The 114,185-nt window shown below is 69.4% G+C and carries 105 protein-coding genes and 1 pseudogene (1 of these 106 running past the window's edge); 34 read left to right on the plus strand and 72 right to left on the minus strand.

Annotated elements, in window-relative coordinates:
* Positions 1-215: 215 nt before the first annotated feature.
* From L3K22_RS02705 to L3K22_RS02715, 3 genes are all read right to left on the minus strand, one after another.
* The gene (locus L3K22_RS02705; protein WP_183376560.1) at positions 216-1,331 is read right to left on the minus strand and encodes a tyrosine-type recombinase/integrase; all 1,116 of its coding nucleotides are present in this window, start codon (positions 1,329-1,331) and stop codon (positions 216-218) included.
* 81 nt (positions 1,332-1,412) lie between these two features.
* A complete protein-coding gene (locus L3K22_RS02710) occupies positions 1,413-2,963 on the minus strand; it encodes a SulP family inorganic anion transporter (RefSeq protein ID WP_183376562.1) in 1,551 nt (516 codons plus the stop codon).
* A gap of 137 nt (positions 2,964-3,100) precedes the next feature.
* On the minus strand, positions 3,101-3,526 hold the full coding sequence (locus tag L3K22_RS02715; protein WP_183376564.1) for a MerR family transcriptional regulator: 426 nt from the start codon (positions 3,524-3,526) through the stop codon (positions 3,101-3,103).
* A gap of 452 nt (positions 3,527-3,978) precedes the next feature.
* Between L3K22_RS02715 and L3K22_RS02720 the strand changes: the two genes are divergently transcribed.
* A complete protein-coding gene (locus L3K22_RS02720) occupies positions 3,979-8,802 on the plus strand; it encodes a DEAD/DEAH box helicase (RefSeq protein WP_263310022.1) in 4,824 nt (1,607 codons plus the stop codon).
* Between the two features lie 229 nt (positions 8,803-9,031).
* On the opposite strand, the gene L3K22_RS02725 is transcribed toward L3K22_RS02720, so the two are convergent.
* The 4 genes from L3K22_RS02725 to L3K22_RS02740 all read right to left on the minus strand — a co-directional run bounded on the left by L3K22_RS02725 (position 9,032) and on the right by L3K22_RS02740 (position 11,297).
* Positions 9,032-9,391, minus strand: coding sequence for a hypothetical protein (locus tag L3K22_RS02725; RefSeq protein WP_263310023.1), 360 nt, complete (start codon positions 9,389-9,391; stop codon positions 9,032-9,034).
* 39 nt (positions 9,392-9,430) lie between these two features.
* Entirely contained in the window at positions 9,431-9,757 is a 327-nt protein-coding gene (locus tag L3K22_RS02730) for a hypothetical protein (RefSeq protein ID WP_263310024.1), read from the minus strand.
* The gene (locus L3K22_RS02735; RefSeq protein WP_263310025.1) at positions 9,754-10,182 is read right to left on the minus strand and encodes a hypothetical protein; all 429 of its coding nucleotides are present in this window, start codon (positions 10,180-10,182) and stop codon (positions 9,754-9,756) included. The genes L3K22_RS02730 and L3K22_RS02735 overlap by 4 nt, the downstream gene beginning before the upstream one ends.
* A 173-nt stretch (positions 10,183-10,355) precedes the next feature.
* Entirely contained in the window at positions 10,356-11,297 is a 942-nt protein-coding gene (locus L3K22_RS02740; protein WP_263310026.1) for a toll/interleukin-1 receptor domain-containing protein, read from the minus strand.
* Between the two features lie 138 nt (positions 11,298-11,435).
* Here L3K22_RS02740 and orn point away from each other — a divergent pair, with 138 nt between their 5' ends.
* The 6 genes from orn (at position 11,436) to L3K22_RS02770 (ending at position 16,137) form a co-directional block, all read left to right on the plus strand.
* Entirely contained in the window at positions 11,436-12,026 is a 591-nt protein-coding gene (gene orn, locus L3K22_RS02745; protein ID WP_263310027.1) for an oligoribonuclease, read from the plus strand.
* A 73-nt stretch (positions 12,027-12,099) separates the two neighbouring features.
* A complete protein-coding gene (locus tag L3K22_RS02750; RefSeq protein WP_263310028.1) occupies positions 12,100-12,717 on the plus strand; it encodes a hypothetical protein in 618 nt (205 codons plus the stop codon).
* 24 nt (positions 12,718-12,741) lie between these two features.
* On the plus strand, positions 12,742-13,608 hold the full coding sequence (locus L3K22_RS02755; RefSeq protein WP_263310029.1) for a hypothetical protein: 867 nt from the start codon (positions 12,742-12,744) through the stop codon (positions 13,606-13,608).
* Between the two features lie 38 nt (positions 13,609-13,646).
* Entirely contained in the window at positions 13,647-13,874 is a 228-nt protein-coding gene (locus tag L3K22_RS02760) for a hypothetical protein (RefSeq protein WP_263310030.1), read from the plus strand.
* 83 nt (positions 13,875-13,957) lie between these two features.
* The gene (locus L3K22_RS02765) at positions 13,958-14,989 is read left to right on the plus strand and encodes a hypothetical protein (protein ID WP_263310031.1); all 1,032 of its coding nucleotides are present in this window, start codon (positions 13,958-13,960) and stop codon (positions 14,987-14,989) included.
* Positions 14,990-15,027: 38 nt separating this feature from the next.
* Complete coding sequence (locus L3K22_RS02770) at positions 15,028-16,137, plus strand: MoxR family ATPase (RefSeq protein WP_263310032.1); 1,110 nt, start codon at positions 15,028-15,030, stop codon at positions 16,135-16,137.
* Positions 16,138-16,165: 28 nt separating this feature from the next.
* On the opposite strand, the gene L3K22_RS02775 is transcribed toward L3K22_RS02770, so the two are convergent.
* Together L3K22_RS02775 and L3K22_RS02780 are read right to left on the minus strand one after the other, a co-directional pair.
* Positions 16,166-16,486 carry a type II toxin-antitoxin system RelE/ParE family toxin gene (locus tag L3K22_RS02775; RefSeq protein WP_263310033.1) on the minus strand — a complete coding sequence of 107 codons (321 nt, stop codon included), beginning with the start codon at positions 16,484-16,486 and terminating at the stop codon, positions 16,166-16,168.
* Positions 16,483-16,722, minus strand: a complete 240-nt coding sequence (locus L3K22_RS02780) for an addiction module protein (RefSeq protein ID WP_263310034.1) — start codon at positions 16,720-16,722, stop codon at positions 16,483-16,485. Before L3K22_RS02780 ends, L3K22_RS02775 begins: the two co-directional genes overlap by 4 nt.
* A gap of 146 nt (positions 16,723-16,868) precedes the next feature.
* On the opposite strand from L3K22_RS02780, the gene L3K22_RS02785 reads away from it, so the two are divergent.
* Complete coding sequence (locus tag L3K22_RS02785) at positions 16,869-18,185, plus strand: vWA domain-containing protein (RefSeq protein ID WP_263310035.1); 1,317 nt, start codon at positions 16,869-16,871, stop codon at positions 18,183-18,185.
* Positions 18,186-18,255: 70 nt separating this feature from the next.
* Here the strand turns inward: L3K22_RS02785 and L3K22_RS02790 are convergent, their stop codons facing one another.
* Positions 18,256-18,615, minus strand: a complete 360-nt coding sequence (locus L3K22_RS02790; RefSeq protein WP_263310036.1) for a VOC family protein — start codon at positions 18,613-18,615, stop codon at positions 18,256-18,258.
* Between the two features lie 138 nt (positions 18,616-18,753).
* On the opposite strand from L3K22_RS02790, the gene L3K22_RS02795 reads away from it, so the two are divergent.
* The 5 genes from L3K22_RS02795 to L3K22_RS02815 all read left to right on the plus strand — a co-directional run bounded on the left by L3K22_RS02795 (position 18,754) and on the right by L3K22_RS02815 (position 22,615).
* The gene (locus tag L3K22_RS02795; protein ID WP_263310037.1) at positions 18,754-20,013 is read left to right on the plus strand and encodes an AAA domain-containing protein; all 1,260 of its coding nucleotides are present in this window, start codon (positions 18,754-18,756) and stop codon (positions 20,011-20,013) included.
* A gap of 114 nt (positions 20,014-20,127) precedes the next feature.
* A complete protein-coding gene (nrdH, locus tag L3K22_RS02800) occupies positions 20,128-20,379 on the plus strand; it encodes a glutaredoxin-like protein NrdH (protein WP_263310038.1) in 252 nt (83 codons plus the stop codon).
* 128 nt (positions 20,380-20,507) lie between these two features.
* Positions 20,508-21,011 carry a hypothetical protein gene (locus L3K22_RS02805; RefSeq protein WP_263310039.1) on the plus strand — a complete coding sequence of 168 codons (504 nt, stop codon included), beginning with the start codon at positions 20,508-20,510 and terminating at the stop codon, positions 21,009-21,011.
* Positions 21,012-21,086: 75 nt separating this feature from the next.
* Positions 21,087-22,052, plus strand: coding sequence for a hypothetical protein (locus L3K22_RS02810; RefSeq protein WP_263310040.1), 966 nt, complete (start codon positions 21,087-21,089; stop codon positions 22,050-22,052).
* Complete coding sequence (locus tag L3K22_RS02815) at positions 22,049-22,615, plus strand: hypothetical protein (protein ID WP_263310041.1); 567 nt, start codon at positions 22,049-22,051, stop codon at positions 22,613-22,615. The genes L3K22_RS02810 and L3K22_RS02815 overlap by 4 nt, the downstream gene beginning before the upstream one ends.
* A gap of 153 nt (positions 22,616-22,768) precedes the next feature.
* On the opposite strand, the gene L3K22_RS02820 is transcribed toward L3K22_RS02815, so the two are convergent.
* From L3K22_RS02820 to L3K22_RS02890, 15 genes are all read right to left on the minus strand, one after another.
* On the minus strand, positions 22,769-23,134 hold the full coding sequence (locus L3K22_RS02820) for a hypothetical protein (RefSeq protein ID WP_263310042.1): 366 nt from the start codon (positions 23,132-23,134) through the stop codon (positions 22,769-22,771).
* Between the two features lie 63 nt (positions 23,135-23,197).
* Positions 23,198-23,896 carry a hypothetical protein gene (locus L3K22_RS02825; protein WP_263310043.1) on the minus strand — a complete coding sequence of 233 codons (699 nt, stop codon included), beginning with the start codon at positions 23,894-23,896 and terminating at the stop codon, positions 23,198-23,200.
* Positions 23,897-23,991: 95 nt separating this feature from the next.
* Complete coding sequence (locus L3K22_RS02830; RefSeq protein ID WP_263310044.1) at positions 23,992-27,585, minus strand: Yip1 family protein; 3,594 nt, start codon at positions 27,583-27,585, stop codon at positions 23,992-23,994.
* A complete protein-coding gene (locus tag L3K22_RS02835) occupies positions 27,585-28,058 on the minus strand; it encodes a hypothetical protein (protein WP_263310045.1) in 474 nt (157 codons plus the stop codon). Before L3K22_RS02835 ends, L3K22_RS02830 begins: the two co-directional genes overlap by 1 nt.
* A 41-nt stretch (positions 28,059-28,099) precedes the next feature.
* A complete protein-coding gene (locus L3K22_RS02840; RefSeq protein WP_263310046.1) occupies positions 28,100-28,402 on the minus strand; it encodes a hypothetical protein in 303 nt (100 codons plus the stop codon).
* 108 nt (positions 28,403-28,510) lie between these two features.
* The gene (locus L3K22_RS02845) at positions 28,511-29,731 is read right to left on the minus strand and encodes a hypothetical protein (RefSeq protein ID WP_263310047.1); all 1,221 of its coding nucleotides are present in this window, start codon (positions 29,729-29,731) and stop codon (positions 28,511-28,513) included.
* A 62-nt stretch (positions 29,732-29,793) separates the two neighbouring features.
* Positions 29,794-30,204, minus strand: coding sequence for a hypothetical protein (locus L3K22_RS02850; protein WP_263310048.1), 411 nt, complete (start codon positions 30,202-30,204; stop codon positions 29,794-29,796).
* Complete coding sequence (locus L3K22_RS02855; RefSeq protein WP_263310049.1) at positions 30,201-30,722, minus strand: hypothetical protein; 522 nt, start codon at positions 30,720-30,722, stop codon at positions 30,201-30,203. Before L3K22_RS02855 ends, L3K22_RS02850 begins: the two co-directional genes overlap by 4 nt.
* Positions 30,719-31,882 (minus strand): site-specific DNA-methyltransferase, encoded by a 1,164-nt coding sequence (locus L3K22_RS02860; protein WP_263310050.1) that lies wholly within the window; start codon positions 31,880-31,882, stop codon positions 30,719-30,721. Before L3K22_RS02860 ends, L3K22_RS02855 begins: the two co-directional genes overlap by 4 nt.
* A 58-nt stretch (positions 31,883-31,940) precedes the next feature.
* A complete protein-coding gene (locus L3K22_RS02865; RefSeq protein ID WP_263310051.1) occupies positions 31,941-32,564 on the minus strand; it encodes a hypothetical protein in 624 nt (207 codons plus the stop codon).
* A gap of 66 nt (positions 32,565-32,630) precedes the next feature.
* A complete protein-coding gene (locus L3K22_RS02870; protein WP_263310052.1) occupies positions 32,631-33,707 on the minus strand; it encodes a hypothetical protein in 1,077 nt (358 codons plus the stop codon).
* A gap of 138 nt (positions 33,708-33,845) precedes the next feature.
* Complete coding sequence (locus L3K22_RS02875; RefSeq protein ID WP_263310053.1) at positions 33,846-34,916, minus strand: DUF6615 family protein; 1,071 nt, start codon at positions 34,914-34,916, stop codon at positions 33,846-33,848.
* Positions 34,917-34,929: 13 nt separating this feature from the next.
* The gene (locus tag L3K22_RS02880) at positions 34,930-37,011 is read right to left on the minus strand and encodes a DEAD/DEAH box helicase (protein WP_263310054.1); all 2,082 of its coding nucleotides are present in this window, start codon (positions 37,009-37,011) and stop codon (positions 34,930-34,932) included.
* Between the two features lie 55 nt (positions 37,012-37,066).
* Entirely contained in the window at positions 37,067-37,435 is a 369-nt protein-coding gene (locus L3K22_RS02885; RefSeq protein WP_263310055.1) for a hypothetical protein, read from the minus strand.
* The gene (locus L3K22_RS02890) at positions 37,432-38,586 is read right to left on the minus strand and encodes a hypothetical protein (RefSeq protein WP_263310056.1); all 1,155 of its coding nucleotides are present in this window, start codon (positions 38,584-38,586) and stop codon (positions 37,432-37,434) included. The genes L3K22_RS02885 and L3K22_RS02890 overlap by 4 nt, the downstream gene beginning before the upstream one ends.
* A gap of 145 nt (positions 38,587-38,731) precedes the next feature.
* Between L3K22_RS02890 and L3K22_RS02895 the strand changes: the two genes are divergently transcribed.
* Complete coding sequence (locus tag L3K22_RS02895) at positions 38,732-39,385, plus strand: hypothetical protein (RefSeq protein ID WP_263310057.1); 654 nt, start codon at positions 38,732-38,734, stop codon at positions 39,383-39,385.
* Positions 39,386-39,407: 22 nt separating this feature from the next.
* Here L3K22_RS02895 and L3K22_RS02900 read toward each other — a convergent pair whose 3' ends face one another.
* The 6 genes from L3K22_RS02900 to L3K22_RS02925 form a co-directional block, all read right to left on the minus strand.
* Positions 39,408-41,924 (minus strand): ATP-binding protein, encoded by a 2,517-nt coding sequence (locus L3K22_RS02900; protein ID WP_263310058.1) that lies wholly within the window; start codon positions 41,922-41,924, stop codon positions 39,408-39,410.
* A 1-nt stretch (position 41,925) separates the two neighbouring features.
* Positions 41,926-42,966, minus strand: a complete 1,041-nt coding sequence (locus tag L3K22_RS02905; protein WP_263310059.1) for a hypothetical protein — start codon at positions 42,964-42,966, stop codon at positions 41,926-41,928.
* 53 nt (positions 42,967-43,019) lie between these two features.
* On the minus strand, positions 43,020-43,568 hold the full coding sequence (locus L3K22_RS02910) for a hypothetical protein (protein ID WP_263310060.1): 549 nt from the start codon (positions 43,566-43,568) through the stop codon (positions 43,020-43,022).
* A 176-nt stretch (positions 43,569-43,744) separates the two neighbouring features.
* On the minus strand, positions 43,745-44,290 hold the full coding sequence (locus L3K22_RS02915; RefSeq protein ID WP_263310061.1) for a hypothetical protein: 546 nt from the start codon (positions 44,288-44,290) through the stop codon (positions 43,745-43,747).
* 3 nt (positions 44,291-44,293) lie between these two features.
* Positions 44,294-45,757 (minus strand): RecB family exonuclease, encoded by a 1,464-nt coding sequence (locus L3K22_RS02920; protein ID WP_263310062.1) that lies wholly within the window; start codon positions 45,755-45,757, stop codon positions 44,294-44,296.
* Positions 45,758-45,879: 122 nt separating this feature from the next.
* Positions 45,880-48,945, minus strand: coding sequence for a toprim domain-containing protein (locus L3K22_RS02925; RefSeq protein WP_263310063.1), 3,066 nt, complete (start codon positions 48,943-48,945; stop codon positions 45,880-45,882).
* 1,064 nt (positions 48,946-50,009) lie between these two features.
* On the opposite strand from L3K22_RS02925, the gene L3K22_RS02930 reads away from it, so the two are divergent.
* The gene (locus tag L3K22_RS02930) at positions 50,010-50,462 is read left to right on the plus strand and encodes a bleomycin resistance protein (protein WP_263310064.1); all 453 of its coding nucleotides are present in this window, start codon (positions 50,010-50,012) and stop codon (positions 50,460-50,462) included.
* Positions 50,463-50,472: 10 nt separating this feature from the next.
* Here L3K22_RS02930 and L3K22_RS02935 read toward each other — a convergent pair whose 3' ends face one another.
* A complete protein-coding gene (locus L3K22_RS02935; RefSeq protein WP_263310065.1) occupies positions 50,473-51,195 on the minus strand; it encodes a hypothetical protein in 723 nt (240 codons plus the stop codon).
* Positions 51,196-51,272: 77 nt separating this feature from the next.
* On the opposite strand from L3K22_RS02935, the gene L3K22_RS02940 reads away from it, so the two are divergent.
* The 5 genes from L3K22_RS02940 (at position 51,273) to L3K22_RS02960 (ending at position 55,804) form a co-directional block, all read left to right on the plus strand.
* Entirely contained in the window at positions 51,273-53,048 is a 1,776-nt protein-coding gene (locus L3K22_RS02940; protein ID WP_263310066.1) for a nucleotide-binding protein, read from the plus strand.
* On the plus strand, positions 53,045-53,983 hold the full coding sequence (locus tag L3K22_RS02945) for a hypothetical protein (RefSeq protein WP_263310067.1): 939 nt from the start codon (positions 53,045-53,047) through the stop codon (positions 53,981-53,983). Before L3K22_RS02940 ends, L3K22_RS02945 begins: the two co-directional genes overlap by 4 nt.
* Positions 53,984-54,005: 22 nt before the next feature.
* Positions 54,006-54,428 carry a hypothetical protein gene (locus tag L3K22_RS02950; protein WP_263310068.1) on the plus strand — a complete coding sequence of 141 codons (423 nt, stop codon included), beginning with the start codon at positions 54,006-54,008 and terminating at the stop codon, positions 54,426-54,428.
* On the plus strand, positions 54,425-55,417 hold the full coding sequence (locus tag L3K22_RS02955; protein ID WP_263310069.1) for a hypothetical protein: 993 nt from the start codon (positions 54,425-54,427) through the stop codon (positions 55,415-55,417). Before L3K22_RS02950 ends, L3K22_RS02955 begins: the two co-directional genes overlap by 4 nt.
* Positions 55,418-55,492: 75 nt before the next feature.
* A complete protein-coding gene (locus L3K22_RS02960) occupies positions 55,493-55,804 on the plus strand; it encodes a histone-like nucleoid-structuring protein Lsr2 (protein WP_263310070.1) in 312 nt (103 codons plus the stop codon).
* A 60-nt stretch (positions 55,805-55,864) separates the two neighbouring features.
* On the opposite strand, the gene L3K22_RS02965 is transcribed toward L3K22_RS02960, so the two are convergent.
* From L3K22_RS02965 to dusB, 7 genes are all read right to left on the minus strand, one after another.
* Positions 55,865-56,755, minus strand: coding sequence for a tyrosine-type recombinase/integrase (locus L3K22_RS02965; RefSeq protein WP_263310071.1), 891 nt, complete (start codon positions 56,753-56,755; stop codon positions 55,865-55,867).
* Between the two features lie 184 nt (positions 56,756-56,939).
* Entirely contained in the window at positions 56,940-57,158 is a 219-nt protein-coding gene (locus tag L3K22_RS02970) for a helix-turn-helix transcriptional regulator (RefSeq protein WP_263310072.1), read from the minus strand.
* Between the two features lie 411 nt (positions 57,159-57,569).
* A complete protein-coding gene (locus L3K22_RS02975; protein WP_263310073.1) occupies positions 57,570-58,961 on the minus strand; it encodes a TIGR01777 family oxidoreductase in 1,392 nt (463 codons plus the stop codon).
* Between the two features lie 242 nt (positions 58,962-59,203).
* Positions 59,204-59,875, minus strand: a complete 672-nt coding sequence (locus tag L3K22_RS02980; RefSeq protein ID WP_263310074.1) for a MarR family winged helix-turn-helix transcriptional regulator — start codon at positions 59,873-59,875, stop codon at positions 59,204-59,206.
* Between the two features lie 219 nt (positions 59,876-60,094).
* Positions 60,095-62,071 carry a DNA primase gene (gene dnaG / locus L3K22_RS02985; RefSeq protein ID WP_263310075.1) on the minus strand — a complete coding sequence of 659 codons (1,977 nt, stop codon included), beginning with the start codon at positions 62,069-62,071 and terminating at the stop codon, positions 60,095-60,097.
* Positions 62,072-62,075: 4 nt separating this feature from the next.
* Positions 62,076-63,407, minus strand: a complete 1,332-nt coding sequence (locus L3K22_RS02990) for a deoxyguanosinetriphosphate triphosphohydrolase (RefSeq protein WP_263310076.1) — start codon at positions 63,405-63,407, stop codon at positions 62,076-62,078.
* 3 nt (positions 63,408-63,410) lie between these two features.
* Positions 63,411-64,640, minus strand: coding sequence for a tRNA dihydrouridine synthase DusB (dusB, locus tag L3K22_RS02995; protein WP_263310077.1), 1,230 nt, complete (start codon positions 64,638-64,640; stop codon positions 63,411-63,413).
* Between the two features lie 257 nt (positions 64,641-64,897).
* On the opposite strand from dusB, the gene L3K22_RS03000 reads away from it, so the two are divergent.
* Positions 64,898-65,938: an LLM class flavin-dependent oxidoreductase gene (locus L3K22_RS03000; RefSeq protein WP_263310078.1), complete on the plus strand. Its 1,041-nt coding sequence runs from the start codon at positions 64,898-64,900 to the stop codon at positions 65,936-65,938.
* Positions 65,939-66,340: 402 nt separating this feature from the next.
* Here the strand turns inward: L3K22_RS03000 and L3K22_RS03005 are convergent.
* The 3 genes and pseudogenes from L3K22_RS03005 to L3K22_RS03015 all read right to left on the minus strand — a co-directional run.
* A pseudogene (locus L3K22_RS03005) lies at positions 66,341-66,526 on the minus strand (ATP-dependent Clp protease proteolytic subunit); the annotation flags it as partial.
* On the minus strand, positions 66,523-67,488 hold the full coding sequence (locus tag L3K22_RS03010; RefSeq protein ID WP_263310079.1) for a DUF4037 domain-containing protein: 966 nt from the start codon (positions 67,486-67,488) through the stop codon (positions 66,523-66,525). The gene L3K22_RS03010 and the pseudogene L3K22_RS03005, both read right to left, overlap by 4 nt.
* Before the next feature lie 213 nt (positions 67,489-67,701).
* Positions 67,702-69,093 carry a glycine--tRNA ligase gene (locus tag L3K22_RS03015; protein ID WP_263310080.1) on the minus strand — a complete coding sequence of 464 codons (1,392 nt, stop codon included), beginning with the start codon at positions 69,091-69,093 and terminating at the stop codon, positions 67,702-67,704.
* Positions 69,094-69,243: 150 nt separating this feature from the next.
* Between L3K22_RS03015 and L3K22_RS03020 the strand changes: the two genes are divergently transcribed.
* The 5 genes from L3K22_RS03020 to L3K22_RS03040 are packed head-to-tail and all read left to right on the plus strand — an operon-like array spanning position 69,244 to position 73,053.
* A complete protein-coding gene (locus L3K22_RS03020) occupies positions 69,244-70,233 on the plus strand; it encodes a metal ABC transporter substrate-binding protein (RefSeq protein ID WP_263310081.1) in 990 nt (329 codons plus the stop codon).
* On the plus strand, positions 70,230-71,006 hold the full coding sequence (locus L3K22_RS03025; protein WP_263310082.1) for a metal ABC transporter ATP-binding protein: 777 nt from the start codon (positions 70,230-70,232) through the stop codon (positions 71,004-71,006). Before L3K22_RS03020 ends, L3K22_RS03025 begins: the two co-directional genes overlap by 4 nt.
* Positions 71,003-71,926: a metal ABC transporter permease gene (locus L3K22_RS03030; RefSeq protein WP_263310083.1), complete on the plus strand. Its 924-nt coding sequence runs from the start codon at positions 71,003-71,005 to the stop codon at positions 71,924-71,926. The genes L3K22_RS03025 and L3K22_RS03030 overlap by 4 nt, the downstream gene beginning before the upstream one ends.
* Positions 71,927-71,983: 57 nt before the next feature.
* Positions 71,984-72,430 (plus strand): Fur family transcriptional regulator, encoded by a 447-nt coding sequence (locus tag L3K22_RS03035; RefSeq protein WP_263310084.1) that lies wholly within the window; start codon positions 71,984-71,986, stop codon positions 72,428-72,430.
* On the plus strand, positions 72,427-73,053 hold the full coding sequence (locus L3K22_RS03040; protein WP_263310085.1) for a DedA family protein: 627 nt from the start codon (positions 72,427-72,429) through the stop codon (positions 73,051-73,053). Before L3K22_RS03035 ends, L3K22_RS03040 begins: the two co-directional genes overlap by 4 nt.
* Here L3K22_RS03040 and L3K22_RS03045 read toward each other — a convergent pair.
* Together L3K22_RS03045 and recO are read right to left on the minus strand one after the other, a co-directional pair.
* Positions 73,035-73,853: an isoprenyl transferase gene (locus tag L3K22_RS03045; RefSeq protein WP_263310086.1), complete on the minus strand. Its 819-nt coding sequence runs from the start codon at positions 73,851-73,853 to the stop codon at positions 73,035-73,037. The genes L3K22_RS03040 and L3K22_RS03045 overlap by 19 nt on opposite strands.
* A gap of 59 nt (positions 73,854-73,912) precedes the next feature.
* Positions 73,913-74,647: a DNA repair protein RecO gene (recO, locus tag L3K22_RS03050; RefSeq protein WP_263310087.1), complete on the minus strand. Its 735-nt coding sequence runs from the start codon at positions 74,645-74,647 to the stop codon at positions 73,913-73,915.
* Positions 74,648-75,002: 355 nt separating this feature from the next.
* Between recO and L3K22_RS03055 the strand changes: the two genes are divergently transcribed.
* On the plus strand, positions 75,003-75,722 hold the full coding sequence (locus tag L3K22_RS03055; RefSeq protein WP_263310088.1) for an EcsC family protein: 720 nt from the start codon (positions 75,003-75,005) through the stop codon (positions 75,720-75,722).
* 78 nt (positions 75,723-75,800) lie between these two features.
* Here the strand turns inward: L3K22_RS03055 and L3K22_RS03060 are convergent, their stop codons facing one another.
* From L3K22_RS03060 to L3K22_RS03070, 3 genes are all read right to left on the minus strand, one after another.
* Positions 75,801-76,565, minus strand: coding sequence for a methyltransferase domain-containing protein (locus L3K22_RS03060; RefSeq protein WP_263310089.1), 765 nt, complete (start codon positions 76,563-76,565; stop codon positions 75,801-75,803).
* A gap of 179 nt (positions 76,566-76,744) precedes the next feature.
* On the minus strand, positions 76,745-76,942 hold the full coding sequence (locus L3K22_RS03065; RefSeq protein WP_263310090.1) for a hypothetical protein: 198 nt from the start codon (positions 76,940-76,942) through the stop codon (positions 76,745-76,747).
* An 80-nt stretch (positions 76,943-77,022) separates the two neighbouring features.
* Positions 77,023-77,949, minus strand: a complete 927-nt coding sequence (locus tag L3K22_RS03070; protein WP_263310091.1) for a LysR family transcriptional regulator — start codon at positions 77,947-77,949, stop codon at positions 77,023-77,025.
* 91 nt (positions 77,950-78,040) lie between these two features.
* On the opposite strand from L3K22_RS03070, the gene L3K22_RS03075 reads away from it, so the two are divergent.
* Positions 78,041-79,087: an EamA family transporter gene (locus tag L3K22_RS03075; RefSeq protein WP_263310092.1), complete on the plus strand. Its 1,047-nt coding sequence runs from the start codon at positions 78,041-78,043 to the stop codon at positions 79,085-79,087.
* Between the two features lie 272 nt (positions 79,088-79,359).
* Here L3K22_RS03075 and leuA read toward each other — a convergent pair whose 3' ends face one another.
* The 8 genes from leuA to L3K22_RS03115 form a co-directional block, all read right to left on the minus strand.
* Positions 79,360-81,177, minus strand: coding sequence for a 2-isopropylmalate synthase (leuA, locus tag L3K22_RS03080; protein ID WP_263310093.1), 1,818 nt, complete (start codon positions 81,175-81,177; stop codon positions 79,360-79,362).
* 272 nt (positions 81,178-81,449) lie between these two features.
* The gene (locus L3K22_RS03085; protein WP_263310094.1) at positions 81,450-81,971 is read right to left on the minus strand and encodes a PKD domain-containing protein; all 522 of its coding nucleotides are present in this window, start codon (positions 81,969-81,971) and stop codon (positions 81,450-81,452) included.
* A gap of 592 nt (positions 81,972-82,563) precedes the next feature.
* A complete protein-coding gene (locus tag L3K22_RS03090; protein ID WP_263310095.1) occupies positions 82,564-83,220 on the minus strand; it encodes a DUF6318 family protein in 657 nt (218 codons plus the stop codon).
* A gap of 97 nt (positions 83,221-83,317) precedes the next feature.
* A complete protein-coding gene (gene era, locus L3K22_RS03095; RefSeq protein ID WP_263310096.1) occupies positions 83,318-84,307 on the minus strand; it encodes a GTPase Era in 990 nt (329 codons plus the stop codon).
* The gene (locus L3K22_RS03100) at positions 84,297-85,637 is read right to left on the minus strand and encodes a hemolysin family protein (protein WP_263310097.1); all 1,341 of its coding nucleotides are present in this window, start codon (positions 85,635-85,637) and stop codon (positions 84,297-84,299) included. Before L3K22_RS03100 ends, era begins: the two co-directional genes overlap by 11 nt.
* Before the next feature lie 113 nt (positions 85,638-85,750).
* Complete coding sequence (gene ybeY / locus L3K22_RS03105) at positions 85,751-86,212, minus strand: rRNA maturation RNase YbeY (protein ID WP_263310098.1); 462 nt, start codon at positions 86,210-86,212, stop codon at positions 85,751-85,753.
* Positions 86,213-86,214: 2 nt separating this feature from the next.
* The gene (locus L3K22_RS03110; protein ID WP_010551691.1) at positions 86,215-87,258 is read right to left on the minus strand and encodes a PhoH family protein; all 1,044 of its coding nucleotides are present in this window, start codon (positions 87,256-87,258) and stop codon (positions 86,215-86,217) included.
* Positions 87,255-87,629: a histidine triad nucleotide-binding protein gene (locus tag L3K22_RS03115; protein ID WP_263310099.1), complete on the minus strand. Its 375-nt coding sequence runs from the start codon at positions 87,627-87,629 to the stop codon at positions 87,255-87,257. The genes L3K22_RS03110 and L3K22_RS03115 overlap by 4 nt, the downstream gene beginning before the upstream one ends.
* 77 nt (positions 87,630-87,706) lie before the next feature.
* Here L3K22_RS03115 and L3K22_RS03120 point away from each other — a divergent pair, with 77 nt between their 5' ends.
* Positions 87,707-88,249: an NADPH-dependent FMN reductase gene (locus tag L3K22_RS03120; RefSeq protein ID WP_263310100.1), complete on the plus strand. Its 543-nt coding sequence runs from the start codon at positions 87,707-87,709 to the stop codon at positions 88,247-88,249.
* An 82-nt stretch (positions 88,250-88,331) separates the two neighbouring features.
* Here the strand turns inward: L3K22_RS03120 and L3K22_RS03125 are convergent, their stop codons facing one another.
* The 3 genes from L3K22_RS03125 to hrcA form a co-directional block, all read right to left on the minus strand.
* Positions 88,332-89,120, minus strand: coding sequence for a 16S rRNA (uracil(1498)-N(3))-methyltransferase (locus L3K22_RS03125; RefSeq protein WP_263310101.1), 789 nt, complete (start codon positions 89,118-89,120; stop codon positions 88,332-88,334).
* Between the two features lie 13 nt (positions 89,121-89,133).
* Positions 89,134-90,252 carry a molecular chaperone DnaJ gene (dnaJ, locus tag L3K22_RS03130; RefSeq protein ID WP_263310102.1) on the minus strand — a complete coding sequence of 373 codons (1,119 nt, stop codon included), beginning with the start codon at positions 90,250-90,252 and terminating at the stop codon, positions 89,134-89,136.
* A gap of 70 nt (positions 90,253-90,322) precedes the next feature.
* The gene (gene hrcA / locus L3K22_RS03135) at positions 90,323-91,324 is read right to left on the minus strand and encodes a heat-inducible transcriptional repressor HrcA (protein ID WP_263310103.1); all 1,002 of its coding nucleotides are present in this window, start codon (positions 91,322-91,324) and stop codon (positions 90,323-90,325) included.
* 143 nt (positions 91,325-91,467) lie between these two features.
* On the opposite strand from hrcA, the gene L3K22_RS03140 reads away from it, so the two are divergent.
* Positions 91,468-92,364: a DUF3097 domain-containing protein gene (locus tag L3K22_RS03140; protein ID WP_062950660.1), complete on the plus strand. Its 897-nt coding sequence runs from the start codon at positions 91,468-91,470 to the stop codon at positions 92,362-92,364.
* A gap of 203 nt (positions 92,365-92,567) precedes the next feature.
* Entirely contained in the window at positions 92,568-93,491 is a 924-nt protein-coding gene (locus L3K22_RS03145; RefSeq protein WP_263310104.1) for a DUF4870 domain-containing protein, read from the plus strand.
* Between the two features lie 198 nt (positions 93,492-93,689).
* On the opposite strand, the gene L3K22_RS03150 is transcribed toward L3K22_RS03145, so the two are convergent.
* From L3K22_RS03150 to L3K22_RS03175, 6 genes are all read right to left on the minus strand, one after another.
* A complete protein-coding gene (locus tag L3K22_RS03150; protein WP_263310105.1) occupies positions 93,690-94,076 on the minus strand; it encodes an iron chaperone in 387 nt (128 codons plus the stop codon).
* Positions 94,077-94,212: 136 nt separating this feature from the next.
* A complete protein-coding gene (hemW, locus tag L3K22_RS03155) occupies positions 94,213-95,370 on the minus strand; it encodes a radical SAM family heme chaperone HemW (protein ID WP_263310106.1) in 1,158 nt (385 codons plus the stop codon).
* Positions 95,367-96,152 carry an MOSC domain-containing protein gene (locus tag L3K22_RS03160; RefSeq protein ID WP_263310107.1) on the minus strand — a complete coding sequence of 262 codons (786 nt, stop codon included), beginning with the start codon at positions 96,150-96,152 and terminating at the stop codon, positions 95,367-95,369. The genes hemW and L3K22_RS03160 overlap by 4 nt, the downstream gene beginning before the upstream one ends.
* Complete coding sequence (gene lepA, locus L3K22_RS03165; protein ID WP_263310108.1) at positions 96,149-98,032, minus strand: translation elongation factor 4; 1,884 nt, start codon at positions 98,030-98,032, stop codon at positions 96,149-96,151. The genes L3K22_RS03160 and lepA overlap by 4 nt, the downstream gene beginning before the upstream one ends.
* Positions 98,033-98,262: 230 nt before the next feature.
* Positions 98,263-99,180 carry an alpha-E domain-containing protein gene (locus L3K22_RS03170; protein WP_263310109.1) on the minus strand — a complete coding sequence of 306 codons (918 nt, stop codon included), beginning with the start codon at positions 99,178-99,180 and terminating at the stop codon, positions 98,263-98,265.
* Positions 99,167-100,807, minus strand: coding sequence for a circularly permuted type 2 ATP-grasp protein (locus L3K22_RS03175; RefSeq protein ID WP_263310110.1), 1,641 nt, complete (start codon positions 100,805-100,807; stop codon positions 99,167-99,169). The genes L3K22_RS03170 and L3K22_RS03175 overlap by 14 nt, the downstream gene beginning before the upstream one ends.
* 62 nt (positions 100,808-100,869) lie before the next feature.
* On the opposite strand from L3K22_RS03175, the gene L3K22_RS03180 reads away from it, so the two are divergent.
* Together L3K22_RS03180 and rpsT are read left to right on the plus strand one after the other, a co-directional pair.
* Positions 100,870-101,505, plus strand: coding sequence for a type II toxin-antitoxin system PemK/MazF family toxin (locus L3K22_RS03180; protein WP_263310111.1), 636 nt, complete (start codon positions 100,870-100,872; stop codon positions 101,503-101,505).
* A gap of 362 nt (positions 101,506-101,867) precedes the next feature.
* Positions 101,868-102,134 (plus strand): 30S ribosomal protein S20, encoded by a 267-nt coding sequence (gene rpsT / locus L3K22_RS03185; RefSeq protein ID WP_062950649.1) that lies wholly within the window; start codon positions 101,868-101,870, stop codon positions 102,132-102,134.
* A gap of 100 nt (positions 102,135-102,234) precedes the next feature.
* On the opposite strand, the gene holA is transcribed toward rpsT, so the two are convergent.
* The 8 genes from holA to L3K22_RS03225 form a co-directional block, all read right to left on the minus strand.
* On the minus strand, positions 102,235-103,221 hold the full coding sequence (holA, locus tag L3K22_RS03190) for a DNA polymerase III subunit delta (RefSeq protein ID WP_263310112.1): 987 nt from the start codon (positions 103,219-103,221) through the stop codon (positions 102,235-102,237).
* A gap of 65 nt (positions 103,222-103,286) precedes the next feature.
* Positions 103,287-105,653: a ComEC/Rec2 family competence protein gene (locus L3K22_RS03195; protein WP_263310113.1), complete on the minus strand. Its 2,367-nt coding sequence runs from the start codon at positions 105,651-105,653 to the stop codon at positions 103,287-103,289.
* A gap of 28 nt (positions 105,654-105,681) precedes the next feature.
* Positions 105,682-106,569, minus strand: a complete 888-nt coding sequence (locus L3K22_RS03200) for a ComEA family DNA-binding protein (RefSeq protein WP_263310114.1) — start codon at positions 106,567-106,569, stop codon at positions 105,682-105,684.
* A 102-nt stretch (positions 106,570-106,671) separates the two neighbouring features.
* Positions 106,672-107,385, minus strand: coding sequence for a vitamin K epoxide reductase family protein (locus L3K22_RS03205; protein WP_263310115.1), 714 nt, complete (start codon positions 107,383-107,385; stop codon positions 106,672-106,674).
* Positions 107,386-107,422: 37 nt separating this feature from the next.
* The gene (locus tag L3K22_RS03210) at positions 107,423-108,415 is read right to left on the minus strand and encodes an NAD-dependent epimerase/dehydratase family protein (RefSeq protein WP_263310116.1); all 993 of its coding nucleotides are present in this window, start codon (positions 108,413-108,415) and stop codon (positions 107,423-107,425) included.
* Positions 108,412-111,081, minus strand: a complete 2,670-nt coding sequence (locus L3K22_RS03215) for an alpha/beta fold hydrolase (protein ID WP_263310117.1) — start codon at positions 111,079-111,081, stop codon at positions 108,412-108,414. The genes L3K22_RS03210 and L3K22_RS03215 overlap by 4 nt, the downstream gene beginning before the upstream one ends.
* Positions 111,075-112,106 carry a 3-oxoacyl-ACP synthase III gene (locus tag L3K22_RS03220; RefSeq protein ID WP_263310118.1) on the minus strand — a complete coding sequence of 344 codons (1,032 nt, stop codon included), beginning with the start codon at positions 112,104-112,106 and terminating at the stop codon, positions 111,075-111,077. The genes L3K22_RS03215 and L3K22_RS03220 overlap by 7 nt, the downstream gene beginning before the upstream one ends.
* Positions 112,107-112,221: 115 nt before the next feature.
* Complete coding sequence (locus L3K22_RS03225) at positions 112,222-113,187, minus strand: sugar phosphate isomerase/epimerase family protein (RefSeq protein WP_263310119.1); 966 nt, start codon at positions 113,185-113,187, stop codon at positions 112,222-112,224.
* 63 nt (positions 113,188-113,250) lie between these two features.
* On the opposite strand from L3K22_RS03225, the gene L3K22_RS03230 reads away from it, so the two are divergent.
* Positions 113,251-114,185: the 5' portion of a GNAT family N-acetyltransferase gene (locus L3K22_RS03230; RefSeq protein WP_263310120.1), read on the plus strand. It continues 340 nt past the right edge of the window; 935 of the gene's 1,275 nt are visible here — the first part of the coding sequence; the start codon lies at positions 113,251-113,253; its stop codon lies off the right edge, out of view.

Below are 114,185 nucleotides of genomic sequence, written 5' to 3' on the forward strand. Positions count from 1 at the left end.
CTGAGCACCACGATCACGCCCCCGACAAGGTGGCGCCGAACGGGACCACCACCGGTGCTCAACACGCCGAATATTCAGTCTTGGTCACAAGGCGGAAGACTTGCTCCCGTGAGAGTTGCACTCCCTGGGAGCGCAGTGGCTCGATGAGGTCGGTGGTTTGGAACATCCCCGCGGCAGCCATTACCTGGCGAAGCTGCCAGGTGATCGGAGTGTCATCACTGGGTGGTGTCATCAGGTCCTCCATAGACACGAGAGAGCGCTTTGGCGATCATCCGGTTCTTGTAATCGTCGCCCACGGAGGTGTAGATCGCCGTGGTCGAGGCATAGGCATGCCCTACTTGGTCCTGGACGAACTTCTCCGCATAGCCCCACTCGATGAGGTTGGTGACGTAGGTGTGTCGCAGCGCGTGCACGCTTAGCTCGGCCGGCCATTCCAGTTGGTCGCGGATCGCGGCGAACCGCAGATCAATGTAGCGCGGCGACACCCGGCTGCCTCGCTCGGTTGGCCAGAGCGGCCCCGATGCCGAGTCGGTGAACCGTGGGCGAGCCGCGTCGATCCATTGCGCGAGGCCGTCGGTGATCCAGCCCAGCTCGGGCAGGGTCAACACTGATCTCCGGCGAGGTCCGGATCCGTGGGACCCCTTTCCCCACCGCACATCGACAGCTCCAAATCGCCCGAACCGTGGAGCCGCGCCGTTGGGTCGCAGATCTGCCACGTCCAGTCCGGTGGCTTCCGCCCGCCTCAGCCCGTAGGCATAGATCGTCTTGAAGATCTGGGCATCTCGGAGCGCCGAGAGAGCTCCCTTCCGGCCGCGGTGAACGATGGTCTCGACCCGTTCGTCGACTGCGGTGAAGAACTGCTCCAGCTCGTCGTAGGTGAGGGCGCGCCGCTCCGCGCGCCCTTCGTAGTCGAGTAGATGAGTAGCCGTGTTCCACTCGTGACAGATCTGCTGAGGCGTCGATCCGAAGCGTTCCTCGCACTCCGTTGCCCACTCGTACCGTGCGTCGGTGAGGTAGTCGCAGAACAGGCGAATGATCGTGTGATACCCGCGGATCGTTGATCGCGCCGCTGGATGGGGACGCGACTTCGCCTGCGTGGTGAAGTCCTCCAAATCGCCCGGCGACCACTCCCACGGATACCGACCCGTGAACTCCCCAAACCGCCGCACAACTTGTGCCCGGCTCGCGATCGTCTGCCACGAGAGCGCCCTGCTGGCCTGCTGATCACTCCACCCCGAGAGCATCGCGTCAAGCACGAACTGCTTCTCGTCCAGCGCGCGCACGTTGCCGAGCCGTCGAAGCGGAGACACTCCGGGATGTTCGTGGACCATCGGGACAGTATTGCATCTGCTGCATCATTGATGCATCCCCTACAGGGCGCATCCGGAATTCGTGCCGAACCTACGGGTTGCTTAGTGCTCGTCGCCGAGTTTGCCGGAGAGGCGCTCCAAGCGCTCGAGGCTGGCGCCGTCGAGCCCGATGATGCGTGTTTCCTTGCCGCGGGCGGTGTATTTGGTCTGCACGGCGTCGAGGGCGGCGACAGTGGAGGCGTCCCAGACGTCGGCGGCGGTGAGGTCGATGATCACGGTTTGGGGATCTCCGGCGTAGTCGAACTGGTAGACCAGATCGTTGCTGGAGGCCCAGAACAGCTGACCCTTGACGGCGTAGCGGCGAATGTCGATGGCGCCATCGCTGTTGACGTCGGTTTCCCACACCTTCTCGATGTGCACCAGGTGGGCGACGCGGCGGGCAAACAGGATCATCGCCGTGATCACGCCGAGGACCACGCCGATGGCGAGGTTGTGGGTGGCGACGGTGGCGATGACGGTGACCAGCATGACGGCGGTCTCGGACCAGGGCATCAGGCGCAGGGTGGAGGGCCGGATGCTGTGCCAGTCGAAAGTGGCGACGGAGACCATGATCATCACGGCGACCAGGGCTGCCATCGGGATCAGGCCGACGATGTCTCCCAGGGCCAGGACGAGGATCAGCAGGAAGACGCCGGCGAGGAAGGTGGAGATCCGGGTGCGGGCTCCGGACTGCTTCACGTTGATCATGGTCTGGCCGATCATGGCGCAGCCGCCCATGCCGCCGAAGAACCCGGAGGCGATGTTCGCGATGCCCTGCCCCCAGGACTCGCGGGTCTTTTTGGAGTGAGTGTCGGTGATGTCGTCGACGAGTTTGGCGGTCATAAGCGATTCCATGATTCCCACGATCGCCATCGCGAAGGCGTAGGGGGCGATGATCTGCAGCGTCTCGAGGTTCAGGGGCACGTTGGGGATGAACAGGGACGGCAACGATTCGGGCAGCTCGCCCTGGTCGGAGACATTGGGCAGCTTCCATCCACTGACCAGCACAGCGCCGGTCAGCAGCACGATCGCGATCAGGGGCGCGGGGACCACGGTGGTCAGGCGCGGGACGAGGACCATGATCGCCAAGCCCGCCAGCACCAGGGGGTAGACGATCCAGGGGATGTCCTCACCGAAGAGGTGAGGCAGCTGGGCGGTGAAGATGAGGATCGCCAGGGCGTTGACGAAGCCGGTCATCACGCTGCGCGGGATGAACCGCATCAGCTTCGCCACGCCGAGCAGCGCCAGGACGACCTGCAGAACCCCGGCGAGGATCACGGTCGCGATCAAGTAATCGAGCCCGTACTCAAGGGCGATGGGCGCGATCACCAGGGCGATCGCGCCGGTGGCGGCGGAGATCATCGCGGGCCGGCCACCGACGAACGCGATCGTGACCGCCATGACGAACGAGGAGAACAGCCCGACCTGCGGGGGGACGCCGGCGAGGATGGAGAAGGAGATCGCCTCGGGGATCAGGGCGAGAGCAACGACGAGACCAGCGAGGACCTCGGTCTTGAGCCGGCGGGGATTGCGCAGGGCCGAGAGAACGGTGTCCGGCTCCTGCTGGGAGTGTTGGGGTCCACTGTCGACGGGCGCAGTGCTGAGGGAAGTCACGGGGGAGTCCTAGCGAGATGAGAGGGATGGGCCCCGGCGGCACGGAACGTTTCCGTGAGGGACCCAAAGGCCAACCCTCACGTTACGTTAGCTTTTACCTCGTGAATACGAGTTCTGCGTCACAGACCACCCTCGCGTCAGGCCTCGCGCTCCCCTGCATCGTCCTGGTGAGCGGGGGTCGAGAGGTCGCGGAGACGCGAGAGGAACTCATCGGCCATCGCGACCTTCTTCTCCAGCGCGCTGCGTCGTTCGATCGCGATGGCCTCGATCTCGTGCAGCTTCTGCCTTGCTTCGAGCGGCGCGTCGGGCTGGGCGACATCGTGGGTGACGTCGAGCAGCTCGCGCATCTGCTCGAGCGTGAAGTCCAGCGGCTTCATGCGACGGATCAGCAGGATCCGCTCGACGTCGGCTTCGGAGTAGAGCCGGAACCCTCCCTCGCTGCGCTCGGACGGGTTGACCAGACCGATCTCGTCGTAGTGTCGCAGCGTCCGCAGGCTGAGCTCCGTGCGCTCAGCGACCGCACCGATGTGCAGTAGCTGCTGGCGATCGTTGTTCTGGCTCATGTCCTCAGTTTGCCCCACCGTGATGACGCTCCCAGCACCTCGGGCGAACCTTGGCGCCCGCGCCCGAGGCACACCTCGTGATGCGCGTACCGCACTGAAGGGAACGCGATCCAGATTAGGGCCAGTACCACACCTGCCCACCTGCCCGTGTCGAGCGTGGGAACCGCCTTCACACCCCGCGCCACCAGCACCACGCACATGTAAGCCAAGGGCGAGACCTGGGTTGCTCGATGGGCAGCCGCGGATCACTGTTGCATCTGTTCAATAATTCTCAGATCCCACTGCAACGTGAATCGACTGCACATCACAGACTCCCGTCGTCGAGTGCATCCAGCGTACTCGCGCCGCCCAGAGTGGAGCATCAAGCGGGGAGGCGGGAGGCGACCGCATCGTCATGGCACGTCAACGCGCGATCGGGCCCCAAGGGCGCAGTGGACTGAGATACTGCTCCCATGTCTGTCTCGATTCATGACCTGCTCGATGAGTTGCGCGTTACGGCGCTGGACCAGCGCGACAAGGGGGATCGGTTCGAGCGTTTGATCAAGGCCTACCTCACTACCGAACCGGAGTGGACGGCACGCTTCGAGAACGTTTGGCTCTGGTCTGAGTGGCCGGACCGGGGCGCGCTAAGGGACACCGGCATCGACATCGTCGCCGAGCTTCGAGACGGACAGGGCCTGGCAGCCATCCAGTGCAAGTTCTATGAGGCGGGGCGCCACGTCGCCAAGGCCGACATCGATTCGTTCATCTCCGCGTCGGCCGGCTCGAAGTGGACCGAGCGCTACGTCTTCGATACCGCCGCCGGGTGGGGCAACAACGCTGAGGCGACGCTCGCCGGGGTTGCGCAGCGCATCGACGTCAGCCTCCTCGACGATGCAAGGGTCGACTGGTCCAAGTACTCCTGGACGCGACCCGAGCAGATCGAGCTCGCCACTGCGCACCAACCGAGACGTCACCAAAAGGCCGCAATGGACGATGTCCGGAAAGGGCTCACCGAGAATGACCGTGGCAAGCTCATCATGGCCTGCGGAACCGGTAAGACCTTCACCTCGCTGAAGATCGCCGAGGACCTCGTCGGCGAGGGCGGGACAGTGTTGTTCCTAGTTCCTTCGCTTCAGCTTTTGTCGCAGTCGCTGCGGGAGTGGATGGCCCAGTCCGAGCTTAACATCCGACCCTTTGCCGTTTGCTCAGACGTACGCGTAGGCCGGAAAGCTGACGACTCTGGCGACCTGTCCACCGTGGACCTCACCGAACCGGCCACGACCAACCCCAGTGTTCTGGTCGAGCGGATGCGCGTCGGCCGGCGGGCAAAGGGGCGCATGACCGTCGTCTTTTCGACATACCAGTCGATAGACGTGATCTCGCAAGCCCAGAAGCTCGGGCTCGGCGACTTCGACCTGGTGATCTGCGACGAAGCGCACCGGACGACTGGCGTGACCCTGGCTGGACAGGACGAGTCACACTTCGTAAAGGTCCACGATGAAGCGTTCCTCCGGGCTCGCAAGCGGCTGTACATGACGGCCACTCCGCGAGTGTTCGACGACGCCGTAAGTAAGAAAGCAGTCGAGAACAACGCCGAGCTCGCCAACATGGCCGACGAGACAAAGTACGGCCCGGAGTTGCACCGTCTCGGGTTCGGTCAGGCAGTCGAGCAGAACTTGCTCACGGATTACAAGGTCATCGTCCTCACGATTGACGAGAAATACGTCGCAGAACACTTTCAGACCACGATGGCTCAGAATGGGGAAATTAAGCTCAACGACGCCGCCAAGCTGCTCGGTTGTTGGCAAGGACTCGCGAAGAACTTTGGCGACACGGAACCAGTCGATGACCCTTCCTCTATGCGACGCGCCGTCGCCTTCGCGAAGGACATTAAGACGTCCTCGACCGCCGCTCAGGCGTTTCCAGCTCTTATCGAGCGAGCACTAGAGGACGAGACCCGACAGGTTAATAATGACTTGAGGATTGAGTCCAAGCACGTTGACGGAACGATGAGCATCCACCGTCGGAACGAGGACCTTGACTGGCTAAAGAAGGACCACGGCGACGATACGTGCAGAGTCCTCACCAATGCCCGGTGTCTGTCCGAAGGCGTCGACGTCCCCGCCCTGGATGCCGTCATGTTCCTGTCCCCGAGGAACTCGCAGGTCGACGTCGTGCAGTCGGTCGGCCGTGTTATGCGCAAGGATCCGACTGGCGCGAAGAAGCTCGGGTACATAATCTTGCCAGTGGTCATCCCGGCAACTCAGACGCCATCGGAAGCTCTGAACGATAACAAGAACTTCAAGGTCGTTTGGCAGGTGCTCCAGGCGTTGCGCTCACATGACGACCGCTTCAACGCGATGGTCAACCAAATCGATTTGAACAAGAAGAAGCCCGACAAGATTGGCATCTTCGACGGCACCCCCCGGCCGACCGACGACGGCAGCAGTGGCGACGGCACCGACAAGCCGGTTCCGCCAGACCACGAGCAGATGAGCTTCGACCTAGGCTTCGACACCTTCCGAGATGCCATGTACGCGAGGATTGTCAAGAAGGTTGGCGAAAGGACCTATTGGGCCGACTGGGCCTCGGACATCGCCGAGATTGCCGAGCGCCACATCACTCGCATCAACGCTCTCCTCGGGTCGTCGGCGAAGACGCGCGAGCGGTTTGACACCTTCCTCGACGGGCTGCGAGGCAACCTCAATGACTCCATCACCGAAGCCCAGGCAGTCGAGATGCTTGCTCAGCACATGATCACGAGGCCAGTCTTCGAGGCCATGTTCGAGGGCTACGACATCGCCGCTCATAATCCCGTAGCTCAAACGATGGAAGGCATGCTGGCGGTACTCGACGAGCACGCGCTCGCTTCTGAGAACGCCACGCTTGAGGGATTCTACGACTCTGTACGGCGCCGCGTCGACGGCGTGAACAATGCGGAGGGTCGCCAGAAAGTACTGGTCGAGCTCTATAACAACTTCTTCGCTAAGGCGTTCAAGAAGACTGTCGACAAACTCGGAATCGTGTACACGCCGGTGGAGATCGTCGACTTCATCCTCCGGTCGGCCGACGACGTGCTCCGGGAGGAGTTCGGGCAGTCCCTTTCCGATGAGGGGGTGCACATTCTTGATGGCTTCACCGGCACTGGCACCTTTATGGTTCGACTGCTACAGCTCGGGTTGGTCAATCCTCACGATCTTGCACGCAAGTATGCGACCGAGATGCACGCCAATGAGTTTCTACTTCTAGCCTATTACATCGCTGCGGTGAACATCGAGACGACTTACGCAGACGCCGCCGTTGATCACGGTCTCGAACCGGCACCATTCCCGGGCCTCGTACTCACGGACACATTCCAGTCTTACGAGGATGGCGACCGGGCCGATCTATCCATATTCCCGGTAAACAACGAACGGATCGAACGGCAGCGGAAGCTGCCAATCACCGTCATTGTTGGAAATCCGCCGTACTCGTTCGGTCAAGGGAACGCCAACGACGATAACGCGAACAACTCCTATCCCGCACTGGACAGGGCGATTCGCGATAGTTATGTCGCACTTTCGGCTGCAACGAACAGCAACCGAATGTATGATTCGTACATTCGAGCCTTCAAATGGGCCGCGTTGCGCATACAAACCAGGGGCATTGTAGCTTTTGTGACAAACGGAGGGTGGCTCGACTCAAAGTCCGCCGACGGAATGCGTCGGTCCATCGAGAACGAGTTCGACAGCGTCTACATTTACAATCTACGCGGTAACATGCGCTCAGCCGACTGGAAGAGGGAGGGAGGACAGATTTTTGGTGCCGGGAGCCAAGCTACGGTAGCAATCACTATTATGGTTAAGAATTCAACTCGCAAGGAAGTCAAGCCGAGATTACTTTACGCAATGTTGCCTGACGGCCTCGATAGAGCGCAGAAGCTCCAGCATGTTTCCACTATAGCCAGCATCAAGGGCATTGACTTCGATAGCCTTCAGCCCAACGCGCACGGCGATTGGCTCGAAATGCGGAGTGATAAATTTCAAAGCTTCACCCCAACAGCAGACCGCAACGCAGATTCCTCAATCTTCAATCTTTACTGCTATGGCCTCAATACTGCGCGCCAGGCTTGGGTGTATTCGTCGGATAGAGCCTCCCTCAATGGCCAGCTGCAACTTCTGGTGACAACATACGAAAGCGACCGCCAAAACCTTGAACGGGGCGCAGCCGCTCAGCTAACTCGAGATCCATCAAAAATCAAATGGAGCCGCACTCTTGAAAAGGCAATACGCCGGGGCGATGCCATCGAGCTTGACCCAGGGCGATTCCGTCACGCGCAGTTCCGGCCATTCAACAGGCAGCATGTCTATTTTGATGACGTCCTAAATGATCAGCGCTATCAGCTACATAGACTCTTCCCGACCGCCGCTACCCATAATAATGGCATCTACATCACAGCCGTCGGTGCATCAAAGCCGTTTAGTGCACTGCATATAGACGCCATTCCAGACCTAAACATGTGGGGCTCGGAGGGCGGGCAGTTCCTGCCAAGGTTCCGATACGAAGCAAGCGGAACCGAGGATGGAATGCTGAATCTGCACGCAACGCAAGACGCTCGCGACATGGTGGATGGATATCGTCGCATCGACAATATTTCTGACGAAGCGCTACTTCTCTTCCGGCAGAGGTATCCTTACGAGCAGATATCGAAAGACGATATCTTCTACTATACATACGGAATCTTGCATGCGGAAGATTACCGCCATAGATATGCAGGCGATCTACGGAAGCTCCTCCCCCGCATCCCCATGGCCGAGGATTTTAGGGCGTTCGCTAACGCTGGCCGCAGGCTGTCCGAGCTTCATCTCGGGTACGAGTCGGCGCCAGCCCATCGTCTTGACGGGGTTAATGCAGAACCTCCTGCGGGAGCCGATCCGTACGATTTCTATGCTGTCGGAGAAGCCAAAATGAAGTACGGTCGCCCCACACCGGAACAAAAGGGCGCCGGCCTAAAGAGCGACCCGACCTCGATCATATTCAACGAAAATATTCGCCTTTCGGGCATTCCCATGGAAGCCCACGAATATCGCCTCGGAACGAAGTCCGCCATCGATTGGATTATCGAACGCTACCACATCAAGACCGATAGTGTTTCTGGAATCGTCAATGACCCGAATGCATGGTCGCGAGAGATTGGTAATCCACGCTATATACTGGATCTGCTCGCGCAGGTTGTGGCGTTGTCCGTAGAAACAGTCAGCATCATCAGATCCTTGCCCCCAACCGACACTACTGAGGTTGAGGACTCTCCTTGAGAATAGAGGCCTACGTGGCGACTGTGTCCTGCGAGGGTTCTGGCTCGCCCACTCCGATGTCAAGGAGATCCGATCCCGGGTGTTCAGTCCTCGGCTTCGGGTCTCGACGGACCGTAGAGACTCGGCTCGTCGTCCGGAGAGGGGCTGGCCCCGTCCGCCTCCCTCACCAGCCCCGCCAGCTGGCCTTCAATGGCTGGCGGCGGGGCGGATTACGTTGCGTCGCTGCGCGTCAAGTCCATGGGTGTGCGCGACGCCAGGCAGCGACCCAGTACGGGTCGGGGCGTCGGCAGCCCTTGCGCAGCTTGGACCTTTCGAGGTGGGCACGGTCGGTGATCCACTGTCGGAGAAAGGGGCCGATCTCCTCGGTGCGGCTCCCCCACTCCGCCACAGTCAAGACCAGCTCGTCGGACCCTGCGTGGATACGGACGGTGTATCGCTCGAGGATGGGCTCGTTGTGCCAGGAGGTGACCTTGACGGGTGGTGCGTCGGTGAGGGTGAGTCGGTAGCCGATGGTGACGGAGTGGACGGCTTGTTCGATCCTCACGGCAGTGAGGTGGTCGGCGTAGCGCTCGAGGGGATCGGCAGTCACGGGGAGGACCGTCTCACCTGGCACTGACGGGCGAGCTAGTCAGGCCGTCTCGGCCAGCGCAGCGATGACCTGCAGCCCAAATCCATCGGAGTATCCATTCCACCACTGGGCCTCGAACTCCTTGACTGTGAGCCGGCCATGCTCGGCGAACCAGGCCTTAAGCTCCTCGGAGGCGTACCTGTTGACCCGGGCCTGCGGCCCCAGGAATAGGGAGTGTGGGTCGATGTGAGCTGCGCGGCCAGTGGCGTTCAGCAGTTCGCCGCGGAGATCGGTGTGGGCGCGGACGAAGCGGCTGTGGCGGTAGTGCTCGAAGTCGGCGCGCATCGCGTGGTACGTCTCGAAGGCGGCGTCCATGATCGCGCTCATCTCCGCCTCCTCGGCTCCGGGCCGCCGACGAGCTCCCCGTCGACCCGGCAGATCCAAGCGTCCGGCGCTGCCCGCATCGGCCACCCATGGCAATCCGGCACGTCCTCCGGTGCGATCCTCGAGGCAGGTTCGATGGCTCGGTGCAGGTGTTCCCACGGCAGCTCGAGGTACCCGTTCTGGTAGCGGGCGAGCACGGTGGAGTAGGTGTGCATGTCGCCGCGGGCGGCGAGCAGGTCGAGCAGCTCCGGAATGCTTGTTGGGGCGCCCGCCGGCACGTCCCCAGCGGTGCCGCGGATGGATCCGTCGACGGCCCGCCACCGGTAGTCGGTGAGGTCATCGGTCCAGGTACGGCGCATAGGGGTGCCGCAGTTTGCACATTCGGACTCGGTTGCCAGGTCCGCGTGGGTCGGTGGCGTGCTGGTCATGGGGCTCCGTTCCGAGGCTGATGACCGGTCAGTGGGCACTACTCCCCCGCCACGGGACTCCGCGTCAGACCGGGTGAATCACCATTTAGCCGGACTTGTCGCGATATCACCAATCCGGTCGGCGCTTCCCTCGCGGGTCCGTTCTATTTCCCTTTGTGGGCGAGCGCTGCTACTCAGGACGACGTGGACCCGGGCTCCTGAACGTCGACAAACACCTTCCATCGGAACCGTATCGACGCCGGTCGATAACCGACCTCATTGTGTTCATCGGTGACGTCGAGCAGGTCGACGGTCGCAAGAGCCCCGTGTCGATTCATCAGAACTACCCGTTGTCCGACCTCTGGTGTGACCGATCGTCCAGGGCGGAGATCCCGGGAGATGTCCCCGTTCTCGCCCTCGTTGGATACAATACCAACAGCAGAAATATTCACGGGATCCCTATACACGTAAACGCTCCGGATGCTACATCCACTTACCCCTAGCGTGAACTCATACTGTCCAAATCCGAAAGTGTAGCCTTTGCCGGGAGAGTGCTCGTAGTCGAAGTCGACCTCACCCTCGAGATGGGGGCTTCGCCAGTTCGACGGGTCCCTCGAAATCTCGATCAACTCGAGTCGCCGAGCACGTTCACGCAACTCCTTTGCGGAAACCTCTTGCGAACGATTGGCAGAGAGTCCTTCCATCCAACGCCAGATATCTTCGAGCTGTTCCTCGCCCCATTTCGTCACGGCACCCCGCTCCGAGTTGAATGAAATGTACTTAGGGTCGTAGGGCTGGAGCCACGCTGGCAGGTGCCGGGAAGGATTGTCTCGCAAGAGGACGAGGAGCCACCCGTCGGGCCTTTCGTTGTAAACCTCGCGAAGCGCCTGGCTCTCTTTCCAAACGCCAGAACCTGGAACACTGTCTGCTTTTTTCACGTACTCGTCATCGGCGACAATCAGAACGCGCTGACACTCGGTGACTCGCTGCATGAACCCTGTCAGGCCGTTGCCGTAGTCCACATCCCGATCGATCAGGACTTCGTGTCCAAGAGCCTGGATCGATGAAGCAAGCAACCGTACCCAGTCCTTGTGCGCTTCGCTGGTCCACGAGTACGAAACGAAGAGATCTGCCATGCCTCGCCTTTCGGTTGTTCCTGCTGACGAGCCTAATGAACTTTCTTGCGCTCGGCGGCTCGTTGCGCACCGGGCTACTCGTCCCGCGACACCCCCACAGCGCCCACTCCCTCGCCACGACCACCGAGGAGGAACCTGTTGCCTGCTGCGAACCCTGACCTGATCGTCTGGATCGACACCGAGACCACCGGACTCGACCCCGCCACCGATGACCTGCTCGAGATCGCCGTCGTCGTCACCTGCAACGACCTCACCGAGCTCGGCGCCTTCAACATTGTCACCACCCCGGCTGATGGGGCGCACGCCGCGATCGAGCGGATGGATGCGTTCGTGCACGAGATGCACACCGCGAACGGGCTGATCGACGCGATAGAGGGCTCGGAGGCGCACGCTCCGCGGACCGCGGACGCCCTGGCCGCTGGAGCGATCGATCGCTTCACCGCCGGACACACTGGACCGTTCCTGCTCGGCGGAAACTCGATCACCCACGACCGCGGCTTCCTCGCCCGCCACGCACCGCAGACCTTCTCCCGCCTGCACTACCGGTCCATCGACGTGTCCGGCATCGAACAGGAGATGCTCCGTGACGGCTACGACCAGCAGATCACCGCCTGGCGCGACCGGTTCGTGCCCTCAGATGCACATCGGGCACTCGCGGATATCCGGGATTCGATCCGGCAGCTAGACGCGCTCCGCTCCATCCGACGAGCCCGGGCGCTAGTCGCGTGAGGGACGACGGTAAGTGCGCAGGGCACCCTGCAGGACCAGCAGGGATGCTTGGCCCCGCCCACATTGCAGGAGCATGACCCTCCCACGCCGCGACACCATCCACGTCCCCCTGTCCACGAACTCGCCCCCGTACCGGATCGACAGAGCCGCCGGTGGTGACTGCTTCGTGCGGATCCACCGGCGCGGTCCAGATCTGCTGGTGCTGGTGCCGCCGGGTGATGGGGCTCGGGAGTTTCGGTGCCGGCTGATCGCCGAGCTGCGGGCGTACTCGGTGCGCTCGGTCGTGACGCGGCGCCGTGGCCGGCTGCTGGCCACGGTCCTCCGCCCGAGCCTGCGGCTGTCAGCCACCTACTCGGCGGATCCCATCGATGCCCTCCGGGGCATGCCCGACACGTCGCTCCGGTATCTGCTGGCCGATGAACTCAGCGGTGGTCCCGCCATGGACGCGCTCCGCCGCACGCTCCTGCGCTCCCCCGCCTCGATCCTGCCCGAGGAGCGGTCCGCGCTCTGGGTCCTCGGAGCCCGTGACCAGTTCTACCCCTCCGCCCTGTCGGCCGTGCGTCGCCTCGCGGAGCTCCGGTTCGTCGAGGCGGTCGAGTCGAGGGCGCGGGAGTTCGCGGTCGAGATGCAGGTGACACTCGACGAGCTGGAGAGCGAGGGGACGGGAGCGCCGCCCACTTCTGCCTGGTGAATACACCCATCAGGAGGAGGCGGCATGAGCGACAGGAAGATCCGCAAGCGCGACACGGGCGAGCAGGGCAACAAGGGCCAGTTCGGCACCCTCACCCGCGAGGAAGCCGAAGTCGCGGTCCCGCAGACCCGGTTCGCTAGGACCGATGGCCGGGAGCAGTCGGCGTCGCAGTGGTGGGACCGCGCCACCCAGCTCACCGACACTTCGGGGGCGATGCCGACGATCGGGCGGGATGCTGGCCGTCCGCAGCGCCGCACCTATACGGGCGATGACTATGCGATCACGATGCCGTCGCATGCCTCGGTGCGACGGTTCGCGGGGCAGGTCGCGGAGCAGACCGGGGATGAGTCGCGGCCGTTCGAGATGCCGATCGAGTACACCGGCCCGGACGGGGACTCGGTGATGTCTGCGGTGCGGGTGTCGAAGCGGGGGCGGTCGTTCGAGGTGACGATGCCGTCGGGCTTCGATCCGGAGCGAAAGGCGCAGGTGTCCGAGTCTGTGCGGGCGACGCTCGAGTCCCGCCGGCCCACCCTGACCAGGGAGCACACCGCGCAGCTCGTCGCCACCTACCGGCACCGTGCCGCCGGCAAGGGCGTGGATACGCGGCGTGCGGCGTCGACGTGGATCAAGGAGATGGGCTACAACGCCGAGGCGCAGCAGGCGACCATCGTCATGCAGCCCTCGAAGAGCAACCCGTCCGGTGCGTACGTGTACAACATGGATCCCGAGACGTGGGGCCGTGTCGCCGAGTCGTCGTCGGTCGGGAAGGCGTACAACCGATACGTGCGCCGGGCCGGGAACACCAGCGTCGACGTGGCCCTACAGTGCGAGGACTGCGGCCGCTACTACGGCTCCGCCACCCGGCACGCCTGCCGGGCGTCCGTCTCCTGACCGTCCCACCAGCAGACCCGGTCGCCCACTTCCAGGGCATGAGCGCACCCGAGACGGCCACCGCACCGCGACCCTCCCCCACCCGGCGGGAGCGGATCCCGGCACAGGTGGCCGTCCTGCTCGGACTGGTGTCCGCGGGCGTCGCGTTCTTCTGGGACAGCGGCCTGCCCTCGTTCCTCCTCGCCCTCGGCGGCCTCGCCGTCACAGTCCTCGGGGCATGCCTGACCCCGGATGGGTGGCTGGTCGACCCGGAGGAGTCGGAGTGAACGCGACCGGGTCGATGAAGGCCGCCGACTATGCAGCCCAGCGCCGACAAGAGGCAGCCCGGACCGGCTCCCCGATTCGCCGCATGTCGGAGACGCTGCCGAGCCTGCACGTGCGCGAGAAGCTGTTCGTGTGGGTCGAGAAGGCCCGGGTCCGCACCTCCGACGGGCCGATGAAGGGCCACGAGATCGCAGCCGTCCTGCTGAACACCGACAACGAGTCCCCGTCGCGTCGCGAGATCGTGATGCCCACCCTGCGGGACCTGCGTCTAGTCATCCGGGCGTTCTCGAAGGCGCGGTTCACGACCATCGACCAGCGCAACAGTGTGCTCGCCGCCCGCCGGATCCTCGACGTCGCCCTCGTGACCCCCTGGTTCTCCTCCCTCACCATCCTCACTCGCGCTCTCACCGCCCGGTACTGGGCACCGTTCGAGGACACCGACGACCTCAGCGCCTGGGCCCGCACCCTCACCGTCACCGACCCCCGCTCGACCACCGGCCTTACCGACCTGAATCGGCTTGCGATCCGCGGGTCGTCGAACCACGGCGCCCTCTGCACTCGCATCTCCTCCGCGTCCGACCGGATCACCCGTGCCCGAGCCTTCCCAGGACCGCTGAATGACGCGCAGGCGTTCGTGGCGATGGAAGCCCTCGGGGACCAGTGGCGGACCCTGTGCGCTGTCGACGAGACCCTCCGCCCTTACAGCCTCGCCGCCCGCCGCACGATCGCCGCGATCCCCGAGCGACCCACCCGCGAGACCGCCACCGAGCGTCTCGTCATCCCGGGAGGGTCGATCCCGTTCCGCAACTCGTCCACCGTGTGGGTCGTCGACCCCACCAGCCCCGACTCCGACCTGCGCGGCGGGAAGGTCACTGGATTCGGCTACGACCACGGCCAGTTCATCCTCGAGGTCACCCCGGACGCGAAGGGCTCCTGGTCGTTCCGCGCCGCGTACGGGCGGCAGATCTACCTGGTGGAGGCACCATTCGGAGCCTCACCGCGGTTCTCCCACAAGGAGCCCTCCCCCTGGGACGGAGGCATCCCACCCATCGACCCGGTCCAGCGGCTCGTCCCCACCGAACTGGCCCTCGCGGGCATGGCGACCACCGCTCCCTGACCGTCCCACCAGGGCGAATGCGCGCCCACTGCTCGGGCATGGTCAGCACTCAGGAAGCAGTGTTCCGCGCGAGCATCGCCGCGAACGTCCCCGTGCTCATGAAGGGTGACTCCGGCATCGGCAAGAGCGCCTTCATCCGCGACTACGCCACCGCCTCGCACCGCCACCTTGAATCGGTGATCCTCGCCCACAAGGAGAAGTCCGACATCGGCGGGATCCCCACCGTCCACGATGGCCCGGTCACGACGACCGAATTCGCGGTCCCCGGCTGGGGCCACCGACTCATCGAAGCGGACAAGGGCATGCTGCTGCTCAGCGAGTTCAACATGGGCGAGGTCGACGTGCAGCAGGCCTGCATGAACGTCCTGCAGGAACGCCAGGTCGGCGAGAACACGTACCTGCCCGAGACCGTGGCGATCGTGCTGGATGGCAACCCGCCCGAGCGGTACGCCACCTCGTCCGACCTGCCGAGTCAGATCGCGAACCGGCTGCTGCACCTGGACTGGGAGCTGGACCGGCAGGCATGGCTGGACGGCATGGCCGCAGATTGGCCCGCGACGTCCGAGCGCATCATCGACGACGTCGATCCCCGTACGGACCGGGTGGCGCGGGAGAAGTCGTTGGTGCTCGCGTTCCTCGATGCGCACCGCCCGTACATTCACGACCAGCCGACGGATCCGGCGCGGGAGGGTGGGGCGTGGCCCTCACCCCGCTCGTGGGACAACGCGATCCGGGTCCTGTCGCGGATCGACGAGGACGCAACGGACGTGCAGGCGACTGCTCTGCGGGGTCTGGTGGGTTCGGTGGCTGGCGACGCGTTCATGCGGTGGCGGCTCGAGGCGGCTGACTTCGACCTCCGAGCCGTTCTGAACGACCCGACCAGTGAGGACTGGACCGACCACCATCCGTCGAGGTCGTTGACGGTGCTGGGTGCCGTGTCAATGTTCGCGGTCGAGCAGGGGTCGCTGGACGTGTGGCGCGACGCCCTTGCCGTCCTGATGCACTGCGCCGCCGTCACGGGGCGGAAGGACGTGTGCCTGCGCTCGGCACGGCTGCTGCTGTCCCGGGCCCCGCAGGGCGCGACGATCCCCGCGTCCGCGGAGGAGACGTTCGGCCCGATGCTGCGGAGCATCGGTGCCTGGAGGTGATCCTCGGGACGCTCGACGGCCTGCGATATCAGTGTCTGAGACGTTCCGTCCAGTATCCGGGCTTCCGGGACTCGTGGGCGTAAGCAAGGACAAATACCTCGCCGGCGCGGACGATGTAGATAAGCCGGTACGGGAACTTCCCGAGGTGCCAGCTTCGAACCGCCGGTGCCCGTTGGACTCCGCGATAGGGCGGAGCGCCATCGGGCCACCCGAGAATCAGCTCGGCCGCCGACTCGACGGCATCAATGAACTGGTCGCCCAAGGCGCCGTCGTCTATGTCGGCGTAGTGGTCATACGCCTCCAGGAGCTCCGCGCGGGCTCCGGGATGGTCACGCCAGGTGAGGGTCACTTGCGACGTGCAGCGGCGCGAGCTCGAGCGATCGCGATCGTCTCCCGGCCACTCACTGCCTCGACCTTTCCGCTGAGCAGCTCATCGAGCCGGCGGTTGATCGTCTCGTCCCATGCGGCGTCGACCTCGGCCTGCCGCTCCTCGTCAATCTGTCGAAGGGAGAGGGCTGCGATTTCGCGCTCATCAGCATCGAGGGTCTTGCCCTCGGCGATGTAGTGCTCCAGTCGCGACGTCATGCGCCTAGTCTACGCGTCGGGGTGACAGTCGACCCGGATCACGACCAGCTGGCAGCAGCCGCGTGCCGCAGGTTGAGCTGCGCGGTCCGTCCTCTCGGAGCCAGGTTTCGCCCACTTCGCGGGTACCCCAGCAGGAGGAGGATGGCATGTCCGGTCACGCCCGGAAGCTCACGCCCGACCAGGAGGATCGCCTGTCGGTGTGGCGTGCGATCGCGGAGATGCGCGCCCCCTACACCGCTGCGATCCTGTACGCGTCCCGGTACGTGAACGTGCCGGGCATCGAGACCCTCGGCGCCGTCGACCCCCGCCTGCGAGTGTTCCTCGACGTGGACGCGATGGACCGCGACTTCACCGACGACGAGAACGGCCAGGTGCTGGTGCACCTGATGTTCCATGTCATGTTCGACCATCACGGCCTGTCGGTGGCGAAGCTCGAGGCCGACGGGGCCCTCTCTCCCGATCTGTGGCGCATGGCGGCCGATGCCGCCGTGAACGACGACCTCGACGACGCAGGCGTCGGCTTCCCTTCGACGGTCTCGACGACGGCGGAGACGATCGGGATGGAGCGGGGGTTGAGCGTCATCGAGTACTACGACGACCTCGCCCGTCGCGCCCACGCCACCGACATGGAGCACGTGTTCTCCCTCGATGACTTTGCCGGGGATCTGTTCAACGGCGCGATGACCCTCGGCACGGACCTGGCGGATCGTGCGTCGCTCGCATTCCTCACCCGCACCTGGGAGGACCTGGATCTGCTGGCTCCCCCGGCGGAGGACTTCGAGGTCGTCGCAGCCGTGCAGCAGGTCGCCGAAGAGATCCTCAAGGACAAGGGAGCCGATGCGGGGCGCCTGGTCCGCTGGGCGGTCGAGGTGACGGCGCCGACCGTGATCCCGTGGCAGACCGTGATCGGCGGGTATCTGCGCCGGGCAGTGCGGCGGAAGCCGCGAGGGGTGTTCAAGTCGTTCTCGCGGGCGTCGCGTCGTCAAGCGGTGCGGGTGCGGATGCCGGACGGGTCCCGGGGCCGGAAGGTCATCCTGCCCGGCACCTCTCGCCCCGACCCGACCATCGTGGTCATCCGGGACACGTCCGGATCGGTGAGCGACCAGGAACTCGGTGAAGTCGCCCGGGAGATCCGCGAGATCGCGGCCCGGTGCGGCGTGCATGAGGACCGGGTGTTCGTCCTGGATGTCGACGCGGCGGTCTACAGGGCTCGTGCCCTGTCGGAGACGGACGTGCTCCACTCGGCCTCCGGGGGAGGCGGGACGGACATGCGCCTGGGCCTGGCCGCGATCCCGGAGATGTACGAGAAGGTGCCGGAACTGGTGATCGTCGCGACGGACGGCGGCACGGACTGGCCGACCACCGCCACGACGTTCCCGACGATCGCGCTGATCACCTCGGACGGCACGGACACGACACCAGGCTGGATGCCATCCGTGTCGGTCGACGGGGTCTCCACCTGACGCGGACGGCTTGTAGGTGACGAAGGAGCCGTGCTGCCATCCGTGTCGGTCAACGGGGTCTCGGTCTGAGTCAGGCGTCGGCGAAGACCCCGAGCCGATTGCCACTGGGATCGGTGAACTCGAAGCGGCGACCACCAGGGAACTCGTACGGCCCGGCGACCACCGTGCCGCCCGCGCTCTTCACGGCCTCGACAGTCGCATCGAGGTCCCCGGAGAACAGCAGCACGAGCGGACCGGCGCTGCTCGGCTCGGCGCCGGGGGTCAGACCACCGATCTCGCCGTCCCCATCGGCGGCTCGGATGCCGGAGTACTCGGGGCCGTAGTCGTTGAACTCCCACCCGAAGGCTGCCGCGTAGAAGGCCTTGGCGGCGGCGAGGTCGGTGACCCCGAACTCGATGTAGCTGATCGCGTGGTGCGTCGGTGCGGCCATGACGGGCCTCCAGGGCTCGGGAACGGGTCTCACAAGTATGTCCCCGGGCTCAGACGACGGGGCTCTCTGTCCCTCCGCTCTTTCGGTTCGCCCACTTGGTGAGGGACGGCATCACCGGATGAAGGAGTAGGCGTGGCCTTGAGCGCGGCAGACTTGAACACCCTCGGCATCGACACCTCAAAAGCCCCGCGTGTCGAGCCGTCGCCCGAGGAGGTCACCACCGCGAGACAGGTGCCGTCGTGGCGGTCGCTGGTCCCGGGGTCAGTGCTGTCGCATGCGCTGTACGAGACCGTCTCCGGCCGCCGGGTCACGATCATCGACTCCCCTCCTGGGTCCGGGAAGACCACCCTTCTCGTCAACGCCGCACTCTGGCTGGGTGCGAACACGGACCTGACCGTCACCGTCGCCGCCCCCACCCGCGCAGCCGCCACATCTGTCGCTGAACGCCTCGCGGACGTGCACGAGCAGGCATCGGTCGTCCTCGCGCTGAATGGGGTGGACAAGGCGTCGAGCTCGGCGATCCACACCCCCGGCAACGGCGCATTCCAAGGGCAGGCCGGGGACATTGTGGTGCGGACCATGGCGTCGATGGCGATGAGCACCTCCACCACCTGCGACCTGCTGATCGTGGATGAGGCGTACCAGTCGACGTTTGCGTCCCTGGTCGCGTCGGCGAAGGGGTCGGAGCAGGTGCTGATGGTCGGCGACCCGGGCCAGATCGGCCCCGTGATCACGACGGACACGACCGTGTTCGAGGACAGTCCCTACCCGCCGCACGGACGCGCCCCCGACGTACTCCGTCATCATCCGTCGGCGCTGGTGGCGCACCTGCCGACCTCGTTCCGGCTCGGGCAGCGCACGGTCGATGCGATCGACCCGCTGTACGACTTCGCCTTCTCCTCTTCCCGCCCGGACCGGCGCATCGTCGGCCACGACGAGATCGAGGCCGTACAGATCGACAAGCCGGATCCGGTGGACCTGTATGCAGAGGTCGCCCGTCTGGCCGCCACCTACATCGGCAAGACTGTCGAGACGACCGACGGGTCCCGTCCGCTCACGCCGGGCGATGTGTGTGTCGTGGCAGGGGACAACATGGCCGTCAACGGGATCGCCGGATTCCTCTCCACCATGGGCCACTACCCCGGCATCACCGTCGGCACCGCAGACCGACTGCAGGGCGGGCAATGGCATGCCGTGATCGCGCTGGACCCCCTCGCGTCGGCGTCCACCGTCTCCGAGCACCACCTCGCCCGCGGCAGGCTGTGCGTGATGGCATCCCGCCACATGACCCACCTGACCTGGGCGTACAGCCGCGACTGGCAGAACCTCATCGAAGCCCACGAGGACGTCGAGGACGCGGCCACGATGATCCAGGTGCGACAGAACCTCATCGGCTGACAACGAACCGGGCGGCAAGAACGTGGATCCGCCGCCCACTTCACCGTCCACACCTTCGCGGTGCCGGAGAGACCTGGCGCCGCGGGCCCGCCCCCGGAAGTGAGGACTCCCCCGATGGACATCACCGTCTACTCCAAACCCCTCTGCGTGCAGTGCGACGCGACCAAGCGCGCCCTCGACAAGGCCGGCGTCCCTTACAAGCTCGTCGACGTGACGGAGGATGCCGCAGCTCTGGCAAGGATCAAGGCCCTCGGCTACCTCCAGGCCCCGGTCGTGATCGCCGATGGTGATCACTGGTCAGGGTTCCGACCCGAGAAGCTTCGGGCCCTCACCGGAGGCCGGCAGCGCTCGGTCGCCGCCGCCTGACCGCTCCAACACCTTCCGGCCCCTCGGCCCGCACACGCAGCGGGTGCGAGGGGCTTTCCCGTGTCCCGCCGCGGGGGTGGTTCGCCCACTCGACGGGTCCAGGGACGTTTCGCGAGGAGGGCACGGGCATGGCCACGACGAAGCTTCGCAAGCGCGACACCGGCGAGCAGGGCAATGGCGGACAGTTCGCCACCACGCTCCGGGACGACGCCTCCATCCATGTCTCCGAGACGCCGGGGCGGGACCTGGTCTTCGCACCGGGGACCCTCCGCCTCGTCGAGCATCTCGAATCCTGGTTCGATGACGAGGGCCGCACCGTCGTCTCGATCCGGATCGACCGGGACCAGCTGCCGATCTCCAACTACCGGCAGGGGCCGGCGCCGTGGAAGGTCCGGGACGAGGACGTCGACGACGCCAAGGTCGATGCGTACCTCGAGGCATGCAGCGATGATCCCGAGACGTTCGGTGACGAGCTCGGCTTCCCGGGTGAGGCGCGGTGGGATTCGGCCTCGCACACGCTCGAGCTCACGCACACCGGCTACGAGGGCGTCAGCGACAAGGACCTGTCCACGAACGTCACCGAGACCCTCAGCGAGTTCCACCGAGCGCTCCTGCTGCGCGAATGGGACTGACCCGCCTGTCCTGTGAGGGCGGCGGCTCGCCCACTGGCCGCGGCGAGACCCGTACACGAGGATGAGGAGCGGACCATGCCCGAGCACACCCCGAAGCCCCGCAAGCGCGACACCGGCGAGCAGGGCAATCGCGGCGAGTTCGCCACCACCACCCGCCCCGACGCCGACGTGGCCATCGACCCGCTGGATCCGAGCATCGACTGGGATCACGAGGACACCGGGATCTCCTGGGAGTACCCGACCTCCGACGCCGACTCCAGGTTCCACGAGGACGGGACGATCGCCGACCGGGTCTTGCTCGACGGCACGGTCGAACACCACGACGCCGACGGCACCCTCACTCACGTCACCCTCGATGACGGCTCGACGGTCCTGATCAACGGCGACCCCGACCATTCGTACGTCGTGCATCGTCGCCTGGCCGAATTCGCGTACGAGACGCACGAGCTCACCCCGGTTGAGGCTGAGGCGCGGTTCGCGGAGCTGAGCCCGGCCCTCGCCACGCACCACCCTGGCAACGCTGCCCGGTTCGCACGCGGGATCGCCGAACGGATTGCCGTAGATGACCTGTACGAGGTGGAGGCGCTGTGCGAGTCGGCGGCCCAGCAGCACGCCCTCACCGTGTGGATGCAGCAGCACCCGCGGCGCCACCCCCCGCGCCCCGTGCCAGGACAAAGGCCGCAGTCCCTGGATGAGGCGCGGAAGATGCGGGACAGGCTGCTGCAGACGTTCGCCGAGCGATGCCAGGACGAGTCCCTGCCGACCGGTCCGAGCTACATCCCCGTCATCACCATCGACCATGGCCGGCCGACGCTCAGCGTCGATGTGCGCAACGTGCCGGACGCGGTGATGCGGAACCGCTACGACGGCAACGAGACCATCAGCCCCATCGGCAGAGCACTGCGCATGCGCATCGAGATCGCGTCCCGAGAAGCCGGCGCCCACCTCGAGTCGGTTGATCTCGAGTCGGATCTGCAGCGCGGGATCCGACGCCTCCGCACCCACAGTCGGCGGCTCCACGAGCAGCTGGACGCGGCATGATCATCGCCGGCATCGACCCCTCCCTCACCAGCACCGGTGTCGCCATCGTCCGCTCCCCCGAACGGGTCGAGACCGCGACAGTTGCCTCGAAGCCACCCGCCGCAGGGACGGAGACAGTCCGCTCTCGCTTCGAGCGGATGGAACAGCTCGCGGCGAAGATCCTTGGCCTCGTCGACAACGCCGACCTCGTCGGGATCGAGTCCCCGGCCTACGGGATGAGGAACGCGGGCAAGGTACATGACCGCTCCGGACTGTGGTGGTGGATCGTCGGGCAACTCGAGGCGCACGGCGTCCCCGTCGTCGAAGTCTCCCCGCCGTCGCGGATGATGTACGCGACCGGCAAGGGCAACGTCGGCAAGGACCTCGTGCTCGTCACCGCCGCGGCAACCTACAAGCAGGCCACGATCACCGGCAACGACGTCGCCGATGCCGTCGTGATCGCCGCCATGGTCTCCCGCCTCGCTGGCCAGCCGATCGAACTGCGCGAACCTTCACAGGCGAAGATGCGGGCGCTGACGAAGGTGCATATGCCCGTCGAGCTGGGCCCCATGTCCGTGGCCTGACCAGGTGGGCTGAACTTCTCGCGCGCAGACCATATGACGAGAGAAGCGAGGCCTGCGCGCACTCGGGCAGCAACCCCTCGACCCCCGAGGTGACTGGATGAGCCAAAGGACGGCCCAGGGAGCGGAACGCAATCCACCCGACTCTGGCGACGCTTACAAGTTCCTCGGTGTCGAGTAGTCCGGTAGAAGACTGACTGGCAGCCCGGAGACGGTGCACGCGACGGCGATGACACCAGCGATGATGCCTGCGATCGCCCACACTCTCTGGCTACGCCGTGTGCGGAGGCCGAATGCGCCGAGCACGAGCGCGAGAACGGCGCAGATGAAACCGGGTATCGGCGCAACGGAAGCGATTCCATCGAAACTGACGGGATGCCCGTTCTGCACGTGGCGGGCGTACCGTTCGGCGACCACCACTTGTCCCCACAGCGCGAGGGCAATCCCGATTCCGCCTGCAGTGCTCGACATGATGCCGAAGACGTCGACGCTCCGCGGGCCGTTCGATGGGGTGGTGGTCATCGACCTACGGTACCCACGCACAAACACTCGTTAGCGTGGAAGCCCGGTTGCGGCGCGTCGAGCTCAGCCTTTCTTGAAGCTCTTCAGTGCCTTGCGTCCGCCGATGGGGGCGCCGGGTCGTTCGCCGCGGAGGTCGGCGTCGATCTGGTCGGCGGAGTAGCCCTGTTCGACCATGTCGCTGACGTACATCTTCTTGGTGGTGGTGTCGACGGCGTCGATCTGGGCGCGGAGCTCGGCGAGCTGCTTCCGCACTGCGGCGTTGTCGTCGGGGAGACGGGTGAACGCTTCGGGGTGTCGGGCGGTGAAGCCGGGCATGGCGTAGCGCGTAGAAATCTCAGCGGGGGTGCCGCGGAAGTCGCCGACAGTCAGCTGCGTCTGCTCGACCTTGGTCTGTTCGTCGGTGGGGAGGGTGTGGCGGTAGGTCCAGGCGAGGTGGGTGCGGACGGCGTCGCGGACGGCGAACCGATCCAGCTTCTCGGGGACGTGTTCCTTCCACCGGCGCAGGCTCTGGTTGTACTCCTCGGCCTTCTCTCGAGTGCGGGCCTCGTATTCGGCCTGGCTCCAGCCGGGCTGCTTCACCGGCTTCACGAAGTCAGGGACCACCGAGTTGATCGTGACCGCGCGGCTGCTGCTGTAGTCGTCCATGACGGCCTGCAGGACTTCGTCGGGAACGGGCACGGTGGACCACCACGCGAGGTGCTCGTCGGCGCTGTGGAGGCGCTCGGGGAAGTAGATCGACCCGTCCGTTCCGTTCTCGCTCATGGGCACGAGTGTGGCACCCAACAGCGCCTCGGAGCGGGAGATGGACGTGAACCGGCCCCCTTCAGGACTCCCGGACGGGGTGCGAGGCTGAGCCGTCATCGCTGCTCATGGCTCCCCTCGAGGTCGAACGCCTCCTGTCCCACAGGCACGGCGATCGGGGTGCGTGCAGCAAGCGGATCGTACGACCGAAGCTCGTTCCCGGCGTCAACACGGAGTGCGGACGCATTGCCGGCACCAGTGAGCTGGAGGGTGCCCTGACGCGGGTCCAGCCCCCGGATGGACTGGGCGTAGAACGGCAGATCCTTGGTCAGCGCGCGCATCCGCTCCGGCCCGATCTCCGCTCCATCCTCTGCGGCGTGAGCGTCGAAGATCCCCTGAGCCTGCGCGGACTCAGCAGCGACCCTCTCCTCGAAGAGGGCCCGAAGCTGGGCATCATCGTTCATCGACGCGAAGAACGGCAGCCCGTCGACCATCGCTGCACGCTCGGTCAGGTCCGGGGTGCGGCCGTTCTCGGCTTCGAACGCATCGAACGACTCGTTCGCGTCACGCAGCTCCGCAGCGAGCTGACGTTCCTGGACGATCGGGAGTCCGTGGGCGAGTTCCGTAATAGGGGCACGGGTGTTCTCGGACTGATCGGCGCGGATCCGAGAGTCGAGCTCCATCGATTCCACGACCTCTTGCCGATCGGTGGTCGACATCTCGGGGATCCCGGCACGGTAGGCAGTCTTCGCCAGGCCCGTCAGTGCCGCGGCGCCGGTGCCGACTGCGGTTGCGGCGCCGTGGGCGAGGTTCCGACGGTGCTTCAACAGCGCCCGCCCGCCCATCACCGCGGCAGGGACGGCCAGTCCGCCGGAGGCTAGTGCGAGTCCCCCGTACAGGGCGGCGCCCTTCACCGCGGCCTTGTACGTGGCGGGATTCGTGACGGCTGCGGCGAGCTTGGTTCCTGCGGTGCCGACGACCTTGGTGGCCGCGCCGACACCGCGAGTGGCGAGGTACTGGGCGGTCAGGGCCTTGTTGTTCCAGATCGCGCTGCGGGTGGCCTTCCCATCAGCCCACTTCTTCTGAAGCATCCCGGCGCCGCCACTGATCTGCCGACGCACGTTTTCCGGGACCGATCGGACACGATGCAGCGCAAGTCGGGCATGCCGACCCAGAGAAGTCGCACCGGTCCCGGCGGCAGTGACCACCCCAGCCGCACGTTCGACGGCGCCATCGAGTTGGCCATCGTGTCGACCCTCGGTGGCGAACGCCTCCAGACGTGTACCAAACGAGGTACGAGCGTCGGGTGCGGAATCGGGGCCGACAATCGAATCCGCTACCAGGCTCGCGTCGTCGACTTCGCCCTTGACCTCAACCCCAGGGTGCTCGTGCTTCCCTACCTGATCCCCAGCGACCGAGGTCTTCTTTCCCCCGGCGACCTTCTCTGCGTTCTCGCCCTCGCCCTCCACCTCTGGCGTGTCCTCGGAGTCCTTCGCCCCGTCGGTGGCGGTTCCCTTGGCTCCCTCGGTGCCGCTCGTGATCGCGTTCTGCTTCGACGTGTCGGCTTCGACCTGAGGCGTGTTCGTGGCGTCACCGACGAGCTCCTCATTGGCCGCGGCGGACTTTGAGTTCGCGGTGTCCTTGCGGCCGAGGAGTCGGCCCTTCGCGGTGTCCATGGCAGCGCCGGTGAGCTTCCGCCGCCCCTGCTCGAGGAGGTTCTTGGTGAGTGCTCCCCCGCCGCCGACGGCCCCTGCGACGGCGAGGGGGTTCCCGGCCATGGCCTGCATGCCACGGATCGTGAACGGACTGCGGGTGCGGAACAGCTTCTTGAACATCCAGTTCAGGACGAAGATCGCTAGCGCGGGGCAGGCGCCGATCCAGAGCATCATGGCGGTGGCCCAGCCGCCGAGGACGGCGTCGCCGGCGCGGATGAGGGCCATGGCGATCAGCAGGACGATGGCGAACAGCAGGGTCGTGACGGACGTGATGGCGGTGTACCCGATCCAGCCCTTGAAGAAGCTGGCGGCGGAGCCGAAGCCTTGGGAGATGACGCCGGCGAGGGCCGCGATGATGAGGAAGAACGCCATAACGTGGGAGAGCAGCTTCATGATGAACAGGGCTGCGGCGAGGAACGCCATCGCGAGGGATCCGATGAGGGCGCTGATCGCGTAGGTGATGGCGACAAGGGTCGTGGAGGTGCGGATGGTGCCGGCGGTGTTGGAGACGTAGGAGTACGCCTCAGCGTGTTCGGCGAGCCCGTTCTCGGGGTTGGAGAGGAGACCGGCGTCGCCGACGACGGCGAACTGGATGTCCTTGACTTGCTTGACGGTGACGTCCGGGGAGACGGTGTCGGCGAACGGGAGGGCGAACACGATCCCGGTCTCGTTGTTCACGCCCTCGCCGGTGAAGATCTGGGTGCAGGCCTCGGGCGTGAGGGGTCCGCCGATCTTCCCGCCCTCGATCCCATCAGCGGGCAGGTCGGAGCGGAGCGTGTAGGTGCCGTCGGGGCTTGCCTGGCAGAGTCCCCAGGCCTGGTTCTGGCGGGCTGTGCGGTCGTCGTTGGTGAACCCACCGTTCAGCATCGGCGATCCGACCGGAGGGACGGCAGCGGAATAGTCGGTGTCACCACTGGCGTAGGCGCCGGCCAGTATGTCGACCCGGTCGCCGGGGGCGATGTTGGTGTTGGTTTCGAGCTGCTGGCAGGCGGCATAGTCGGCGCCGCGGCTGGACTGGTCGCCGTACTGGATCGTCGCGTAGGCCCGGTAGGCGGTCTCTTCCCACCAGCGGGACATGACGTCGAGCGCTGCGGGTGCTGTCTGGCCGATGTCGTCGTAGTAGCCGGTGTACTGGGAGTGCAGGGCATCGATGTAGGACTTGCACGACGTCGGGTCGCTCTTCGCCTCGTCGCTGAACACGGTGGACGCTTGGGAGGAGCGGTTCGAGATCGGGGCGGCGATCGCGTCGGACGCCTTCGTGAACGCGCCGGAGAGTTCCTGAACCATCCACGCGGGCGAGAACGTACCCGGGTCATAGGAGGTGCCTTCTCCGCGGTCGTTCATCGATCCCATGTCCATGGCGGTGAAGATGCCGAGGCTGGCGATCATCATGGCGAGGCGCCGGGCCCCGAAGCGGCCGCGCATCGCGCCGAGGACCAGGGTCACGACGCCCACGGTGAGGATCAGGAAGATCGCCCCGGAGTCGATGATCGAGGACCCGAAGGTGGCGGCGAAGTCGTTCAGCGGCTTGGCGAGGAGTGCGTTGACTTCGAAGTTGGTGACGGCGTTGACGAGGAGTGCCGCGGCGAGCCAGAGGAAGTTCCCGAACTCGAGGATGGTCGTGAAGCTGGTCTTCTCGATCATGTTGACTTCGATGCTGCGCAGCGGCTGGGTCACGTTGAACTCGACGCTGTCGCCGAGCTTCATGGAGCTCGCCCACCGCACGATGGGCAGACACTTGATCGGGTCCTCTCCCCTACCGACGCTCGCGCAGGCGGGCATCGGATTCGAGACCCCGCCGCGGTCCACCACTGCGGGCTGGACGCCGGCGGCGTGGAGCAGTGCGGCCTGCGGTGCGGTCGTGATCGTCTCCCCGGGCCCGGTGAGGTCGGCGCCGTAGGCGGGCGAGAACAGCAGCCCGAAGGCTCCGATCATGAGGGCCATCGGGGCGAGGATCCGCACCCACGCCCGCATCCGGTTCGTCATCCTGGGCATCAGGCGGTCACCTCGTCGAGGGTCAGGTCGGTATCCCAGTCGGGCCGGGCATTGTTGACCGTGCTGGAGGCGGTGATGAGCATGGCCGTGGAGGAGAGAGGGTCGACGATGGCGCCGCACTGGATGAACACACCGGTCTGCGCGCGCTTCTTGTCGTAGAACGCCCGCCACTGCGACAGGCGCAGCCCCCGCCGCTGCCGAAGCAGGGTCACGGCGAGCACCCCGACGTACGCGATGCTCCCGGGGATCACGACGGCCCAGAACGGGATCAACGGCAGCACCCGCACGATCGGGAACGCGACGAACATGACCAGCGCCGACGTGGCAACGGCGAGCATGTTCGCGATCAGGGTCCCGCGCCGCATCTCGAGCGTGAAGTGCACGGACCTGCGCTCAGCCTGCGCGGCCTTCCCCGTCATGTCGGTGAGGTTGTACAGGTACACCTCACGGCCCGTGTTCGTTCCCTCGCTCACCCGTGCCTCCTCTCATCGGTTCCCGTCCCGGTCTGGTCCGGCTACATGTCGATGAGGCCGATGATGGCGAGGACGATCGCGATCAGTCCGTCGGCGATGAGCAGCAGCAGCGGGATGATCACGCCGGGTGCCGCGCACAGTGCAGCGATCACGAGCCCTACGGTGAGTGCCCGGGCGTCGCCTCCTCCCTTGCGGCGGCTCTCGTAGACGTACTTGACGATGACCACGACGGCGATCGCGATGGCGAGGAAGATGAGGAACAGGTCGAAGCCCTCGAGTTCGGGGGCGATCCGTCCCCAGATCTGCGACCAGGCGCCGCTGAGGTCGACGGAGCTTGCATCCATACGAGTCGCGGTCTCCCGCTGCCTCCTTCACGAATCGGTGGTGCGGGCGGGGTGCCCGTTCGGTCCGGCAAGTGGGCGGCGATCTCCGTACTCGTCGCCGGGGCAGGTTCAGGCGGGCTGTGCGAGCTGGGTGGGGAAGTCGACGTTCTTCAGCTGCGGGTCGGCGCACTTCAGGGCCGAGCCCCACATGTCGTCGGCGTAGGCGTTGTTCTCGAATCGGGTCGCGAACGCTTCACGCCGCTCCTCGTCGATCTCCCCGAACGGGAGGAACAAGGCTTCGGTGCGTTCGTCGCGGATCCCGTCCAGATAGTCCGCGCACACCCCCTGGACGCCACGCTCATGGTCACGGACAGTCCGTCCGGCCGAGAGGGCTTGGCGGTGGGAGATCGAGTCGGGTTTCGCGGGTGGGACGCGCATCGACTGGGCGATCGTGTTGTAGATCGTGGAGCCGGTGCTGCGGGAATGGATCGGGACCGGTGCCTGGTCGCGGTGCTGGACGAAGTAGAGCATCTCGGCAGCGTCCATCTTCGTCCGGTCGACTGCCTCGGGGAACGGATCCCGCCGCGTCTCGTCAAGCACGGTCTCGTCGGCGGGGATGGAGAGGAGGTTGCCTGGGTTCTCGTGGGCGTCGATGGGGACGTGCCGGGACTTGCGGTTGATGTGGAAGCCCTCCGGGGGCCGGTTGTTCGGCTGGAAGCCGGCACGGACCTCGTCGGCGAGATGGTCGATCTCCCGACCGGAGAGCTCGCGCCCCTTCTCCTGCTGCACCTGCGCGATCCTCCGCGCCAGTCGAGCTTGTCCGGTGCGGACTTCGGACCGTTCGACTTCGCCGGAGCTGAGCCGGTGGTTGAGGTGACCGTGCACGATGCGGCGCACCAGTGCGGCGGTGGCGACGGCCCGGATGCCGTGGTCGCGGTCTTCGCTGTCGCGGATCCGCTTGATGATGTCGTAGGCAGTGTCGCCGATGACGTCGTCGGTGTGCTCGATCGCGCCGCGGCGCCGGCACAGCTTCTCAGCGTCCTGCCGGATCCGCTCGAACACGGCGTCTTCGTCGAGGAGTTCCCGGTTCGCGTCGACCTCGGCACGGGTAAGCAGGGCGGACGCGTCGAAGTGGTCGCCGAGCTTCTCGTTGTACCAGCCGACGGTGAGGTACCTGATCTCGGGCTCGTCACCGGGGATGTGGATGTCAGCGTCGTCGCGCGGGACGGTGCCGAACTGGCCGCCGTTGCCTCGCTCCCCCGTGTCCTTTTTGCGGATGGTCCCTACGTGACCGGGCACCTTCCGCGCCGTCGCCGGCCGGGTCCGTGCGTCGTTCGTGGTGCTGCTCATCGCGCCCTCCCACTCGTGTGCCGTCACGAGGGGTAGTGGGCGGCGTCTTCACCAAGAAGCGATCAGGTGCGGACCTGCAGGACTGCGTCGGGTGGGCCGATCTTCGTGACCGAACCTGTGCAGTGGAGGGTCCAGGGACAGTTCTTGGGAACGCTGCCGCCGGCGATGTAGGCCCAGCGCTGGCAGGTGCCGCATTCGAGGATGGTGGTGATGATGGCGGCGCGGGTGCCGGTGCGGCGGCGGAGGCCGCGGAGGGTCTGTTCGTGCGCGTCGAGGTTGGCGAGGTCTTCGAGGGGGAGGTTGATGCCGGCGCGGATCTCGGCGGCCTGGGACGGGTCGCTGCGCAGCTGGTCGGCGAGGTCGTCCCAGGTGGCGGTCTTCGTGGCCTGCAGGATGATCAGCGCGTGCTGGACGGCGCGGGCCCTGGCGGTGAGGTGCTCGTCGAGGGACCACTGGATGGTGAACCCGGTCATGGCTGCCGCCGGTTCAGCAGGGCGTCCCAGTCGATGCTGGTGACCATGCCTTCGCTGAACGCCCACCGGTGTTCGCGGGCACGGTCTTCGGGGGTGGTGCGGACGGCGTCGGCGACCCCGGACAGCATGCCCGCGCAGACGAGGACGAGGGCGTGGGTGACGTCGGTGTCGGTCATGCGGCGCAGGATCCGCGAGTAGAGCGGGCGCGGGTCCCAGGAGGAAGAGTCTTCGAGGCACACGAACTCGATCGCGGCGAGGAGCTCCTGCGGGTGGTGGGTCACGTGGCGGGATTCGAGTCCGGCGAAAACGAGTCCGGCGATCAGGTAGGGGGCGAAGGGTTCGGAGATGGCGCGGTTGTTGGCGAGGACTTCGTGGCGGAGTCCGCGCGCGTACAAGTAGGCCCCTTCACGGTCTAGGCCGGGCGTGGTGTCGATGTGTCCGGCGTTCAGCGTGAGGAGGGCGGAGTTCAGGGCCGCGTTCATGGAGAACACGGCGTCGTTCGTCGGGGCGTCGCTCATGCCGCCGCAGTGGGCGCCTCCCCGACCTCGCAGGACAGCATCACCTGCTCGCCATACGCCCGTTCGCAGTGGCGTAGGCGCGGGACCAGCACGTTCTGGACGATCCCGGCCTCGTCGAGGGCGATCCCAGTGACGGTCCGGGTCCCGCCGTCGGCCGCGTTGAGCGCCATCGCGACTTCGATGCTGGTGCCGGAGCCGAGGAACGGGTCCAGGATCCGTGCGTCCGGGCCGGTGACAGTGTCGAACCAGCGGGCTAGCACCGCGTGGTCCTTCGGGAACGGGAACTCTCCGACCCCGTCGATGCTCGCGAGGTGTCGGGCTCCTTCGCGCTCTTGCCGGAACACGGACCGGGGCACGGCGGTCGCGTTGTCGGCGAGGCGCCGTTTCAGCTTCGGTTGGGTGGTGTGGTCGGGGCCGAACTCGATCAACCCGGCAGCGAGCATGCGGTCCATCGAGGCGTCGTTCATCCTCCATCCCCGCTTCGGCACCGGACACGCCTCCCCCGTCACTGGGTGGGTGAGCTCGCGGAAGGACCTGCTTGCCTGGACGGATGGGGCACCGGGGTCGCTGACCCGGTAGAGGGTGCCAGTCTCGTCGATGCGGTCGTACTCCGTCAGCCCCCGCGGCAGGCTGGTGCGCCTGGGTGCGAGCCAGGCCCGGAACCGCTGCTGCGCCAACGTCCTGTCACCGGATGCGGCCCGCCACGCGGACTCTGCGGCGTCGAGCAGCTCCTGTGCGTCGGCTCGGGGTTGCCGCCAGGTCGTCCCGGAGGCCTTCAGCTTGGCGTGGTTCTTCGCGTAGATGACGAGGTAGTCGTGCGAGACGCTGAGGAGTTTCGAGGAGTTGATGGTCGACCCGTCCCACACGACCGTCCCCACATGGTTCTCGGCGCCGAACGTCTCGTCGAGGAGGATGCGGAGGTGGTGGATCTCCCGGTCATCGATCGATGCGATCACGATGCCGGTCTCGGCGAGGAGCCGCGGCAGCTCGGCGAGGCGGGGTGCCATGAACCCGGTCCAGTCCTCGAACCGGTCCATGTAACCGGTGACGACGCGGCCGCCGGTGTTGTACGGCGGGTCGAGGTAGATCAGGTCGAATGGCCCGGTCAGGGTGGGGAGGATGTCGAGGTTGTCGCCGATGTGCACGGGATGAGGGCTCATACCCCCTTGCAGTGCGCGGGGCCGAGCCGGACCTGCGATCAAGCCGTGTCCGGGCTGGTCACCAGTCCAGCGCCCGGCGCTGAAGGGTGTAGTGGTTGCGGCGCACGCCGATGCCGCGGAGGTACGCGTCCCGGGCCGCTTCGTGGGGATCCTCGAAGGACTCCTTGATTTGGTCCTCCACTGCCCCGTCGTCGACGGAGTACTCGCGGAGGGCATCGGAGATCTTCGCGGGGTCCCCGTCGAGGTCGAGATCGGCCTCGATCGTGCCCTCGTTCCCGATGCCCGGGTAGGTCTCCTCGTAGTCGTAGGTGAAGGTGGCCTTGCCTGTGCTCAGGTCGAACGTGGCCTGGGACAGGGCGCCGTTGTTGTGCTGCTGGTTCTGCAGGTATTCGGCGTGGATCTTGTCCGTCCCGTCGGGCCGCAGGTAGTACTCGCGCCTCCCGTCGATCGCGGGAACTTCGAGTGCCCCCGCGTACCCGTCCCGCTCCTCGTCGATCTCCTCGCACAGGGCTGCGATGATCTGGCCGGACCGGCCCTGAGCCCGCATCCCCTCGACCGGATCCGTGGTGTGCACACGGATATCGGCGTCGCTGCGAGTATGGGTGCCGAACTGGCCGCCGTTGCCGGACTCCCCCGTGTCCTTCTTGCGGACGGCCTCAGAGCTGTTCTTGGCGATCGTCACGGTCGTGCCTCCATCCACTGGTCCTGGCCGGGTCTTTCCCCTGTCATGTGGGCGGGACGGCACCTCTCACGCGGCAGCCGCGCCCCGGCGCCGGTACGTGACCCCGGCGGTGAGGTCATCGAGCAGGGAGCGGAGGAATGCGTCGGCCTGTTCGGCGTCGAGCCGCTCGATCACGGTCAGCACCAGATCGCGGTCGTCGATGGTGCGGATCGCGAACACGTCCTCGAGCGGTGACCAGCAGCGGTCCCGCCACAGGGCTGCCGCGGCGTGGGCGTCGAGGTGCCCGCCGTGTGCCTCGAGGATGTGGGCTGCGACTGCCCGGGCACGGTCGAGTGCTGCCCGGCCGCGCGGGGACGGAAGCCGGTACGCGAACGTGATCAGCTCACCGATGGACTGACCGCGAGCGGCACGCTGCTCGACCAGGCGCGCGACCGCGACGGTGAGGTCTATCGGGCAGGTCTCCGGGTCGCGGGCGAACGCGGCTGCGGCCGTCGGATCCGGATCCTCACCCCGACGGGCCTGGCGTTCCGCGATCTCGAGGATGTACTCGTGGGCGAGCTCGATACGACCCCAGTGGTATCCGCGGGTGGGTCGGCGACCGATCGGGAACGCGGATCTGACCTGGTCGGCGAGCTCCTCGAACAGCTTGATCGACTCGGTCCCGCCGGACTTCACGTGGTCTTCCCACTTGCCCATGAGGATCTCGCGCCCCTGCCCGGACTCGGTCTCCATGTACCGGCCGTCCCCTTCGGAGCGGTGCCGCATCGCGCCACGCACGATGTTGTACACCAGCCCCTCCGGAACGAGAGCCTCCGCTCCCGGACACTCCGCTTCGGCGCGGACGATCTTCGACATGGCGATCACACACGAGTCCTGGATCAGATCCGCCCGGTGCCGACTCGAGTACGCCCACGCCCGGGCCTGCAGGTCGAACACACGCTGGCATGCCCCGAGCAGCGTCTCCCGGTCATGGACGCGCTCCTGCTCGATCTCCTTGAATCGGATCGCTTCCGGCTCGGGATGCACCAGCACGACGAGCGCGTTCGGGGCTCGGTGTGCTGCGGGGCAGGCGGGTTCGTTGCGCTGATAGCGCGTGACGATGTCGCGGTGGCGGGCCCGGCCCTTCTCAGCATTCGTCCTCATGCCCTGGCAGTGGGCGATGGATCATGCTGGCAGGACCGCTCAAGAGCGATTCAGCGAGACGGGCTCTCGTGCTCGTGGAGATCAGATTCTGCTGCCGAGGTACCTCAATCCTTCAAATAATGCCAATGGGATACCATTCTACTCAGCCTCGGGACTACCTTCCGGCGCGCCAGTTCGAACTGCCGGCAAATCGTCAATATCAATTACCGACACAAAATTTGGCAATGACGCGACCTTCGTCTTACCTGGCGGGCGGTCAAGCAATAGCTTTCGTGATGGAATCTCGGCAGCATCGCCATTTCCTATATTTTTGGGCCACCGTCCAGGAGTACCCCTCTCGCCTATACGCTCGCCAGCACGAACTGGGGACGAGTCCTCTGTGATCAACCTAGGAACTTCAACCTGAAGTTCCGCGAGCGGAGCGTCGTCAAAATGATCACCCCGCCGTTCGATAATCGCCCGCACATAATCCGGCAGGCTCCCTACACAATGCCCATTGGACACCGTCGGATCCCAGAAATCGTGAACCGTCCGTATATTGTCAGGAAGGACTTGATTGGACAGACTGTTCACAATCGCCGACAGAGTCTGGCCCGCCTGCAATCTAGTCACCAACCCGGTGAACACATCCGACCAAGGGACACTATCCGCGAGATGCACCCTCGCGGCAAGGGTCGCTCGCCCGCGATGGGGACCGTAAACATTTCGTACCCATCGCGCCGGCTTTACACTACACCCTGTCCGGGCATCAATGGGGCCGGCCCCTTGCCCCGCGCGGCCCGATGGTGGCGTTGCCGTATAGAACACATACAGGGGCATCCATCGACATACCACATCGTCGTCAGGCGGATCTATAAGCCGGTCCATCTGTTGCCCCTTCGCACCAATCGGTCCATGCCCCAGCTCGGAAAAGGCCCCAGCCTTATTGACGATCTTCGCCTGGACACGAATCTGGAGCCATTCGTTTTCGTGACCGATAAGCCATTCCCAATCAGCACCAGTCGAATATTCATCCGGCTCGTTCGTTCGGAGATACACGCCCTTCGTCCAGAAATGCCTGAGTCGATAGAAGTTTAGTTCCGTAACAGTCACTTCTCCCAGGCGAAGTCGGTACCCGGAATCACGCGAGTACTCAACCATGTTCCACACGTCAGCAGCTTGGTCGTCCATCGCCTGTTGCATGGCTTGAAAGAAGGCAAGTGCGGTCATGCAAATGAGTCTCTCACCGCATGGCCTCCCGCGGGGCTTCAGATCTCATATTGAGCCAGAGCGGTTCGGCAAGCTCCCACATCACGTCTCCGATCGCGAGCGAGCTCATGTCGTCTTCTTCGACGGCGACGTGGTGGCCGGTGCCGCCGACGAGCTGATCGAGGACGTCGATGTTCGTGCGTTGGACCTTCTGGATCGTATGGTCGAGGGTGCCGGGCGCGACCATGGTGGTGATGGTGACGGTGCGCTTCTGGCCGATGCGGTGTTGGCGGTCGACGGCTTGGGAGACGAGGTCGGGCAGCCATTCGGTTTCGACGAAGAGGGCGTCGGATCCGCGGGTGAGGGTGATTGCGACTCCGGCGGCGACTATGTTCGCGAGGATCACGGCGATCTTCCCGTCCTGGTAGTCGCGCGTGATCCGGTCCCGCTGGGTGAGGGAGGTGCTGCCGTTGATGACGGCGTGGGGGACGCCGAGCTGGTCGAGATGCGCATCGAGGCCGTTCATGACGGTTTGGTGGATGCCCCAGACGATCAGCGGCCGCTCGAACACCGTCGTCTCGCCGTCGTGGTGGGTGGTGGAGTCGACCCAGTCGGCGATGTATTCGGCGGCGGCGGGGATCTTCGCGAGGCCGGCGGCGCGGCGCAGCAGCGACACGCAGCCCATCTGGTCCGAGCACCAAGCCCGCACCTCCGCCTCGGACGGTGCCTCCCCCAGCTCCCGGGACCGTTCCCGCAGGTAGGCGGTGATCTTTGCTTGGACGTCGCGGGTGGCGGTCCGGTATTCGGTGGTGGGGACGTCGACGATCATCGTCGAGTACTGCTTCTCGGGCAGGTCCGGGAGCACCTGGTCCTTCGTGCGCCGCACCCACACCTGCTCGGGGAGGATCCGTCCCAGCTCGGGCAGCAGCTTCTTGTTGGGGACGATCTTCTCGATGGTCTGGCAGCCGACGGGGATCTCGTAGGTGCGGGTGTACCGGTTCATGAACGCTGTGCGGGAGCCGAATACGGGCTGGAGCTGGCCGGTGATGGCGAGCAGGGAGGGCAGGTCGGCGGGGTTCGACATGACGGGGGTGCCGGTGAGGACCATGCGGTCAGTGGCGGTGGTGGCGAGCTCCCGCATGACCTTGGCCCGGCCGGAGTGCCAGTTCTTCGCGCGATGCCCTTCGTCGTAGATGAGGACGTCCGCGCCCCACGCTTTCAGGTTCTCGAGCAGGGGACGTCTGGTGGGGGCGGCGAGGAGGGAGTCGGTGACGATCACGATCCCTGTGGCGGGGAGGTCGGGGACCTTGCGGCCGGGACGGATGAGGACGATCGGCGCGTCGTCGAGGTGCTCGGGGACGTGGCAGCGCTGGATCTCGCTCGCCCAGTTCGTCTGCGCGACGGGCGGGGTGACGATGATCCAACGCTTCGCGTCGAGGAGGACGCTGGCGAGGATGGCTTGGACGGACTTCCCGAGCCCCGGCACGTCGGCGAGGAGCCTGCGACCAGCGGCGACGCAGAGGGCCCCGATCCGCTGGTACGGGTACGGGGTCATGCCGAACCAGTCGGGGACATCCCCGTACGCGGCGGTGAGCAACTCGATCTCCCGCTCATAGCCATCGGTGCCAGGTGCTCCGGCGAGGTTATGCACGGCGTCGGCAACGGTCTGCGGGTCCTCGATCTGCCCGGTGGTGGCGACGTCGAGCGCGGTCTGCGCACCGCCATGGCACTTGGTGTGCTGGTCCGTGACAGGGTCAATCAGGGCCTCGGGCAGTAGGTGTTCGGGCCAGTCCGCGACGGCCGACGCCGGTGCCACGAAGGCGCCCAGCTCAGTATCGAAGGTGGCGTCGTCGCCGAGCTCGTAGGCGACATCGGCACGCTCCGCGAGGCGCAGGAACACCCGCACCGTCCCCTCCTCGGCCGCCTCGACGAGCGGATCCTGCAGGGACGCGAGCGTCTCGGGGAACTCGAAGGCATCCACGACGATCCCCAGCTCCGCCAGTGTCTCGAGCGTCCGGATCGTCGGGGCCTTCACGGTGCACCGGCCGGAGACTTCCTCGACGTCGATCCCGGCCAGGGCCCCCAGTTGCGCGGCAAGGTGTCCCCCGGTGGGCACGATGAGTTCGAGACGGGGACGGTGTCGGTCGCCGACGAGGGCCGCGAACCGCACCTCAGCCCTCAGGGTCCTCAGTGATTCGAGGCCGCCGGCGGCGCCACGCCCGCGCCAGGACGATCCCGTAGCCGCCGATCAGCAGGACGACCCCATACAGGGGTACGGCGGTGAAGAACCCGATCCACACCAGCACGTACTCGAACCAGCGCCCGCGTTCCCGGGCCGAGACACCCATGATCACGGCGCCGGGCAGGACCACGAGGGCGAGGACGAGGAGAGTGCTTCCTGTCGCTGCGGTGATCGTCGAGATGACGATGAGCCACAGGCCAGCCACGGAGGCGCAGGCGCCGAAGGGCAGCACGTAGTCGCGCACGGTCGCCGCGAGCAATCCGGTACGCCGGGTCGAGGTCTCGGTCGTGGTGTTCATGCGGGAAACCTCCATGAGGTCGGGGTGAAGTAGACCGGGTCAGCCACGGGCAGCGGGTCGATGAACAGTGCGATCAGCCCCGACAACAAATCCAGGTCGGCGACCCCAAGCTGCTGCGCGGCCTCGTGCAGCAGAGCCGGGAGTTCAGCTCGCGCGGCGTCACGGCGCGCAGTCTCGGCTCCGGTCGGCCGCCGGCGGATCCGGTCGAAGTCCGTATAGACCTCCACCCGGGAGTCGAGGAACGCCTCGAACACTCCGCTTACCGCAATGGCCGCCGCCTTCGGAACCCCGTCTCGGGCGCGTGCGCGGAGCCGCTCGAGCACTCGGGAATGGATGGTCGGGCGCGGCAGGCGACGGAGCGCTGCGCTGGCCAACACTCGTGGAATGTCGCGGTCGGGCGTGGAGAGGGCGAGCATCGCGGACACGTCATCCCGGCCCCAGCCGGCCCACAACACCCGGATCGACTCGTGAAGCGACGGATCCACCCCGGCGATGTCCCCGGCGAGAACGCGGCGCAGCTCCTCGGGGCGACACTGCAGCACCTTCCGTAGCCAATCCGACTGCTCGCAGGTCAGATCCCAGGGCCGGAGCGCCGGCAGTCCGAGGAGCTGATGAAGAGCGGACGCGTGCACGACGCGGATCGTGGCGCTGGTCGCCGGCATGCCCCGTGTCGCGTCTTCGACAACCGGGACCGACGCAACCAACACCTCGTCCTCCGCACTGGCGACCGCGGCCCTCTCGAGCACCAGCGGGACAGCCAGTTCACGAGTCTCGATCGACATCTCGCGCAGGATGCGGGTCGTGCGCATCGAACCGATGACCTTTCCAACCCAGCCCGCAGCCGACGCCCCGCCGTCGCAGAATCGGCGGGGATCGAGATGCCCTTCGTGACCCGGGTCGCCGAGCGCGTAGCGGACAAGCATCGCCGTCACCGCAGAGCCGACCTCGTCACTCCCCCAGGCGTCAGCAAGCCGCTGATGGTGGCGCCGGCACATCTGCGCGACGACACCACTGTCGACGGCGACAGAGAGGATCTTCGCTGCCGCCTCGCTCCGCGTGAGCGCCCCCGCCTTGTACTTCCCGCCGAGGATGCGGGCGCGAACGTCCACCTGGCCGGAGGCCGCCGAGCGAACGTGGGCGCGCGAGATCATGCCGCCGCAGTGGGCGAGTTGGGGACCTCGCAGGACGGGTCAGATCAGGGCGCGACTCCCATCGCCAGTTTGGCGAGGCCGAGTTTCCCTGCGATCTGGCTCAACCCTCGAACACCCCCATGCCTCGAGCACTATGGTTCGAGCCATGGTCACCCCTGTCACGCTCACGGTCGCGGGCACAGAGTTCGCCGTCCCCCAGGCACTGGCCCGTTTCGCGAAGTACCCGCGCAAGACGCCGGACAGGTTCGACTACCCGCCGCGAGGTGACTTCGGCACGATCTCGCTGGAGGAGATCAAGCGGACTCGGTACGTGAGTTCGAGGATCTCCTACGCCCAGGGCGACTGCTTCGTCACGACAGCTGCAGATGCACCGTGGATCCCCGCAGATTCAGACCTTGCCAACGCAGACCCTGAGGTCAGAGGTGGACTCTTCGACGGCATGTCTGACTTGTATCGGTACTTCAGTGGGAACTCCCCGAAGGGGATCGCTTTCGCGAAGATCCACAAGGTGCTGCACGTGAAGTACCCAGGCGCATTCCCGCTACTGGACTCTCGTCTCTGGAAGTCGTACCGCGACGCTGCCAGAACCCACAAGTCACGCTTCCCAGAGCTGTGGGACAGCGAGCACCGGTGGCTGGCCGTGCGCGATGACCTCGTCGCCTCCCGCACGTCCGGTGCAATCGGCGAGCTGCGCGAGGCCATGACGAAGTACGAGCACAGCGACCCGGATGCCCAGAAGCGCGTGCGCGACATGACTCAGCTGACCGACGTGAGACTGCTCGACATCCTCGTCTGGTGACCCGGGCCGATCTGCAGTTGCCTCAAATGACGGCCCGTCCCTCGCGGCGCGCCCGGTCCAGCGCGTTGGTGGAGGACTTGGCGAGGAAGTCGGCCGGGATCTTGATCTCGACGTCAACGGCGCGGTCGTCGAGGTCGCAGTACAGGCCGATCGCTCCCCGGATGAGGCGGACACGGTTGTCCTTGTCGTCGTACTCGAACAGGGGCTTGCGGCTGCCGAAGTTCGCGCCCCCCTTCCCGATGCGTTCCGGTGCGGTCGTGAACCGCAGCCGTTCCGGAGTCGGCTCGACACCGAACAGGCGGAACGCCGCCTCAGCCTCCTTGGGGTCCTTCGTGTGGAGGATGATCCCGCGGGCGATGTGATTGGTGAGGTTCGCTTCGATCAGGTCGGAGATCCGCTGGGTGAACAGGATCGGGAACACCTCGAGGGAACGCGCGAGCCTACCCAGGCGCTCCATCTCCTCAGCCCCGGCACCGAGGAACACCCACGCCTCATCCAGCATCAGCACGCCCCGACGGCCACGGAGCGCTTCTGCCGAGCCGAACACCATCATCCGGATCAGCGCCGAGGAGACGCGTTGCGTGAGGCCGAGGGTGGTCTGGTCGACGCCCATGGGTGGGAGTTCGAGGTTCGCGTTGCCGACCTTGATGTAGGTGATCCCCTCGGCGGCACTGAGGACGTGCCCGTCATCGCTCAGGCCGACCATCGCGCCGAACAGGGGGTCGTTCCTGGACTGGCGGAGGATCGGATCGACCAGCTCCGCGGTCGCCTTCCCGTCCACCAGTGCGGTCTCGAGGGCGGTGCCGATGGCTTTCGCGCCGCAAGCGACACCGTACTTCAGGGCCTCCTGCAGGTCGGCTTCGAAGTTCTGGACCGAGTGGGGCCACAGGTTCACGGCGTGGAGCATGGAGACGGCCGTGTTGATCCCGTCTCCGGGCGTCTTCGAGAACCGCAGCGGATCGAACACTCCCGTGCCGCCGGCACCACCCAGTCCGGCGGAGTCCCCGGCGAAGGAGTCGAGGGAGAACGTCGTGCCGTGCTCGCCGAAGGACTCCGAGAAGTCGCTGTCCTTCTTCGGGTCGATGACGATGACAGGACGACCTTCGAGCGCGTACTGGTACGCCGTGTACGCCATGAACTGCGACTTTCCCGCACCGCTGCTTCCAACCACACACCCCACCGGGTAGGTGTCCGTGTCCGAGGACGCGGTCGCGCTCATGAGTGCTTCTTGCCGGTCGCTCAGCGTGAAGCCAACGTTCGCTCCGGACGCGTCACCGACGGTAGCAAGCGACGCGATCCCGGAGTAAGCGACGGCCGAGGACGGGAGGTCCATCAGGTTCGGGTTCGCGCGGACCGGGGAGCCGATCCAGGATTCGGCGAGGGCGAGGGGTTGGCGGTTGTCCATCGGGGCGACCTCGAACGCGGTCCCGTTGCCGAGAGTGTCGAGGCGCTTCTTCCCCTGGCCGGTGAACGCGGCGACGACGCTCGTCTCCACAAGGGTCGGGAACGCCTTCCCCGTCGAGTACGCGCCTTCGACCTGCTCGAGAGTCTGGACCATCTCCTCCTGCTGCTGGTCGTCGAGCTTGCCCTGGGCTCTCGCGTTGCGGATGTCACGCAGGTAGCGGTCCCGTTGCCGGCGCAGCTCCTTGCGCGTGATGGGACTCGGTTCGATCAGTCCCCGGATCGACACCATCACCGCCCCCCGGTCCAGGAGGGTCGTCGCCCACGTGGAGAGAGCGTTCGCAGCGCCTTGGAAGGGGAGGTCAAGTCCGTAGATGGAGCCCATGCGGAGGACGTGGTGGCCTTCGATTCCGGTGGGCCAGGTGGTGCAGTTCTCGACGTCGTGGCGAGCGGCGGTCTGGGATCCGGCGACGGTCCGGAACACGTGGAGGTGGTCGGCGTGGGGTAGCAGGGATGCGCCGGTGGAGCCGCCGGCGGCCCACCAGGATTCGGCGAGGTGGAAGTCCCGTGGGGTGGGGATCGTGAAGCCGGAGCGGGTCATCATGTCGCTGACGTCGTCGAGGTCCTGCTGGTAGTCGCCCATCGGCACCTCGTAGGTGGTCATGGAGGTGGCGACCGAGTCGATGACATCGCTGATCGTGCGGTCTGCACCGCCGACGACGTCGTTGAGCTTCGTGCCCATGAGCAGGAGCCGGTCCTGGGTGCGCTCGTCCCTGAACCAGTCCTGCAGGGTGTCGGCGTGGCGGGAGCTTTCGGGGGGCGAGTAGCGGCGGGGAAGGTTCACGAGGAGGAGGTGGAAGGGGCGGTAGCGGGCGCGGGCCATGGAGCGGCGTGCGGTCGTGTACGGGGTTTCGGCGGCGAGCTCTTCGATTGCGGCGGCGATCGGGTCCCCGACGTCGAGGGCCTTGGCGTGGGTCTTCGCGTCCTTCACCGGTGCGAGTGGCGCCTTGCGGTACAGCCACAGTCCTCCGCCGACGGGGAGGACGCGGCCGTCGCCGTAGCGGACCCTGGTGGCGGTGGGCATCTTCGGCACCCGGTAGTCCTCGAGCTGGATGTCCTTCGCGGGGGTGGTCGCCATGTCACTCCTCCCCCTCGTCGGTCGGTTCGGCGGTTTCTCCCCCACCGTCGGATGCATCCGGGGTGCGAGTGGCGGGGTCGTCGACCTGGCCGGTCAGGGTGACGGCGTTCTGGTGGTCGGTGAGGGTGGTGCCCGTGCCGGTCGATCCCCAGGCGGTGACGTAGGGGGCTGCCGTGTCGGCGCCGCGGACGAGTACGTCGTACTGCACCGTCGTCGCCCCGTCCCCCGACCCTTCAGCAGTGTCCGCGTCGGTGAGCTCGACGGACACCGTCGCGACCACCGTCGACGCATCCAGGTCCCCGTCCTTCCCGACGGGCGAGAACGCCTGGATCACCGACACTCCGTCGACGTCGACGCCGGTGAGGGTCGAGTACACGTGGCCGGGGTCTTCGTCGCGGGTGGCGAGCTTCAGTTCATTCGGGGAACCCGCCAGGGCTACAGCCCACGAGGTGATCGCATCGGTCATCGAGGCAGATGCACTCGCAGCCTCCCACCCGTCAGTCGGTTCGGCCGGTTCCCACTCGGCGACGGCGCTCGGCGGCAGGGGCGTCACCGTCGGGGCCGCCAGCACCTTCACCCCTTTCGAGGGGGCGATGGCGGTACGGACCGCGGCCCGGTAGTAGACCCCGCTCGGGGTGCGGATCGTGAAGTCGTGCGTCATCAGCTGATAGCCGACATCCTGCTCGGTCGCCTCCACGGTCTCGTGGTTGCTGGTCCCGTCCCAGGACGTGATCTCGGCGCCGGCGAACACCGACTCCTCGCTGCCGAGCCACTGCTCGAGTGCCTGCTCAGCCTCGGTCCGGCCGGTCTCGGAGACGGTGATCTGTGCGCTCGCAGGGCCAGTGGTCGGAGCGCCGTTCAGAACGATGCTGAACATGAGGATCAGGCCGATCACGTTCAGCGGCGCGAGGATCATGCTGACGTACAGGGCCCTGCGCGCGTTCCGGTAGCGACGCTTCCCGCGGGTCCGCGCGGCGGGGTCCGGCACCGTCTCGGCCATGTCGTACAGGTCAGCGATCTGAGAACGTCTCCTGTGCCCCATCCCCGAAACCCCTTCCCGTCAGTACTGCGTGTTCGTCGGCTCGACTGCTGTGGTCACTTGGCGAGGAGGCGGATCAGGCGCTGCAGAGCACCGTCGTCGATCACTGCAGCCCGGACCGGTTCGACCAGCATCAGTGCCGCGTCGGTCGACTTCGCCGGGAGCTGACCGGGGAGGTCCTGGGTCGAGAACGCTGTGACGAGCCGGGTGAGGGCCTGCAGCTCCGGCTGCGACATGCCGACGAGATGCACGACGGCTTCGGGGAGGGTCCCGGCCTGGATGATCGTCAGGTCCGCGACCGCAGCCTCGAGCGGCGACGTCTTCGAGGACATGATCGTGGTGGTCAGGTCGGCGATCCCGGGGGTCTCGGCGCCGGTGAGCTCCGCGGCGAGGAGCCGCGTGTCGTCGTCGGTCTCGGCGATCTCTTCGGCCTTGCTCGCGATGCGGAGGAGGGTGGCCTTCGCGGTCCGGGCGGTGGGTCGTCCCCGCTTCGCAGAAGCTTTCGCGCCGGTGGCGCGGCGCTTGCGCGGCTTCCGCTCTGCCGGCGTCTCAGCGTCGGGCGGGTCGGTGTGGAGGGGCGGGTCGAGGACGGTCTGCTCACTCATGAAAGCTCCTGACGAACGCTGCGGGTCGGTGTCGGGATCGGGAGTGGGCGGTGGTTTTCGGACCCGTCGCACCTCTCATCAGCGCCCGCCCACTGAACCGGTCCGGCCTGGCATGAGGAGGGGCCGCACCCGCCCCGTCGTGGGATGGATGCGGCCCCCGGATGCACCTCCTCGCTTCAGGCGGCGATGGACTGACTCGCGACGTCGAAGTGGGTGTCGGCGCCGAGGTCCATGAGGTGCAGGACCACGCGGGTCTTCTTGTCCGCGTTGTTTGCCCACGGCTCCAGCACCACCCACAGCAGGACCCGGTGACCGATCAGGGCCTTCGCCTCGGAGGCGAGCATCAGCCCCTCCGGGTCGTCGGTCCGTTCGGTGCGCACGAACTCGTGCCCCGCCTCGGCGCCGTCGACCTCCTTCTTCGTGCCCGTGTACAGCAGCACCTTTCCCCGTGTGGACGTCTTCTCCCGGGTCACCTTCACGATCGTGCCGACGAACCGCTTCAGCTCGAGGCCGTCGGCCGTGCCGGTGAGGCGGTCGATCAGCTTCCACGAGGTGGAGCCCTCGGACAGTTCGGCGACGAGTTCACGGATCGCCTTGGACACTGCGACCTGGCGGGGCACGGCCCGCTCGATCCCGGGGACCTTCACGAGCCCGTCGTCGGTCGTCTCGAGCTTCGCGACCCGGTCATGGGCGGCCATGATGATCTGGACATGGTCAGTCATGGGTCAGTCCTTCTTCCGGAGCGGGGCGATGGATGCGAGCGTGTCGAGGTCGGGCGTGATGTCGTCGGTGCCGGCGAGACGGACGGCGGCGGCGGCGATGGAGCGGGTGTGGCCGGTGGTCATCTTGATCCACGTCTCCCACGTCGAGGCGTCCTCCCCGAACGGCGGCGGCACGGACTCCAGCACGGTGCGGAGCACGCCGCGGAGGCGCGTGTTGGTGCCCTCCTGGAACGAGGTCGAGCCGGACAGGCCGTCCTGGACGTCGGTGACGATCGCGGCGAGCACGTTCGTCATCGCGTCCACGGCGATCCGCTGGATCGGGACGTCGTGCCTGCCCAGCAGTTCGTAGGCGAGGCTGGAGATGCCGAAGTAGCCGGTCGCCGCGTAGCTGGCGCCGTTGAGCTTCCCGCCCACGATCTCCTCCCACGGCTTGTCCTCGGCGAGTACATGCTCGGCCATGATCAGTCCCTCCCACGCTTGGTTCGTGCTCTTCCCCGGCTCTCCCGGGGACACCGTCGAAGTGGGCGACACCCCCGCCTCACGGGACGGCGCTGCGGGGTCGATGGCGATCAGATCCGTCGCGCAGAGCGCGGTCTGTGAGTCCGTCCGATCCGTGTTGAACTTCGTCGCCTGCGCGGCAGGGCAGAGCTGCACCAGCGGGCACCACCCGCACAGCGGCCCCGTCTTCGTCGGGAACATCGCCTGCTCGACCATCCCGTTGTGGATGTCCCACGCCCGAGCGAACTCCCCGACGGTCTGCGCGACCCTCTTCACGGAGACGGCGACGATGCGGGACTTCCCGTGGCGGGTGTAGTTGATCCGGCCCTCGATGACGGGCTCGTCCTGGATCTTCCGGAGTCCGGCGGCGTAGAGGCGGATCTGGTCGCCGTGGTCATCGCCGTACAGCTCGAGCTTCCGCTTGTCCGGGATCCGGTTGCTGGTCTTGTGATCGACGGGTCGGAGCCCGGTCCGGCCCCGGGCGGTGACGCGCTGGGTGACGTCGACGTAGCCGATGAACGGCACTCCCCCGAGCTCGATCCCGGCCAGCGGCCACTCCGTTGCGACGACATCGGTGTCGCGGGGATCCTCGATCTCGAAGATGCCCTGGTACTTCCCGATCACGTCCGCGATGAACAGCTGCCGCGTCACCGGATCATTCAGCTGCGGGTACTTGTCATGGCGCCACTGGGCGACCATCGACAGCAGGATGTTCGCCGCCCGCCGCCTGGTCCGCTTCCCCGCCGGGAGGTTGTACAGCTCCTCCAGCACCGCATGCACGGCAGTGCCCTGGGTCGTCGCGGCAAACGGGTCCGGGGCCGTCTCTCCCGTGAGCTTCCCGAACGCGTACCCGGCCGCGCAGTTGTGCGTGAGCGCCCTCGCGGTCGACGCGGACAGCGCGCTGCGCCGCACCTTGCCGAGGTCGGCCGCATCGAGGTGCAGGCCCTGGCGGGTCAGTGTCGAGACCATGCCTGCTCCCTCCAATGCGTTCGTGGACCCGGTGACAGTGGGCGATTGCCTCTCCTGGCAGGACGGGCGCTATCACGCGTCACTGCCTGCTCAGTGATCGTCACCGACAACTCACTGAGCGCTCACTCGTCGTCGAACAAGATCGCCAGATCGATCGGCACCCCACGCACCCGGTCTCCGCCGATACGGGTCTCCACATCCCCGGTCCGCAGCCCGTCCCGGAGCCGCGGCTCCCAGATCCCCTCGGCGACCAGTCCCTCGTGCCAGACCGCCTGCCAGCTCGTCCGAGCAGTCTGCCCGGTCGGGATCAGATGCCTCGCCTGCTGTCGGGCGACCTGGAACGCATCCCGGTTGAACACGATCACGTCCCGGCCCTTGCCCCGCGCGTTCGCGACGTACCGGCCGAGCAGCTCCCCGCGCGGATCCCGGCCCGCCGGCCATCCGAGCCGCAAGTTCAGGCTCGGCTCGTTCGTCGGCGCCGACCCCACATCCTTCGGGACCACCGACTCGACGTACCCCTTCTGGCTCTCCAGCAGATACCGCAGCGCATCGACGAGGGCGTGCCCGGCGGTGCGCCGCTGCTGGGTGCGGGAAAGGTCCACGGTCAGCTCCGCGAGATCCTCCCGCATCGCCTCAATCCGGGCGAGGAACGGCTCATCCATGTCGAGTCCGATCGCGTACTGCTCGAGCAGCGCGACGCTGAGGAGGTACTCGGACATGATCTGCGAATGCCGGGTGGCGTTGACCTTGCTGCCGAGCGCCGCCTCCACGTGCCTCCTCGCATCCCGCGCCGAGTCATCCCGCTCCAGGATGAACGTGTCCCGCACCGCCGGGTACCCGGCACGCGCGGACCAGGACCCCATCCAGCGCAGCATCTGCGCCGACAGACGCGCCTGATCCCCCTCGGCCAGCATCCCGTTCAAGGTCGCGAGGGGGTCGACCGTGGTCGAGTTGATGAACCCTCCCCCTCCGTCGGAATACAGCGTCAGCATCCGGTCCCTCACCGAGTCGATCTGCAGCTCGTTCTCCGCTGTGACGACCACGAACGCGCGCGGCGGGTTCTGCACGCGGGTCTTCATGTCCGCGGTCATGCGGCCCTTCCCGGTGCCGTTGAACGCGGAACGGACCATCGCCTCGAGGTCGCTGGTCTGCTTCTCCCACTGCCGCTGATCCGAGTTCGGGGCGAAGTCATCGATCACCCACATCATCGACTTCGACACCGAGTTCTCCATCCACGCCCGCGTGTCCATCGCACTGCCGGGCAGGCGCTCCGCACTCCACGCCCCGCCGCGGGATGCCCAGAACCCTTGGATCATCGAGGCGAGCCAGGACTTCCCGGAGCGGCGCCCGCCGACGATGTACAAGACGCTGTGCGGGGTGATCGGCACGATCGGACGGACCCCTGCCAGCAGTGCCACCATCCCGAACCTGGGGTCGACGAACGTGTCCGGTGACGTGTACGCGTCCACGATGCGGCGCAGCAGGTCCCGCTGCTGGGCAGGGTCCATGGCCTGGTCGATGACGCCGAAGTCGTCGATGGTCGCGAACTCGTCGGCGGTCAGGCCGGCCTGGGCCCGCTCATCCCCCTCACCGGCGGGCCCGATCACCTGCCGTCCGGCGATGAACGAGGGGATCCCGTCCTTGGTGGGGACCCAGCCCTGGCAGCCCCAGAGCACGTCATCGGTGGTCTCGGAGGCGCGGTAGTCCTTGATGGCGCGGGTGAAGTTGATCCCGGAGCGGGGCGGCCACGACGGGAGGGCGGACACCTTGGTGGGGATGTCGGCGCCGTAGCGGGTCTCCCACTTCGCGGGATCTTCGTCGAGCATCGCCTTGGGTCCGCGGATCGTCGCAGAGTCCACGAGTCCGTCGGCGGTGCGCCACTGGACGGCGACGACGACTTGGCGTTCGGTGCGGGAGACGGCGCCGGGGATGATCCGTCCCCCGTCGAGCTCGTCCGCGGTCGGGAGGCGGAACTCTTCGAAGCTGACCAGGCGTCCTCCGAGGTCGTCGATCTTCTGCCAGGACTTCAGGTCGGGGCCGCCGGAGGGGTCTGGGCGGACGGTGCAGATCTCGATCGCGAACCCGTCCTGGGCGACGCGGGTCTGGCCCTTCTCGCCGGTATCGTCCACGGGCCGCTCGGGCAGGTCCGTGATCTGGAGGTCCAGGGCGTCGGCCCACCGGCCGGAGTAGGCGAGGAAGTCGTCGATCCCCCGTTTGGGGTCCACGGTCTCGTCGCCTCGCGGGGACAGGTCGATCAGGTGAGTGGTGGCGACGTTGCGCTTGGTCAGGAAGTCCATGAGGCCGTAGGCGGCGTCCCAGACGGCGGCGTTGCGGGCGATGTCGCCGTCGAAGCAGATGATCGCGTCCCGGTCCCGCATCGAGACGGTGTTCCATTCGTCGTTGCGGCGCCAGGACTGCACGCCGGGGATCGCGAGGACCAGGATCCGCTTCGCGGACGGGAGGCCCTCGAGCAGGCTGCGGAGCTTGGCGAGGGGGTCGGTGGCGCCGACGGCGGTGCGCAGGGTGTCGCTGGTGACGCCGGCGTCGCGGAGGATCGCGGTGAGGACCGAGTCGGCTTTGACGACGCCTTCGGTGAACAGGATCGGGATGGCAGGGTCGTTGAACCAGGCCGGGGGTGTGGCGGGGTGGGCATCGATCGCGGTGCCGGCACCGGCGAGGAACATGTATTTCGCCCAGGAGGATCCCTCCGGCGGGTCGTTCTCGGGGCGCAGTTGGAGGGTGCCGAGGATCGGTTCGCTGCGGGCGATGGAATCCATCTTGAAGTACGGGATCTCCATCCACGCGCCTTGTCGGGCGAGGCTGAGCAGGTGCCGGCCGGGGTTGCGTCGGCCGTCGAAGCCGAAGCGGCGCAGGGAGTCCTTCGCGTCGTCGGTCCCGGCGATGGTGCGGTAGCCGCGGGCTTGGGCGACGAGTGGCGCGATGATCGAGGATCGCAGTTTCGCGACGGACACGTCGCCGATGGAGCCGGGGTACTGCGTGGCGGGGAACGGCTGCTCTCGCAAGGTCGTGATCGCGGTGTCGATGTCGGCGACGGAGAGCCCGTCGTCGTCGTCGAACGCGGCGTCGTCGCTCGCGTCGGTGACGGCGGGTGTCTGCTCTGCGGGGTGGGCGTGGGCGTCCTGATCGGCGGGGTGCTGGGCCTGAGCGCGCGGATCCGGGGTGTTCATGCGCGCCGCAGTGGGCGGGGATCCGCTCTCGCGGGACGCTCACGGCCAGATCGGCCAGTGCCAACATGGGACTCCGGAGCGTTCGTGCAGGTCATCTACACAATCGGCGGCTTTCTCCACCCCCATGCCAACGCTCTCCACCCGCCAACACTGCAGGTCAGTTCGCGTTTACACCCCTATCCTACATAACTAACTATATACGTATAGAGAAAGAGAGATATATATGGGGTACATATATCAGCCCAGATTCCCTATACGTATATAGTTTCACCGCGCGATGTGGGATTTGGTGTCAATCGGGGTCTGACCTGCACGTATGTCGACCCATCGCCGTTGGCGCTCGGTTGGCGGCGTTGGCAATGCCACCTTGACCTGCGGTTTCGCGAAGGGCTCTGGTTACACAGTGCCAACGAGGGCGTGCCTGGGTACGCGGATCACGCCTGACGAGCCGCTCGAGGCCACTTCGGGAGCGGATCACATCGTCGCAGGTCACCCCATGTTCGCTCGGGAGCGCCAACATTCGGGGATCCAGCCGGATCGGACTGTTTGTACAGGTCGCGCCGGGTTTTAGGCTCCGTACGTCGAAGGCGGTGCCACCGGACTGCCACCGTGAAACGTGCAGGTCAGCCCGGGTTCGCCCACATATCCCACGTTTCGGGATATAACCTCTTAAGGGAAATGTCTGCCGATCGCCAAAAATGGCATGTCGAGCGACGTCCAGTCGTTCGCGCAGGTCACCCCGCGTTTGCGCGAGAGTGCCAACATTTCGCGACAGGCTGCAAACTCGCCCGTACGTGCAGGTCGGGCCGGGTTTCTCGGCACTGACCGCCGAAGCCTGTGCCACCGTAGTGCCACCGTGAAACGCACAGGTCAGTCCGCACTCGCCCACATATCCCACGTTCCCCGATATAACCTCTTAAGGGAAATGTCTGCCGATTCGGGCGCTGAGCGCTCCCCACTCGATGCTCCCGCCGGCCGCCACGGACCGAATCTCGCCCTCGACGCGGAGCCCCAGAGCAACCATCCGGGGGTCGCAGACGGGGTCCGGCTGGCACCATGAGCACGTGAACTCACCGTCCCTGGATCCCGCTCTCGTCCCCGAACTGCTCGTCGCCAACACCCCGTCGAGCCTCGCGTTCTGGTGCGGACTCTGCGGCTTCCAGATCGCGTACGAGCGCCCCGAGGAAGGGTTCGCGTACATCACCCGCGGCTCCGCGCACCTCATGCTCGAACAGCGCGGCGTCGGCCGGAACTGGATCACCGGTCCGCTGGAGCCACCGCTCGGGCGCGGTATCAACTTCCAGATCACCGTCGACGCGCTCGACCCGATCCTCTCCGCCCTGGACGACGCCGGCCACCCGCTCTTCATGGCGCCCGAGGAGAAGTGGTACCGGATCAGTGGCCGCGAAGAAGCCGGCGTGAGGCAGTTCCTCGTCACGGATCCCGACGGCTACCTGATCCGTTTCCAGACCTCACTCGGCCACCGACATGCCCTGGACAGCAGGGAGCCCACGTGACGGGCGACGTTCACGCGTTGTTGGGCCCGTCCCCAGTGCCTGTGGCGGGGAGGTAGTCCTCGTCGGTGAGTGCGGCGGTGAAGATGTCGGGGTCGATGATCTCGTGAGGGACGGGGCGTCCGTCTTCGACGGCGGAGGCGTAGGAGAGCCAGCCGTACATCATCGACAGCGGGAACGAGTCGTCGTTGCCGCAGTAGCTGCGCCGGCGCCATAGCGACCAGAGAACGATCGACTGGGCGATGTCGGCGGTGACTGCGTCGCGGCGCTGCTCGGTGCTGTCGCGGAGCTGCGTGAGGGCGAACTGTCCGTCTTCGCTGCTGGCGGCGCAGGCTGCCATGACGCGGGCGGCGCCGGGCGGCATCGGGTCGACGATCGCGACGAGTCCGAGGTCCAGGAGCAGCCGGTCGCGATCCCACTCGTTGTCGTCCTCGGGAACGTAGATGACATCGCTGCCGTCGCGGAACGTGCCGAACCCGGGGTGAGGTGCGCGCCAGGGGTCCGAGGGCGGCAGGGTGTCGAGGATCGTGGCGGTGACGCCGGTGGCCCACGCGATGGTGAAGACGGGGGTGCGGCGGGTCCATTCGCGGAAGCGGCGGTCGATGTCGACGCGGGTCGTCATGGGGACGAGGGGGTCGTGAGTGGTCGCGGCCCACTGGGCGAAGGTGCGTCGGCGCGAAGTGGCTTCCTCGCGTGTGATCTCCATGATTCCGCCCGTCGTCCGCTCGAACTGCATTCGTTCATCGTTCCACGTCTGCCTGGGGAAACGAAGCCGAACGCACTTGATTCACCGCACCTTGGCATATAACTAGCATGAGCAACTCACTTGCAGTCATCGGACTGCCCCATGTGCAAAGCGCGCTGGAGGGCTTCGGTTTCGACGTCGTCTCCGGCGACGGGTTCCCTGAGACGTCGCGGCGGATCCGGGATGCTGCGGCCGATGCGGCGCTGCCGGTCCTGGTCGAGGATCACCGGCAGATCGGGCTGGAGCAGCTGATCGCGCGGCTGCCGGATACGGCGCCGGTGGTGATCGTCCGCGGGCCCGAGCCGATCCTGGGCGAGACCCGGGCGTCGATCCCGCTCACGTCGAGCCTCGGTGAGTATCTGGGGGCGCTCGGATTCCGGGACCTCGACCCGGCGCTGCAGGGCATCTGGGTGGCCGCGGATGGGACGATCCCCGAGACACTGCCCGACACCTCCACGGTGACGCCGCCCGCCGCCGAGGAGGCAACCGTCGAGCCGGTCGTCGACTGGCTGACCGACGACGAGCCCCCCGGACTTGGCACGCCCGCCCCCGCGCCGGCCCCGGAACCGGTCGCGTCAACGTCGACGCTCTCGGACTGGCTCGAGGACTCCAGCACCGCCCCCGAGACGCCCGAAGTCCAGCCTGTCGCCGACGAGGCGGACGATGAGGAGGAGTTCGACGGGTTCCACTCCCCCACCCCCGTTCCCGTCACGGGCAGCCATCGCGCCGATCCGGCACCAGCCGAGAAAGCCCCGATCCTGCCGGGCAGACGTCGTATCGCCCTGCCGACCTTCGCCGCCGAGACGGTTTCGGCGCCGACCGCCGCTCCGGGTGCCCCGCTCGATCTCGTCGACGAGGAGCTCTTCACCGACCTCCCGGACGGTCCCCGGAGCCTGGAGCTCGAGGGCGATGTCGACGCGGACACGGCGCTGGATGACGTGACCCGGGCCAGTGCCACCCGTCGTGCCCGGCGCAGCACCGCCCCGGCCGAGGTGATCGTCTGCTTCTCCGGCAAGGGCGGGGAGGGCAAGTCGACCCTCGCCCTGGCCCTCGCACAGGCCGCCGCGGAGATCGGCGGGACATCGGTGTGCCTGATCGATGCGAACCGGGCACAGGGCGATCTGGGCCTGTACCTACGGATCCGGTCCACGGACCTGCCCTCGATCTACGACGCGATCATGATCGGCGACCCCGCCTCCGCGATCCTCTCCCCCGACCAGCTCAACGCTGCCCGGGACGGGAAGGGCGACCATCTCGCGTTCTCGTTCGTCCAAGCACCCCGGCCCGTCAAAGCCAGCACCGACGTGGGCCTGGAGATCGCGGCGGTCACGGCCGAGCACTACAACGAGGTCCTCCAGATCGCGCGGGAGCGGTTCGACCTCGTCGTCATCGATACCCAGATCACCGAGGGCGTCGACACGACGGGGGTGATCGACCGGCTGATCGCGCCGCTGCTGGCACGGGGCGGGTACGGGGTCGGGATCTGCGAGCTCACCACCCCCGGCGTCGAGAACCTCCTCGTCGCGATGGAATCCCTGCGTCAGCGGGGTGCGGACGGTGCACGCATGATGACGCTCGCGAACAAGGTGCGGCCCTCGATCACCGACTATGGGCGGCTGCCGCAGCTGCTGGGCCGGGACTCGTCGTGGAAGGGCGCGATCCACTTCGATGACCGGATCTACGACGACCTCGTCGCCCGGCGCATCCCCTACGCGGTCCCGACCCTGTACGGCCCCGTCGTGGACATCCTCCACTCGGTCACCGGGGATCCGGAGTTCGATCTCCGCGACCCGGCCACCGTCCGTTCGGGCATGCCGTGGTGGAAGCGTTGGGCGCGCCGATGACGCATGCGACCTCGGAGCAGCTGTGCACGCTGCTGGACCACATGATCTGGGCTCGCTCCGCCACCGAGCAGCCTCGCCCCCGTCACCGGGTGCGGTTGCATGCACTGCCGCCGACCATGTGGATCCGCCCCGTCCCAGGCGTCGGCGGGCACAAGCAGGCCCGCACCGGGACCCTGCCGGCGACGATCGCCTGGCACGACGGGCCCCTCCACGCCGCCGACCCCGCCTGCACGTCACCGGTCTCGACAGGCTGGACCGTGGAGGCGGCCGGCACGCACCTGGACGGCGTCATCGACCTGACCGAGGGACGGGCGTCGGAGCTGGGTCGGCCGTCGGAGGCGATGTGGCCCGCCCACCGGGCACCCGTCCTCTCCGCCTACGAAGCAACCCGGGCGCTCGAGGGGTTCGAGGAGGCGGGTGAGCTCGCGCGCTGGTCGATGCTGACGCACCTCGAGCAGTTCGCCCACGAGAACGTGCACCGGGTCGCGGCGTCCCTCTGCCGGGAGATCACGGGCATCGACGATCACGAGACGGCGGCGGCGCTCCTCGATGATCAGCAGCTCGACCAGGTCGTCACCCACGTCATCTACGGAACCTCGGGGCCGGACAGTCGGATCCTCCGCTCCCTGGACCGGTGCCTGGACCCGGCCACGACACGGAACGTCGACCCGATCCGCTACCTCACCACCCAGATCCGCCGAGACCTCGCCGATCAGGTGCGGGTCGCGATCGGTGACCCCCAGGTCGGGCCGCGGGTCCGCAGGGTCGCACGGTCCCTCGGCATCGGTGCCGGGCTCGAAGCGATCATCGCCCGGTACAACCAGCTCCATCCCTCGGACCGGGTGTCGACGACGCGCGCGATCCGGGCCCTGACCGTCGCTCCCTCGCTCGAATCGGCAGCCGTCCGCGCGGTCTGGGAGATCCGTGATGTCTGAGCCTTCGACAGACGAGATCGATATGAGCCTCCTGATCGCGGAGCGGCGCGTCGCGAACGCGGCACGCGGTGAGCTGTTGCAGCTGATCACCGACGGGACCGTGACGCCGTGGGAGGCGATCATCGCGGCCGCCGCGTCCGGGGAGAAGCATCTGATGCGTCTGCGCCTGGACCAGATCATCACCGCCGGCCCCGGCATCGGTGCCACTCGTGCCCGCAGGGTCATCGCCCAGGTGTTGGCGATTCTGGACGCGACGGAGTCTCGGACCGCCACCGGGCACGTCACCCTCGCGTTCATCCTCGATGAGCAGGCGCGAGGGCGTCGCCTGCTAGCGGTGCTGGATGCGTTCATCGCCTACGGCCTGATCCACGACGCCCAGGACCTGAGGGTCTGGCCGGGGTTCCCGTTCGCGCCCGCCCCACTGACTAGGGAGGATCTGCGATGACGGCGCTGCTGCTGGACTCTGCGGCGAGGTTCCGAGCCCGGGCTGCGCACCCTCGCCGCTGCGAATGCGATCGGGACACGCTGGAGACGCCGTGGAAGGCGGAGATGTGCCAGATCCTCCACGCCCGCACCCAGGAGGAGCGGCGGGCGCTGCTGGATGGGTTCCTGTTCACGCACGAGGTGGAGATCGGTCGCGTGTTGAAGCGGGCGCAGCACATCTCGCATCTTGATTACCGGGATAAGGACATCGTGTTCTCCTATTTCGGTGACGCACTGATGCGAATGCTGTCGACGCGGTGGCTGGCCAAGGACGGGCCCGGGACCAGTCCGGTGTTCAACTACTCCCGGAACCTGCCGGCGATCCTCGAGGCCGAGACGCGGTACTGGATCCGTGAGGATCGTCGCAAAGGACTCCTGAACGGGACCGCAGGAGTGCCGGGCGATAGTTCCCATGATCGTCGGGCGAAGCTCGTCAAGCGTTCCCGGGATCTGTTCGAGGCGGAGCATGGACGGCCGCCTGCGGAGGGGGAGCTCGTCGACTTCCACAACACGAGGATGCGCGCGACACGGAAGGACGCCGCACGTCAGTCCGTGCTGATCACCGTGAAGAGCCTCGGCAGTCTCCGCGCAGTCCCGCTCGAGGACCCGTCCCTGTACACGGATGATCGCATGGCCTGCAGGGATGTGCCCGATGCGGGGGCGCGGGAGCGAGATCAGAGGGTTCGTTCGGTGATCGCGGAATGCGTGCGCCGTGATGCCGAGCGGGGGCCTGTGCGGGCTCGCGCACGGACGCGGACGCCGGTGTTGATGGCGAGTGTGGCGCGGGCATTCTTCGCCCGCCACCGGGAGGGTGAATTCCCGACCCGCAAGGAGCTCGTGGAGGATCTGGGGGTGACCGAGCCCGCGAGTCGACGGGAGGTCGGATCGCACATGAACGAGATCCTGACGATCTCCCGCACCCTGTTCTCGGACTACCGAATCAACAACTGACAAGAAAAGCCTGACGCCGCGAATAGGAAGTGTGCATATACTGTCGCCGCCATTACAACGATCTTTGGAGGTACCATGGCCCGCAAGACCCAAGTTCTCCTCGTCGACGACATCGACGGCACCGACGCCACGAGCACCGTCACTTTCGGGCTCGACGGCGTCGCCTACGAGATCGACCTGAACGACGAGAACGCGGCCCAGCTGCGTTCCGACCTCGAGAAGTGGACCGCCCTCGCTCGCCGCACCGGCGGTCGCGCGAAGCGCGGTGCCGCCCCGTCGGGTGACGCGAAGAAGATCCGCGAGTGGGCCAGCGAGAACGGCTACGAGGTCTCCGAGCGCGGCCGGATCCCCGCGGAGATCCGCGAGGCGTACGCGAAGGCGAACTGACTCCGGTCTCGTCCACTGCGGCCCGGCATCCCACTCTTGGGGTGCCGGGCCGCAGTGCGTTCACAGGCCGATCTTGCCTGCCGTGGAGTCGTCGAGGGCACTGGCGGGACGCACGTACCGGGCCAGCGAGTCGAGGCGTCGGTGCCTGGTAGTGCGGGAGATGGTCATCGGGTCGACGCCTTGTTCCGCGGCGGAGGTCGCGTGCCCTGCCCGAAGGGAGTGTCCGGACACCCAGGAGCGCGTGGCCCCGACGGCATGGGTGTCATTGTCTCCGCTGATGTCGGCAGCGGATGCTCGGGCTTGGATGATCCGTGCGATGGAGCGGTCCGAAAGTGCGGTGTCGGCGATGCGGGCGTGGTGGTGGATTCGGGAGAACATTGGGCGCCCGTCTCCGAGTCGCCGGCCGCTGGCGTCGAGCCACGCCTGGAGGGCGTGGACGGGGCAGGTCTCGGGATGGGTTCCGAGTGGGATGCCGATGAGGTCGCCGTGTCCGGTCTGGTCGGTCTTCGAGCGGCGGATTCGGAGCAACAGGCCGCCGTCGTGGCGAGTGATGTCGTTCGTGGCGAGTGCTGCGAGCTCGCTTCGGCGAAGGGCCGCGGCGAGTCCGAGCAGCAGGATCGCGCGGTCGCGCAGACCGGTGGCGGTGTCGAGGTCGTGCATGACGTCGATGATCTGCCGCATCAGGGTGGTCGTCACTGGTGTTGCTCGGCGGGATGGCGCAGTGCCGAGGGTTCTGCTGACGGAGCGGAGTGCTTGGCGGATGCCGTGGTGGGCGGTGGGGTCCTCGAGCCCTTGGTCGAGGTGGGTGGCGGAGATAGCGGCGACGTCCCGGACGATCGTCGCGTGAGCGACGTGCTCTGCTCTGTACGCGATGTATGCCGCGACAACCTCGGGTCCGGTCGGAACGGCTGAGTAGCCCCGCCCTTGGCACCAGGTGGTAAAGGTGCGCATGGCGGAGGCGTAGGAGCGTCGGGTCTCGGCGGACCGGCTGCCGGCGAGGAGGGCGCCGACGCTGCGGGCGTCCTCGAGCCGGACCGGTGTCGGCAGGGATGGGCGTGGCTGGATGGCTCGGCTCATGCTTTCCCCTTCGTCCGGTCCGGAGCTCGAGGAGCCTCACGGAGTTCAGTGGCGGTGTTCAGACGGCGCTCTTGTGTTCCTGGCGGGCGACCCAGTTGTTGACACTGGAGACGCGGTAGCGGACGCGGCCGCCCACCTTGACGTAGTCGGGTCCCATGCTGAGGCTGCGCCAGTTCGCGAGGGTGCGGGCGGAGATGCCGAGGACGTCGGCGACGTCGTGGGGGATCATCAGTTCGTCGAGGGTGACGACATCGTGGACGGCGGGCTTGCGGGGCATCAGGACCTCCGGTGTGGCGGGGCCGTGGTTCGGCCCTTGTGCTCCGCGACAGTGGGCGGGGGTTCACGGAACGTGTCGCGAAGCCCCTCCGGAGGACCGACGTGTCACCGTGGCCACCGGACGCGCACTCCCCCGACCGGCTCGGTCCCCGGGGGTTCCCGGGGTAGCCTGAGGGTCCCGATTCGTTTCGTCTCGCTCCGCCCGGAACGGGCGTGGAGCACGTGGACGAGGAGCGATTTAAGAGCGACTTATTCGGTGTAGCACCGTGAAATCGGCGGTTCTGAGGAGAGGGAGCGTGAGTCGGTTTCAGCCCATCACTGCAGGTCAGAAGCACAGAATCGGGTTGCGACCTGCAGGGACAGAGGACCCCGTTCCGTAATCCGTCGGTCGCGGGTTCAAGCCCCGCCTGGGCTACTCCTCCCCCTCGGCGGGCATCTGCCGCAGCAGGTGCCTCAGCGCGTGCTCGAGCTCGGGGTGAGCAGGCTCGAAGCCGCTCCTGCGCAGCCGGGCGTCCGAGACGTCCTGGTCGGTGCGGATCAGCTCGTCGGCCCCGGCGCGGCCGAGCACGAGCGCCGGTCCGGCGGCGGGGACGGGCAGCAGAGCGGGGCGGTGCAGCACCCGCCCGAGGGTCCTGGCGAACTCGCCGGCGGTGACCGTTCCCGGCGCGACCGCGTTCAGCGGCCCGTCCGCCGTGCTCGAGAGGATCACGTGGGCGTAGGCCCGGACCATGTCGTCCAGCGAGATCCAGGAGACGGCCGCGTCCCGCGCGGTGAGCCGCCCGCCCACGCCTGCGAGGAACAGCGGCAGCTGCGGCAGCAGCGATCCGCCGCCGTCGCTGAGCACAAGGCCCGTGCGCAGCATCGCCACCCGCAGTCCTGCCTCGCGCGCCGGGGCCGTCGCGGCCTCCCAGTCACTCACCACCTCGGCGAGGAAGCCGTCCCCCGGGCCGGAGTCCTCGACCAGCTCCTCCCCCGGCCGGCGCGGCCCGTAGTACCCGATGGCGGAGGCCTGCACGAGGGTCGTCGGCCCGTCGGACATACCGGCTAGGGTGCGGGCGAGGAGCGCGGTCCCCGTGAGGCGGGAGGCGCGGATCTCCGCCCGTGCCGAGGCGGTCCACCGCGTCGCGATCGAGCGGCCGCCGAGGTTGACCACGACGTCCACGCCCTCGAGGTCCGCGGGGTCGAGCCGCCCTCCCTGCGGGTCCCAGGAGATCTCACCCGGCGCCGTCGCGGCGCGCCGCACCAGCGGCCTGACCGTGTGCCCGCCGGTGCGGAGCAGCGCCGTCAGCTGGCTGCCGATCAGCCCCGAGGACCCGGCGATCGCGACGGTGAGCGGGCGCCGCTCGGTTCGCGCCGCGTGGAAGGCGAGGTCCTCGCGCAGCTGGCGGGCGCGGAAGTCCAGCACCCCGCGCACCAGCTCCCCGACACGGGGCTCCCATCGCTCGAGGCGCCGCGGCAGCTCGACTTCGAGGCGGTCGTGCACCGCGGCGCCGGAGCGGCTCTGCTCGACCGCGTGCTCGTGCCGCCAGGTGCGCCAGGGGCCGCGCACCTGCTGGTCGGCGAAGTCGAAGGGCGCCGACGCATCGGCGTGGCGCAGCAGCCAGCGGGGGCGCAGCGGCTGCGGGAGCAGCATCGGGCCGAGGCGCACGCTGACGAGACGGCCCTGATCGGTGCCGCCCTCGGCGGCGTCCTCGGCCGTGGCGAGCCCCGGCGGGGTGAGCCGTGTGAGTGCTCCGGGCCTCTCCAGCCAGGCGTTCACCTCGTTCCGGGGATGCTCGAGGTGGTAGCGGGTCTCGATCCTCACGGCGACTCCTCGATTCCGGAGCGGGCGGTGGGCCACCCGATCACATCGGCTCCCCTCACGCTACATCGCCGAGCTATGGATGCGTGGAGCAATGCCGCGGCACGGTGCACGCTCGGCGGGACGCCATGCTGGGCAGCGCCCCCTGGGACGCCGCGGCCGCACCGTGCCCCGGGTGCAGGAGGAGGCGCTGTGACACGGCACGCCCGACAGGGTTGTCCGAGGCCTCGCCGTCACCGGCGGGGTCATCGTCTGTGCGGGGCTGGGGCCGCAGATGACCGCTCGACCGAGGGGAGCGGCGCGTCGGAGGTGCTCTCGGCATCGAGCACCGCCGCGATGCGGCGGAGGAAGGCGGCGACCTCACCGCGTACCTCCTCGGGCACCTGCGCCGCCGCCTCCCGCATGCGCGCGTGCAGACCGTCCAGGCGCTCCCGGACCTGCGTGTGCCCCTGGTCGGTCGCGACGACGACGCTCGAGCGGCGATCATCCGGGTTCGGGACCCGCTGCAGATGCCCCGAAGCGGTGAGACGGTCCAGCAGCTTCGAGCTGGAGGCGCCGGAGATTCTGAGCAGCCGCGCCAGGCCCAGAGGGGTCAGCGGCTCCTCGTGCCGCTCGTGCGCGATGGCATGGCGCAGCGCGGCCAGGTCGGTCATGTTCATGTCCATCCCGGCGCTCGTCCGACGGCGCATGTCGCCGTGTGCGGCCTGGTAGGTGCGCAGCGCCGCGAGCAGGTCGATCGCGGAGTCGTGCTCGGGGTACCAGTAGCCGTCGGGATGCTCGCCCCTCGCCACTTCCCCGGGCTTCTCCGTCCACTCGCCCGACGCGTCGGCGTCGGGCGCCTCATCCGCTGCGCCGGCCGCGACCGGATGCGCGGTCCCCTCCCGTCGCGACTTTTGGGCGCCGCCACCTTGGTCCATCCCAGGATCGTAGCGTCCTGCCGGCGTCGGAGGTCCGCGCGGTCCGGACACCCTGCCGAGAGCCCTCCCGCCTCCCCGCGGCGCGCAGGCCCGGCACGCGCTGGCGCTCCGCCGCCGATCTGCTGACCGCCGGCCCCGACGACGCGACGGACAGCGAGCACCGCGAGGCGACGCGCGAGCGCGGACCCCGGGCGAGACGAGCCGCCTCGAGCGGTGCCGTCAGTCCGACGGGGCCCGCAGCGACCGACGCTTGATCTGCACCTCGGTCAGACGCGCCATGATCTGCTGGTAGCGCTCCGCGTCGGAGGGATCGGTGCGCTGGAGACGCTGCTTGAGCACGGAGTACTCGCGCGTGATCGACAGCTCGCTCAGCCGGTCCAGGAGCGAGACGCCGAGCCGTCCCAGCGCCTCCTCGCTGCGGGCCGGCAGGTCGAGGTTCGCGATCTCCACGATGAGCGGCCGCACCGTCTCGCCGGCGATCTCGAGGACCTGCTCCAGATAGCGCGCGGCGGGCAGCTGCCCGCCCACGGCGTCCAGGAGCGTACCCGCGGCCAGCATCACGTCCCACACCCCCTGCAGAGCAGGGACGTGGAAGGAGTCGTCCGGCAGGGCGGCCACACGCTCCGCGTCCAGCAGGTGCGGGGCCTGCAGCATCACGGCCAGCGACTGGGTCTCGACCTGGCCCACCGGGTCGCGGGGGCTGACCACGTCGGCCAGGCGCGGGATCGGCAGGGCGCCGCCGTCGTCCTCGATCGCCGGGGCGCCGGGCCGCTCCCCCGCCCGCTCGGGCGGCACCTCGTGGGCGCGGTGCCCGCCGCCGCCCTCGGTGCGGGCGGCGTCGTGCACGGCGCGCAGCACGGTCCGCTCCTCCATGCCGAGCCAGCCGGCGAGCCGGCGCGCGTACTCGGGCCGCATCGCGCGGTCCCGGATCCTCGCCACGACCGGCGCGGCCATCCGCAGCGCGGTGACCTGGCCCTCGACGGTGTCGAGGTCGACCTGGGAGATGGCGGTGCGGATCGCGAACTCGAACAGCGGCCGACGGGTCTCGATCAGCTCCCGCACCGCCTCGTCGCCGCGCTGGATCCTGAGGTCGCAGGGGTCCAGGCCGTTCGGCTCGACGGCGACGTAGGTCTGGGCGACGAAGCGCTGGTCCTCCTCGAAGGCGCGCAGCGCGGCCTTCTGCCCGGCGGCGTCGCCGTCGAAGGTGAAGACGACCTCTCCGGCCAGACCCTTCCCGTCGGTGTTCAGCCGCAGCCCGGCCGACGGGTTCGAGTCACCCATCACGCGGCGGACGATCTTCACGTGCTCGGCGCCGAAGGCCGTGCCGCAGGCGGCGACGGCGGTGGTGACCCCGGCCAGGTGCGCGGCCATCACGTCGGTGTACCCCTCGACGACCACCACGCGGTGCTGGGAGGCGATCTCCTTCCGGGCGAGGTCGAGGCCGTAGAGCACGGAGGACTTGTGGTAGATCGCGGTCTCGGGGGTGTTGAGGTACTTGGGGCCCTGGTCGGACTCGAGCAGGCGCCGCGCCCCGAAGCCGATGGTCTTGCCGGTGATGTCGCGGATCGGCCACACGAGCCGCCCGCGGAAGCGGTCGTACACGCCGCGCTGGCCCTGGGAGACGAGGCCGCTGGCGGTGAGCTCCTCCTCGGTGAAGCCTCGTCCGCGCAGCACCGAGCTCAGCGAGTCCCAGCCCTCGGGCGCGAAGCCGACGCCGAAGTGCTCGGCGGCGGCCTGGTCGAAGCCGCGCTCGGTGAGGAAGCGCCGCCCGATCTCGCCGATCGGGGCGGAGAGCTGCTCGCGGTAGAACTCCTCCGCGATCGAGTGGGCGTCCAGGAGGCGGCGCCGGGTCCCGAAGTCGGGCCGCTCACCGCCCTTGCCGTCGCCCTCCTCGTAGTGCAGCTGGACGCCGTAGCGCCCGGCGAGCATCTCGACCGCCTCGACGAAGCTGAGGTGGTTGATCTTCTGGACGAAGGAGATCACGTCCCCGCCCTCGCCGCAGCCGAAGCAGTGCCAGTGGCCGAGCTGGGGGCGGATGTTGAACGAGGGCGTCTTCTCGTCGTGGAAGGGGCACAGCCCCTTCATCGAGCCGATCCCGGCGGTGCGCAGCGTGACGTGCTCGGAGACGACCTCGTCCAGGCGGGAGCGCTCGCGCACGAGGTCCACGTCGGCGCGGCGGATCAGTCCCTGTGCCACCCGCTCAGAGCTCCGATCCGAGGCCGGGCAGGGGCATGTCCGCGGCGGTGACGTGCGTGAGGGTGCGGTCGTAGAGCACCTCGTGCAGGCGCCTCGCCGTGACGTCGGTGTAGGAGGCGATCTGGTCGACGATCACGCGTCGCCGGGCGTCGTCGTCCTCGGCCTGCTGCCACAGCTCCGCGAACAGGGGGCTGAGGTGCTGGGTGCCGGTGTGCCAGAGCCGGGAGTAGAGGTCGCGGATGATCTCCTCCTGCGCCTCGTAGACGGGCTGCTGGGAGGCGGAGGACATCACGTACGCAGCGGCCAGGCCCTTCAGCACCGCGATCTCGACGTGGGTCTCCTCCGGCACGATCACGTCGCCGCTGTAGCGGGACAGGGGCGCGGGCCCGTGCTCGGCGCGGGTGGCGGTGATCGCGGAGCGGGTGAAGCGGCCGATGAGCTGGCTGGCCATGTCCTTCAGCGCCGCGGCCGAGCGCATCGACCCGTCGAAGGCGGACATCCAGGAGGGCTCGGCCTCGAGACGGGTCAGCGCCGCGTCCAGCGGGTCGAGACTCTCGTGGGGCATGTACCAGTCCCGGACGACGTACAGCGCGGCGGAGCGCTCCATCGGGTCGCGCAGGCGGCCGAGGTCGAGGGTGCGTCCGGTGATCGCGTCCTCGATGTCGTGGACGGAATAGGCGATGTCGTCGGCGAGGTCCATGACCTGCGCCTCGAAGCACTTCCGTCCCTCCACGGCGCCCTCGCGGGCCCAGGAGTAGACGTCGCGGTCGTCGGCGTAGGTGCCGAACTTCGGGGAGTCCGGATCCGGGCCCTCGCCGCGCGACCAGGGGTACTTGATCGCGGCGTCGACGCAGGCGCGGGTGAGGTTCAGCCCGTGGGGGCGCTCAGGTCCGATCACCTTGGGCTCGAGGCGGGTGAGCAGGCGCAGGGTCTGGGCGTTGCCCTCGAAGCCGCCGAAGTCCTTCGCGAGGTCGTCGAGGACCTTCTCGCCGTTGTGGCCGAAGGGCGGGTGGCCGAGGTCATGGGAGAGGCAGGCGGCGTCGACCACGTCGGGGTCGCAGCCGAGCTCGGCGCCGATGTCGCGCCCCACCTGCGCGACCTCGAGGGAGTGGGTGAGACGGGTGCGGACGAAGTCGTTCGCGCCCGCGCCGAGCACCTGGGTCTTCGCACCGAGGCGGCGCAGCGCGGAGGAGTGCAGCACCCGGGCCCGGTCCCGCTGGAAGGGAGTGCGGGCCTGGGACTTCGGCGGCTCGGGCACCCAGCGCTCGAGGTCGTGGGCGGTGTAGCCGACGGGCGGGACGGCCGCGGCGGGGCCGAGGGGGGCGGTGGTCGTCATGGCTCAACCGCCCGAGATGTCGAGCTCGGCCTCGTGGAGGCGGGCCCGGTGCTCGTCGGACAGCTCGCGGGTGTCCATCCAACCGGCGGGGACGTTGGCGTTGCGGGGGTGGCCGGTGCGGCCGCGCGGCCCCTCGACGTCGGCGCCCGGGTAGGGCGCGTCGAGATCGAGCTCGGAGAGCTTCTCGTCGAGGTCCGCGAGGGATTCCATGGTCGCGAGGCGGCGACGCATGTCACCGCCGACGGGATAGCCCTTGAAGTACCAGGCCACGTGCTTGCGCAGGTCCTTCACGCCCCGGTCCTCGCTCTCGTAGAACTCGGTGAGCAGCTCGGCGTGGCGGCGCAGGATCCGCGCGACGTCGCCGAGGCCGGGGCGGACCCGCTCGGCGCTGCCGGAGAACCCGGCGGCGAGGTCGGCGAAGAGCCAGGGCCGTCCCTGGCAGCCGCGGCCGACGACGACGCCGTCGGCGCCCGTCTCGTACATCATCCGCAGCGCGTCCTCCGCGGACCACACGTCGCCGTTGCCGAGCACCGGGATGTCGGTGACGGTCTGCTTGAGGTCCGCGATGGAGGTCCAGTCCGCGGTGCCGGAGTACTGCTCCTTCACGGTGCGGCCGTGGAGGGTGATCGCGGCCGCGCCGACCTCCTGCGCGATCAGGCCCGCGTCGCGATAGGTGAGGTGGTCGTCGTCCACGCCCTTGCGGGTCTTCAGCGTCACCGGCACGTCGCCGGCGGCCTCGACCGCGGCGCGCAGGATGCGGGTGAACAGCTCGTCCTTCCAGGGCAGCACGCCGCCGCCGCCGCGACGGGTCACCTTGGGGACGGGGCAGCCGAAGTTCAGGTCGACGTGGTCGGCACCGTCGCGCTCGAGGATCATCTCCACCGAGCGGGCGACGACCGTGGGGTCCACGCCGTACAGCTGGACGGAACGAGGCCGTTCCCGATCTGCCATGCGCAGCAGGCGCCAGGACTCGCGGTGGTCCTCGATCAGCGCGCGCGTGGTGACCATCTCGGTGGGGAACAGCCCGCCGTCGTCCTGGCTGTGCAGGGCGCCGAACTCGCGGCACAGCACGCGGAAGGCCATGTTGGTGACCCCGGCCATGGGCGCGAGCATCACCGGGGTGTCCACGGTGAGCCTCCCGATCGTGAGGGGTCGACGACGAGCCCCCGGGCCGGGACCGGGGGTGCTGGCCTGGGCGGGGGCTCCGTGCGGGGCATCGTGGAGAAGCGTCATCGTCCTGGGATTCTCCCACCACCGGGCCGTCCGTGGGAGGAGGAGGGGTGGTGATGTGCATCCAGCCGAGTTCTGGCTCCGCGTCGACCGCTGTGGAGGAACGGTCGCAGCGCGCGGTGCGGAGGACCCGTCGACGGCGCGTCGGGCGGAAGGCAGGAAGTCCCCACCGGCGTCGCGGTCGCTTGGGAGAATGAGCCATCGGCGCATCCCCTTCCTCTCCCTCGCGCCGTGAAGGCGTCGCTCGAAGGAGGCGTGAGATGACCGCATCAGCATCCGGCACCCGGGAGGCTCCCCGGATCGGCTTCGTCGGTCAGGTGGACCACGGCGCCCTGGAGGACGGCCGCGCGCTGTTCCTCGAGGCCGAGGAACTGGGCTACGACGTCGGCTATGTGCGCGTGCGGCATCTGCAGGACGCCCTGTCCTCCCCGCTGCTGTTCCTCTCCGCGCTCGGCCAGCACACCTCCCGCATCCAGCTGGGCACCGCGGTGATCCCGCTGCGCTTCGAGAAAGCGGGCCGCCTCGCCGAGGACCTCGCCACCGCAGATCTGCTCACCGGTGGTCGCCTGCGCCCCGGGCTCGGCTCCGGCTACTCCGCGCACGACGCGATCTACACCCGCGCATTCGGGGCCCTGCACGGTGACCGCACCGACCACGTCGACCGGGTGCTGCACAATCTGCTGGAGCTCGTGGACGGGGAGATCGTCGCCGGCGCCGACCAGCACATCGAGGGCGTCGATCCCGGCACGCCGCTGCGGATCCAGCCCCAGGCCCCGGGTCTGCGCGAGCGTCTCGCCTACGGCGCGGCGAGCCCGCAGCGCGCGGCGATGGCGGGCCACGCCGGTCTCGGCCTGCAGCTGGCGACCATGGCCCCGGACGACGGCTCCGGCCGGTCCTTCGAGCTGCTCCAGCTCGAGGCGCTGGAGGCCTACCGGGAGGCGTCCCGCGAGTCCGGGCACGGCGAGGGGCACGTGATGGTCTCCCGCCAGATGATCCCGGTGGAGTCCGAGGCGGACCTGGAGCGCTACGTCACCCTCATCCCGCGCGAGAGGACCGCCGGGCCCGGCGTCAGCGACGAGCACCAGTCCCAGGAAATCGGCGGGAACGCCGCGGTGTTCTCCCGCATCGTCATCGACGATCCCGGCGTGGTCGCGCAGGCCTTGGTCGCCGACGCGGTCGTCCAGGCGGCCGACGAGATCTCGCTCGTGCTCCCCTTCGGGGCGCCCGCCCCGGACCAGCGCGCGATGCTCGGCACCTTCGCCCGGCACGTCGTCCCGCACCTGCTCACCGCGATCGTCTGAGGGGCGCGGGGAGTCTGCGCCGAGCACGTCGCAGGAGGATCCTGCGACGAGGACAGGATCTGTCCTCGGCCTCCGATACCCCTTCGCCAAGGACGCTCCAGTTCTCCCCCCCCCCCGTTCACCGTCTCCCCCGGCGCGATCGCGCAGATCGACGCGCTCGGCGGTGCCGTGCTCGTGGACGTCGAGCCCGGGGGCTGCTGCGGCAGCACCTGGGTCTTCCGACGCCTCGCGGAGGACGAATCGCCGCCGGAGGGCTCCGCACGTTTCGGCTGCGAGGGGGCCTGGCTGTGGACGACGGCAGGGGCCCTCACCCTCCTGCCCGGCGCGACTCTCGACCACGGTGTCCGCCTGCGGCCCCCTCGCTTCACCGTCAGCCGTGCTCCGGCGGTGGTAGAGGTGGATCGGGGCGTCGGCCGACTCGTTCTCCAGGTGCAGGATCTGGGCGATGACGGTGTTCGCGACGCCGTCGTCGATCCGGGTGCCGACATAGACGATCCGGTCGCTGAGCAGGCGAGAGAACACGTCGGCGCTGCGCTCGGCGCCGGTGTGGGGGCGCACGATGACGGAGCGGATGGTGCAGCTGCTCATCGTGCGCCCCCGATCCCCGCGGCGCGGCCGCGGGTTCCGGACTCGGCGAGCAGCTCCGGGAGCCCGCGCAGCCCCACATGGGGGCGGTCGAAGAAGGGCTCGATCGCGGGGTCCAGGGTGGGCAGTCCGACCTGTCCCTGCAGCGCGGCGACCTGCTCGACCAGCGTGGCGAGGGCGCCCTGCCGGGTGCACCAGTCCTGTGCCCGCAGCACCGCGAGCACGGAGCGGCGCAGAGCGTCACCGTCCGGCAGCGCGGCCGCCGAGCGGGCGAGCCACTTCCCGTAGGGCGCCCAGCGCCGATGCAGCAGGTGGGCGAGATGGAGCAGGGTGCGCACGTGACGCGCGGCGATCACGGCGGAGCCGTCCTCGTCACCGCGCAGCCCGGCCCGGCCCACGTCGGCGAGCTCCTGGCCGATGCGGGTCCAGTCCGCGCCGATCGCGCACCTGCGCACGTCCTCCGGGTACGTGCGCAGCCGCTCCCGGATCGCGGTGATCGCCCCGGTGCCGTCGTGGAGCACGGGACCGGCGGTCACCTCGAGCGCCGCCTGCCCCGTGAGCTGCAGCCAGTCCACCAGGTCGAGCGGCGCGGCGCCGACGAGCCGCTGCGGGACGATCCCCACCCGCGAGGCGGCGAAGTCCGCGGCCGAGGCGACCTCGGCGCGCTGGCGGACCACCGGCTCCCAGGTCGTCGCGAAACGCACGGGATGGCCGCGCCACTGCGTAGGCAGCTCCCGCTCGAGGAGAGCGTCGACCTCCTGCGCGGCGCCGCCCTCGACGAGCAGCGTGAGCCGGAGGCCCCAGTCGTGGTCGCGCGACTGCGAGTCGCCGAACCCGAGCACGTCCGATCCCGAGCCCAGCCGCGCCGCGGCGTACGGGAGACCAGGCAGCCGGCGCTCCAGCAGCGGCGCCACCACCTCCCGGTGGTAGGCGGCGGACAGCTCGAGGCCGGAGGTCCTGCTCATGCGGAGCACTCTGCCATCCCCGCGGCGCGGCGTGTCACGGACGGGCGCGTGACGGCACGACATGGCGATATAGCCATCTCATGTCGCCACGCGCCCGTCGGCGACGCTCGGCGGCCTCGGACCCGCGCGGTCCCGGACACCCGTCAGCTCGCCGGAACGAGAACGGGGCCGACGGGGAGATCCCCGTCGGCCCCGTCGGCCGTGCTGCGCGAGTCAGGCGCCGATGAGGCGCGCGGCGAGGTAGGACTCGACCTGGTCCAGCGCCACGCGCTCCTGGGTCATGGTGTCGCGCTCGCGGATCGTGACGGCCTGGTCCTCGGCGGTCTCGAAGTCCACGGTGAGGCAGAACGGGGTGCCGATCTCGTCCTGGCGGCGGTAACGACGGCCGATCGCCTGGGTCACGTCCATCTCGACGTTCCAGTGCCTGCGCAGCGACTCGGCGAGCTTCTCGGCGCGCGGCACGAGGTCCTCGCTCTTGGACAGCGGCAGCACCGCGGCCTTGACCGGGGCGAGGCGCGGGTCCAGGCCCAGCACGGTGCGCTTGTCGACCCCGCCCTTGGCGTTGGGGGCCTCGTCCTCGCGATAGGCGTCCACGAGGAAGGCCATCATCGAGCGGGTCAGGCCGAAGCTCGGCTCGATGACGTAGGGCGTGTAGCGCTCGTTCGCGGCCTGGTCGAAGTACTGCATCTTCGTGCCGGAGGCCTCGGTGTGGCTGCTGAGGTCGAAGTCGGTGCGGTTGGCGACGCCCATCAGCTCGCCCCACTCGCTGCCCTGGAAGCCGAAGCGGTACTCGAAGTCGATGGTGCCGGCCGAGTAGTGGGCGCGCTCGTCCTCCGGCACGTCGAAGCGGCGGAGGTTCTCCTCCTTGATGCCGAGGTCCACGAACCAGTTCCAGCACTCCTCGACCCAGGCCCTGAAGTGCTCGTCGGCCTCCGCGGGCGGGGTGAAGTACTCGATCTCCATCTGCTCGAACTCGCGGGTGCGGAAGATGAAGTTGCCGGGGGTGATCTCGTTGCGGAACGCCTTGCCGATCTGGCCGATGCCGAAGGGCGGCTTCTGCCGGGTGGCGGTGACGACGTTGAGGAAGTTGACGAAGATGCCCTGGGCGGTCTCGGGGCGCAGGAAGTGCAGGCCCGCCTCGGAGGAGACGGGGCCGAGGTAGGTCTTCACCAGGCCGGAGAACTGCTGCGGTTCGGTGAACTCGCCGCGCGTGCCGCAGTTGGGGCAGGCGATCTCCGCCATGCCGCCCTCGGGGGCGCGGCCCTTCTTGGCCTCGAAGGCCTCGATCAGGTGGTCCTCGCGGAAGCGGTTGTGGCAGCTGCGGCACTCCACCAGCGGGTCGACGAAGGTCGCGACGTGACCGGAGGCCTCCCACACCCGCTTGGGGAGGATGATCGAGGAGTCCAGGCCCACCATGTCCCCGCGGGACTGGACGAAGGTGCGCCACCACTGGCGCTTGATGTTCTCCTTGAGCTCGACGCCCAGGGGGCCGTAGTCCCAGGCGGAGCGGGAGCCTCCGTAGATCTCACCGGCCTGGAACACGAAGCCGCGCTTCTTGGCGAGAGCGATGACGTTGTCCAGCGTGCTGGCGGGGGCCTTGGCCACGGGGAGACTCCTGGTGACGGTGCGATCAGAACGCGCCCAGCATAGTCATCGGCCCAGGACGCCGCTCGCGTGTGAGCGTCCCCACGCGCACCGGCTCCGCACGGCCTCCCGACTTGCACGCCGACTCCCCCATTGGTGAGAATGATTGTCATGTCGCATGCCTCTCCCCTTCGCCGCCGCACCCTCCTGTCCGCTCTCGGCCTCGGCGCCGGTGCGGCGCTCCTGGCCGCCTGCGGGGAGGGCACGGCCGCCGACGGGGACGGGCTGTCGGTCGTCACCTCGGCCTACGCGCTGAGCTTCCTGGTCACGCGGATCGGCGGCGAGCGCGTCGCCCTCACGGACCTCACCACGGCGGGGGCCGACGCCCACGGCCTCGAGCTGTCCGTGAAGCAGACCATGCTCGTCGAGGAGGCCGACCTCGTGCTGCAGATCCCCGGCTTCCAGACCGCGCTCGACGACGCCATCGCCTCCCAGGAGGGCGACAACGTGCTCGACGTCTCCTCCGTGATCGCGCTCCTGCCGGCCGATGCCGGCAGCGCGGAGGAGGGGCACGCTGGGGAGAGCGAGGAGGAGCACGCCGAGCACGCCGAGGAGGGCGACTCCCACGAGGGCCACGACCACGGCCCGAGCGACCCCCACTTCTGGCACGACCCGCTGCGGATGGCGGATCTGGGCGACGCGATCGCCGCGCGCCTGGGCGAGCTCTCCCCCGAGCACGCCGAGGAGTTCACCTCCGCCGCGGCCACGGTGCGCGAGGAGCTCGAGCAGCTCGACGCCGAGCTGACCTCCGCCTTCGAGGAGGTGGCCGACGAGCGACGCACCTTCATCACCAGCCACGCCGCCTACACCTATCTCGCCGACCGCTACGACCTGCACCAGGTGGGGATCTCCGGGATCGACCCGGAGACCGAGCCGTCCCCGCAGCGGCTGCTCGCCCTCGAGACCGTGGTCCGCGACGAGGAGGTCACCACGATCTTCTTCGAGGCGACCGCCTCGCCGAAGGTCGCCCAGACCCTCGCCGACAATCTCGGCATCGACAGCGCCGAGCTGGACAACCTCGAGACCCAGCAGTCCCCGGAGGCGGACTACCCTGCCGTCATGAGAAGCAACTGCACCGCCCTCGCGGAGAGCTGGGCGTGAGCGCCGGGGACGGAGCCGGGGACGGACCGGTCGTCGAGATCGTCGGCGCGAGCGTCTCCCGCGCCGGCCAGCGGGTCCTGCACGACATCGACCTGAGCATCGAGCGCGGCGAGCTCGTCGCGCTGCTCGGTACGAACGGCTCGGGCAAGTCGACCCTGCTGCGCGCCGCGGTCGGGGTGCTGCCGCTCGAGAGCGGCACGGCGCACCTGCTGGGCCGCCCGGTCTCCCAGGGCCGCGCCCACGACGGCCTCGGCTACGTCCCCCAGGAATCGGCCGAGACCGGCTCGATCCCGGCGATCGCGCGGGAGACCGTCGCCAGCGGCCTGCTCACCGCCCGCCGCTGGTGGCCCAGCGCCCGTGACCCCCGGGTCGATGCCGCACTCGAGGCGGTCGGGATGGCGGACTTCGCCGACCGGCCGATCACCCGCATGTCCGGCGGGCAGCGACGGCGCGTGATGATCGCCCGGGCCCTGGTGCGCGATCCCGAGCTGCTCGTGCTCGACGAGCCCTTCTCCGGGGTGGACGTCCCCACCCAGCAGCTGATCGCCGACCTCTTCCGCGAGCTCTCCGCCCGCGGCACCACCCTGCTCGTGGTCCTGCACGAGACCGGTCCGCTGACCGATGACATCAGCCGCGCCGTGGTCCTGGACCACGGCCGCATGGTCCACGACGGCCCCGTGAGCGAGCGCCCGCACCTGGACCCCGGACACGGACACCCCGAGGACGCCGCTCCGCTCGACGAATGCCTGGGACAGGAGATCCACCCCGCATGATCTCGATGCTGGACATCCTCACCTCCGATCTGCTGCGCTACCCGCTGATCATCGCGGTGCTCATCGGGCTCACCGCCCCGGTGGTCGGCACCTATCTGGTGCAGAAGCGGCTCTCCCTGCTCGGCGACGGCCTCGGGCACGTCGCGCTGACGGGCGTGGCCGTCGGCTGGCTCGTCGGCGCCTGGCTCTCCGCCACCCCGGCGGACCTGCTCGCGATCCCGGGGGCACTGGCCGCCTCCGTGATCGGCGCGGTGCTGATCGAGTACGTGCGCGAGATCAGCCACACCAGCCGCGACGTGGCGCTGGCGATCCTGTTCTACGGCGGCATCGCCGGCGGTGTGGTCATCATCCAGCTCGCCGGCGGCACCTCGCAGAACCTGATGGGCTATCTCTTCGGCTCCCTCTCGACCGTGACCCGACTGGACACCGTGATCGCGCTCGTGCTCGCCGTGGTCGTGCTCGCGATCGGGGTGGGGCTCTCCGGCCTGCTCGCGGCCGTCACCGCCGATGACGAGTTCGCCCGCGCCGCGGGGCTGCCGGTGCGGACCGTCAACGTCCTCATCGCAGTGATGGCGGCGCTGACGGTGACGCTGTCGATGCGGATCGTGGGCGCACTGATGGTCTCGGCGCTGATGATCGTGCCGGTGGCCGCCGCGCAGCATCTGGTGGTCGGCTTCGCCCGCACGATGCGCACTGCCATGGTCATCGCGGTGCTGTGCGCCGTCGGCGGCCTGGTGATCACGGTCTACGTCGACCTCCCGCCGGGCGGCGTGATCGTGCTGCTGACGATCGCGGTGTACGTGGCCGCGCTCGTCGTCCGCTCGCTGCTCGCGGCGCGACGCAGCCGGCTTGCGGTCGGCCCCGGGTCCGCGGCCGCGGACGCCGCCCCGGCGGCGGCGCGTGGTCCCTCCCACCGGTGATGGTGGTCCCTCCCACCAGAGATGGAGGTCCCGCACCAGGTGGGGGACAATGAGGGCATGCAGAGGAACACCCGCCAGCGCGCCGCGATCCTGGAGACGCTCTCCCGGCAGGTGGACTTCCGCAGCGCCCAGCAGATCCACGAGCAGATGCGCGCCGACGGCGAGACCGTCGGCCTCGCCACCGTGTACCGCAACCTGCAGGCGCTCTCCCGCGCCGGGCGTCTGGACGTGCTCGTGGCGGGGGACGGGGAGTCCCTCTACCGGCAGTGCGAGGACACCGGCCACCATCATCACCTGGTGTGCCGCGAGTGCGGCCGCACCGTGGAGTTCCTCGCCCCGAGACTCGAGGCGTCCATGACTGCGATCGCCCGCGAGCACGGCTTCACCGAGGTGGACCACACCCTCGAGGTCTTCGGGCTGTGCGAGGAGCACTCGAGCACCGCCGCGCCCTCGGAGGACGAGGACGATCCCGAGGAGCCGGAGGACGAGGTGGCCGCGCGATGACGGACTGGGTCCAGTCGCTGCCGCTGCTGCCGGCGATCGCGTTCCTGTACGTGGTGATCTGGGCGCGCGCCGGCGGCACCTATCTCGTCGGCCGCGGGGCGCGGAAGGCCGCGAACCGCGGCCGGGTGAAGAAGCTGCTGGAGTCGACGTCCGTGCAGCGCGCGACCGAGCTCGTCAACCGCTGGGGCGCCTGGGTCGTGGCGCTGAGCTTCCTGACCGTCGGCTTCCAGACCGCCGCGAACGCCGCCGCGGGCCTGACCGCCATGCCTGCCCGCCGCTACCTGCCCGCCCTTGCCGTCGGCGGCCTGGCCTGGGCGATCATCTACGCGACCGTCGGCCTGGTGGCCGTGGCGGGCTGGTTCGAGCTGTTCCTCGTCTCCCCCGCCGGCGCCGTCGCCGTGCTCGCCCTGCTGGTGCTGCTGATCGCTCTCGTGCTGCACCATCGACGCCGCACGGGCGCCCGGGCCGCCCTCGTCGCGACCCTCACCGAGAGCGAGGTCGCGACCGAGGCCCCGTCCGAGGTCGGCACCGACCGGCCGACCGCGACGGAGCCGGCCGCCGCTCCGGCTCGGCCCGCGCAGACCGCCGCGGCCGAGCGGGTCGCTCAGAGCCCTGCGGACTGAGCCTCCGGCGCATCGGGGGCGTCGACCGCTCCCCCGTAGCGCCGATCGCGCCGCGCATACTCCGTGATCGCCCGCCACAGCACGCGGCGGTCCACGTCGGGCCACAGCTCGGGGACGAACACGAGCTCGGCGTAGGCGGCCTGCCAGAGCAGGAAGTTGGAGGTGCGCTGCTCGCCGCTGGTGCGCAGGAACAGGTCCACCTCGGGCATGTCGGGGTCGACGAGATGGCGCCGGATCGTCTTCTCGCTGATCCCGGAGCCCTTGAGCCGCCCTGCCCGGGCCTCCTCGGCGATCTCGCGCACCGCGTCGACGATCTCGGCGCGACCACCGTAGTTCACGCACATGTACAGCGTCATGCGGGTGTTGTCGCGGGTACGCTCCTCGGCCTCGTTGAGCTCCCGGATCACCGAGCCCCAGAGGCGCTGCTCGCGGCCGATCCACACGATCCGCACGCCCCAGGAGTCCAGGGTGTCGCGCTGGCGGCGCAGCACGGAGCGGGAGAAGCCCATCAGGAAGCGCACCTCCTCCGGGGACCGCTTCCAGTTCTCGGTGGAGAAGGCGTAGGCGCTCAGGTGGGTCACGCCGATCTGGAGGGCGCCGGCGACGACGTCCAGCAGCGCCGCCTCGCCGGCCTCGTGCCCTGCCGTGCGGGGCAGGCCCTGGCGGTTCGCCCAGCGGCCGTTGCCGTCCATCACCACCGCGATGTGGCGAGGGATCGTGGGGGCCGGCAGCTGCGGGGGCAGTGCGCCGCTGGGGTGGGCGAACGGCTCCTGGTACCCGTGACGGGATGCACCGGGCATGCGGGGTCCTCCTGGATCGTGCGGGATCGTGCGGGCCGTGGACCCGCCCGGGATGGGGATCAGCGTTCGACGTAGTGCAGGGAGCGCACCGAGCGCTCGAGATGCCAGGTCACCGTGTCCGCGATGAGGCGACCCGCCTCCTGCTGCACGGTCTCCTCCGCATCGGTCACATTCTCCCAGTCCCCGGCGAGCAGGAAGATCATGTGCTCGATCGTGGACTGGCGCACCGCGATGGCGCCCGGCCGCCGGCACGCCGTGCAGACCAGGCCGCCCGCGCGCACGTCGAAGGCGTGGTGGGGGCCGTCGGCGCCGCAGGAGGCGCAGACGCGCAGCTCGGGCGCCCAGCCGGAGACGGCGAGGGTGCGCAGCAGGAAGGAGTCGAGCACGAGCGGCGGGGCGATGCGGCCCTCGGCCATGGCGCGCAGCGCGCCGACGAGCATGAGGAAGCCGCGCTGGTTGGGATCGACCATCTCGTCGGTGAGCCGGTCGGTGGTCTCGAGCATGGCGCTGGCGGCGGCGAAGCGGGAGTAGTCCGCGGTGATGCCGACGGCGAAGGCTTCGATCGTGACGACCTGGGTGACGGTGTGGAGGTTCCGCCCGGTGTGCAGCTGCACGTCGACCAGCGTGAACGGCTCCAGCCGCGCGCCGAAGCGACTGCCGGTGCGGCGCACGCCCTTGGCGACGGCGCGGACCTTGCCGTGCCGCCGCGTGAGCAGGGTGATGATGCGGTCGGCCTCGCCCAGCGGGTGGGTGCGCAGGACGATCGCATCGTCACGGTAGAGCTTGCTGGCCATGGTGCTCCGAGACTACGCCGCGGGCACGACGCATCGGCGGAGGCGACGGCCGAGGCGGACGGGACCTCGCTCACGCCGGGCCGTGCGGCGTCCTCGCCGGGCCGTGCGGCGCTCGCAACGCGCGGCGCTCGCAATGCGCGGCGCCGCGCTCTCGCCGGGCCCTGCGACGCACGCGACGGCTCGCACCGCGCTCCCGCCGGACGGCGTTTCGCCGCACCCGTCCCCGTCGGACTCCCCCACCGCGTGGTCCGCCTGCACGCCCCGGCGGTCCCGGCACGGCATGATGGGTCTCGTGCCGCACCTGCCGCGAGGGCGCGACACCGACCGCCGGACACCGACGACCAGGAGGACGCCCATGGGGATCTTCGGCATGCTGCGCCGCGACCACACCGCCAAGAGCACCGCCCGCGACGCGATGCGCGAGGCCCGCACCGAGAAGGCGGAGACGAGCCCGAACGGCGCCGTGCAGCGCATGATCGACACCGTCCGCGACATCGGCCTGGACGGGAAGCTCACCTATTCCTCCGCCGCCGACGTCGCGAGGAAGGCGCAGCGCGGCCGTGCCCGGAAGCGGCCGGAGAAGGCGGTGCGACGGATCGTCCGCAGGCACCGCCGGGGCGTCACCGCCGGCGGCTTCCTCACCGGGCTCGGGGGCGTGGTGACCCTGCCGGTCCTGCTGCCCACCAACGTGATGGAGTTCTACATCCAGGCCACCCGCATGGTCGGCGCGATCGCCGTCGTGCGCGGCTACGACCTGGACGACGAGGAGGTGCGCGTGCGGGTGCTCGCGACGCTGCTCGGCGAGGAGTCCGGGGACGTGCTGAGGAACATCGGCCTGAGCCCCGTCGCCGGCGCCGCCGCCCGCGGCGTGGCGGGGAGGCTCCCCGCGTCCCCGCACTCGGCCGTGGTCTCCGCGGTCGGCGGTCGGCTCATCCGGCGCTTCGGCCTGCGCTCGGCGCGCCTGTTCGGCAAGGCGATCCCGGGCCTCGGCGGCGTGCTCGGCGCGCTCTCGGACCGCAAGCAGCTGAACCGGATCGCGGAGGCCGCGAGGAAGGGCTTCCCGCAGGTCGGCTGAGCCGGGTCGTGGCCGCGCGCCGGCGGGGTCGCGGGCACGGCAGCCGGGCACTCGGTGCGCCCGCCCGTCAGCCGCCTCTCAGCCCTTGCGGCCGACGGCGAAGACGCGGCGGAAGGGCAGCACCACGCCATGCCCGTCGTCCGGATACGCGCGGCGCAGCCGGGCCATGAACTCCTCCTCGAAGCGCGGCCGGAGGTCCTCGGGCAGGGCCTGCAGGGTGGGGCGCGCGCCGGTGCCGGCGACCCAGTCGAAGACAGGGTCGGGGCCATGGAGGACATGGAGGTAGGTGGTCTCCCAGGCGTCCACCTCGAGGCCCGCCTGCTGCAGCGCCCGCAGATAGGTCGCGGCGTCGTGCGAGGCCGGCGAGGCGATGCCCTGCACGTGCGGGGCGTAGGGCTCCTCTGCGGCGAGCTCGCGACGGATCGTGTGGCTGGGCTCCTCGAAGTTGCCCGGCACCTGCATCGCCAGGCGGCCGCCCGACGCGAGCATCCCCGCCAGGCGCGGCAGCAGCTCCAGGTGCCCGTCGACCCATTGCAGCGCGGCGTTGGTGACCAGCACATCGACCTCGCCGGGCGTCTCCCAGGTGCGCAGGTCCGCGCGCACGGCGGTCAGGCCCGGGATCTCGGCGGCGCGGGCGATCATCTCGGAGCTCGAGTCGACGGCGAGCACCTCCGCCTCCGGCCAGCGCTCGGCGAGCAGTCGCGTCAGCGTGCCCGGGCCGGCGCCGAGGTCGACCACGCGCCGCGGCGACCCGGCACCGAGGCGGGCGGTGAGATCGAGGAAGGGCCGGACGCGCTCGTCGCCGTAGCGGAGATACTGCTCGGGGCTCCAGCTGTGGGCCATCGGGATCCTTCCCTCGACATATATCTTGACGTCAAGGTATCGGCTCAGAGGGTGACGTCCGCGAGATCTCGACTCTCGGCTGCACCAGGGTGACCCCGGACCCCGGCGCGACCCAGCCGTCGCCCAGTGCCGGCGAGTAGATGGTCTCGATCACCTCCATGCTCGCCCGGGCGGGCACCTCAGACTCGATCACGACTTCGTGGCCGGTGGGCGCTGCGGCCGAGGAGGCCATCCGAGCCTGCCGACGGCTGGGCCCGGAGGCCCACGAGCCATTCCGTCGGCAGCAGGGTGGCCGTCTGCTGAGCAGGAGCGAGGGACCGGGTCAGCAGCGTGCCGAGCAGGACGACGATGCCCGCCGCCGCGGCCGTGAGCACCATGGAGCAAGCGAAGGCGGGTGACGGAAGCCGTTCAGGCGGTCTCCGCCGAAAGGAGGAGCTGCGGGGCGTCGGGCCGACTCTCAGGCCCCGAGCCGGTCCAGTCCGGGGAGGTCGCCGAGCGCGTCGGCCGCCTCGAGCAGCGCGGCCCGGAAGGCGAGCAGGGAGGGATGCTCGCGCGCTCCTGCGCGCGCCGCGGTGTAGAGGCCGCGGTGGGGGTCGCCGGGCAGGCGCAGCACCCGGGTGCCGCCGAGGTGCTCGGAGGCGATCAGGCCGGGTACGAAAGCCGCGGCGTGGCCGGAGCGGACCAGGTGCACCTGCAGGAGAGGGTCGGGGGTGTCGAAGCGGACCCACGGCTCGATCCCCGCCGAGCGGAGGTAGGTGCGCTCCCATGCCCCTGTGCGGGTGTCCTCCGGGTCGAGCGCCCAGGGCATCTCGGCGAGGTCCTGCAGGCGTCGCGCCCGGGAGGCGGGGCCGTGGTCGGGCAGCACCAGCAGCAGCGGGTCCTGCAGCAGGTCCTCCCGGTCGGTGCCGCGCCGGACGACCTGTTGCCCGCCGGGATAGTCCTCGCCGAGGATCACCTCGAAGCGCTGCGCGAGCAGCCCCTCGTAGGCCTCTTCGACCTCGCGCTGGGCGATCTCGATCCGCAGGTCGGGATGACGCTGCTCCAGCACGCTCACCGCCACCGGCGCGAGCGCGATCAGCGGGGTCTGGAAGGAGGCGACGCGGAGCACTCCCCCGGCCTCGCCCTGGGCGCTGACGAGCTCGGCCTCGGCCGTCTCCATCAGCCCGAGCATCTCCTCGGCCCGGCGGGCCAGCCGTGCGCCCGCGTCCGTGAGGACGACGCGGCGTCCGGCCTGCTCGAACAGGGTGACCTTGGACTCCCTCTCCAGCTGGGAGAGCTGCTGGGAGACGGCCGACGGCGACATCGAATGCTCCCGCGCGATCGCCGACATCGTCTCCAGCCTGCGCAGTTCCCGCAGGAGGAACAGCCGGCGCAGGTTCAGCATGAACGTCCTTCCCGATCGGCCATGTCTGCTTCACGGTACACGTCGAGAACATTCGCTGGACCCGGCAGGGCAGCGGAGGCAGAGTGGAGCCGTGACCACCTCTTCCACCTCCTCGACCACGGCGACCGCAGGCGTCGGCGGCGGCGCCCACTCCGGCGGCGTGCCGATGACGCCGATCCTGTTCATCCTCGGCTCGTGCATCTCGCTCCAGTTCGGGGCGGCTCTGGCTACTCAGCTCTTCCCGGCGATCGGCTCCTGGGGCACGACCGCGCTGCGACTGGGCCTCGCCGCGGCCGTGCTGATCGTGATCGTGCGCCCGAAGGTGCACCGCTTCACGCGGCAGCAGTGGCTGGGGGTGGCCGCCTTCGGCGTGGCGGTCGGCGGTATGAACGGAGCCTTCTACGCCTCGATAGACAGGATCCCGCTGGGCACGGCGGTGGCGATCGAGTTCCTCGGACCGCTGGTGCTGTCCGCCCTGCTGTCCACGCGCCGCACCGATCTGCTGTGGGTTCTGCTCGCGCTGGGAGGCGTGAGCCTGTTCGGGTTCGAATCCCTCACCGGTGCGGCCTCCCTGGACGTGCTCGGCGTGGTCTTCGCACTGGTAGCGGCGGTTTTCTGGGCGCTCTACGTGCTCGCCAGCGCGCATGTGGGACGCATCGTGCCCGGGCAGGACGGCCTCGCCGTCGCCATGCTGATCGGCGCTCTGGCGGTGCTGCCGCTGGGCGCGCCCGGCGCCGTCGCCGGCATCGCCGAGCCGCGCCTGCTGCTGATCGCGCTGGGCACTGCGCTGCTCGCCTCCGTGCTGCCGTACACGCTCGAGCTCTCTGCGCTGCGCCGCCTGCCCCGTCACGTCTTCGGCATCATGCTGAGCCTCGAGCCGGTGGTCGCGCTGTTCGCGGGCGTCCTGCTGCTGAGCCAGGAGATCACTCCGCTCCGCGTCGCGGCGGCGGTGCTGGTGGTCGTCGCGAGCGCCGGTGTCACCCTCACCGCCCGCTCGCGCCCTGCCGGGGAGCCGCAGCCGATCGACGAGGCGCCGGGCTGGGAGCTGCCCACGCCCACCCATGCGACGCTGACCGGCGAGATGCCGATCCTCACCGAGGACGACCTGCGCGAGGACGGCGACGCATCGACGCGCTGAGCGGCGGCGCCGCGCTCAGCAGCGCCGTACCTCACTGACCGCTCTCGCAGCGGGCGGCACTGCGGCCAGATCCCCACGGCGCCGCGCCGCCGACCTCACTGGTTGATCGACGATCCGTACCACTCCCCCGGGATTGATCGACGGGAGGTACCACCGAAGTGGTACCTCCCGTCGATCTCGTCGGCCGCATCGGGGATCCATCGCCCCCGGTTGTGCCGGTCGGGTCCCGGATGCCGCGGTGCAGGGCGCATCCGCACCCTGCACCGGACCACTCAGGCCCGGGAGCGTGCGTTGCGGTTCAGTGCGGAGGTGATCGCCTCGAGGGAGGCGCGGGTGATCGAGCCGTCGATACCGACGCCCCAGAAGATGCGGTCGTCGATCTCGCACTCGATGTAGGAGGCGGCGAGGGAGTCGTCGCCCTCGGTCAGGGCGTGCTCGGCGTAGTCGAGGATGCGCACGTCGATCTTCCGCTCGGCCAGTGCCTTGACGAAGCCGTCCAGCGGGCCGTTGCCGAGGCCGGTGATCTCGTGCTCCTCGCCGTCGACGACGAGGCTGACGGTGATGCGGTCGGCGCCGTCGCCCGCGGACTCCTGGCGCACGTCGCGGAAGCTGTAGCGGCCCCAGCGACGCGAGTCGTCCTTCGTCGGCAGGTACTCGTCGGAGAACACGTCCCACAGCGCCTCGGGGCTGACCTCACCGCCGTCGGAGTCGGTCCTCTGCTGGACGATGCCGGAGAACTCGATCTGCAGGCGGCGCGGGAGGTCCAGCCCGTGCTCGGTGCGCAGCAGGTAGGCCATGCCGCCCTTGCCGGACTGCGAGTTCACGCGGATCACGGCCTCGTAGGAGCGGCCGAGATCCTTGGGGTCCACGGGCAGGTAGGGCACGCGCCAGACCATGTCGTCGACGGCCTTGCCGGCCTTCTCGGCGTCGGCCTCCATGCGCTCGAGGCCCTTCTTGATGGCGTCCTGGTGGGAGCCGGAGAAGGCGGTGAACACGAGGTCGCCGCCGTAGGGGCTGCGCTCGGGGACGGGCATCTGGTTGCAGTGCTCGACGGTGCGGCGCACCTCGTCGAGGTCGGAGAAGTCGATCTGCGGGTCGACGCCCTGGCTGAACAGGTTCAGCCCCAGCGTCACGAGGTCGACGTTGCCGGTGCGCTCGCCGTTGCCGAACAGGCAGCCCTCGATGCGATCGGCGCCGGCCAGGTAGCCGAGCTCGGCGGCGGCCACGCCGGTACCGCGGTCGTTGTGGGGGTGCAGGGACAGCACGATCGAGTCGCGGCGATCGAGGTGGCGGTGCATCCACTCGATCGAGTCGGCATAGACGTTCGGGGTCGCCATCTCGACGGTCGCCGGCAGGTTGATGATCATCTTGTCCTGCGGCGTGGGCTTGATGACGTCGATGACGGAGTTGCACACACGCAGGGCGTACTCGAGCTCGGTACCCGTGTAGGACTCCGGGGAGTACTGGTAGGTAACGGCCGTGTCCGGGATCGTCTCCTCGTACTTCTTGCACAGCAGCGCGCCCTGCACGGCGATGTCGAGCACGGCGTCCTCGTCGGCGCGGAAGACGACGGCGCGCTGCACGACCGAGGTGGAGTTGTAGAGGTGGACGACGGCGCGCTTGGCGCCCGAGATCGCCTGGTAGGTGCGCTCGATGAGGTGCTCGCGGGACTGGGTGAGGACCTGGATCGACACGTCCTCGGGGATGCGGTCCTCCTCGATGAGGGTGCGCACGAAGTCGTAGTCCGTCTTGGAGGCCGACGGGAAGCCGACCTCGATCTCCTTGTAGCCCATCTTCACCAGGAGCTCGAACATGCGCAGCTTACGCTCGGAGTTCATGGGATCGATGAGGGCCTGGTTGCCGTCGCGCAGGTCGACCGCGCACCAGCGGGGAGCGCGGGTGATGCGGCGGCTGGGCCAGGTGCGGTCGGGGAGCTCGACCCGGATCTGCTCATGAAAGGGCAGGTACTTGTGGGTCGGCATGCCCGAGGGCTGCTGGGGCGCGTCGCCCGTGGTGCCGACGACAGGGGTCGCGGGGTCGGCCTCGGCGGCGACGGTCGCAGTGTTCGCGGTGCTCGTGGAGTCAGTCATCTTCAGGTCCTTCTCGCTGGGTTTGCCGGTCGCCGGACAGCACGTCAGCCGCGACAGGTTCCCGGCGGTTCAGGACCCGTCGCGGCGTCTAAGCAGGAGCAGCGATCCACGCACGATGGCCACGTTAGCACCGTCACGCAGGCCGCTCGGGGCGGCTCACGATGCGAACATCCGGGACGTCGACACCCCATCGCCGAGGAACACCTCACTCTTCCGCCTCGACGAACGCCCCACTCGAGTCAGCGACCGCCGCGCGTGGGCCCCATGCGAACTCAGATCTCGCGATGACGTGCGTCGGGATCCTGAGGGCCTTCGGTCTCCGGAGAACGCTCGGGCACCCACGGATCCTCGTCCTCGTCGACAGGCACGTCACCGTTCACCAGTCGGGACTCGAGGGACTTCGAGTAGAGCGCGATCGGTTCGGAGGCGACCTCGATCGTCCCGTCGATGTCCTGCCATTCCCCGCCGTCCACGGAGAACTGGCCGGCGAAGGTCGTGGTCAGAGTGACGTCGTACCACCCCTCCCCCGAGTACTTCGCCGACACTTCCTCCGACGGGTACGGCTTGCCCGGCTTGCTCGTGGTGATCGTGTTCCCGTCGCCGAGGTCCCAGTGATACAAAGTCGGAATAGCGCGAACTGCCACCGGGGTGCCGAGCAGCTCCGTCTGAAGGGTCTGCGCCTCCGACTCTGCGTGGAGGACATTGACCATCCCGGCCGGCAGCCATCCCCGTTCCGGCCCGGCGCTGGCCACGGACGGCTTCACCGGCAGCTTCGCGAAATCGCTCTGCGTCACGATGATTACCACCGGTTCGGGTGCTGGCTCCCCAGCAGGTGTAGCGCCGGCGTTGCCACGAGGTGCCGAGTCCCGTGGCTGACGGCATCTGAAACCATTGCTTGAATCTGTTCCGGTCTTCGTGTCTCGCGTGATCGATTCGTACGTGACATCGCCCGGATTGCCTCGCGATCCCGACCCCGGTACAGCAAGGATCTCTCCCGAGTTGATGCTGTAGCTCGGCCCTGAATTGCACACGGTGCGGTCAGCGCGGCAAGCCCCTTCTACCGGACCCTCCCTACCGTCAGACAGGGTGCAGTTCCACCGAGGCTTCTCCTCAACTCGACGCATCAAGTCATAGAAACGCGGTGGGGGCTTAGGAGGAGCGCTGGCCTGAGTGCCCTTCCCGTGACGGCCATCTGGCTGCACCGGGCCCTCATCACCCCCAGCACCATCCGCACCCGTTGGAACGATATGCATTTCTTCCAGGCCCACCCCAACACCCGAATCATCCAACTTCCCCTTGGATTCCTGATCGGCATATGCAACATTCTGAAAAAGCATCGAAAGGGCGAGAGCAAGAAGCGCGACGATCGCCGTGCGCCCTACTCGCTTACCCCACTGTGGAACTATGAACATCAGGCCCCCACTCCCCCTTGAGCCCTCCAACCTTCCACCCCTGCGAAGTCCAGGCCATCCCCCCGATCAAAGAGTACTCTACTGGGTCATAATCCTCCGGCTCGCCCGTCTCCATATTTGGTCGCTCATGAGCAGGGATAGTGAATGAGTACGCGATTTCATACTCGAAGTTTTCGGATGCGTGCGGCGTCGTGGCGACATCCTCGACTTTGAATGCACTCCAATATCTGCCGAGGTCTTGGAGATTCGGCACGTCCTCTGTGAATCCGGGACAGCCCTCGCACGAATCTATCTCCATACCCTTGGTTAGGGTTTCGTCCCCAGTCTGATGTGCCCACATAGAGACCGCAACGTAATACCTGAAAGCTTGAGTCGCACCTTCCTCGGTGTTCTCATCCATCCCCGGATAGTCCGCAGGATCCGGCGCGGGCACCTCCGGCGCCGCGCTCGGCGAGGCCTCGTCGCCTCCCCCATCGCTCGCGGCGCCGTCATCGCCACCCCCATCGCTCGATCCGGAGATGTCGATGCTGGGCGGCGGCGTGGTCACCGGGCCGTCTCCGCCCTCACCGCATGCGGCGAGTCCGAGGAGGAGCGTGCAGGCTGCGGCGGCGCTGAGGAGGCGTCGGGGCATGGGTGGTGCCTTCCGAGGAGTGGGACGGATCACCCTTACCGTACTCAGCAGTCACCCAGGTCCGCCATCGAACCCCGGAAATGTGGACAACCTGCCGTCAGAACCCCAGGCGACCCAGCTGCTTCGGATCCCGCTGCCATTCCTTCGCGACCTTGACCCGCAGGTCCAGGTGCACCTTCCGGCCCAGCAGGGCGTTGATCTCGCTGCGCGCCCGGGAGCCGACCTCCTTCAGGCGCGAGCCGCCGCGGCCGATGATGATGCCCTTCTGGCTGTCGCGCTCCACGAACAGCGTCGCCCGCACCACGAGCCGTCCGGTGCCGGGCTCGACCGGAGTGAACGCATCGCCGTCGGGGTCGACCTCGACGACCTCCTCGACGACCACGGCGATCGAGTGCGGCAGCTCGTCGCGCACGCCCTCCAGCGCCGCCTCGCGGATCAGCTCGGAGATGCGGTCATCGCGGGTCTCCTCGGTGAGCTGGTCGTCGGGATAGAGCTGCGGGCCCTCCGGCAGCTGCCGGGTGACGACGTCCATCAGCACGTCGATCTGCTCGCCCTTCACGGCGGAGATCGGCACGATCTCGTCGAAGTCCATGAGCTGGTCGACGTTCATCAGGTGCTCGGCCAGTACGTCGCGCCCCACCAGGTCGATCTTGGTGACGATCGCGACCACACGGGGTCCCCGTCGGCCGGTGCGCATCTCGACGAGGTCCTCGGCGATGAACCGGTCGCCGGGGCCGATATTCTGGTCGGCGGGCAGGCAGAAGCCCACCACGTCGACCTCACCGAGGGTCTCGCGCACCAGGTCGTTCAGCCGCTCCCCGAGGAGCGTGCGGGGACGGTGCACTCCCGGGGTGTCCACGAGGATGATCTGGGAGTCCTCGCGGGTGACGATGCCGCGGATCGCGCGCCGCGTGGTCTGCGGCTTGGTCGAGGTGATCGCGACCTTCTCCCCCACCAGCGCATTGGTGAGGGTGGACTTGCCGACGTTGGGCCGGCCGACGAGTGCGACGAATCCTGCCCGGTGCACGCTGCCGCTCTCAGCTCCGGTGCCCTCGGCGTCGCCGGGCACCTGCTGCTCATCGCTCATGGGGATCCTCCTGGTCTCGGGGCTCGTCCTCGTCGTCGGCCGCCCTGCTCACCAGCACGGTGGAGAGCCGTTTGCGGCGTCCCGCGGTCCGCTCAGCCTCGAGGTCGAGGCCGTAGGCGGTGGCGGTGCTGCCGGGGATCGGCACCCGCCCGGTGATCTTGGCGAGCAGCCCGCCGACGGAGTCGATGTCGTCGTCGTCGATGTCGAGGCCGAACAGCTCCCCGACCTCGGACAGGCTCGCGCGGGCGGGCACCCGGTAGCGGCCTCCGCCGAGGTCCTCGATCTCGGGCTCGCGCCGATCGTGCTCGTCGGCGATCTCGCCGACGATCTCCTCGAGGACATCCTCGATGGTGACGATGCCGGCCACTCCCCCGTACTCGTCCACCAGCACCGTGATGTGCACATGGCTGGTCTGCATCTGGCGCAGCACCTCGTCGGCCGGGACGAACTCGGGCGCGAACCGGGCCGGGCGCATCACCTCGCTCACGGGCCGCTGCGGGCGCGGGTCCCAGGGCGAGTGGATCGCGCGCATCACGTCCTTGACGTAGAGCATGCCGCGCAGGTCGTCGACGTTCTCGCCGATCACGGGGATCCGGGAGAAGCCCGAGCGGACGAACAGCCGCATCGCCTTCTCGGCGCTGGAATCGGCGGTGATGGTGACCATGTCGGGGCGGGGCACCATCAGCTCTCGCACCATCGTGCCGCGCAGGTCGAAGACCCCCTGGATCATGTCGCGCTCTCCGTCGCGGACGTGCTCGTCCTCGAGGGCGCGGTCGACGTTGCGGCGAGCCTTCTCGGCACGCTCCTCGGGATCCTCCTGGCTGCCGGCGCGGGCGGCGAGGGACGCGCCGAGGTTCGCGAGCGCGCTCGCGGGCACCCACAGCACCCACCGCATCACGGCGACGAGGCCGCGGGAGGAGATGAGCACCGATTCGGCGCGCCGGCGGCCGATGGTGCGCGGGGAGATCGCGAGCATCAGCAGCGCCATCAGCCCGGCGATGAGCAGCGTGGCCAGCAGCGGCAGCGCCCAGCCCTCGCCGGGTCGCAGCTCGGCATGGGCGGAGAAGCAGATCGCGGCGATCGCCGTGACCATGACGGTCTCGCCGAGCACGCGGCCCAGGGAGACGGAGGCGAGGGTGCGGCCGGAATCCGCGTGCTGGTGGAGGACCCGCTCACGGACGGCGGCGGGCTGATCCGCGACCGCCTTCTCGAGCGTGCCGCGGCTGACGGCGAGCTGGGCGGCGTCGACCGCGGTGAGCACCGCCGAGACGACCCCGCCGACGAGCGCGAGCGGGACGAGCACGAGCAGCGCGAGGCTGAGCGCGCTCACGGACGCCCTCCTCGGGTCGACGCACGCGGGGCAAGAGCCGCACCGCACGGGTCCGACGGGGCGATCGGAGCGGCGCGGTGCCCGGGAGATTGATCAGGCTGGGACATCGCGGCTCAGGCGCTCGGCCGCGAGGCGAGGAAGGTGAGCAGGAGCTTGCGCTGGAGCTCGAACATCACCGTGCGCTCGTCCTCCTCCATGTGGTCGTAGCCCAGCAGGTGGAGGATCGAGTGGACGGTCAGCAGCAGCATCTCCTCGACGGCGCTGTGCCCGGACTCGGCGGCCTGCTTCGCGGCGACGCTCGGGCACAGCACCACATCGCCCAGCAGTCCCTCCGGGGCGGGGTGCTCGGGGGTGCCGGGGGTGAGCTCGTCCATCGGGAAGCTCATCACGTCGGTGGGGCCGGGGAGGTCCAGCCACTGCACGTGCAGCTTCTCCATCGCCTCCTCGTCCACGAAGATGATCGACATCTCGGTGGCGGGGTGGAGGTGCATCGCCTCGAAGACGAAGCGGCTCAGCTCCACGAACTCGCGCTCGTCGACGACGGCGGTGGTCTCGTTGCGGATCTCGATGGTCATCCTCAGTTCCCCTTGCTGCGGTGGCGGGAGTCGCGGGTGCCGCCGGGTCGGATCTCCCAGCGCCCGTACGCCTCGACGATGTCGCTGACCAGGCGGTGGCGCACCACGTCCCGGGAGGAGAGGCGGCAGAAGGAGATGTCGTCGATGCCGGAGAGCACGTTCTCGACCACGCGCAGGCCGCTCTGGTGCCCGCCGGGGAGGTCGACCTGGGTGACGTCGCCGGTGACGACCATGGTGGAGTTGAAGCCGAGGCGGGTGAGGAACATCTTCATCTGCTCGGGCGTGGTGTTCTGCGCCTCGTCGAGGATGATGAAGGCGTCGTTGAGGGTGCGGCCGCGCATGTACGCCAGGGGCGCGACCTCGATGGTGCCGGCGCCCATCAGACGCGGGATCGACTCGGGGTCGAGCATGTCGTGCAGCGCGTCGTAGAGCGGGCGCAGGTAGGGGTCGATCTTCTCGTTCAGCGAGCCGGGAAGGAAGCCGAGCCGCTCGCCCGCCTCGACCGCGGGACGGGTGAGGATGATGCGGTTGATCTGCTTGGAGAGCAGCTTCTGCACCGCCATCGCGACGGCGAGATAGGTCTTGCCGGTGCCGGCCGGGCCGATCCCGAAGGTGATCGTGGAGCTCTCGATCGCCTCGATGTAGCTCTTCTGCCCCATCGTCTTTGGACGGATGGTGCGGCCTCGGGAGGAGAGGATCGTGCGGGAGAGCACCTCCTCGAGCTTGCGGCCGCTCGCTCGGTCGTCGCCGAAGAGGTTCGCGGCGCGCTGCACGGCCTCGGCGGTGACGGGCTGGCCGGTGCCGGCCAGCTCGATGAGGGAGCGCATGATGTGCTCGCCGCGGCGCAGCGCGTCGTCGGTGCCGCGCAGGGTCACCTGGTGTCCGCGCACGTGCACGTCGGTGTCGGGGACGGCGTCCTCGAGGGCGGCCAGCGCCTGGTCGTTCTCCCCGAGCACCTGGAAGGGGCTGAGATGGTCGGGGATCGCCAGCTTCCGCTCGCGCACCTCGGGGGCGCGTCCGGGAGCCGGGCTGAGGGGGTCTGTCACAGTTCTCCTTCTGCGAGCGTCCCGCCCGCGAGGACGTGCGCGTGCACGTGGAAGACGGTCTGTCCGGCGCTCGCGCCGGTGTTGAAGACGAGGCGGAAGTCGCCGTCGGCCTGCTCGGCGGCGACCTTCGCGGCGACGGTGGCGGTGTGGGCGAGGAGCGCGGGGTCCTCGGCGAGCTCGGTCACGTCGCGGCGGTGCTCGCGCGGGACCACCAGGACGTGGACGGGCGCCTGCGGATGGAGGTCCTTGAAGGCGATGACCTTCTCGTCCTCGTGGACCCGATCCGAGGGGATCTCCCCGGTGAGGATCCGGCAGAAGATGCAGTCGGGATCGTGACGCAGTGTGTCGTTGCGGTTGACGCTCGTACCCATGGTCACGAGTCTACGGGAGCGACGAACACCACCCCTCCTTGGGGAAGCCCCCGGAAGTATGAGAAGTTTAAAGGACTATGACGAAGCTCGGAATCCTCCTCAGCAGTGCCCGCCCCAACCGCGTCGGCGAGAAGGTGGCCCAGTGGGTCAGCGCCTCGGCCGACGGACGCTTCGAGATCGACCTCATCGACCTGCGCGAGGTCGCCCTGCCGTCCTTCGACGAGCCCTCCTCGCCGAAGTCCGGCGCCGAGAAGACCACCGACCACGGCCGCTCCTGGGCCGAGCGGATCGCCGCGCTCGACGCGATCGTGATCCTCACCCCGCAGTACAACGGCTCCTACACGGGCGCCCTCAAGAACGCGATCGACTTCCTGTTCCATGAGTGGGAGAACCTGCCCACGATCCTGGTCGGCTACGGCTGGGGTGCGGCGAACGAGGTGCTGCCGCTGCTGGAGACCCTGATGGGCCGCGTGGGCGCCGACGTCGTCGGCTCCGTCGGCCTCGGCTTCCGCGAGGATCTCTCCGTCGAGGGTGAGCTGTTCGTCACCGAGGAGAAGGCCGCAGCGCTGGAGACCGCACTGGCCGCGCTCGAGGCGAAGGTGCTCTCCCCGGTCGGCTGACCGGCCGCTCCCTCACGTCGCAGGACCCCGCCGGCGCCGAGCGTCTGCGGGGTCCTGTCGTCGGCGGGGTCCGCCGGTGGGCTCAGCCCCAGCGGCCGACGAGCGCGCTGAGCACCGCGAGGGCTGCGGGGCCGGCGGTGGAGGAGCGCAGCACCTCGGGGCCCAGCAGCATCGTCCGGGCACCGGCCTCGCGCAGCGCCTCCAGCTCGGAGTCGTCGATCCCGCCCTCGGGGCCGACGACCACGACGATCTCCTCGATGCCGGCCTCGCTCGCACCGCGCAGCTCCTCGGCGAGGTTCATCACGCCGACGGACTCCTGCTCGTGCAGGACGAGCACGAGCGTCCTGTCGGCCGCGCGGGCGCGCAGGTCCTCGACGAGCGCGCTCGTGGTCATCGGGGCGTCGACCGCGGGGATGCCGGGCCGACGGCACTGCTTGACGGCGGCGCGGGCGGTGCCCTCCCACTTCGCGCGGCCCTTGGCGAGCTTCTCCCCCCGCCACACGGAGACGGAGCGCTTCGCGATCCACGGGACGATGCGGTCGACACCGAGCTCGGTCGCGGACTCGACAGCCTGCTCGTCGCGGCCGCCGGTGGCGAGGGCCTGCACCAGCGCGAGTCGGGGCAGACGCTGCACGGCCGGGGACGGGTCCGCGAGCAGGCGCAGGTCGAGCGCCTCCTTGCGGGAGGCGGTGACCTCGGCGAGGACCTGTCGGCCGGGGGCGTCGGTGAGGAGCAGCTGCTCCCCCACCCCGATCCGGGCGACCTTGGCCGCGTGGCGGCCCTCGTCGCCGGCGAGCTCGAGCTGGTCCCCCTCACGGGCGGCGGCGAGGGCCTCGTCGAGGATCAGGAAGCCGGGCGGGGTGGTGGGCACTGGCTCTCCCGCCTCAGAGGTTCAGGCGCTCGCGGAGCTTCGCGAACGGGCCGCCGTGGTTCTTGGGACGGGTGGCCTCGTCGCCGCGGAGGGCGGCGAAGCGCTCGAGCAGCTCGCGCTCCTCGTCGGTGAGCGCGCTGGGCACGTCCACGTCGAGGACCACGCGGATGTCGCCGCGGCGCTCGCGGCGCAGCGGGGTGACGCCGAGGCCCTTGAGGAGGATCTCCTCGCCGGGCTGGGCACCGGGGCGGATGTCGAGCTCCTGTTCCCCGTCGAAGGTCTCCAGCGGGATCGTCGCACCGAGCGCGGCGGTGGTCATCGGCACGGAGACCGTGGTGACGAGGTCGTCGCCGGAGCGGTCGAACATCTCGTGGTCCTTGACGGACAGCTCCACGAAGAGGTCGCCGGAGGGGCCGCCGGCCTCGCCGGTCTCGCCCTCGCCGCGCAGCTGGATGCGGGTGCCGTTCTCGACGCCGGAGGGGATGCGCACGGTGACGGTGCGCTCGGTGGCGGTGCGGCCGTGGCCGGAGCAGCCGGTGCAGGGGCTCTCGATCACGTCGCCGTGGCCCTCGCAGGTGGGGCAGGGCGCCATGGTGACCATCTGGCCCAGCAGCGACTGCTGGACGCGCTGGACGTGGCCGGAGCCGTTGCAGGCGGTGCAGCGGGTGGGGCTGGTGCCCGGCTCGGCGCAGGAGCCGGAGCAGCGCTCGCACAGCACGGCGGTGCGGAAGGTGACCTCCTGCTCGGTGCCGAAGACGACGTCGCGCAGCTCGATCTTCACCCGGCGCAGCACGTCGCCGCCGCGGCGCTGCCGCGGGACGGGGCCCTGGTTGCGCCCGCGCATCCCGGAGGCTCCGGCGAACATGTCGAAGATGTCGTTGAAGTCGAATCCGGCGCCGCCGCCGGGGAAGCCGCCCATGCCCGGGCCGCCGCCCATGTCGTACTGGCGGCGCTTGTCCGCATGGGAGAGGGTCTCGTACGCCTGGGAGACCTTCTTGAACTTCTCCGCCGCCTCCGGGTCCGGGTTGACGTCCGGGTGGAGGGTGCGGGCGAGCTTGCGGTACGCCTTCTTGATCTCCTCGGTCGAGGCGTCGCGGGAGACGCCGAGCAGCTCGTAGTAGTCGTCGTTCACAGGCGTGGGTCCTTCACAGGGGTCGGAGGTCGGTGACGGCCGGCGACGGGCGCGTGGCCCGCCGGCGCGGTCATTCGAGGAATCGGGAGACATAGCGGGCGATCGCCTGGACGGTCGAGATCCCGGCCGCGTAGTCCATGCGGCTGGGGCCGAGGATCGCGAGGTGGGAGCCGGCGCCGTAGCCCGCGCCGACGAGCGCGGCCTGGTGCAGCGCCCGGTCGTGGAGCTCGGTGCCGATCCGCACCTGCACGTCCCCCGGGGAGACGTGCATCTCGGTGAACAGGCGCAGCAGCACCAGCTGCTCCTCGAGGACGTCCAGCAGCGGCTCGACGTCGCGGGCGAAGTCCTCGGCGGAGCGGGCGATGTTCGCGGTGCCCGCCGTCATGATGCGGTCCTCGGCGCGGGTCGCGGCCAGCGCGGTGAGCGCCTCGGCCACCTCCGCGGCGGCGGGCCGCTCGGGGACGGGCAGGGACTCGAGGTAGTCCGTCAGCGGGCCTGCGAGGTCGGTGACCTCCCGGCCGGCGACGGCGCGGTTGAGCTGGTCGCGCAGCGCCGCGTAGTACTCGGCGGGGCGACCGGCGACGACGGGGACGGTGCGCTGGTCCACCCGCCCCGACTCGGTGATCAGCACGACCAGCAGCAGCGAGTCCGCGACCTTCACGAGCTCGACGTGGCGGATGCGGGCCTGGCGCCGGGCCGGGTACTGCACCATCGCGACCTGCTGGGTGAGCTGGGCGAGGAGGCGCACGGTGCGGGCCAGGAGCTCCTCGACGTCCCCCGCGTCCTCGAGCAGGGTGCGGATCGCCCGCTTCTCGGCGGCGGAGAGGGGCTTGACCATCGCGACGTGGTCGACGAAGGCGCGATATCCCTTGTCGGTGGGGACGCGGCCGGCGGAGGTGTGGGGCTGGTGGATCAGCCCCTCCTCCTCGAGGACGGACATGTCGTTGCGGACGGTCGCCGCGGAGACGCCGAGCTCGTGCCGCTCCAGCAGCGACTTCGAGCCGACGGGTTCGCGCGTGGAGACGTAGTCCTCGACGATGGCGCCGAGGATCTGGAGCTTGCGGTCGTCCATGTCGTGCACCTCCTGCCGCGCGGTCCGGCACCGGGGCGTCCCGGTGCCCGGGTCTCCCTGGACATTGGCACTCTCCCATGCCAAGTGCCAATCGTACGCGTCCGCGGCGTGCTTCGCAGGGAGGCGTTCGCCACGGGGCTACAGTGTCCGCCGTGTCCACCCCGCCTGCTCGCTTCCCCGACCGGTACGGCGCCGATGTGCTCTCCTCCGGTCCGCCCGCCCATCACCGCCGCCGCCCCGTCGGCCGCGAGGTCCCCGCGCAGCGCGACCTCGTCGTCGAGGAGGCCTCGACCGGCTTCACCGGCGCGATCACGCGCGTGGAGAAGACGGCCGGAGAGCTGATCGTCGAGCTGGAGGACGGCCGCGGCCGACGCCGCACCTTCCCGCTCGGGCCGGGCTTCATGATCGACGGGCAGCCCGTCGTCCTCACCCGCCCGCAGGCGGCGCAGAAGGCGCCCGTCCGCAAGCGCTCCGCCTCCGGCTCGGTGTACGTCGAGGGGGCGAAGGCGCGCACCGCACGTGCGTCGCGGATCTGGGTCGAGGGCACCCATGACGCGGAGCTGGTGCAGAAGGTGTGGGGCCACGACCTGCGGATCGAGGGCATCGTCGTCGAGCAGCTCGAGGGCGCCGACAACCTCGCAGAGCGCGTGCGCGAGTTCGGCCCCTCCCCCGGCCGCCGGCTCGGGATCCTGGTGGACCACCTGGTGAAGGGGTCGAAGGAGTCCCGCATCGCAGCCGAGGTGATGGCCCTGCCGGGCGCCCGGGGAAACGTCACCGTGCTCGGCCACCCCTACGTCGACGTGTGGCAGGCCGTGAAGCCCGCGCGCGTGGGGCTGAAGGAGTGGCCGCACATCCCCAGGGGGACGGACATCAAGGTCGGCTCCCTCGCCGCGCTCGGCTGGCCCCACGAGGACAAGGCCGACATCGGCCTGGGCTGGAAGCGGATCCTCTCCACGGTCCGCTCCTACGCCGACGTCGAGCCGACGCTCTCGGGGCGCATCGAGGAGCTCATCGACTTCGTCACCGTCGACCAGGGCTGACCGGGCCGCGGTACGGGACGGGGAGGCGAGCCGTCGATGCGCCTCTCGGCGCGGTGAGCGGCGACTCTCGCGAGCCCACCAGGGGGATATCCCCCAGCGGATGCGGCGGACCGCCGCGCTGACCGTGGGGTCTCCGGCTCGTTAGGGTGAACCCGTCACCCGAGACGACGGCCCCCGCGCCGACCGAGACGAAGAAGGATCCCATGAGCCAGACTCCGCATCCGCACGACCCGTACGGCACCGAGCCCGGCACCCCCGCCTCCGACTCGCTGCCCGAGCAGCCTGCCGCGCGCCCGGCCTCGGACCACCTCGACATCGACGCCCCTGCCGCCCCCGCGCCGCAGGAGCAGGGCAGCGCGACCTCGGACCCGGCAGAGCATCCCTACGATCCGTTCGCGCAGTCCGCTCCCAGCGCGCAGCCGGCCCCCGCCGCGCAGCATGATCCCTTCGCGCAGCAGGACCCCTACGCACAGCAGGGCTCCGCTCAGCAGGCGGATCCCTACGGGCAGTCCGCGAGCTCGGCCGCTCCGGCCGCAGCGCCGGCCTCCCCCTACGGGGCGCCCTCGCCGTCCCAGCCCTCCGCGCAGCCGGCCCACGCCCAGCAGCCGTACGGGCAGCAGCAGGCTCCGCATGCCCAGCAGCACGCTCCCTACGCCGCCCACGGACAGACCTCAGCCGGAGGAACCATGAACCCCGACCAGGCCCCCGCCCACGTCAAGGGCGTCTTCGACGGCCCGCTGATCGGCCAGCCCACCACCGAGTCCGACACGAAGCTCTGGGCGATGCTCGCGCAGCTCTCGGCGATCGTCGGCTACGTGATCGGCGCCGGCTTCCTCGGCTGGCTCGGCCCGCTGATCATCTTCCTGGTCTACAAGGACCGCAACCGCTTCGTCCGCTACAACGCGGCGGAGGCGCTGAACGCGGCGATCGCGACCCTGATCGTGGAGATCGCGCTCGCCATCGTCTTCACGATCATCACGGTCATCACCTTCGGCTTCGGCTCGGTGCTCTTCGCCCTCATCGGCGTCCCGGCGCTGGTCCACGTCGTCTTCGCCATCATCGGCGCGGTGAAGGCCTACCAGGGCGAGTGGTGGAACTACCCCGTCAACATCCGCCTCGTGAAGTGATCCGCATCCGCAGCAGCTGAGTCACGGCCGACGGCCGGATGCAGGAGCCCCCGGGAGTCGCTCCCGGGGGCTCCCGCATGTCGGGGCGCGGGCGGCCGATGCCGCGCGCCGGAACCGGATGCCGCGCGCCCGGGCCGGACGCCGTGGGCCAGGACTCGACACCGCGCGCAGGGTCCTGTCGCACGGCGCCGCGGCCCGTCACATCCAGTTCACGCCGTCCTGCTCGAACTCGGCGAGGCGGCGGCGCGCCATGCGCCGCAGCAGGTCCTCCGGCATCGGCGCGTCGTAGGGGAGCTTCACGCTGCCCTTGCCGGTCTCCAGCGCCTCGAGCTCGTCGGCGAAGGCCTCCTTCGCGCTCGGGGTGACGGTGAAGTTCGCGTGCGCCTTGTGGGCGCTGATGACGAGCAGGATCGTGCCGCGGGGGTGGACGAAGGCGGGGCTGCCCCATTTGATCGCCTCGGTCGCCTCGGGCAGCTCCTCGCGCACCAGGTTCCGCAGCTCGGCGAGCCGGGTGCGGGCCAGGTCCTCGAGGGCGCCTAGGTACTCGTCGATCGTCGTCGGCCGGGGTCCTGTCGGTGGCGTCATGCCGACAGTGTGCCCCTCGGTGATCCCTCGGACCAGTGGATCGACGACGAGAGAGCACGGCTGCCGGGGCGGCGAGCAGGAGGAGGTTCGAGCTCGACGGGCTCGGTCGTCGAGATCGTTCCGCGGCCGACGGGTCTCAGGGCACGAGGTCGCGGATCACCGCGTCGGCGAGCAGACGCCCCTCCCTGGTGAGGACCGCGCGGCCTGCGGCGAGGGCGTCGGGATCGAGGTGGCCCCGATCGCGGTGCACCTCGAGCATCGAGCGGTTCTGCTCGGGCACGACGTCGACGGCGAGGCCGTCGGCGATCCGCAGCTCGAGCATGATGCGCTCGACGAGCCGGTCCTCGGCGGCGACCTGCTCGCTGTCCGCGACGGGCAGTTCGGCGGAGGCGAGCATGCGCGCGTAGCGGCTGGGATGCTTCACGTTCCAGGAGCGCAGGCCGTCGCGGTGGCGGTGGGCGCCGGGTCCGATCCCCCACCAGTCCCCGCCCTTCCAGTAGGCGAGGTTGTGGCGGGAGCGGTGCTCGGGGGTGCGAGCGAAGTTGGAGACCTCGTACCAGGTCAGGCCCGCCTCGCGCGTGAGGTCGTCGACGAGCTCGTACTTGTCGGCCATGTCGTCGGGGTCGGGCGCCTCGATCTCGCCGCGTCGCAGCTGCCGGGCCATGGCGGTGTTGCCCTCGATGATCAGCGAGTAGGCGGAGAGGTGGTCGACCTCGCAGGCCAGGGCCGCGCGCACGGAGGCCTCGACGTCGGCGACGGTCTCCCCCGGCGTGCCGTAGATGAGGTCCAGGCTCACCTGCAGCCCGGCGTCCTTCGCCCACTGGACCACCTGCGGCACCCGCTCGGGGTCATGGGTGCGGTCCAGGGTCGCGAGCACCGACGGGATCGCGGACTGCATGCCGATCGAGACGCGGGTGATCCCGCCGTCGGCCAGGCGCGAGAGCGAGGCGCGGGTGACCGAGTCGGGGTTCGCCTCGGTGGTGACCTCGGCGCCGTCCGCGAGCGGGATCAGGGAGCGCAGGTGGTCGAGCATCCGCACCAGGTCGTCGGCGGGCAACAGGGTGGGGGTGCCGCCGCCGAAGAAGACGGTGGAGATCTGCTCGTACTCGTACCCGGCCGCGCGGTCCGCGGCGAGGGTCAGGTCCATCTCGGCCATGGCGTTGTCCGCGTACTCGGCCTGGGAGCCGCCGCCGCCCAGCTCGGCGTTCGTGTAGGTGTTGAAGTCGCAGTACCCGCAGCGCACGGCGCAGAACGGGACGTGGATGTAGGCGGAGAGGTCCTTCACGGCCGTCACAGCCCGAGACCGAGACCGAGGCCCCGTCCGGTGGAGCGCAGCCGGTCCGGGAAGTCCTCGCGCTCCCCCGCCCGGGCGAGCGTCTTCTGCGCGGCCCCGACGAGTGTCTCGTACAGCACGGTGCCGCTCGCCTCCGCCCAGTCGAGCAGGGCGCGGGCCTGCGCGGCGTCCAGTCCCCGGAAGGCGTCGACGATGGTCACGCCGTGGTCCGGCCGCTCGAGCACCTCGATCGCGTCGCCGGCGCGCACCTCGCCCTCGACGAGCACGCGGAAGTAGGCGCCGGCGCGGCCCTGGTCGGTGAAGGCGCGTCCCCAGCGGCGGTCCCCCATCCAGGCGGCGAAGGTGCCGCAGGGGTTGCGGGGGCAGGTCGCCTCGAGCTCGGCGCCGCCGATCCGCCAGCGCTCGCCGATCACGGCATGGTCGGTGTCCTGGCCGACGGTGGCGAGGTTCTCGCCGAAGAACCCGTCGGGCAGCTCGTGGCCGAGCGCGGCGGCGTAGGCCTCGCGCACCTCCCGGGAGTAGGCGTAGACGGCCTTGAAGATCCCGCCGTGGTGCTCACGGTCGCCCTGCACGTCGCCGAGCACGCCGTGGGTGAGCAGCGTGACGGGCCCGTCGGCCGGTCGCTTATCGATCCCGCTCATGAGGGAGCGCTCGCGCACCTCGAAGAGCTGGGCGACCGTGCACACCGCGCCGAGCCGGCCGCCGCCGGGTTCGAACGTGACCTCGAGCGGGTCGAGGCGGCGCGGGGCGGTCTCGGGCAGCGGGCCGGGCGCGGTGCTCACTTCTTCTTCTTCTCGTCCTTCGAGGGCTCGGCGGCGTCGGAGGAGAGCGCGGCGATGAAGGCTTCCTGCGGCACCTCGACGGAGCCGATGTTCTTCATGCGCTTCTTGCCCTCCTTCTGCTTCTCCAGCAGCTTGCGCTTGCGGGAGATGTCGCCTCCGTAGCACTTGGACAGCACGTCCTTGCGCATGGCGCGGATGTTCTCGCGGGCGATGATGCGCGAGCCGATCGCGGCCTGGATCGGGACCTCGAACTGCTGGCGCGGGATGAGCTTCTTGAGCTTGCCGGACATCTCCACGCCGTAGGAGTAGGCCTTGTCGCGGTGCACGATCGCGCTGAACGCGTCGACCGGCTCGCCCTGCAGGAGGATGTCGACCTTGACCAGGTCCGCAGTCTGCTCGCCGGAGACGTCGTAGTCCAGCGAGGCGTAGCCGCGGGTCTTGGACTTCAGCTGGTCGAAGAAGTCGAAGACGATCTCCGCCAGCGGCAGGGTGTAGCGCAGCTCGACACGGTCCTCGCTGAGGTAGTCCATGCCGCCGAGGGTGCCGCGCTTGGACTGGCACAGCTCCATCACCGCGCCGATGAACTCGCTGGGCACGAGGATCGTCGCCGAGGCGACGGGCTCGCTGATCTGGTTCACCTTCCCCTCGGGGAAGTCGGAGGGGTTCAGCACCTCGATCTCGGTGCCGTCCTCCATCACGACCTGGTAGACCACGGAGGGGGCGGTGGAGATGAGGTCGAGGTCGAACTCGCGCTCGAGCCGCTCGCGGATGATCTCCAGGTGCAGCAGGCCCAGGAAGCCGACGCGGAAGCCGAAGCCGAGGGCGGTGGAGGTCTCCGGCTCGTAGACGAGCGCGGCGTCGTTGAGCTTGAGCTTGTCCAGCGCATCGCGCAGCACGGGATAGTCGGAGCCGTCGATCGGGAACAGACCCGAGTAGACCATGGGCTTCGGGTCCGAGTAGCCGGCCAGCGGCTCGGTCGCGCCGCGCACCGAGGTGGTGATCGTGTCGCCCACCTTGGACTGGCGCACGTCCTTCACGCCGGTGATGAGGTAGCCGACCTCGCCCGGGCCGATGCCCTGGGTGGGGTGCGGCTCCGGGGAGCTCACGCCGATCTCGAGCAGCTCGTGGTGGGCGCCGGTGGACATCATGTCGATCCGGTCGCGGGCTTTGAGGAAGCCGTCGACGACGCGCACGTAGGTGACCACGCCGCGGTAGGTGTCGTAGACGGAGTCGAAGATCATCGCGCGGCAGGGGGCGTCGACCTGTCCCTCGGGGGCGGGGAGGGTGCGCACCACGTGGTCGAGCAGCTCGGGCACGCCCACGCCGGTCTTCCCGGACACGCGCAGCACCTCCTCGGGGTCCACGCCGACGAGCTGGCCGATCTCGGCCGCGTACTTCTCGGGCTCGGCGCCGGGCAGGTCGATCTTGTTCAGCACCGGGATGATGGTGAGGTCGTGCTCCATCGCGAGGTACAGGTTCGCGAGCGTCTGCGCCTCGATGCCCTGCGCGGCGTCGACCAGCAGGATCGCCCCCTCGCAGGCGGCGAGGGAGCGGGAGACCTCGTAGGTGAAGTCCACGTGCCCGGGGGTGTCGATCATGTTCAGGGCGTAGTTGACGCCCTCGACCTGCCAGGGCATGCGCACGGCCTGGCTCTTCACGGTGATGCCGCGCTCGCGCTCGATGTCCATCCGGTCGAGGTACTGGGCGCGCATGGCGCGCTCCTCGACGATCCCGGTGATCTGCAGCATCCGGTCGGCCAGCGTCGACTTGCCGTGGTCGATGTGGGCGATGATGCAGAAGTTGCGGAGCCGCTCCTGGGGCGTCGACGCGGGAGCGATGTCCCGTGCCTCATCGGCAGCGATCCTCGGGGTCACCGGCATTCGTCCTCTCGTCGATGGTGTGCCGGGCGCGCATGCGCCGGGCATCGGTCCATGGTCTCACGTGCTGCGCGCGCCGCAGCGTCCCGGGAACGGCCGACGGGCCGACGTCACAGCGGGGCCGATGGGATCGCCCGGCCGGGCCCCGTCCCGGAGGAGGGCAGCGGGCCGGGGAGTTCATCGCCCGTCGGCCTACCCCGCGCCGACCAGGCGCCGCCCGGTCCGCGGCGGGCTCAGGCGGCGGGGTGGAAGTAGGTGGTGCCCAGCGATCTCGTGACGGCGCCGGTGACGCGCTGGAGCTGCTCCATCTCGTCCTCGAAGTCCTCGGTGATGTCCTCGAGCTGGCGGAAGCGCAGGCTCGCGAGCGCGCGGCCGACGATCCTGCGGCCCGGCTCGGCGGTGCCGAGGCGGTCGAAGCTGTTGCCGTGGAGCTTGGCGAGGGTCTCGAGCGCCTCGTCGATCTCGCTGAGGCAGTACGCGGCCGAGCGCGGGAAGATCGAGTCCAGCAGCAGGAACTCGATCGCTCCGGAGACGCGCACGCGGCCGCGATAGGAGCGGATGTACGCCTCGTGCGCGCTGCAGGAGCGCAGCAGCAGCACGGTCGCCGCGTCGGAGGTGTCGGAGAGGTCGTGGGCCTGGAGGTTGCGGGCGAGCATGTCGACCCGTTCCAGCAGCTGGCCCACGCGCAGGAACAGCCATGCCTCGTCACGGGTCATCGACGCGTCCAGCAGGCCGTTGACCATGGCGCAGCGGTCCTTGGCGAACTGGAAGGCGCCGTGCATGCGGGAGGGCCGCACGACGCGGGGCATGCCGAGGGTGGCGGTGTTCAGCGACTCCCACACCTCCGTGGACAGCGCCTCGCGCACGCCGCGGGCGTTCTCCCGCGCGGCCTGGAGGGCGCCGGCGACGGAGGAGGGGTTCGCCCGGTCGGTGACCAGGCGCTCCAGCACCCGCTGCACCGTCAGGTCCTCGGCCGGCACGTCGGTGGCGCCGAAGATCCCGTACACGCCCGCGCAGGAGTCGACGGGATCGAGGGAGGCGTCCTCGGTGATCGACTGGAGCGACACGCCGAGGATGCGCGCGGTCTGGTCGGCCCGCTCCACGTAGCGGCCGATCCAGAACATCGCGTCGGCGATCCTACTGAGCATCATGGCGGTCCTCCTCCTCGCCGTCGGCCTCGATGATCGGGATGGCGGAGGTGACCGGGTCCGGCTCGACCTCCCGCTCCTCGCCGTGCTCCTCGCGGGGGTCGTCGAACTGGTCGCGCGTGTCGTCGGTCGGGTCCTCGATCCCCTCCTCGTCCTGGTCGGCGAGACCCGAGGCGGCGGCGCCGGGACGGCCGGCGGCGAGCACCCAGGTGTCCTTCGAGCCGCCGCCGCGGGAGGAGTTCACGATCATCTCCCCGCGCGGCAGGGCGACGCGGGTGAGCCCGCCGGGCAGCACCCATACGTCGTCGCCGCTGTTCAGGGCGAAGGGGCGCAGGTCCACGTGGCGGGGCTCCGGGCCCTCCTCCACGAGGGTGGGGATGGTGGAGAGCTGGACGACGGGCTGGGCGATCCAGCCGCGCGGATCGGCGCGCAGCCGCTTCCGCAGCGCGTCGAGCTCCTCGCGCGCGGCGGTGGGGCCGATGACGATGCCCTTGCCGCCGGAGCCGTCCACCGGCTTGACCACGAGCTCCTCGAGCCGGTCGAGCACCTCGACGAGGGAGTCGGGCTCCTCGAGCCGCCAGGTGTCGACGTTGGGGAGGATCGGCTCCTCGGAGAGGTAGTAGCGGATCAGGTCCGGGACGTAGGTGTAGGTCAGCTTGTCGTCGGCGATGCCGTTGCCGATGGCGTTGGCGACCACGACGTTGCCGGCGAGGACGGAGCGGACCAGGCCCGGCACGCCCAGCATCGAGTCGGGGCGGAACACCTCGGGGTCGAGGAAGTCGTCGTCGGTGCGTTTGTAGATCACGTCCACGCGGCGCAGACCCGCGGTGGTGCGCATGTAGATGCGATCGCCCCGCTCGACGAGGTCCGAGGCCTCCACCAGGTCGACGCCCATCGTGCGGGCGACCAGCGAGTGCTCGAAGTAGGCGCTGTTGTAGCGGCCGGGGGTCAGCACCACCACGGTCGCCTCTTCCCCCGCGGTGTCCGGCGCGGCGGCCTGCAGCGCGGCCAGCAGCCGGCCGGGGTACTCGCCGACGCGGCGCACGGGCCGGTCCGCGAACAGCTCGGGGAAGCCCTGCGCCATGGCGCGGCGGTTCGAGAGCACGTAGCTGACGCCGCTGGGGGTGCGGACGTTGTCCTCGAGCACCCGGAAGCCGCCGTCCCCGTCGCGGACCAGGTCGATGCCGGAGACGTGGAGGCGCACCCCGTTCGCCGGCCGGTAGCCGCGCACCGCGTCGACCACGTAGGTCGAGGAGGTGACGAGCTCCTCGGGGATCACGCCGTCGGCGATGGCGCGGCGGTCGGTGTAGACGTCGTCGAGGAAGGCCTCCAGGGCGCGGACGCGCTGGGCGACGCCGGCGGAGACCTCGGTCCACTCCTCGGCGTCGATCACCCGCGGGATCGCGTCGATCGGGAAGGGACGCTCCTCCCCCGCGTAGTCGAAGGTGACGCCCTGGTCGAGATAGCTGCGGGCGAGGGACTCGGAGCGGGAGCGGAACTCCTCCGGCCCCAGCCCGGCCAGCGCATCGTGCAGCGCCCGATAGGTGGGGCGCACGGTGCCGTCTGCGGCGAACATCTCGTCACCGTCCGCTCCGGTGCGGGAGCTGCGGAACAGCGAGGTGTCTGACATGCCTACCATTCTCACACCGACCTCCATCCCCTCGTGGGCGCTCCGCCCAGGAAGCGAGAACCATGTCGCTGCTCTCCCGGCTCGGCTCCGTCGCCCGTTCCCTCGCCCGCAATCCCTCGGTGCGCCGCGGCGCACGGGACCTCGGGCGCGCCGCGATCCGTTCCGTGCAGGAGCAGCGCGGCGGGTCCGGGCAGGGCTCCGGGCAGCACGACGGTGCTCGTCCCGAGTCCGACGGTCGAGGCCAGGCCGAGGGCGGCGCGCTCGCCGACCGCCGCCACGGCGTCCCGCTCGAGCTGGTCTACGCCCCGCGGGACGACGACCGTCCCGATCCGGGAGAGGTCGTGTGGGCGTGGGTCCATTACGAGGAGGACCTCTCCCAGGGCAAGGACCGTCCGGTGCTCGTGATCGCCGAGGAGGACGCCTCCGCCGGCGGGGCCGACGGGACGGGGACCGTGCTGGTGGCCCTGATGCTCACCTCCCGCGACCGCACCGAGCCCGGCGCGACCCGCACCGATGAGCACGGGGCGACCTGGGTGGACATCGGGGTCGGCGACTGGGACCGGCAGGGCCGCCCCTCGGAAGTGCGGGCCGACCGCCTGCTGCGCCTGGTCCCGGGGTCGGTGCGACGCGAGGGTGCGCGGCTGGACCGCGAGCGCTACGACCGGGTCGCGGAGGCGGTGCGCGCCGTCGCGCTGTGAGCGGCCGCCTCGCCGCCGGAGGTCGCGCGGGCTCTGCCTTCCGGGTGCGCGGCCTGCGCGGGCGCCGAGAAGCAGTTTGGGGCGCGCGTCACGGATCGGGAGACACGGCGCACATGAGCACCGGCCCGGGGACTGCCCTCTGTTAGCATCGCTCCTTGTATGTGTGACATACCGTTCGGTGTGCGCAGGGGTGTCCTCCCGAAGTGTCTCAGGGGACGGGCGGTTCGTGCGACCCGGGCGAGTACCCGTGGCAGCGACTCCGGTACCGACGTCTCCAGGCGAATCCCCACCGCCGTCCCCGTCGGCTCCGTTCCTCGGCAGTCCGGGATGATCCACCTCAGCAACACTGGAGAAGAGTCTTCGTGGCAAACATCAAGTCCCAGATCAAGCGCAACAAGACGAACGAGAAGGCTCGTCTGCGCAACCGCGCCGTCAAGTCGGAGCTCAAGACCTACACCCGCAAGGTGAAGGCCGCTGTCTCGACCGGCGATGCCGACGTGGCGAACGAGGCGCTGAAGTCCGCTTCGCGCAAGCTCGACAAGGCCGTCTCCAAGGGCGTCATCCACAAGAACCAGGCCGCGAACCGCAAGTCCGGTCTCGCCAAGCTGGTCGCCGGCGTCGCCAAGTGATCGTCGGTCCCTGACGGACCCCGCCCCTCCGGGGCATGAGGAGCCCGGTGCGCAGCGATGCGCACCGGGCTTCTTCATGTCCGGGGCGGACGAGCGGTGTTCAGCGGGCGCGGCGCGCCCGGCAGATCTCCATCACCATGCGCTGCACCGACCAGTGCGGGTCGCGGCCGGCGCCCTTGACCTCGTGGTCCGCGCGGGCCACGGCCTCGATCGCCCGGGCCAGGGAGCGGTCGTTCCAGCTCTTCGCCTCCCGGGAGAGGTTGCGCAGCATCCAGTCGGGCATGCCGAGGCTGCGCGGGGTCGCGTTCGGTGCGGACACCTTCGCCAGCGAGCGGACCTTCGAGGCGATCGCGGCGACGATCGGGACGGGGTCGGCGCCGGCGAGCTGCGCCTGCTGGAGCAGCTGCAGCGCGTCCTGCTCCTTGCCCGCGATCGCGGCGTCGGCGACGGCGAAAGCGGTGGACTCCACACGGCCGGAGGTCAGCGCGTGCACCTCCGCGACGGTCACCTGGGCGGGCTGCTCGCCCGGGTCGGGGGTGGTGTCCTCGATCAGCTGGCGACTGATCGCGGCGAGCTCGGCGAGATCGGTGCCGAAGGCGTCGACGAGGGCGACCAGAGCGTCGGGCTGGATGCGACGGCGGGCACGGGCGAACTCCGCGGCGACGAAGGCCTGCTTGTCGGCGGCGCGCTTGACGGGGCTCGCGTCCACGCGCGGCACTCCCGCCTTCTTCAGGGCGTCCAGGAGCTTCTTGCCGCGATTGCCGCCGCGGTGGACGAGCACGAGGGTGACGTCCTGCTCGGGAGCCTTCACGTAGTCGAGCAGCTCGAGGACGAGGGAGTCCGGGGCGGACTGCAGCTCGGGCACGACCACGAGGCGCGGCTCGCCGAACAGGGAGGGGCTCGCGACCTGGGCCAGGGCGCCGGGGCCGAGGGCCTCGCCGGAGAGGTCGTGGACCTCCACGGAGGGATCGGCCTCCTTGGCCAGGGCGCGCAGGCGCTGCACGGCCCGGTCGGCGATCAGACCCTCCGTGCCGTGGACGAGCACGATCGGTGCGAGGGCGACGCTGTGCCACTCGACATCGCTCACGGGAGCTCCTCACTGCTCAGGGGGACTGCACGATCCTAGCGGTCCAGGCCGACGCCCCGGTGCCGCTACCGCGCTGGCCCGACGCTCCGCGGCGCGGCGTCCTCGCCCGTGGGGAGCACGACGGTGCCGTGGACGTCGGTGCGCAGCACCTGGGCGCCGGTGCCGCGGACGAGGTCCAGCAGCTCGTCGGTGGGATGGCCGAAGGTGTTCTCCTGCCCCACCGGGACCAGCGCCAGGTCCGGGTCGAGCTGCTCGTAGAGCGGGGCGTGCTGGAAGCGGGAGCCGTGGTGGGCGACCTTGACGATGTCCGCCGGGCCCGGCTCGGTCGCGGCGAGCTGCTCCTGCGCGGCGGGTTCGAGGTCGCCGAGCGTCACCAGGCGCGCCCCGTCGGCCCAGCGCACCTCGAGCGCGATCGAGCAGTCGTTCGCAGCGTCCCCCTCCCCCGACCCCTGCTCGGCGGCGCTCGCCCGTTCGGCGGCCTCCGCCGAGTCCGGCCACAGCACCGTCAAGGCGAGGCCGTCCTGCTCGAAGCCGGTGCCGGTGGTCGCGACCTCGACGGGCGCTCCCGGGACGACGTCGGCCGTGGCGGTCGGCAGCGGGCAGACCCACTGCGCCGCCGGGGTGCGCGCCCCGGTCAGGGCGTCCCTCCCGCCGGTGTGGTCGGCGTGCGGGTGGGTGAGGACCAGCAGGTCGATATCCGGCACCTGGAGCAGGTCGAGGCAGGCGTCCAGCGCTGCAGGGTCGGGGCCGGTGTCCACCAGGACCGTCGGCCCGTCCCGGACGGCGTCGGCGGGGCGCAGCAGCAGCGCGTCGCCCTGTCCGACCGCGCACAGCGCGAGGCTCCAGCCGGGGGTGCTGCGCACCGGCAGCATCCGCCCGATGCCGGGGGCGAGCGCGATGACGAGCACCACCGCGGTGGCCCAGCGGACGGCGGGACGGCGCCTCCCCGCGACGGCGAGACCGGCGATCAGGAGCACGGCGATCGCGCCGAGCACGCCGGTGGTCCCGTCGGGCACGGCGATGCGGGATCCGGGCAGGGCGTCGGCGGTGCGGGCGATCAGGAGCACCAGATGGGCCCCTCCTGCGGCGATCCCGTACAGCACCGCGGCCCCGCCGGGCCAGAGCACTCCGAGCACGAGCGCGACGAGGCCCAGCACGGTCGAGGGGCCGACGAGCGGGCCGACGAGCATGTTCACGGGCACGGCCCAGGCGGAGACCTCGGGAGTCAGCAGGATTAGCACAGGCGTGCAGGCGGCCTGGGCGACGAGCGGCACGGCGAGCACGAGCGCAGCCGTCCGGCCGATCCGTCCGCCGCTCATCTGCTCGAGCGCGCGGGCGAGCGGCGGTGCCGCGAGCAGGATCGCCGCGGTCGCGAGGGCGGAGAGCAGGAAGCCGATCGAGGCGGCGGTGACGGGGTCGAGCACGGACCACAGCGCGACGGTGAGGGCGAGCGCCGCGACCGGGGAGGCGCGCACGCCGGCGAACCGTGCGGCGAGCAGTGGTGCGGCCATGGTCGCGGCGCGCTGCACGCTCGGCTCGTCGCCGACCAGCCACACGTAGCCCGCGACCACGGCGGCGGCGATCAGCAGGCGGGGACGGCGGCGCACCCCGGCCAGCAGCAGCGGACCGAGCACGGCGGCGAGGACGAGGGCGATGTTCGCTCCGCTGACGGCCACCAGATGCGAGATCCCGGCGCGGCGCATGATCTCCTCGGTCTGCTCCCCCATGCCGCTGGTGTCCCCGGTGGTCATGCCGCGCACGAGCGCGGCCTCGTCGGGCGGGAGATGAGCGGTGGCGTCGCGGGCGATCTGCCGCAGGCGGTGCCGGGCCTCCTGGCCCGGCCCGACACCGCCCGACGCCTCCTGCGCGGGACCGACCTCCGTGGCGCGCAGGACCAGCAGCGAGGCATCGCCCGAGACCCGTCCCCGCGCATGGACGGGCTCCCCGTCGCGGATCCGGGCGAGTCCCTCCGCAGCCTCGCCGTCGGCGCGCACGAGCACGGGCACGGCGGCTGTGAGCTGCTGCTGCGTCCGCCCGATCCGTGCCGGACCCGGCTCGGTGCGGGCCATCATCTGCAGACCGGTGCGGGACCATTCCGGGCCGCCGCTCGGCGGTGCGGGGTCGCTTCCCGCGATCACGGTGAGCTCGACGACGAGCCCCTCGGCGGCGGCCTCGCCGAGCACGTCGGCGGTGCCGTCGTGGCGGTGCAGCGCCGGGACCAGGAGGCTCCCGGCGAGGAGCACCAGTGCGAGGTGGGCGAGGATGGTGCGCGCGCCGCGTGCGGGCCCGAGCAGGGTCAGGGCGGTCAGGGCGAGGGAGACCAGCACGGCCCCGGCGGCGATCGCGGCGGCGCCGCCGGCGGTCACTCCGAGCACCGCGAGCGCCCAGACGCAGGTCGCGCCGGGCAGCAGGCGCAGATCCGCGCGGGTCATGTCCGCTCCTCGCTCCGGGCCGGCGCGCTCACACCGTCGCCCTGTCGCGCATCTTCTCGAGGGTGGCGGGACCGATCCCGGAGACCTCCTCGAGCTGGTCGACGCTCTCGAAGGGCCCGTTCTGCTCGCGGTGGTCCACGATGCGCTGCGCGATCGCGGGGCCGACGCCGGGCAGCTCGTCGAGCTCGGCGACGCTCGCGGTGTTCAGGTCGATCAGGCCGCCGACCTCTCCCCCGCCGCCCGCCGTCCCGTCTCCGGCACCGGCGTCGCCCGCGGGCGGAGCGTCCGCGGCGGGCGCCGGGGCGGCGACGGCCGACGGCTCCTCCCCCGGGACGGGCACGTGGATCTGCTCGCCGTCGACGACGGGGCGGGCGAGGTTCACGGAGGCGAGCTCCGCGTCCCCGGTCGCGCCGCCGGCGGCGCGCAGCGCGTCGTCGACCCGGGCGCCGGGCGGGAGGCGGACCACGCCGGGAGAGGCGACGGCGCCGGAGACGTGGACGACGAGCTCGGTCGGGGCGGAGGAGGCGGTGGCGGCGGGGTCCCCCGAGGACTCGGCTCGGTCCCCGGTCGTCCCGTCGCCTCCCTCGAGGTCACCGTCATCGTCGGCGCCCTCGGCCCCGTCCGATCCCTCGCCGTCGGCGCCGCCCTCCGGGCCGGCCGCCTCGCCCTCCGTGACCGTCACCCCGGCAGGCTCCTCCTGCGGGATCGCCGAGCCGGTGCCGGAGAGGTGGATGACCCCGGCGCCGATCAGCACCAGCACCGCGATGCCGATCAGCGCGGAGGCCGGCGGGGCGGGGAAGGGCAGTCGACGTCGCGGCCGCTCGGCGGTGTGGTCGCGTCGGCGGATCAGCGGCTGCCCGGTGCGGCGATGCCGTGCCGCGGTGCCGCGCTCCTCGGTCCCAGGTGGTGCTCCCATGCCCGCGAACCTAGGCGCGCGGGGCGGGCGCCGTCCGAGCCCGCTGCCGCCCTGGGGACGGCGGGGTGCTGTGGAGGAACGGTCAGGTCCCCCGGCCCGGGATCAGTCGAGGCCGAGCACGACCAGCCACTGCCGCCAGAACGCGGCGGCGATCACGACGATGACCATCAGGTACCACAGCACGGTCAGCAGCCCCCAGCGGCGCAGCAGTCCTGCGAGCGGGGCGGGCAGCTTCAGGTCGCCGTGCTCGATCGTGCGGGCCAGGGTCGCGAAGAACATCGGTGCGGTGACGGTCCAGATGACCATGCACCAGGGGCACAGCGCACGGATCACGAAGATCGCGGAGATCGCGAGGAAGTGGATGTAGCCGAAGGCGAAGGTCATCCCGCCGAGCCGTGCCCAGCGGAACCAGGTGGGCAGCTGCGTGCCGGAGACCATCAGCGCACCGGCCGCGGCCATGATCGCGAACCCGGCGAGCCCGATCGCCATGTTCGGGATGCCCAGGGCCGAGGACTGCCAGGTCATCATCACGTTGCCGCACGAGATGAAGGGGTTCACGTCGCAGCCGAGGCTGGCCCCGGGGTTCGCGAGCAGGAACTCCTTGCCGACCTGCAGCTCGAGGGAGGCGATCCAGCCGATGATCCCGCCCAGCAGCAGCACCAGGCCGGCCAGGCGGCTGCTCGCCCTTGGGCGGGAGGCCCGTTCGGCCGCGAGCTCGGCGTCGATCTCGGCGCGCAGCGCGGCGTCGTCGGCCGGGGCATGCTCCGGCGTGGAGGCCGCCCCGGTGGCGGATGGGTCGGTGTTCTTCTCGCTCATGGGCTCGGCTTCCGTGCGATGTGACGGGCTGGAGGATTCAGACGACGGGATGCGCGCGGAACCACTGCGCGAGGCGGGCGTTGCCCTCGTCCATGCTCACGCGCGGCGTCCACTGCAGCATCTCGCGCGTGCGGCGCTGGTCGAACCAGTGCGCGGTGGACATCTGCTCGGCGAGGAACTCGGTCATCGGCGGCTCGTCGTGGCCCGGGCGCTTCTCCCACACCCGCTCGATGAGCCGTCCGGCGAGGCGGGCCACGCTGCCGGGGACGCGCAGGGTCGGGGCGGGCACGCCCGCGGCCTCGCACCAGCCGGCGAAGACGTCGCGGACGGTCCGCGGCTCGCCGTTGGAGATCACGAAGCTCTGCCCGTGCACGTCCGCGATCCGGTCGTGCGCGGCGACGATCGCGTCGGCGGCGTTGGTGACGTAGGTGGTGTCGATCAGGGCCATGCCCTCGTCCAGCAGCGGCAGGCGGCCGTTCGCGGCGCGGTCGACGATCCGCCCGACGAGCTGGGTGTCCCCCGGCCCCCACACGATGTGGGGACGGATCGAGGTCACGGAGATCCCGTCGTTCCCGTCGGCGTCCATCGCGAGCAGCTCGGCGGCCGCCTTGGTGCGGGCGTAGGGGCCGCGGGCCCGCTCCGGATCGGCGGGGGTCGCGTCAAGGCCCACGATCGCGCGTCCCAGGTGCGCGGCCGACGGGGTGGAGACGTTCACGAGAGTGCCGCCGCCGTTCGCGCGCAGCGCGTCGAGCACGTTCTCCGTGCCGCCGATGTTGATCGCCCGGTACTCGCTCTCGGGACCGGAGATCGACACCTTCGCGGCGAGATGGACGACCGCGTCCGCGCCCTGCACGGCGCGGCGCACGTCATCGGCCTCGGTGAGGGAGCCGCAGACGTCCTCGACGCCGTCGATCCCGGCGGGACGGCGCTGGAAGGCGCGGACCGTGGCGCCGCGGTCGCGCAGGGCGGTCGCGACGGCACCGCCGAGCATGCCGGAGGCGCCGGTGACCAGGACGGTCGGGGCGCTCACAGAGCCTCCGCCCGCTCGCCCCGCAGGGTCTGCTCGGACCAGCGCGACAGCGCGGCACGGTCGATCTTCGAGTTGTGGCGGATGTCGGTGGGCAGCGCCCGGGTCTCGAACACGGCGACGACCTCGACGCCGGCGCGCTCGCGCACGGCACGGCGCACGGCCTCGGAGAGGGAGGGGGCGGCGGGCTTCGGGCGCGCTGCCTTCCCGGGCCGGTGGCCGTCCTCGGTCTCGAGGATCACGACGATCTGCTGGGTGCCGCGGGGACCGACGACGGCGGCGCCGGCGCGGCGCACGGTCGGCACCGCCTCGGCGGCGTCCTCGACCTGGACGGGGGTGAACAGCCCGTCGGCCGTGGCCAGGACGTGCGCGGCACGGCCCTCGACCCACAGCCGTCCGGCCGTATCGAGGTGGCCGACGTCGCCGGTGGCGTGCCAGCCCTCGAAGCGCATGGAGGTGTGCGTGGTGCCCCAGAGCATGAGGTAGCGGTCGCGCACGTGCGGGGCGCGCACGAGGATCTCGCCGGTCACGCCGGCCTCCTCCGTGATCTCGCCGGTGGTGCGGCCCTCCTCGTCCATCACCGCGATCGCGATCTCGACCCGGGGCACGGGGGTGCCGACGCAGACGCCGGAGCCGGGGCCCGCCGCTTCGATGCCCTCGAGGTCGATCGCAGCGACGGCCAGGCACTCGGTCATGCCGTAGGGGGTCAGCGCCTTCGCCTCCGGCATGATCTCCGCCAGCCCCTGCAGCAGGTGCGCGGGGATCGGGGCGCCGGCGGAGAAGAAGCTCGCGGCGCCGGCCATCGCGGCGCGACCGGCCTCGTCGAGCTCTCCCGCGGTGTCCAGGATGTTCCGCAGCGCGGCGGGGGCGGTGAACACGGCGGGGCGGCCGAGCGCGCCGATCGCGGCGGCCAGCGCCGGAGCGGTGAGCTCGCCGGGACGGGTGATGTCCATGTCCGGCACCACGGTCGGCGCACCGAGGGCGGGGCCCAGCAGTGCGAAGGTCGCGAAACCGGCGACCAGGCCTCGCTCGGGGGCGAGGTCGAGGGTGTCGCCGACGGCGGCGAACATGGCGCTGAGCTGGCGATGCGTCATGACCGCGCCCTTGGCGGGGCCGGTCGAGCCGGAGGTGAACAGCACCGCCGCGTCGGCGTCGGGATCCGGGTGGGCCACGTCCAGCGGGGCGCCGAGCTCGCGCTGGAGCGCGCCGGAGCGGGCGAGCTCCGCGATCGACGTCTCCACGCCGAGCGCGGCGCGGTCCACGGTCGGCAGCTGCTCGACGCTGATCCGCCGGCCGGGCCAGCCCATCGCGCGGGCGCCGACGAGTGCCTTCGGGATGCCGATCAGCCAGTCGATGTGGGAGCCGATCACGGCGCGGGTCAGGCCCTGGGCGCCGAGGCCCGCGTCGGCGACCACGGCCACCGCACCGATCCGGAAGCAGGCGTAGAGCACGCCGGTGAGGTCGGCGCCGGGGGTGATCAGCAGGCTGACCCGGTCGCCGGGGCGGACCCCGTGGCCGAGCAGGCCCGCGGCGATGTCCTCGACGCGGCGGTGCAGCAGCGACCAGGAGATCTCCCGCGTGCCGCCGTCCTCCTCGGCGCCGAGCTCGACCACGGCCGGCCGATGGGCGTGCACCGGATCCGCGGCCAGGCGCGCGATCGGCGCGCCGATCGGGGCGGCGGGCACCTGCTCGGCGGCGTAGGAGGAGACGGGGCGCCGGGCCGGGGCCTCGGTGCGGGGCGTGCCGGCGGTGTCGAAGCTCGCCTCGAGCCACTGGGCGACGAGGCCGGCGACGTCGGCGTCCTCCCACACCAGGTGGGAGGCGCCCTCGAAGCGGTGCACGTCCGCGTGCGGGACGCGCTGGATCAGATCGCGCAGGAAGCGGTCCGAGAAGGTGATGTCGCGCGGACCCCAGGCGAAGAGCGTGGGGACCTGCAGGTGGGTGAGCCCCTCAGCGACCCGGTCGAGGGTGGCGCGGGAGGGGTGGTCCGCGGCGGCGGGGATGTCGGCGACGAACTGGTCGATGCCGCGGCGGCGCGAGCGTGAGCGGTAGGGCGCGAGATAGGCGTCCTGGATCTCCTTGGGCAGCGACGGCTTCGACAGCGACAGGGTGGTGCGCAGGAAGGCGTCGGTCAGCGAGGTGGAGGCGGTGCGGAAGCCGGGGGTGGTCGCGAGCTGCAGCGCCTTCGGCAGCGCCTCCTCGATCCGCTGGTGCACGCCGGTGTTGGTGAGGATCATGCCGACCACGTCGTGGCGGTTGTCCAGCGCCCAGCCGGTCGAGATCAGCCCGCCCCAGTCGTGGCCGACGGTGACGACCGGCCCGTGCAGGGACAGCGCATCGGTCAGCAGGGAGAGGTCGGTGATGCGGTCCTGGTAGCGGCGGGTCACGCCGGTGCGCTCGGAGTAGCCCATCTCGAGCTGGTCCACGGCGACGAGACGCCAGGGGATGTCCTCGCGCACCAGGGAGCGGAACAGGAAGGACCAGGTGGGGTTGCCGTGGACGGCCAGCAGGGTGCCGCGCGGGGTGATGCCGCGCTCGGCGAGCCAGGGGCCGGAGTCCAGCAGGTGCCACTGGCGCAGCTCGCCGGTGTGGTCGCGGACCTGCTCGGTGCGGTGCAGCACCGGGTCCAGGCCCGGCACGTCGGGGATCTCGGGGGCGCTCTTCACCACTGGACCTCCATCATCGCCGTGTTCAGTCCGGAGCCGACGCCCATCAGCAGCACCCGCTGGCCGCGTTCGATGTCGTCCTGGATGTGCGCGAGGGTCATCGGCACCGCCTCCGCGGCAATGTTCCCCCAGTCCGGGAAGGTGACGGGGATGCGCTCCATCCCCACCCCGGTGATCTTCGAGAAGTTGCGGGTGTAGACCATCGAGACCTGGTGCGGGATGACGTAGTCGACGCCCTTGAAGTCGAGACCAGAATCGTTCGCAGCCTTCCAGGTGTCCACGATCAGGTTGATGCCGTTCTCGAGCAGGCCGTTGGAGTCGGTGCGCATGTCCTCCATGTTCGCCACGCACAGCTCGTGGTGCTCGGTGCCCGAGCGCGCCTGGGTGACCTTCAGCCGGTGCCCCTCGGGGTGCTCGTCGGCCGGGCCCAGCACGGCGGCCGCGGCGCCGGAGCCGAGGGTGAGCGAGGCGAACTGGTTGTTGAAATCGGCGCGGGTCGAGCCCTTGGTGTTCAGGCGCTCGATCGTGCCTCGCTGGACGTCCTCGACGTCCTCCGCGCCGACGATCAGCGCGTACTTCACCTGGCCGGAGTCGATCATGCCGGCGGCCATGGTCATCGCGTTGACGAAGCCGAGGCAGGCGTTGGTGATGTCGAAGTTCATGCAGGCCGCCGGCAGGCCGAGCGAGTGATGGATACCCGTGGAGACCGCGGGCTCGAGGTGACGGCGGGAGACGGAGGCGTTGATGAGCAGCCCCACCTGGTCGCGCATGATCCCGGCCTTGGCCATCGCGCGCTCGGCGGCGAGCACGACGCCCTGCTTCCAGCCGTTCTCGCGGTCGCGCCACCACTTGCGCTCGTAGACGCCTGCGACGCGCTGCAGCACGCCCTTGGGCAGGCGCAGCCGCTTGCGGGCCGGGGCCAGCATCTCGTCGATCTCGTCCGAGGTCACCGTTACCTGCGGCAGAGTCCCCTCGACCGCCAGCAGGCTCGTGTTCGAGTGGACGATCCCTGTGTTGCCGTTCCCCATCTGCCTGCGCTACCTCGTCGTTCGATCAGTTCGTGTGCTTGTCGTCGATGCATGGCGGCCGCGCGGAGCCCGGCACATGCCTCCGCCATCCTCCCACCGGAGCCTGGGGAGTCCCTCAGGGGGTGGCGGATCCCACGTCCCCGTGCTCGAGGTGGTGGCCGAGGTGGTGGCGAGCGAAGGCGAGGGACTGACGCAGCGTGCGCTCGCGCGCGACGGGGTCGCGGCTGGTGGTGACCTCCAGCAGCACCGAGCCCTCCCAGCCGCGGTTGGCGAGGCGCCGCAGCACCTCCGCACAGGGCTGGTTGCCCTCGCCGGGAGGCAGGTGCTCGTCCTTGGTGGTGTTGCCGGACCCGTCGGCGAGGTGGAGGTGGGTGAGCCTGTCGTCGAGCCGGTCGATCATCTCCAGCGCGTCGTCCCCGGCGGTCGCGGCGTGGGAGAGGTCGACCGTGACATGGGCGTAGTCCTCGTCGGTCGGGTCGTGGTCGGGGAGGTAGTTCAGCACCTCGCGCACCCCGAGCCGCCAGGGGTACATGTTCTCGACCGCGATCGCGATGCCGTGCTCGTCCTCGAGGCGGGCGACGCCCTCGACGAAGCCGCGCGCGTACTTCCCCTGCCACCGGAACGGCGGATGGGCGACGATCGTCGGGACGTCCAGCGCCTTCGCGATCTCGATCGTGCGCTCGATCTTCACCCAGGCGTCACGACCCCACAGCCCCTGCAGGAAGAACAGCGTCGGGGCGTGGAGGGAGAGGATCGGCAGGCCGTAGCGCCGGGAGTACTCCGCCAGCAGGTCCGGGTCCTGGCTGTCGCGCGGATAGGAGACCATCACCTCCATGCCGTCGTAGCCGATCTCGGCGGCGAGACGGAACGCCTCCTCCACCCCCGAGGGGAACACGGAGGAGGTGGACAGGCCCACGGGGATGCGGCGGCGCGGCGACTGCTCGCTGCGCGGATCCCCGGCGGAGAGACGACGGGACAGCGCCTCGCGCGCCCCGCGCTGCGCGCTGTTGGGGCGGGTGAACGGCTTGCGGCCCCCGTTCGTGGACGGGTTCTCCGACTCGCTGTCGCGGCGTGGACTCACGGCACCTCCTGGGCTGTCTCGCGAGGCAAGTATGCACCGTCGCGCGCCCCTAGACTCGTCCGCATGCCGGTCCGAGAACTCACCCCGACGGACGCCCTCGCCTACAGGCTGCTCAGCACCAGCGCCTTCGGCGGGTCCGTCGATCCCGACGATCCCGCCGCCTCCGCTCCCCTCTCCCCGGGTCAGACCGCGGTCGGCATCGACTCGGCGGCGCTGCCGGGAGGAGCCGAGGGGGTGCTCGCCGCGGCCGCGCGCATCCGGCACGACGAGATCTCCCTCGGCGGCGGCCGGGTGCGCTGCGGCGGCGTCGCCGGGCTCGCGGTCCATCCCGCGCATCGCGGCGACGGGCTGTTCGCCGAGCTGCTCGCTGGGGTGCTCGCCCGCTGCGACGAGGAGTCGCTGCCGGTCTCGATGCTCTATCCCTCGAACCCCGAGATCTACCGCCGCCACGGCTATCAGGTGATCGCGCGCGTCGAGACGCTCGAGGTGCCGCTGGTGGACCTGCAGCGACTGCGGTCCGTGCCCGGCCGGCGCACCGTCCCGGTCACCGCTGCGAGCATGCCGCGCGTGCGCGCCCTGTACGAGGAGCTCACGGCCGGGGACAACGCCATGCTGCGTCGCCATGGGCCCCTGTTCCCGGCCGGGCCCCCCGGTCAGGGCTGGGAGGCCGTGTTGCTCGTCGGCGCGGACGGCCTGGATCGCGGCTACGCCTCCTGGACCCGGCGCAGGGGCGAGGGTCCCGGTCTCGAGGTGCACGAGGTGCTGGGGCGGGACCGGGAGGACCTCCGCGCCCTGCTGCGCGTGATCGGCTCCTGGTCGACGGTGACCGAGTCGGTGCGGCTGCGCGTGCGGCCGGAGGATCCCGTGCTGGACGTGCTGCCCGGAGGCGGCGCCCGTCCCGCCGGCGGGACGGTGCCGCTGGTGATGATGCGCGTGGTCGACACCGCGGCCCTGCTCAAGGCACGGCCGGCACCGACCGGGCTCTCCGGCGCGCTGCG

This window comes from Brachybacterium atlanticum (genome assembly GCF_025669985.1).
Lineage (GTDB): Bacteria > Actinomycetota > Actinomycetes > Actinomycetales > Dermabacteraceae > Brachybacterium > Brachybacterium conglomeratum.

Coding starts and splice junctions, on each gene's coding strand:
- L3K22_RS02705 (WP_183376560.1), bottom strand. CDS start 1,331: ATGGTCCACGAACATCCCGGAGTGTCTCCGCTTCGACGGCTCGGCAAC.
- L3K22_RS02715 (WP_183376564.1), bottom strand. CDS start 3,526: ATGAGCCAGAACAACGATCGCCAGCAGCTACTGCACATCGGTGCGGTC.
- L3K22_RS02720 (WP_263310022.1), top strand. CDS start 3,979: ATGTCTGTCTCGATTCATGACCTGCTCGATGAGTTGCGCGTTACGGCG.
- L3K22_RS02730 (WP_263310024.1), bottom strand. CDS start 9,757: ATGAGCGCGATCATGGACGCCGCCTTCGAGACGTACCACGCGATGCGC.
- L3K22_RS02735 (WP_263310025.1), bottom strand. CDS start 10,182: ATGACCAGCACGCCACCGACCCACGCGGACCTGGCAACCGAGTCCGAA.
- L3K22_RS02740 (WP_263310026.1), bottom strand. CDS start 11,297: ATGGCAGATCTCTTCGTTTCGTACTCGTGGACCAGCGAAGCGCACAAG.
- L3K22_RS02750 (WP_263310028.1), top strand. CDS start 12,100: ATGACCCTCCCACGCCGCGACACCATCCACGTCCCCCTGTCCACGAAC.
- L3K22_RS02755 (WP_263310029.1), top strand. CDS start 12,742: ATGAGCGACAGGAAGATCCGCAAGCGCGACACGGGCGAGCAGGGCAAC.
- L3K22_RS02760 (WP_263310030.1), top strand. CDS start 13,647: ATGAGCGCACCCGAGACGGCCACCGCACCGCGACCCTCCCCCACCCGG.
- L3K22_RS02765 (WP_263310031.1), top strand. CDS start 13,958: ATGTCGGAGACGCTGCCGAGCCTGCACGTGCGCGAGAAGCTGTTCGTG.
- L3K22_RS02770 (WP_263310032.1), top strand. CDS start 15,028: ATGGTCAGCACTCAGGAAGCAGTGTTCCGCGCGAGCATCGCCGCGAAC.
- L3K22_RS02780 (WP_263310034.1), bottom strand. CDS start 16,722: ATGACGTCGCGACTGGAGCACTACATCGCCGAGGGCAAGACCCTCGAT.
- L3K22_RS02785 (WP_263310035.1), top strand. CDS start 16,869: ATGTCCGGTCACGCCCGGAAGCTCACGCCCGACCAGGAGGATCGCCTG.
- L3K22_RS02790 (WP_263310036.1), bottom strand. CDS start 18,615: ATGGCCGCACCGACGCACCACGCGATCAGCTACATCGAGTTCGGGGTC.
- nrdH (WP_263310038.1), top strand. CDS start 20,128: ATGGACATCACCGTCTACTCCAAACCCCTCTGCGTGCAGTGCGACGCG.
- L3K22_RS02805 (WP_263310039.1), top strand. CDS start 20,508: ATGGCCACGACGAAGCTTCGCAAGCGCGACACCGGCGAGCAGGGCAAT.
- L3K22_RS02810 (WP_263310040.1), top strand. CDS start 21,087: ATGCCCGAGCACACCCCGAAGCCCCGCAAGCGCGACACCGGCGAGCAG.
- L3K22_RS02815 (WP_263310041.1), top strand. CDS start 22,049: ATGATCATCGCCGGCATCGACCCCTCCCTCACCAGCACCGGTGTCGCC.
- L3K22_RS02820 (WP_263310042.1), bottom strand. CDS start 23,134: ATGACCACCACCCCATCGAACGGCCCGCGGAGCGTCGACGTCTTCGGC.
- L3K22_RS02825 (WP_263310043.1), bottom strand. CDS start 23,896: ATGAGCGAGAACGGAACGGACGGGTCGATCTACTTCCCCGAGCGCCTC.
- L3K22_RS02830 (WP_263310044.1), bottom strand. CDS start 27,585: ATGCCCAGGATGACGAACCGGATGCGGGCGTGGGTGCGGATCCTCGCC.
- L3K22_RS02840 (WP_263310046.1), bottom strand. CDS start 28,402: ATGGATGCAAGCTCCGTCGACCTCAGCGGCGCCTGGTCGCAGATCTGG.
- L3K22_RS02845 (WP_263310047.1), bottom strand. CDS start 29,731: ATGAGCAGCACCACGAACGACGCACGGACCCGGCCGGCGACGGCGCGG.
- L3K22_RS02850 (WP_263310048.1), bottom strand. CDS start 30,204: ATGACCGGGTTCACCATCCAGTGGTCCCTCGACGAGCACCTCACCGCC.
- L3K22_RS02855 (WP_263310049.1), bottom strand. CDS start 30,722: ATGAGCGACGCCCCGACGAACGACGCCGTGTTCTCCATGAACGCGGCC.
- L3K22_RS02860 (WP_263310050.1), bottom strand. CDS start 31,882: ATGAGCCCTCATCCCGTGCACATCGGCGACAACCTCGACATCCTCCCC.
- L3K22_RS02870 (WP_263310052.1), bottom strand. CDS start 33,707: ATGAGGACGAATGCTGAGAAGGGCCGGGCCCGCCACCGCGACATCGTC.
- L3K22_RS02875 (WP_263310053.1), bottom strand. CDS start 34,916: ATGACCGCACTTGCCTTCTTTCAAGCCATGCAACAGGCGATGGACGAC.
- L3K22_RS02885 (WP_263310055.1), bottom strand. CDS start 37,435: ATGAACACCACGACCGAGACCTCGACCCGGCGTACCGGATTGCTCGCG.
- L3K22_RS02890 (WP_263310056.1), bottom strand. CDS start 38,586: ATGATCTCGCGCGCCCACGTTCGCTCGGCGGCCTCCGGCCAGGTGGAC.
- L3K22_RS02895 (WP_263310057.1), top strand. CDS start 38,732: ATGGTCACCCCTGTCACGCTCACGGTCGCGGGCACAGAGTTCGCCGTC.
- L3K22_RS02900 (WP_263310058.1), bottom strand. CDS start 41,924: ATGGCGACCACCCCCGCGAAGGACATCCAGCTCGAGGACTACCGGGTG.
- L3K22_RS02905 (WP_263310059.1), bottom strand. CDS start 42,966: ATGGGGCACAGGAGACGTTCTCAGATCGCTGACCTGTACGACATGGCC.
- L3K22_RS02910 (WP_263310060.1), bottom strand. CDS start 43,568: ATGAGTGAGCAGACCGTCCTCGACCCGCCCCTCCACACCGACCCGCCC.
- L3K22_RS02915 (WP_263310061.1), bottom strand. CDS start 44,290: ATGACTGACCATGTCCAGATCATCATGGCCGCCCATGACCGGGTCGCG.
- L3K22_RS02920 (WP_263310062.1), bottom strand. CDS start 45,757: ATGGTCTCGACACTGACCCGCCAGGGCCTGCACCTCGATGCGGCCGAC.
- L3K22_RS02925 (WP_263310063.1), bottom strand. CDS start 48,945: ATGAACACCCCGGATCCGCGCGCTCAGGCCCAGCACCCCGCCGATCAG.
- L3K22_RS02935 (WP_263310065.1), bottom strand. CDS start 51,195: ATGCAGTTCGAGCGGACGACGGGCGGAATCATGGAGATCACACGCGAG.
- L3K22_RS02940 (WP_263310066.1), top strand. CDS start 51,273: ATGAGCAACTCACTTGCAGTCATCGGACTGCCCCATGTGCAAAGCGCG.
- L3K22_RS02945 (WP_263310067.1), top strand. CDS start 53,045: ATGACGCATGCGACCTCGGAGCAGCTGTGCACGCTGCTGGACCACATG.
- L3K22_RS02950 (WP_263310068.1), top strand. CDS start 54,006: ATGAGCCTCCTGATCGCGGAGCGGCGCGTCGCGAACGCGGCACGCGGT.
- L3K22_RS02955 (WP_263310069.1), top strand. CDS start 54,425: ATGACGGCGCTGCTGCTGGACTCTGCGGCGAGGTTCCGAGCCCGGGCT.
- L3K22_RS02960 (WP_263310070.1), top strand. CDS start 55,493: ATGGCCCGCAAGACCCAAGTTCTCCTCGTCGACGACATCGACGGCACC.
- L3K22_RS02965 (WP_263310071.1), bottom strand. CDS start 56,755: ATGCGCACCTTTACCACCTGGTGCCAAGGGCGGGGCTACTCAGCCGTT.
- L3K22_RS02970 (WP_263310072.1), bottom strand. CDS start 57,158: ATGCCCCGCAAGCCCGCCGTCCACGATGTCGTCACCCTCGACGAACTG.
- L3K22_RS02980 (WP_263310074.1), bottom strand. CDS start 59,875: ATGGACCAAGGTGGCGGCGCCCAAAAGTCGCGACGGGAGGGGACCGCG.
- L3K22_RS02990 (WP_263310076.1), bottom strand. CDS start 63,407: ATGACGACCACCGCCCCCCTCGGCCCCGCCGCGGCCGTCCCGCCCGTC.
- dusB (WP_263310077.1), bottom strand. CDS start 64,640: ATGACGCTTCTCCACGATGCCCCGCACGGAGCCCCCGCCCAGGCCAGC.
- L3K22_RS03000 (WP_263310078.1), top strand. CDS start 64,898: ATGACCGCATCAGCATCCGGCACCCGGGAGGCTCCCCGGATCGGCTTC.
- L3K22_RS03010 (WP_263310079.1), bottom strand. CDS start 67,488: ATGAGCAGGACCTCCGGCCTCGAGCTGTCCGCCGCCTACCACCGGGAG.
- L3K22_RS03020 (WP_263310081.1), top strand. CDS start 69,244: ATGTCGCATGCCTCTCCCCTTCGCCGCCGCACCCTCCTGTCCGCTCTC.
- L3K22_RS03030 (WP_263310083.1), top strand. CDS start 71,003: ATGATCTCGATGCTGGACATCCTCACCTCCGATCTGCTGCGCTACCCG.
- L3K22_RS03035 (WP_263310084.1), top strand. CDS start 71,984: ATGCAGAGGAACACCCGCCAGCGCGCCGCGATCCTGGAGACGCTCTCC.
- L3K22_RS03040 (WP_263310085.1), top strand. CDS start 72,427: ATGACGGACTGGGTCCAGTCGCTGCCGCTGCTGCCGGCGATCGCGTTC.
- L3K22_RS03045 (WP_263310086.1), bottom strand. CDS start 73,853: ATGCCCGGTGCATCCCGTCACGGGTACCAGGAGCCGTTCGCCCACCCC.
- recO (WP_263310087.1), bottom strand. CDS start 74,647: ATGGCCAGCAAGCTCTACCGTGACGATGCGATCGTCCTGCGCACCCAC.
- L3K22_RS03055 (WP_263310088.1), top strand. CDS start 75,003: ATGGGGATCTTCGGCATGCTGCGCCGCGACCACACCGCCAAGAGCACC.
- L3K22_RS03060 (WP_263310089.1), bottom strand. CDS start 76,565: ATGGCCCACAGCTGGAGCCCCGAGCAGTATCTCCGCTACGGCGACGAG.
- L3K22_RS03065 (WP_263310090.1), bottom strand. CDS start 76,942: ATGGTGCTCACGGCCGCGGCGGCGGGCATCGTCGTCCTGCTCGGCACG.
- L3K22_RS03070 (WP_263310091.1), bottom strand. CDS start 77,949: ATGCTGAACCTGCGCCGGCTGTTCCTCCTGCGGGAACTGCGCAGGCTG.
- leuA (WP_263310093.1), bottom strand. CDS start 81,177: ATGACTGACTCCACGAGCACCGCGAACACTGCGACCGTCGCCGCCGAG.
- L3K22_RS03090 (WP_263310095.1), bottom strand. CDS start 83,220: ATGCCCCGACGCCTCCTCAGCGCCGCCGCAGCCTGCACGCTCCTCCTC.
- era (WP_263310096.1), bottom strand. CDS start 84,307: ATGAGCGATGAGCAGCAGGTGCCCGGCGACGCCGAGGGCACCGGAGCT.
- ybeY (WP_263310098.1), bottom strand. CDS start 86,212: ATGACCATCGAGATCCGCAACGAGACCACCGCCGTCGTCGACGAGCGC.
- L3K22_RS03115 (WP_263310099.1), bottom strand. CDS start 87,629: ATGGGTACGAGCGTCAACCGCAACGACACACTGCGTCACGATCCCGAC.
- L3K22_RS03120 (WP_263310100.1), top strand. CDS start 87,707: ATGACGAAGCTCGGAATCCTCCTCAGCAGTGCCCGCCCCAACCGCGTC.
- hrcA (WP_263310103.1), bottom strand. CDS start 91,324: ATGGACGACCGCAAGCTCCAGATCCTCGGCGCCATCGTCGAGGACTAC.
- L3K22_RS03145 (WP_263310104.1), top strand. CDS start 92,568: ATGAGCCAGACTCCGCATCCGCACGACCCGTACGGCACCGAGCCCGGC.
- L3K22_RS03150 (WP_263310105.1), bottom strand. CDS start 94,076: ATGACGCCACCGACAGGACCCCGGCCGACGACGATCGACGAGTACCTA.
- lepA (WP_263310108.1), bottom strand. CDS start 98,032: ATGCCGGTGACCCCGAGGATCGCTGCCGATGAGGCACGGGACATCGCT.
- L3K22_RS03170 (WP_263310109.1), bottom strand. CDS start 99,180: ATGATGCTCAGTAGGATCGCCGACGCGATGTTCTGGATCGGCCGCTAC.
- L3K22_RS03175 (WP_263310110.1), bottom strand. CDS start 100,807: ATGTCAGACACCTCGCTGTTCCGCAGCTCCCGCACCGGAGCGGACGGT.
- L3K22_RS03180 (WP_263310111.1), top strand. CDS start 100,870: ATGTCGCTGCTCTCCCGGCTCGGCTCCGTCGCCCGTTCCCTCGCCCGC.
- L3K22_RS03195 (WP_263310113.1), bottom strand. CDS start 105,653: ATGACCCGCGCGGATCTGCGCCTGCTGCCCGGCGCGACCTGCGTCTGG.
- L3K22_RS03200 (WP_263310114.1), bottom strand. CDS start 106,569: ATGGGAGCACCACCTGGGACCGAGGAGCGCGGCACCGCGGCACGGCAT.
- L3K22_RS03205 (WP_263310115.1), bottom strand. CDS start 107,385: ATGAGCGAGAAGAACACCGACCCATCCGCCACCGGGGCGGCCTCCACG.
- L3K22_RS03220 (WP_263310118.1), bottom strand. CDS start 112,106: ATGGGGAACGGCAACACAGGGATCGTCCACTCGAACACGAGCCTGCTG.